The organism is Roseburia yibonii, assembly GCF_014297335.1.
In the GTDB taxonomy this organism is placed as follows: Bacteria; Bacillota; Clostridia; order Lachnospirales; family Lachnospiraceae; genus Roseburia_D; species Roseburia_D yibonii.
The window spans coordinates 1-108,440 of record NZ_JACOQH010000009.1 but is presented as its reverse complement, the minus strand read 5'-3'; the positions used below and the strand labels follow the sequence as shown (position 1 = coordinate 108,440).

The window sequence follows — 108,440 nt, the reverse complement described above, 5'->3', positions numbered from 1 at the left end:
TCTGTTCAGGATTCAGAGGCGAATACTTTACGCTCTTTTGCGCCTGTTCCGCTTCTGGCATGACTGGAACAGATGTAAGAGCTGGAAGTTGCAGATATCTGCTTAATCAGCAGACACTAGATAAATATTTTTCCAGAATTATAAAAGCTATAGCAATTCTTTCTTCGCAAAAAAATTCTCCGCGGCACTCTCCCATCCTGGAAGAAAAGCCGCGGAGAAATAAATATATTTTCGGTGCCAATACAAAGTATAATGGCGATAACTGCCATTTTTTTATAAAAACATTTGTCTTTCTATTCTCTTATCTTCTGTTCAGCGTCAACCTCTAAAACGCTTCGCACTTCTTCAATCGCAAAGCACTGACAGAATATGGCGGTGCCTCGTATACGAACTCTGAGGAAGCGCCATGCATATTCACGGTAATATTCTTCACCTTCTCCGGCTCTTCAAAGCTGTTTTCATCCCCCTTTTCACCGCTAAGAAGTGTTACGGTATAGTCGCCCTGTACCTGACAGTCCAGTGTAATGGAAACCGGATCCACATCTCCTGCAAAATTAACCGCCTTAATAATGATTTCGTCCTTGGTGTCAGTTACTACCGAAACAAAAGCAGGTCCGTAGGGAATCGAAATTTCCTTCTGAAGCTCACCATCAACATACAGGCGAATCTGTTTTCCGTCCGTTTCATATCCAAAGCGGTGATATTCTCCCGGTTTTACTGAAATAGCAAAGTCCTCAGTCAGCTTGTTGTCATGCATATAGCCAAACTCTTCCAATGAACATTGTCCTCCATTAACCTTCCAAAGGAACGGACGCACCAGAGCTGCATCCCATTCTTTTTCCACTCCGGCCGTAATCATGAGCTGCTCCTCATAATAGGAACGAACCATCCTGGCACTGAATATACCCAACTCAAAGTAAGCATTTTCCTCAACAAAAATATCGGTCTCAAATCTTCCATAAGTCTGGTCTTCTTCTCCAAATACCACAAAGCTCTTGGTCTCATCAGCCCATTCCAGAATACTGTGAAATTCCTTTTTCTGCTCCTCATCCGGAAGCTGAAGCAGGCGGCCATCCTCTGTATCCTGCACATGTCCCATTAATTCATGAGTAATCTTTGCTTCTTCTCCATTCCAAATGGGATTTCTGAAGCGAAGTTCCTTATTGGATTTTAAAGATGCCATTCCGGTTCTCGGACGATAAACACGTCCTCCCTCATCTTCGGATCGCACCACATATTCTCCGCGATTTTGACCGAACATTTTCCAGACATAATAAGTAGGAATTCCAAGACTCTGATGATTATTGAAACGAATCAGATTAGGATACCACGCTCTGTAATTTACATTTTCAAATAATGGAGCATAAGAGGCCAATGTTACGATATCCTGATTTTTCTCAATACCCATAAGGAAAGCCGCTTCTCCCAAAGCCGCATACAACTGTCCCATATAGTTGCCTTCGTATACAGCCACCTCTCCTACAAAGATTTTTGGTCCCTTACGATCGTAGTCATCATAATAATTTACACGTTCTGCAAAGAACTCTGTTGTATTGTAAAAATGTTCATCCACGCACTCGGCAGGACAACCATTTTTCTCTACATGCTCATTGGCTATGGTTTTAATCTGGGGATACAGTTCCTTTACCTTCTTATAAATCATGTTGTATCGCTTTTCATAATCCGGACCCCAGTTTTCATTACCAATTTCCAGATAGGTCATTTTAAATGGTTCCGGATGCCCCATAGAAGCACGAAGCCTTCCCCATTTGCTTTCCTTAGAGCCGATAGCATATTCAATGGCATCCAGTGTATCCTGTACCATTTCATCAAGAGCCTCTCCTTCCAGAAGGACACTCTTTCTTCCCTGACAGGTCATTCCGCAGTTACATACATACAGGGGCTCCATCCCCAGATCCTCGCAAAGCTGCAGATATTCATGAAAGCCAAGTCCTAATGTACTTCTGTAATGCCATACAAACAGCTTACTGGGTCTTTCCCATGCCGGACCTACCGTATCCCGAAATCTCATCGCTGTGGACGGTGTCGTTCCTTCCACAATACAGCCTCCGGGAAAACGCATAAACTTTGGACTCATTCCCTTAAGCTTTTCTACAAGATCTGTTCTGAGTCCATGCCCCATGTAGGTATTGTCAGGCATTAGTGAAATAAATCCCAGCAGAACCTCTCCGCCTTCTTTGCAGGAAATAGTAAGCTGTGCCTCGTGACAATCCTCAGCTGCTGTCAGCTTCATGTCATATCTTGTATACTCCTGACCGGAAACCACCAGACTGTTTCCAGTCAGTACTTTTCCCTGGTATTCGATCGCTACGTCCAGTCCTATTTCTTCCTTTGCTTTTGCAAATAAATACAAAGAGTAACTTTCTCCAGCCTTTACGGATATACCGCAGTAACCGGTATTAGTCAGAGATCCGTCCTTTTCAAACTGCATACGCAGAGCTGCGTCCCGATGTTCATTCAGGGTATCCGTCAGTTCCAGTTCCATCTTTGCATTGTGTGTATACCATGCCGGTATTTCTGTCTCCGGAATATTGTTGCCCTTTACCCAGCGGCATAAGCCTTCTCCGTTGCAAAACTCATCCATCCATCCGGATACGGTTTTTACATGGATGCCATCCTCCTGCTGTATATAACCCTCCGGTAAAACGGAATCTTCGAAGCTTCTGTTTCGAAGCATTTCCGGATAAAGTCCTCCGTCTCCGGCACGGTTAATGTCTTCAAAAAAGATTCCGTATAAATCCCTGGCTGTCTCAAATCGTCTTTCCTTTGTTTTAATCTTTAACTTGCTCATTGTAGTCTCCTTTTTTACATTCCAAGAGTTTTGATCACTACCTGTGCCAGAATTCTGGCAAGATAATCATTGGGGTGATTTAACCAGTTTCCGGTTATATCAATGTATCGTTTTCTCTTTCCGATTTCTTTTTGAACTGCCTGTATATCTGCTATAGCAACTCCCATACCTTCTAAGCCCTTCAGACTTTCACTGTATTCATCCTGATGTGCCCAGAAATGGTGTGGCTCCGTAGCAGCCAGTTCATTGGGAAGCGTAGACGCAATCAATAAAAATTCCGTTTTCGGACTAACCTTCCGGATTGCCTCTAACAATGCAATCCCACCTTTACATTATCTTCAATTTTCAATTCAGCAAATATGACTTAGCCTGTACTATTTCTTTTATAGCATTATGTAATTCATCCCAATCATTATTCGGAATGGAATTATCTATCCAGTTAATTATTCTATCTTTTTTCGTTTTTGGAATACTACGTTCACAAACCCTCTGTCTCTCTTTGCTCAAATAATAAATTCTTGTTTCCTTGTTCATTTCATGTATTTCCCATGTAATGCAATCAGTCAAAATAACATATTGCGACTTATTTATATACTCATTTACCTCATTATCTGCATGTGGTCTATCATCCGCTGTTGGTCGCTTAACTTCAACTATAACCAATATATCAACGCTTTCTGCAGATATCACATCTGTACTAAAAAGTAAAGTAACCGAATGGATTGCATCCCAAGCCGGATTTATTCAGGCTTTACTCGGAAGTATCTGCTGGGAAAGTTGAGTTACTTGACTGTAAAATGAAATGGGGTTATTCTTTTTATATTAAGAAATAGGTTTTTTGTCCGGTAAGCTGTTATCGCTGAAGGGGTTGCTCGTTTCTTTTTTTATATCTATTATTTTTCTGCACCTCATCGTAATAAGCCTTATACCGGTACGCTGTCCTGCGGCTGATTTCCCCCTGTGCAACAATTTCCATAATTGTCATCCCACCCTCGTATTTTACAGCAAAATCCCGGTAAGAAGTCATCCATGCTTCGTCATGCTTTTTCCTCCCGCCGGTATTGCGGTTTTTATATACTTCGAGTTCCGCCCGAAGCTGTTCGTTTTCCCGTTCCAGTTGCGCAATACGTGGAGGTGAAACAGGAAAATGGCAGGTTGCTCTAACTAATGCCATTTTTGAATGGAATATCCCCGTTTTGAAATTTTCCTCATGCCCCTCTTTCCACATGGACTTTGCAAATTTCTTTTCATCAAATTCTGTTAACAGCATATGGCGCACCTCGCTTCGATTCTTGAGCAAAACATCCTTTAAAATGTCATGCCGGATACAATACGATATGGATTCATTCATTCGACATTGTGTCCACTGTTTACATTAAGTATCCGGGTCTTGCATTCTAATGCTGGACATATACAAAAAAAGTCACTTGTTATGTCCCCCTCTCCATCAGCACCGGGACATATAGACAAAAAATCATTTACGATGTCCCATTAGTGCTGTCTTGTGGGACATACAAAACAATTTTTTCTATTGATATGCTCATCTGAAACTCCCGGCCGGTTTTCCGGTACAGATGAAAATCAATATCAAACTCTGCCTTTGGAACTGCCCGCGCAGCCTCGGTTCTCTGTTCGATCTGCTTCATAAACTCCATCACGCTTTTTTCATCCCACTGTTGTGGTCTTTGGGGCTCCGTGAGATCTTCAAGCAGTTCCGGACGATATTGCAACAGAAACGATGCGCGCATATTGGAATATTCTGTCTGGTATGATTCATCCGATGGACTTACTTCGGTATACCCCAGTTCCCTGACCACATAATCTGCCACCTCATCCACAGAGCGCGAATCTGCCACCTCATCCACAGAGCGCGAATCTGCCCTCAGAAATTTGATTACACGCTTTCGCCGGAAGTCATACATGCTCTTTTCTATCTTCTGTCTTAACGTTTTCTTTTTGTCTTTTCCGGCAATAAAAACGGATGTCGGGCCATCGGATTTTCCTATTATACGAATGTTATCTGCTGTTTTTTCATATCAATTAATCTTTGAACCTTTCCTTATCTGGATACCAGATCACTTATTATAATGTCCGTTTAAAAAATGCAATGATCTGCTGCCATACTTCATCCTGGAAAAACATCAGGTCCGCATGCTCTGCGCCATCAAGCGCAAGCAATGTCACATCACAGCCGGCTGCTTCTAACGCATCATACAATTCCTCACTCTGCGAAAAAGGCACGGTACTGTCTTTGGTTCCATGAATCAGCAGGAATGGCGGCGCATCCGGTGTCACTTTGGAAACCGGGGAATTCTCATAAGCTTCCTGCGGATGTGTCATAACATTAAATCCCATCAGCAGCGACTCTGAAGACATGGCTGCCTTTTCCACATCATCATATGGAAAATGGGACGCATCGGTCGGCGGATACCACGGACAGGCCGCCTGAACCTGACTGGAATACTCCAGATACTCACCTGTATCCAGTTTTTTATCCTGATCCAGTGCTGCCATACATGTCAGATATCCTCCTGCAGATTCTCCCATCACACCAAATTTTTCACTGTTAATCCGATATCTTTTTGCATATGCACGAAGATATCGGATTGCTGCCTTGATATCACACAGCTGCATCGGATGTGTTCCCTCGTTGGATGTCCGGTACTCTACGCTGGCAACAACAAACCCTTCCTGTGCCAGTGTGCCCAGATATGCCAGATGCGCTGCTTTGTCCATGCGCTGCCATGCGCCACCGCAAATCCATACAATACATGGATATGTCTTTCCTTCCCCATCCTCCGGATAGATGAGATCCAGTTTGAGATCTCTCCGGCAATGACCGAACCAGGAATCAACCTGCGCATAAGTAATGTCTGTTGTCACAACATATTGCGGTTTTGTGGTTTCCGGTTTTAATGTTTTCTTCATTATAATTTTCCTCGTTTCCGATGTAAAATTTCCTTTTCCTATATTTAAAAGAGTTAAAGAGTTTCATGTTAGTCTATGCTAACCACGTCTTAACTTATCTTCGGACAATTATCAATCCAAATGAAACTGCGCGACAAAATCCCGGATCACATTGACGGACTGTGTGCACTCCTGCAGCTTGTCGTAACCCTCGGTTACAAGGTTCTGCGTACTGCCGGATTTCTCGGCAATACCGCTGATTCCGTCTGTGGACTGTTCCACCATGGAGTTGATCTCTGATACGGTAGAAGAGATCTCTCCAATGTGCTGCTCTAATGCATCCACTGCTTCTTTTGTCTGCTGCATGATCTGCTGGAATGTGTCCGCATCGGCATGATACTGCTCCCCCACCTGTGCGAAATGCTCATAATCCCCAAGAACGGTCTGTTCCAGAAATTCCATAATCGTTGTGAGGCATTCGGTCATATTGGAAACCGAACTGTTGACCTCTCCTACAATCTCGTCAATTGTGGAAACGGTATCCAGTGTCTGCGTTGCCAGATCTCCGATTTCGGAAGCAACAACCGCAAATCCCCTGCCCGCTTCGCCAGCCCTGGCTGCCTCAATATTGGCATTTAATGCCAGAAGGTTTGTCTGGGAAGAAATCTGTTTGATGTTGTCTGTCAGCGCATTGATCTTCTGTACGGATTTCGCCTGCTCCACAGCGGCATCCGTCTTCTGTTTCATGACCGCATACATCTGGTCTGTCTTGTGGCGGGACTCCGTACTGATCCGCTCCATCTCTCCGGCACGCTCCTGGATCTGTCCGGAATTTTTCTCTCCATCCTCTGCAAGCCGCTGGATATTGTCGGAACTTTCTCTCATAATTCCAACGTTTTCCACAATGTGCGCCGCATTTGCACTGGTCTCTTCCATCCCGGCTGCCAGTTCCTGCGTTGCAGCGGAGTTATCTTCTGCATACGCACTGTTCTGCTCCATCAGATGATTCAAATCCTCTGCGTTGCCCTCGAGTACCTGCTGTGTCTGCTGCAGGTCTCCCATCATCTCCCGGAGCTTCTTTCTCATAATGTGGATCTTTGTTGCCATGTTTCCGATCTCATCCTTCTGTTTCCGCAATTTGCCTCCCTCTTTGGTCGGGCGGAAATCCAGTTCCGCTGTCTGTTCGATCACAGCGGTCAACTGGCGGATCGGTCTGGTCATACCGGTACCGATGATCACGCCAATCACAGCAGACAGGACAAATGCAACGATCATGGCGATAATGATCAATTTTGCCAGCCCATATGCCTCTGCATAAATTTCAGATACCGGGGCGGTAAGGACAAGCTTCATACCATTATCCAAATTGTAAAATGCAAATTTCTTGTTTACATTTTTATAGGAATAATCCATCGTCTTTCCCTGATTACCGTCATCTCCGATAAAATCTGCACTCTTAGAAAGCGAGGAATCCAGATCGGAAAGCTTTGTGCCCTCATCCGCATTTTTGTGGTACATGACTGCTGCCGATGCATCCGTCAAAAATGCATATCCACTCTGGTATACTTTTGTCTCGTCAACCAGATCGGTAATCTGTGAAAAATCGATATCCATACCAACAATACCGATCGATGTTCCATCTTCTGCAAACAATGGCACAACGTATGAGATCATGTAAATATTGATATTTTCATTCATGTACGGTGACATCCAGATAGCTTCCTTTGCCTGTACCGGAAGATAATACCAGCCGACATGCTCCACATCGCTTTCATCATACATGGAAAAATCCGTCGGTGTCAGGCACTGCAGTTCACTGTCAACTGACTGGCGCTGTGCAAAGACACCGGATGTCGGATTGGAGTAATTCGGGTTATACCGCAGATATACCGTCACTGCCCCATTTGTATGGTTTGCAAAATCAAGCACCGCCTGCTGTACCGTCTCGGTGTATGTATCCGCATAATCCTTGCTCTGCCGGAACGAATCATAGTCAAAATTACTCATTGCGACTTCACTGAGCGTATCCACCGACTGCTCAATCTTCTGAATCGTGGAATTGATCTCTTCGGTCTTCTTCTGCCCGGTAAGCTGCATCATGGTCATTGCATCTTTTCCGGCTGTCCGCACAGAATTTGAAATTGCAATCACCCCGATCAGAACCGATGTAAAAAGAGAACAGATCAAAATAGATGCTATAAGCTTTGTCCGTACTGATTTCATAATCCTTTGCCTCCTAAAATCATTTTTTCTGTTGTTTTTATAAGTGTTCCCCTTATGTATTCCGAAAATCATCCAATACCGGTATCTGCAGAACGGTATCCCGGTAATTTTCACTTTCCATTATAACATATCATGCTGAATTTTTTAAATGTAATCGGAAATATATGGAATTTTTGAAAATTGCAAAGTTTAATTCCACCATCCATTTATACGGTGGAATTCTCTTCTGCACAAGTGGAATTTAACCTTGCACATCATAAGTGGTATGCTCAGGTTGGCCTTCTGACAGCAGTAGAAGGAGAACTAGCATGAGCAAATATATTCCCGGTAATCAAAAGCATCTTACTCTCGAAGATCGCAAATATATTGAAAAATCCCTAAACACTGGCTGTTCTTTTAAGGACATTGCAAGATATCTTTGTAAAGATCCAACAACAATCTCAAAAGAAATCAGACTGCACAGGCTCAGGCTCAGCGACTGGTATCACAAAGGCTGTTTTAACAATGCACATAACTTCTGCATCCACAGATATCATTGCAAAAAAGTCAATGCCTGTGGCAAGATCATTCTCTGTGGTGCCAAATGTACCACCTGTCCAACCTGCAACCAGACATGTCCGGACTTTATCAAAGAACGATGTAACCGACTTGATAAAGCACCTTATGTGTGTAACGGGTGTCCAAAAGCAATCAATCACTGCACGATTGCCCACAAATACCGCTATGATGCTATTTTTGCTGATCGCAAATACAAAGAATGTCTCTCACAGTCCAGAGCCGGTATAAACATGACCAGACATGAACTGCATCAGAAAGATATGGTCATCACGCCTCTGATTTTTCAGGGACAGTCTCCGTATCAGATTGTAACGAATCACCCAGAACTCGATCTGTCTGTGCGGATCCTGTATTCTTACCTTGTTGGTCCAAGTAGCAGGCTGCTTGATTTTGATACGCTCCTGTACTGTATCAAAGGTGGCTTGATCGACCAGCGGTTCATGTGTGTTCTCTACGATAACCCATTCTTCCGGCGGACGCTCTACGATGCGCTTGTCCTTGAAAGATCTTGTAGTATAGCGTTGGCTGACCAATTTTCCTAAATAAACAGGATTGCTCAGAATTTGATATACGGTTGTCTTCGCCCAACTGTACGGATGCTTGACACGCTTATTGGCAATATACTTGCCCTCGGTGTTCAGCAGATATGCAGTTCACCTTAGAGAAGCAGAAATTTATCCGGCGCAGTCGAGCAGGGCGGCATTCATTCCTTTCGGGCCGTCGTCACAGGTTTTGCAATCGCCTTGCGGTAAATGATAAGGGAAATGACCGCGGCGATCGCTTCCGTGATCCAAAACGCATTCCAGACGCCAACCGCTCCGAAAAACCTGCTGAGTAAAACCGCAGTTGGGATGATAACCACAACATACCGGCAAAGTGAAATCAGTAATGAAGGAGTGCCTTTTCCAAGTCCCTCCAGTGCGCCGGAAGATGTAACGGAAACCGCCGAGACGATAAAACCGGCGCCGATGATACGCAGGGCTGTTTCCCCGGTCTGGATTGTCGCTTCTGTGTGGGTAAACAGCCCAATAAGCTGGCCGGGGATTAGCAGACATATCACTGTCCCAAGTACCATAATGATACCGCTCATGCACAAGACGATTTTATAAATCTGGCTGACTCTTTTGTTCTCCCCCGCACCGTAGTTATAGCCGATCAATGGGCGCATCCCCTGAACAATGCCATTAGCCGGAAGATAGATGAATGTCTGCAATTTGTAATAGATTCCCAAAACCAGAATATACACTTCGGAATATGCCGCCAAAATAGCATTGAGCGCCGAAATCAAAAGAGATGGGAGCGCAAGATTCAAGGTTGCGGGAATGCCGATGGAGTACAGCTTTATTACCATCTTTTTGCTGAGCAAAATGTACTGCCTGCGGATATGCACGCGAATTGGCCGCACAAAATAAACGACCAGATAAATCGCAAGCGTCAAGGCCTGCCCGATGCCGGTTGCCAGCGCGGCGCCTTCGATTCCCATTTCCGGGAATGGGCCATAGCCAAAAATCAGAACGGGGTCTAAGACAATGTTTGTTATACACCCACACATCAAGCTGATCATGGTTGTTTTCATGTTTCCTACAGCTTGGAATAGTTTCTCGAATGTAACACCAACAATGATAATCAATGTAAAAGCGAACGCAATAACAGAATAGCGGACGCCAAGTTCAATCACTGTCTTGGATGAAGTGAACATTCCTAAAAAAGCCGGCATCATTGTAATACAGCAGACTGTCATAACAACGCCGTGAATCATGGCAAGCACAAGTCCCTGCGTGGCAGCTTGATCTGCTTTTTTGTTATCTCCAGCGCCTAGATAGAAGGCGATCACTGCGTTGATTCCAACGCCAAATCCAATTCCAACAGCATTGATAAAATTTTGAACTGGGTAAACCAGTGATAATGCCGTCATAGCTTCCTCGCTGATCTGCGCGACGAAAAAGCTGTCGATAATGTTGTATAGAGAATTAACCAGCATGGATAAAACCATAGGCAGGGTCATGGATAAAATCAGCGGCAATACCGGTTTTTCTTTCATAAAAGTATCGTTCATCATTTCTCCTCCTTGGAACATGTTATAAGATATTTTTGTGGCGATGCCATGCCATTATTACGAGAGCAATGAGCATAGTGGTGGTTTCCGCAACAGGAAATGCAAGCCAGATTCCGTTCAGTTGGAATAATTTGTCCAGACACCATAAGGCAGGAACAAGGAAAAGCAGTTGTCTGCATAATTGAATCGCTATGCTGGAACCTACTTTTTCTATGGCCTGAAAATAGGTGGAAATCATCGTAGAGAGGCCGCAAAACAGATAGCTTGCCGCCATGATCCGCATGGCGGAGATTCCAAAGGAGCGCATGGCTTCCGACGCCGTAAACAATCCCAGAATCTGCGCCGGAAAGATGAGGACAGCCAACGTCCCCAGTATCATCATGCCGGTGATCAAAACAGTTCCATATCGGAAAGCGGAATGCAGCCGTTCGCTGTTGCCTGCGCCGTAGTTAAACCGCATGACAGGCAAACAGCCTTGAATCAAGCCGTTTACCGTCATAACAATCAGCTGCTGCACCTTAAAATATGCGCCGAAGAAAGCGATCGCCGTATAGGAATACGCCACCAAAAACAGATTGACGAACGTCACCATAAACGAACTGAGGGCGTTCATAATAAAAGATGGCAGGCCAAAGGCAAAAATACGGCGGATCATCTGCTTTTGCAAATGAAAGCCTTTGATTTTTACCTGCACTTTCTGCTTTTTGCCCAGCAGTAAAGCAAATGCCAAAATCATGGACAGCAGATAGCCTGCAACGGTAGCTACCGCAGCGCCGCGGATTCCCATAGCCGGGAAAATACCAATCCCAAAAATCAGAATGGGGTCGAACACGAAGTTGACGACCACGCCCGCGATCTGGAACCACATGGGAGCGACCATGTTCCCGGTGGCCTGTATCATCTTCTGGATGGCGATATGCACCATGTTTGGAATTTGCATGAACGAACATACGCTCATATAGTCAAGACTCAACTGATAAATTTCTTCGTTATTGGTGAATGCCCTAAAGTAGGATTTCATAATCAGTAATGACAGAAGATTGAGCAAAGCACCAATTCCAAAGGCCAGTAACAATCCATGTGTGACGGTAGTATTTGCCTCATCCTGCTTTTTCTGTCCAAGATACCCTGCAATCAGTACATTCACGCCAACGCCGATCCAGATAGATGTCGCATTCATCAAAGTTGTAATGGGAAACGACAGGGAAACCGCCGTCAAAGCATTTTCACTCAGCCGCGCTACAAACGCGCTGTCTATCAGATTATAGGAATATTGCAGAAACATGGAAATCAGCGGCGGTATCGACATTTGCCAGATGAGTTTTCCAACGGGCGCAACCGCCATTTTGTTATTGGTCTGCATGCTTTCCCTCTTCTCCACAAATTGTCCGAACAATATAGTTTTGTTTGCGTGCTGCGGGCTGACCGACTTCCTGGACCGGATAAGTCCCTGCTTCCAGTACAGCGTCCAAAGCCTTGGAAGGGACAGATTCCGATTTATAAGCCCGTACACTACGGCACGTCTTGATAAGAGACAAAAAATTTTTTCCCATACAGATATAGTCCTCCATTCTGCTAATACTTCCGAGATACAGGCAACAAAAAAGCCACACAACTATCACAAGATAGCTGTGTGGCAAAAAGATGACCGAATCCGGAAAAGTCCACTAAAATTTTGCGTTTATTATTATAGCGAACTTGAAGGAGACTGTCAAGCATCAATCATTACGGAATTGTGGCCTGAAAATTTTAATCTTTACTCTGATGAGGATGGCGTGAAACACATCCGTATCAAAGCCAGACCTAATAAATGGCATGAGAATGACTGCCCTTTCTGTCACAAATCATGTCCTGCTTATGACAAACATTCCAGCAAACCAACCACTTGGAGGGGGCTGGACTGGGGTGGTATTCTGGTCGAAGTTGAATACCAGACGCATCGTATCATCTGCCTTGAACATGGGGTATATGTTGCCAAAGTTCCATGGGCATATCCAGGTAGTAGATTTACCAAGGATTTCGACCTTACCGTTGCATGGTTTGCATCCTATCTTCCAAGAAGTACCACATCATACTTCATGAGAGTGGACTGGGAAACTGTAGGTCGCTGTGTCAATCGTGCTCTTCACGATTTAGAACCGGAGCGCTCAAGAAGACTTGATGGTCTGGTTAATATCGGCATTGACGAAACCAGTTACAAAAAGGGTCACAAGTACATTACAGTAATCGTTAATCACGATACCAACACAGTGGTATGGGCATCGGAAGGCCATGGCAAATCCGTTCTTGAAAAGTTTTATAAACAGCTTACTCCAGAGCAGCTATCCAGCATCAAGGTTGTTACAGGTGATGGTGCCAAATGGATCACAGAGTGTGTAAATGAATACAATTCATTCCAAAATTGTTTATCATATTTGGGTGGAATTGGTTATCTAATTAACTACATTATTTTCTATCTAAAATATTCATAAATTCGTCACCTGTAATTGTTTCCTTCTCATACAGGTACATAGCCAGTTCGTCCAGTTTTTCCCTGTTTTCAGCAAGGATTTTTCTTGCTTTTTCATGCTCTGCTTTTACGAGCTGCACGACTTTTTCATCAATTTCCTTCTGGGTATCTGCAGAACAGGAAAGAGACGTATCGCCGCCAAGATACTGGTTGGTCACGGTTTCCATTGCCACCATGTCGAATTCATCTGTCATGCCGTAGCGGGTGATCATCGCTCTTGCAATTTTTGTTGCCTGTTCGATATCATTGGAGGCTCCGGTCGTGATCTCACCAAATACGATCTCCTCTGCCGCACGTCCGCCTGTAAATGTAGCAATCTTATTCTCAAGTTCTTTTTTCGTCATCAGATATTTATCACCCTGCTCAACCTGCATAGTGTAGCCGAGTGCACCTGAGGTACGCGGGATGATCGTAATCTTCTGGACCGGGGCTGAATGACTCTGCAATGCAGCTACCAGAGCGTGTCCTATCTCATGATATGCAACAACCTTCTTCTCCTGATCTGAAAGAACCGCATTCTTCTTCTGATATCCTGCAATAACCACTTCTATACTTTCTTCGAGATCAGATTCATTTACAACGGTCCTTCCACTACGGACAGCACGTAATGCTGCTTCATTTATGATATTGGCAAGCTCCGCACCGGATGCACCGGATGCCATACGTGCAATCGTATGCAGGTTAACATCATCAGATGCTTTTATCTTCTTTGCATGAACCTTTAAAATTGCTTCACGGCCTGCAAGATCCGGCAGTTCAACCGGCACACGTCTGTCAAAACGTCCCGGACGTGTAAGTGCCGGATCTAACGATTCCGGACGGTTCGTTGCAGCAAGAATGATGACACCATTATTTCCTTCAAATCCGTCCATCTCTGTAAGAAGCTGGTTTAAGGTCTGCTCCCTCTCATCATTTCCGCCCATTTGTCCGTCACGCTTTTTACCAATGGCATCAATTTCATCAATAAACACGATACATGGTGCCTTTTCCTTTGCCTGTCCGAAAAGATCTCGAACTTTGGAAGCTCCCATACCGACAAACATCTCAACGAATTCTGATCCGGACATTGAGAAAAATGGTACATTTGATTCACCCGCCACTGCTTTTGCAAGCATTGTTTTGCCGGTTCCCGGAGGTCCTACAAGAAGGACACCTTTTGGCATAGACGCACCTACATCGGTATACTTCTTCGGATTGTGAAGATAATCAACGATCTCTGAAAGGTTTTCTTTCGCCTCATCTTCTCCTGCAACGTCTGAAAAACGGATTCCCTCACTAGATTGCACATAAATCTTCGCATTGCTTTTTCCCATTCCAAAAGCCATCGAATTTTTTCCTCCGGCATGCTCCATCAGTTTCTTCGCCATATAATTTCCCAGTGCGATAAAAAGGATCAATGGCAAAACCCCGGTCAGCAGGAAGCTGATGATTGGTGACATCTGCTTATCGATATCTTTTGCGAATACTGCTCCACATTCATATAGCCTGTCCGTCAGGTTCGGATCGTTCATCAGACCTGTTTTATAAATATTTTTTTGATCTTTATCTGTAAAGATGATCTGATTGTCCTTAACTTCTACTTCACCAATATTCTTCTTCTCGATCATGCTCATAAAAGTTCCATAATCCGTTTCCTTTACCTGATGCTCCATAAGGATTGGTGTGACAACCAGATTAAATACGATCAGCACTATTAACACAATCCCATAATAATATGTCAGTGGTTTTTTCGGTGTTTTAACTTCTTTCATGGTCTTTCCTCCTGTTGTTCTGCGTTATGCTTTCTCCGTGCATTTTCGTATTATTTATTCTGCCATCTGACTTCGCCCTTGGACAGAAGCGGATAACAGATCAGCTGATCTGAATCCAGATTTTCCGCATGCATGTCAACCGCTGTGATCTGATGATTATCATAAGTCGTATAATAATAAATACCTTTTGCTGTATTACAACAGGACGTGTATATCGTGATCTCATATTTGCCTTCTGTCACCTCACAGCATCCACGCTGCTGATCTACGGATCCTAAGATATGGAAGAACTGGCTTACACTCTCATCCTCTTCTTCACCGGAGATCGAATTTAATTTTGTAAAGGCAACTTTCACAAATCTTGACTGGCTGGAAAGATCTCCAGGTATTCCCATTCCACCCATTCCTCTGCTATATGCATCAAGCTGTAATACTTCTGCAAAAGTACTCTCCGGCTGTTTTCTGGATACACCGGCATAATTATTCAGTGCAAACATCTGACCCGGGAATGGTGGATTATTGGTAAGCACTCCTACCGGATTATCATATACATGCAGCCCATCCTTCATAGACTCAACAACGATACAGGAGTCTTTGTCTGCAATGATCCAGTGAAGCTGTGCTGTCGGCAGCTGTTCGCTGAATGCTGTGCCTGTCAGTCTCATTGCTGCCAGCTTCTCTCTCACCTCTTCTACAGTAGCACACTGTACAAGGATCCATGGGATGAACTCGAACTGTGCCACCTGGCTGACTTCTGTTTCATCTCCCGGCAAAGCCTCTTCATATGCCGCATTGCCAACAAAATTAAGACCTGCCATTCCAAGGCCTTTTTCATTAACAGCATCATAATAAAGCGGATAACCTCCTGCAACAAATGCCATTCCGATCAAAGCATAATGGCTTTTTATCTTCCCGGCAAACCGGAAATCAAATTCATAATTTCTTGGCGTTATCGTAATCTGTTCCCCATAGGAAAATTCATAATCAAGCGTTCTGCCCATATAAAAATCTTTTGTTTTGTAAGTTGCTGCTGTACACATATCGAACACCTCTTCTTTCTGCTATAACAGTCCTGCAAACAATCTCATAAACAACTGTCCGAGCCGTAAATATGCACTCCGTCCTGTGCGGTACTTTTCGGTCACTTCCCTGCATTCATTCATTGTTGCTCCCAGATCATCTCTTATATCCAAAACTGTCTGACTATCCGCCATAAAACAACCATTTTCAAAGTGGTGATAAAGACTTCTATAGTCAAGATTTATCGTTCCGCAAGTTGCCATACAGTCATCTGCCACACTCATTTTTGCATGACAGAATCCTGGTGTCCATTCATAAATCCTCACACCATTTTTCACCAGTCCATGATAGAAAGAACGTGTAATGCTGTATATTAACTTCTTATCCGGCATTCCCGGAGTGATGATCCTGACATCTACTCCACGCTTTGCTGCCAGACACAAGGCATGTGTCATCTCATCGGTAATGATCAGATATGGTGTCATAAACCAGCAATATCTCTCTGCCTTGTTTATCATACTGATATAGACTTCTTCTCCCACCTGTTCATCATCCATCGGACTATCTGCATAAGGCTGGATAAATCCTTCCTGTGCTGCCTGATAATCTGATTTTACAAGATACTGATCAAAATCTGTATCATTTATATCTTTCATACTTACAGCATTCCACATTTCCAGAAATGTAATCGTCAAAGATCTGACTGCATCACCTTCCAGACGTATTCCGGTATCTTTCCACTGCCCATATGGATGCGTATAATTAAAATATTCATTTGCAAGATTGTATCCGCCTGTAAAACCAATCTTTCCATCGATCACCGTGATCTTTCTGTGGTCACGGTTATTCAAAAACACATTCAGTCCCGGCATAAATGGATTAAACACTCTGCAATGAATTCCTACAAATTCCAGTTTTTTCACAAAATCCGTATTAATAAATCCTATCGATCCCATATCATCATAGAAAACACGGACTTCCACTCCTGCCTTTACACGTTCTTCCAAAACATTCTGTATTTTCTTCCATGCCTTGTCATCTTCTATGGCATGATATTCCATAAAAATAAACTTTTCTGCTTTCGACAGATCTTCAAGCTGTGCATCAAGCCCTTTTTCTGCTGCATCATAATAGGTAACATCTGTATTCTGATATACCGGGTAATGTGCATTTCTCTGAATATAAGCACTGATATTTCCGGCTTTTGGAATTTTAGCATTCATCTTTTCCAGGCATGCCACATTATCAGGAAGCAACGGCAATAACTTTCTGTCGATATCTGCATACCGCTCCCGCATCTTACGTGTGCCTCCATTCAATCCGATCAGTAAATATAGTGCTACACCCATGATTGGGAAAATAAGAATCAAAATAACCCACGGCATTTTCATAGAAGATGTTTTATCTGACGCATATAATGCCAGAACCAGTACTCCTGCAAATAATCTCGTAATAAGGTTCACGATCTCAGCATATTCATTCAGTTTTGTGATCATCATTACAATAAATGCAGCTTCCAGTAAGATACAAAATACAGAAAAACATAGTCTTTTTACACCATTCTTTGATCTCGCCCTGCCTTCTAAAGTATCCTGCTTCATGTATATCACTCCTAGTATAATAATTTCTTCTTATTTGATGATCCATTACAAAAAAAGAATGGCTTATCTTTTCAGAATATAATAAAATATAGTATATCATTATTACCAATGCCATTCAGTTAAGCATCATTTCAGTGGTTTTCTGTCATAGAAAGCCACTGTTTTTATGCCTAAAAACTTTAAAAATATTACAAAAAACAGTCGACAAGTAAGCCAATATATGTTGCGCAAGCCTTGATTATAAACATATTTCAAGGAGGCTCATTATGGCTGATTTTTTCTTATCTAATTTAAAATCCACACTCGACAACTGCATCACAGAACTTGATGAAATTCACTCCATGTTCTGCCGTAATCCGGAAAGTGATTTTACCAGGAACCGCAAACTTTCTTTCCGCGAGTATATTCAGTTTATGCTCCAGATGCAGAGTAAATCCGTTTCAAATGCAGTAAACATATGCAGGGCATATCTCAAACACGGTGGTAATGAAACAGAGACCATGCTTCTCATACAAAAGTATCTGACACCTGTCAGGTACAATCGAAAATATCCTATCCACCTCCGTCCAAAGAGAAATAGGGATTTCATGTATCGGGTTGCATAAATCTCGTTACTATTATACTGCATTATAAGGCAGATAAGCAATCTGTCTTTTTGTCATAAAAAACCTTATCTAAATGACATTGAATGATTTATTTTCTATCTAAAATTTTATTAAACCGACTAAAGACTCCATAGTTTGTGTGTTTGACTTACTGTTTATATCTATCTTCTCCTAAATATTTTTCCTAAATTACTAATCCCATGGAATCTTCTTGCGATATATCCATCAGCAAGATCCGTAAGACCAGACAGCAATAAGATTTCACCAGCTAACAGAGGATTTTTCTTTACACAATAACTCCATATAATTACCGGAATCAGACAAAGCCGAAAAAAAGAAAAAAGATTAGGAACCGTAATAATTCTATTCAAATTTTCTTCCTGATTCACTTCACTCTGCATGTACGGTCACCTCACTTTCTTTTTTTAGACATAAACCAATAAAATATAACACAAAATGCTAAAGCAAACACAACACCAAAAACATTTTGAATCACTCTAAGACTAACCGCTCCTTGTAGTCCATAAGTCTCTGCAGCAATGGCTAAAGCACCAAATGTGTTAAATACTGCCTGCCAGCCATATTGTGCTGAAAATCCTACACCGATTCCACCAAGAATTCCTATATATGCATAGATTGACGAAGGAAGCAGAAAATATAATACTGTAAAACATATAACACCTGCAATATTTCCGACAATCCTTTTACGGACTCTGTAGTGCATATCTTCCATAAACGGCAAAATCGCGGACATGGCCGCAATACCAGCCCACATTGCACGTGGCATATTACAAAGTTCTGCAATGCAAAGGACAATCGGTACGCATAAAATCTGACATATCTGCCATTTGGTTCTGGAAGAAGTGATATCAAATTCTTGTATCAGATCTTTCAGATTTCTTTTATAAGTTCTGTTTTTATGATTTCGATAAAATACGAAGCAGGTAAGTGCTGCACCTAAAGCCATTCCGACTAATCGCATCTGATAGCTTTTTCCCGTAACATCATAACCATATAGCAGCAGATACCCAAGAACCAATGTAGATTGATTAAACATGAATGGATTATGGCATCCGAACAGAATCAACACAGCCAGTGCCGCAATATTTAACAGCATTCCCAATACCGGTGAAAACTGATTTGCTAAATGCGGACATACAGTCATAATTACAAAGAACAAAGCCAAAAGCATCGTAGATTGTCCGGTGTGGATCCCCAGATCCGCATTTCTAAACACCATGAGACATAATAAGACTACTACACCTACAATGCTGTTCTCATTTCCAAATAGGATGCTGAAAATACTAACAAAGGAAAAACAAAATGCCATTGTAACAGCTATCTTCACCAGATATACCCACATATGATATAATTTTTCTTTTAGTGTTTCACTCTTTTTCAACAGGTTTTTAGAACCTGCCTGATTTAACTGCAACTCCTGATAAAATGTCATATAAATCCTCCCATCTTCTAATTTATCTTAAAACTATATAATCTCATCTTTCTGCTTTGGCAGCTCTATAACAAATCTGCATCCACCATATTCACGGTTTTCTGCTTTGATTGTTCCTCCGGCACTATCTACAATCCGTTTTACAAGTGCAAGACCTAGGCCATTTCCTTCTGCTTTATGAGATCCATCTACCTGATAGAACTTGTCAAATATTCTGGATTTTACATCATCCTCTATTCCTGGTCCTTCATCTTCCAGAATGAACTTAACAGAATCCTGTTCTTGTTTCAGAAACATCGTAATTGTCCCCTTTGAAGGGCTGAACTTAATCGCATTATCCAAAAGATTTATCCAGATATGCATAAAAAGTCCTTCATTCCCAGTATATTTAACTTCCTCCAATTCTACCTGAAAACCAATTTCTTTTTCTGTCCATTTTGTTTCCAATGAAAGAAATGCCTGGCGGATCTGTTCATCCAGACGATATTCTGTTTTTTTCATTGGTATATTCTGATTCTCTAACTTGGATAACAGCAAAATATTACCAACCAATCCGGAAAGTCTTTGGGTGTTAAATAAGATTTTTTCTACATATTCCTCTTGATCCGGAGACAGTTCTTCTCCCTGAAGCAGCATTGTATATCCTTCAATGGCATTAATCGGGGTCTTAAACTCATGAGAAACATTAGATACAAAATCCATCTGCAGCACCTCTGTTGCACGAAGTTCTTTTGTCATAACGTTAAAACTTTGATAAGATTCTCCAACTTCTGCTATACGGCTGTTCGTTTCCAAATGCTGTTCAAAATCTCCCCGAGAAACTTCCTTCATTGCTTTACTAAGTCTGGTAATTGGTTCCAGTAACTTTGCATTGATAAAAGAAGTGATCAGCCCTGCAATCAATGTATTGAAAATCAAAAGCCAGCCAAGCACAGGTATGCTGCCCGGCAGTTTAAAAAAATGATTCAAAAAAGCAAATAATAAAGCAGATATGACTGTTGAAAATACAAGTGCCAGCCAGATTGCACCAGTCAGACAGGATCGGATCCGCAATTCTTTTTCTTTCTTTTGTTCCATTATTTTTTCACCACCTTGTATCCAATTCCACGCATTGTTACGATTTCAAAATCAGGGTTATCTTTAAAACGCTCTCTGATTCTTCCTATATGTACCTCTATCGTATGTGGGTCTGCCTCCGTCTCGTATCCCCATACTTCATCCATCAACTGTTGTTTTGTAAATGTTCTGCCTGGCGAAGCTGCAAGCTTATATAAAAGCAGGAATTCTTTTTTAGGCAAAACAAGACTTTCCTTATCAGTTGTAACTGTCATTGCATCATAATCAAACTCTGTTGAACCGATCACAATTTTGTGTTCATTCAGTATCTGTGCACGGCGAAGCAGTGCTCCGACTCTTAAAACCATTTCATTCACATTTACCGGTTTTACCATATAATCGTCACTTCCCGAAAGAAATCCCTGGCGCATATCATCAAAGGAACCTTTCGCAGTGATCATAAGCACTGGTATCTGATATCCTGCTGAACGAAGTTCCGACACCAGTTCATAGCCATCCATAACCGGCATCATAATATCAGAAATGATCAGATCAATATATTCCTTATCCAATACTTCTAATGCCTGTGCTCCATCCGATGCACTTTTAACTTGATATCCATTCTTCTCAAGCACTTTTTGGAATAGCTGGCTTAATTCTTTATCATCTTCTACAATCAATATTTGAAACACGTTTTCCTTCCTCCTTATTAAAACAGATACCTTGCCCATCCAAGCAGATGCTGTACTAAAAATATTTTTCTCTGACGTTTCTTTGTTAATTCGATTGGCTCTACATGATATGGATCATTATAAGTTCCGCCTTCTAATATCTGGCGGGACACTTTTTCATATTCCATCATCCCCTCTTCCAACTGTTTATTAATATCTTTACTGCGTATTACAAGCATCAGTTCCGTATCCAGATATGTACTTCTCATGTCCATATTAAAGGAACCGATTACAGACAGATCATCGTCAATCAGAATACTTTTTCCGTGGTATGAATAACCGCCTTCATATTCCCAGATATTAATTCCTGTACTTAAGATTCTATTTCTGTTTTTCGCATAATCGGCAGCCCCAAATGGATTCCCATTATTCGCAACTGAATTTGTCATGATAGAAAAATCTGAAACGTTCTCTGCAATCTCCTCCCATGTATTATACATCATATCATTACAGATAATATATGGCGTGTGGATCTTCACACGATTTTTTGCATTTTTCATCAATTCTCCCAACTGATACCACACTACTGGTTCTTTGGAACCTGTGTGAATAGGATTTGACACTAATGCAATCTTTTCTGTCTCAAAAGTTTCGTCCGTGTAATCGGTATCGCAGATTCTTTCCTTATTCTCTTCAAAATATTTCTGATAGCCGTTCTGCAGCTCTAAAACTGCGTTCTTTACAGATTTTCTATTTGCCAGTTTTTTATTGTCATGAAAATAGCCACTGTCTTCTTGTTCCCATATCGTTTCAAAATACTCTGACAACTGGTTAACTGAATTTTCTTTCTCAGGTTCATCGCAAACCACTAACACGTCTCTGTCATAGTTCTTATGTCCCGGAAAATCACCCAGGAAATAATTGTATGTATTTCTTCCCCCAAGAATATATCTCTTTCCATCTGCAATCAAATATTTATCATGCATTCTACCCATCATCTTCCATGGTTTCAACGGATTGGCCTTATTATATAGTTTAATTTCAACATTCTCATGGGAAGATAATCCATAGAAATACGGATTTCCTTCCATATCAATCCAGCTCTCCATTCCATCTACTAACAGACGAATATGTACACCTCTGTCTGCCGCATCATGCAGTGCTCCTAAAATCAATTTTCCACTTTCATCGGATTGAAATGCAAAAGTAGAAAGAATAATTTCCTTTTTTGCATTCTTGATCAAACGCACTCTTTGTAAAAGCGCTTCTGGATTCTTTTCTATGATTACTGCCCGTTCTGTATTTTCACTGCATTCGTTCCATGACCCATTTTTTGTTTCTTTTTTGGTTGTATTGGACACTTCCGGCTGCTTTTTATATGCAACGCAGATTCCGAGCAATTCATAAAAAGCCACACATAAAAAAATTGCCAGTATAACAAGAAGGATTTTACATATTTTATACTTTTTCATTGTACATCACTTGATTCCTTTTTATTTCATACTTATACAATACAAAGTCAATCTCAATTTAACCTCAACAAAATTTGTTTTTTTCATCCATGCAAAATCTTCTTTGTACAACAGACTGTTAGATATAGCAAAAACGGCCTTTCAAAAACAGTTAACTTCTAAATCAACTGTTTTTTGAAAGGTCGTTTCATCAGATTCTTATAGCAATCCAGCAAATAATCTCATAAATAATTGTCCCAGTCGCAAATATGCACTTCGTCCGGTTTGATATTGGTCTGTCACATCACGATATTCTCCCATCGTTCTTATCAGATCATTTTTTATTTCCACAACTGCCTGACAATCTGCCATAAAACAGCCGTTTTCAAAATGGTGATATAAACTTCGATAATCCAGATTAATTGTTCCACAACACCTGCTTTTGTTCCTCAACATGAGAATAATCTTTTCCAGGTACCAAAGATTCCAATTCCTGATTTGTAAATGATTTATTTCTGAGAAATTCAAAAAATAAGTTTAAGTGATTATTAATGAAATCTATTATCCCCATTGAATTAGCAGAAATAAGCAGCTTGCAGGAGACAGCTACATTGATGATGATTTGATATTTGCTCACGAGGATGGTACGCATATCAGTTCACAATACGCCGATGATATGTTCCGTTCACTCTATGAGCCTTTAGGACTTCCAAAAGTAGACCTGTATAGCCTAAGGCATTTCTCAATCACAAAAAAACTTGATTATAACAGGCATGACTATGTGAGCTTGGCTAAGGATACCGCCCATCGTCAGTTGAGTACGATACAGGACTATTACGAAACGCCGGAGGACAGCGTAAGAATTGACACAGCAAAAGCGATTGGAAAATTCCTTAGTCGCTCTGGCAAATCGGATTCTGAATCCAAAGTGACAATCTCTCTGAAAGATGAAGATTTTGCAAAAAAACTTGAGGAAGTGGCTTCTGATTCAGCCGGAAAACAGATGCTTGCGTTTGCCATCGCCATGTACGAAAAGAATAATTCGGGCAAATAAAGGTCATCCGACACCAACCGTATTTAACGCCGCTAATCACCTAAATATTTAGCTACTGTACAAAACCACTGAATTTACTGTATAATATAAGCGATACGAAACACCCGAACCATGATTCCCTTGCAGCAATAAAAGAGAAAAACCTCTCCAAGCGAAGCTTGATTATTTTTTCTTTTACTGCTCAATAAAAAAGCCGAAAACCCTTGAAAACAAAGGCTTTCGGCGTTATTATCTGGCGCGCCAAAAGGGATTCGAACCCCCGGCCTTCCCCTTAGGAGAGCTCCAACCTATTGTCACTCTCTGTCAATCTGAGGTAAGGTAAACCCAAGTGGGATACTATATAAAACTGTTTCCGATTCAATTCGAGTTATTCTGAATACCCCCTCTGTCAAGCTCTGTAAAGCTCTGAAAGTTAGCTGATTGTTTGCTCCAGCTAATAATTGGGGAATGCCTTGATATTACCATCGACATCTGTTATATGACCACCATGCTTCGTACGTTCGATCATGGTAAACAGTATTCAATTAAACTTCCTATCGAAAGCACAAGATATTTTCTTGTCTATAAATAATATAACGCATACGAGACGGTTTGTCCATGCGTTTTTGACTGGCAAATTTTATTCAGTAAAAATATCTGTAACCTTTTTTGTAACTGAATCTCCATCATTCCATCATCAAATGATGGAGATTCCAATAGATATGATGGAGATAGACTAATTACTTCATCGTCTTCGCCAGTGAATTGAGCAATGCCCGCATCTCTGGATTTGCCAACACTTTTGCCAGAAGTTCCGGATCGACTTCATCAGCAACAGTTGCATTATTATTTTCCTGCTGTACATGCATCTGTGGATCCAGATTCTTTTTCTCATAAAACGCTTCTTCAAAAAGCTCTGCATTTTTCCTTCGGTCATCATCCAGAATATGAGAGTACACATCCGTAACCATATTGACCTGAGCATGGCCGGAATCACCCTGTACCGCCTTGATGTCTCCACCATTCAATTTCAGCTTATAAGTAACGCTGCTATGACGAAAACTGTGAAATACAACCGGTGGGAGATTATAGTCCTCGATCAGTTTTTTTAAAGGACCACGTATTGCTCCATCTCCTAGAGGAAGCCCAAAGGTACTTGCCATAACCAGGTTATAGTCCATATATTCATCACCAAGGATTTCTTTCATTTCATCCTGTTCCGCTTTCCAGTCTACCAACATATTAGCGACACTCTTTGGTAAGAATATCTTACGCACACTGCTTTCTGTCTTTGGTGTTTTCAGAATACGGACCGTAGAATTCTTCTTATGATTTGTCGGGAATACCAACAACACATCTTTTCCATCCAATGCATTCAACGATTCTTTTCTTATACGCTGTGATTCTTTGTTGATGAAGACATATGCACGGTTTTCTTCAATTGCCTCAGGAGAAATATCTACACAATCCCAGGTAAGACCAAGCAGCTCACCAAGTCGTAAGGAACATGAAAAGGATAGATTTATTGCAAGCTTTAATCGCTCATCTTCACAGACACTGAGCGCATACATTAATGTATCCGCTGTCCAGATGTCTCTTTTTTGTGATTTATGTTTTGGTACAGTCGCATGGGTGCAAGGATTCTTCTCCATCAACTCCCATTTCACTGCCTGTTCAAAACAGTTTCTAAGCAGCTTATTAATATCCCTGACCGTACTGGAAGATACAAATTCATTTCGACTGGTTTTATTCAATGGATTGATAACTGCACGTCTCTTCAAAAGACTCTGATAATATCTTTCGATGAATCTGGTATTGATCTCTGAGAGTTTCGTATCACCAATGATCGGAAGAATATAGTTATTGATAAGAGAGACATTTCCTTCATATGTAGAAAGCGCCCAGTTTTCTTTGCCATAAAGTGCAACATATTCTGTAATAAGCTCGTCCAGTGTTTTGCATTTACGGACGACAAATGATCCCATCTCTTTTTTATATTCAATTTCTTTTTTTCTTCTCTTTGCTTCGGCTTTCGTTTCATAGGTTTCCCACTTCTGTTTCCTCTCACCTTTTTCATTCGTATAAGAATAGATTACATTAAATTTTCCATTTCGTTCTCTTATAGATGCCATATTATTGCATGCTCCTTTCCAAATCTCTTTGTTCCATCCAGTCCTCAAATTCATCCCGACAGATCCTTACTCGACTGCCAACTTTTATTACTGTGAACTTCCCTTTATCCGCCCACTTGTTGATCATGCTTCTGCTGACCTTTGCCAGATAGGAAGCTTCATCAAAAGTAAGATATTTTATATTTCCATTGCTTCCTCGTATTCCGGTTTGTGATAATTTCTTCCGCCGGAAATTAGCCAGGGCAATATTCTGTTCCTGTGCAAGTTCTTCATAATCATTCGATGGATCCAGCTTATAACGGTCCTGACCTTCCAGGAATTTTTGAAAACTCTCTTTTGTGATCCTTTTCTTTTCTGCAATCACAATGAATTCAAAAAAATGACTATACTTCGGATTATCAAGAATTGTATATACTGAACTTCTGGTTGTTCCAAGCAGCTGTGCCATCTCAGGCATCGTAATAGTTGCATTTTCCAAAAGAGCGTCTTTTTCTCTGTCTTCCTTTGTTCGATACCGGGACTGGCTTTTATACCAATTCCGAAAAGATTCTTTTGGTATTCGTTTCCAGTAATCGACAATAACAGCTTCCATTTGATTTTTCTTGAGTAAATCATAAACAAGATATTCATCAACACCCAACAGATCCGCGACTTCCTTAACAGAATAGGACCAGGATTTCAATTCTTTCCCCGGTTCTTCTCCGGTAACTTTATGGTATTTAATCTGATTGGCATACCATTTTTCAAAGCTGGCAATATTGATTCGTATCTTTCCGGCAATCTCTTTTGATTCAAAAACGTTTTTATGCACCAGCCAATATCGATCTGTCTTTTTTAATCCCAGTAGCTTTCCCATTTCCGGCACGGTCATCCAGGTCCTCTTTTGTGTTGGACGCCGTTTGTAAGGACTTTCTTCTGATATTTTCGAAATGATTTCTTCAACATCGTCCATTTCCGGAACTTCTTTTTGTTTCATAATTGCTGTTGCCATTTATTCTTCACTTCCTGTCTTTTTTAGTGTTAGTGTTTTTTCTTATATCATATCTCAAATCCAGATAAAAATTTAGGATGTCGATTGCAGATAAAATCTGCCTGATCAACACCCTGTTTTTTACTGTTCCAAGTTATCGAGCCAGTCATCGAAACTCTTCTTAGAGATGCGATACTTTCCGCCATCCAACTGGATCCACCGGAATTCCTTTTTCTTCAAAAGGTTATAAATAGTAGGTCTGCTGACTCCTAAGATTTCCTGTAACTCTTGAACTGTATAACATCTTTTCTCTGACATTTCTTTATCCTCTTTTCTTTGAAATATGAAAGAAAAATTATCCCTTCATATAACGAAACGCTCAGAGCATGTTTTACAGTGGTCAAAAGCAAATTTTTTTACTTTTTTTTTTACGAGTTTTCTTGCGAGTTTTTTTAATGCAATTCGTAAGAAACTCGTAACATTAGATTTTTATATTTTTCATGAAATTAAGTAAAGAAAAAGAGCATATGTAATTGAATCCATACACTCTATGATTACTGGAACTTTATTTCATTTTTAATTCAACAAACTGGAATTTACATTCTGCTCATATAAAATATATCAATAGCTTTACTTGCAAACTCTGCTGTGCCAACTCCTCCAACATCATCAATATTTTCCGTAAGTTCTCCTCCACCGGCATACATTCTTCCAAGACCGCATAAAATCTTATCAGAACATGTATAAAAATGATCTGTAATGTAATCCTGAAGTTTCCTTACCTGCAACTGCACCTGTTCATCTTCTGGGTCCATTTCTTTCATTTGTCCGAATTCAACAAATAATTGCATAAACTCATTTGCAACAGTAGCTTCATCGTCTTTCGTCCAGTTCTTTGTTTTCTCTTCAAACTCCTTATACTCAGAGGTTTGTCCCCATTGTTAAGTTGATTGAACCGCCGTATACGGAACCGTACGTACGGTGGTGTGAGAGGTCGGAATTTCTCATTTAAGAGAAATTCCTCCTACTCGATTATAAAATTGCAGTACACAGAAAAAAGCTGTAAAATGAAAAATATATTTGGCCTTGTAACAATTCTCGGACATTTGCCTGTTATATTATCTGCAAAAAGAAAAGGAAGTGACAATATGAAGCAGATTTTAATTGTCGAAGACGATAATCTTTTGAATAAAACGCTTACTTATAATTTGGAATTGGACGGTTACACAATAACTTCTGTTCTGAATGCAAGGACAGCCGCTGAATCATTAAAAACAAACATTTTTGATTTGGTATTGCTGGATATAAATTTACCAGACGGAAATGGTTATGACCTATGCCGTCTTATCAAGCCAGAGCATCCTGATACAGTAGTTATATTTCTAACTGCCAACGATCAGGAAAGCGATCAGATACAAGGATATGAAGCTGGTGCAGTGGATTATATCACGAAACCTTTTTCGATTAGTGCTTTGCAGCGAAAGATCAAAGCCATGTTCGCTATGTTGGAACATCACAAACCAGCTAAGGATATTTACGAGGATGGTAGCCTGTTTCTGGATTTTTCGGAACAATTTGCAAGTTTGAACGGGAAACCATTAGCGCTTTCTGCGATGGAATATAAAATGCTGAACCTATTTCTTAAAAATCCGAAGCAGGTACTTACCCGCCAACAACTTTTGGAAAGGCTGTGGGACATTGATGAAAAATATGTAGATGAACATACCCTTACTACTTCTATCAGCCGCGTTCGCAGTAAGATTGAAGCGGATGGCGACACATATATCAAAACGGTTTACGGTATGGGTTATCAATGGACAGGAGGCGAAAAGAAATGAAACTGAATAACCTTTCTGCTAAGAAAATTTGTAGACTGATTAGTGCTGGCATGGTTTTCTCTATGCTGGTAATTACTGGTATTTTCGGCGGTATAATGCAGGATACACGAATTTTCATAGCGGGTGGAACATTGACACTCTGTGCATTTTTCTGGATTTGGCTATTGGTGCTGTTTTTTGGAAAACGCCTTTCTCATCTTACTTCTAATTTGTGCCGGACGCTGGACAACATGATTGATGGAAGCGAGGAATTACAAAAGTCAAATGATAGTGAAACTCTTTTTGCCCGTATCAACCACCGCTTAATCCGGTTGTATGAGATTATGCAGAAAAACCGACACAAGGTAGACATGGAACGACAGGAGCTTCAAATGCTGATTTCTGATATTTCGCATCAAGTAAAAACGCCTGTCAGCAATTTGCAAATGGTAACGGACACACTTTTAACAAAGCCTGTTTCAGAAGAAGAACGGATGGACTTTTTACAAGGCATACGCAGTCAGACTGATAAACTGGATTTTCTGTTCCAAGCACTGGTTAAAACATCCCGGTTGGAAACCGGAGCGATACGATTAGAAAAGAAAGACAGCAGCTTATTCCATACGCTTGCACAAGCCATGAGCAGTATTGTATATGCCGCAGAGAAAAAAGAAATTGCTGTATCCGTGGATTGCCCGGAAAATTTGATAATCTCCCATGATAGCAAGTGGACAAGCGAAGCCCTTTTCAATCTGCTGGACAATGCAGTAAAATACACTCCGTCAGGTGGAAAGATTTCTGTATCAGTGGTTCAGTGGGAAATGTACGTAGAGGTCAAAGTGACCGACACCGGCAAGGGCATTTCAGAAAGCAATCAGGCTGCCATCTTCCGGCGCTTCTATCGTGAGGAAGAAGTACACGATCAACAGGGTGTAGGAATAGGTTTGTATTTGGCTCGTGAGATTGTAACAAGGCAAGGGGGCTATATCAAGGTCGTTTCAGAGCTGGGGCAAGGCTCAGAATTTTCTATTATGCTTCCTGTAAGGTAAGATATAACCACTTTTTTTGAAATGTCCGAGCGTTGTAACATTTCACCCTGATTTTCGATAAAAATTTTTTCTATCTCGGACATTTGTGTAACATTTGTGGTTTACAATGGCTTTATCAACAGATAGAAAGCCTTGAAAGGAGCATTTGAATATGAGCATTTTACAAACAATCGACTTAAAGAAGTATTACGGCACAGAACCAAATATTACTCGTGCCCTTAATGGTGTAAATTTTACTGTGGAACAGGGAGAATTTGTTGCCGTAGTTGGAACTTCCGGCAGCGGTAAGTCTACATTGCTTCACATGATGGGAGGACTTGATACCCCCACTTCCGGCAGCGTGATTGTACGGGGAGAAGAACTCGCAAAAAAGAATGATGATGAATTGACAATTTTCCGCCGTCGTAACATCGGATTTATCTTCCAAAATTATAATCTGGTTCCGATTTTGAATGTATATGAAAATATCGTCCTGCCTGTGGAACTGGATGGCGATACAGTAGACCAGAAATTTATGGACGAAGTTGTGTATATGTTGGCTTTAGAAAATAAACTGGAAAATATGCCGAACAATCTTTCAGGCGGTCAACAGCAACGTGTAGCGATTGCACGAGCTTTAATTACGAAGCCTGCGATTATCCTTGCTGATGAACCGACCGGAAATCTTGATAGCAAGACCAGTGCAGATGTGTTAGGGCTTTTGAAGCGTACCAGCGGAGAATTTAATCAGACCATTGTAATGATTACTCACAACAACGAGATCGCTCAACTCGCAGACCGCATTGTACGGATTGAAGATGGTAAAATTGTTGGCTAAAGGAGGTGGGAATTATGAATTATCCTTTTGAAAATGATACCAGTGCAGTAATTAAAAAATTAGCACGAAAAAGTGTGCGTTTTGATAAGAAGAAAAACTTATTTTGCCTTTCGGCAATTATTGTAGCCGTTGCTATGATAATGATGTCGTTGCTCACAGTGCAAAATATCATTTATCAAAATCAGAAAGAAATCGAAGGATTACATCAAGGGATTTTCTTTGACATTACGCAGGACAGTAAAGAAAAGTTGTTAGCAAACGAAGAAGTAAAAAGTGTAGGACTTTCCTGTAATATCAAAACAGTGAAAGAAAATTCTAAAGAACTGTCTCTGATTTATTATGATGATGACATGCTTAGTTTGATTCCTGCCTTTGACGGAAAATATCCAGAGAAAGCAAGTGAAATTGCTGTTACAGATGCCTTTTTTGCCAGTGAAAATAAGTCTCCGGAAATCAACGCCATAGTTCAGTTGAATCTGGATGGTACTTTGAAGAATTATACTATTGTTGGTATTTACCATGATAAAACTTCTACCGCTTATCCTGTTTTTGTTTCACTTGAAAAATGCCGGGAATTACGTGGAAATGACCTGCTTAATGGATATGTTTGGCTTGAAAATGCAGATACCCTTACAAAAGACGAAGCAACAGAAATATTATCTCAAATTTCAGAGGAGACTGGACTGAATAATTGGACAGTCAGCAGTTACTATGATTATGTAAATACAACTTTGTCCTTCAGTAATTATGCGGTATATGGTGTAGTTGCTGCCATTTTGTTTTTAGCTGCCGCACTTGTAATTTACAGCATTTTCTATATTTCGGTTGGACAAAAAGTTGCTGAGTTCGGACAGCTTCGGACAATAGGGGCAAGTAAAAAGCAAATTTATAAAATAGTTCTTAAACAGGGTTATATGCTTGCAGTTCCGGGGATTTTAATTGGTAGTATCATGGGAACAATCATCAGCTATTGTCTGCAATCAAAAGGCTGGTCAGTATTTGCATTTATTGTTTCTCTATGTGGCGCATGCCTTTTTGGAATACTGCTTGTTTATATTAGTGTTCGTAAACCAGCAAAAATTGCAGCGAATACTTCTCCAATTTCCGCCCTGAAAAATCCAGTGGGAATTGTAAATTACCGCACTCACAAAAGACATCGTATTACGCCTGTATATTTAGCGAAAATCAGCTTTTCCAGAAACAGAAAAAAATCTCTATTGACCATTTTATCATTGGGACTGTGCGGAGTTATATTTTTCCTTGCAGCAAGTTATCAGAGTTCTTTTAATGCCGAGAGTATGGCTCGTTATTGGGATATGAAGTACGGAGATTTCAAAATCAGCATTGATTTAGAAAACGAAAGTGAAAATTTGGATGCTCTCTTGCAGAAAGAATATTTTTCTGATTATGTAAAGCGTGTTGGAGATATAGAGGGAGTTAGCAATATATTTACTTATGCTACCGTACCAGTTGATTTCTCAACAGACAATGATATTTCAGATAGCACCTTGATGCTCGGCTATAATGAAAAGGATTTGGCGTCGCTAAATGCAGCGGTTTTGTCTGGAAATATTACTGATGATACAGAATTAGTTGTAAGTGATCCCGAACGTATTTATGATGTTTACCATTGGAAACCTCAAATTGGGGATACTGTGACCTTTAATTTCAAAAATCATAGTGGTAAAACAATAACAAAAGCATTCAAAATTGGTGCAATCACTTCCAGCAATGATGGAATGGGTGGCTATATTTTCAGAATGCCGGAAAATATGCTCAAAGAACTTGCAGGTTATGACTGTACATACGCAATCGAAATACAAGCAGAAGCTGAATATCAGGAGATAATCGAGCAAGAACTCAAATTACTCGTTTCTGACAATAGGGATGTTCGCTTACAAACCCTTCAAGATTTTATTGTAGAACACCAATCAGACAATCGTGCAGGTTTTACATTAGCTTATGCGATTGCAGCCATCTTGTGGATATTTGCGGTCATCAATCAAATCAATCTTACTGTGACAAATCTTTTATCACAGAAACAGGAAATGGGCACACTAAAATCTATTGGTATGACAAATAAGCAGTTGGAGCAAGAATTTATGATGGAAGGTCTTTTTACTACTTTGATTGCATTGCTTATAACTGCTGTTGTTGGAATCCCCGGCGGATATGCAATCGGTATATTTTTGAAAAATGCAGGCATGTCTACGGGATTTGTATTTCCGGTTGTTGCTTTTACTCTTTTTGCTGTTGCTATGTTTATGCTTGAAAGTTTGATGACAATATTGCTTATTCATTCATGGAAGAAGCAATCTGTTATTGCAATAATGCGAAATTGACGATAGAAAGTTTTTCATATCTCGGTCAGCTCAACAATTACATTACTCTGCTGATACAGCCAGTCCGTAAATTCTTTCGGGCTGGCTGTTCCTGTTTTTACAGCCTTTTTTCTCTGCAATGAACCCTTCTCTTTGGTAAAAAGAAATTGCTCTGGCATTCTTCTGGTATACATTTAATCGTAAGCTAACTTTTTTATCCTTAATATAATCCAATAAAAGTTTACCTATGCCACATGACTGCATTTCATCAGAGACAAAAATACCTTCGATATATTCATCATTTAGTCCTACAAATCCTTGTATCATTTTATCCGCTTCAAACACATAGACTTCGGATTGTGACATCATATCTTTCACTAATTCATAATTACTTTTCCAATATTGATTGGAAATAAAATAATGTGCTTTCAGATTTGTCTTTAACCATATGTCAGCGACTCTATCGATATCTCCGTTCAGCAACTTTCTAATCATAACAAATTTTCTCCACAACTAAATCCTTTATGCTTTTCTCTTTTTTTCATTCTATCACAAGCTCACCATTAATCATCATTTTTTTTGATGTTTTTTCTTTTCCCCCACTGTAAAACAGCCTCTGAGCGTTTCGTTATATAGAGGGGTACACATACAGAGCAAGATCCACCCATGTTTAACAGTATTGCCATTTGGCATCCTGTTCTCCTATGGGATTTATCTTGATGGGGATCTCCCCATACCCTCTCAATAACAGACGTTTCACTTGTCTGTTGGTTCCACCTAAAGGTGTTCACAGCACTATTTCTAATATCGGAAGGGACAGCCGATATTGAAATACGTGGACTCCCAGTGGGAGGAATAGTCTCAGCGGAAGGAGGAGTATGAGAACAAAAAACAAAGATAAAGAACTGAATCACAGACATTTTATAGGATTACGTCTTACAGATGTCGAACTGGATTTATTAGATCAAGGTGCAGCTTGTTTGTCCATTAGCCGATCAGAATATCTGAGAAAACTCCTGCTTGAAAAGCAAATCAATCATCAGATTGAAGTTGTTGCAGACATGAATGATCTCAGAAAACTGGTCAGTGAATATGGAAAGATTGGATCGAATCTAAATCAGATCGCCAAGCATTTTAACAGTGGTGGCAGTCAGTCACGTGCTATAGAAAACGAAATCCATCAGTGTATCACGGACTTATTCCTATTGAGAAAAGAGGTACTGAAACTGGCAGGTGGTATGAATGGCAATCGTAAAACACATTAAAAGCAGAAATGCTAATTACTCGGCTGCTATCAATTACCTTCTGTTTGAACATGATGAAAAAACCGGGAAAAAGATTGTAGATGAATCCGGTCGAAGCATCTTGCGAAAAGAGTTTTATATGGATGGGCTGAACTGTGATCCGATGTCTTTTGACAAAGAATGCGAACTGACAAATGCTCATTTTCATAAGAATAAGAAACGTGAAGATATCAAAAGTCATCACTACATTATCAGCTACGATCCAGCCGATGTTACAGAAAACGGTCTTACCGGAAAGAGAGCACAGGCAATCAGTTTGGAACTTGCAAAGCAGATGTTTCCCGGATATCAGGCACTGGTAGTTACTCACACCGATGGCCACAATGAATCCGGAAATATCCATACTCACATCGTTATCAACAGTGTGCGAAAGACTGCAGTGGAAAGGCAGCCATATATGGATAAACCACATGAGGAAGCCGCCGGTTACAAGCATCGTTCCACTGATAAATTCATGAGCACTTTTAAGAAAATTGTCATGGATCGGTGCCGACAGGAAGGACTTCACCAGATAGATCTTCTTGCTCCAGCTGAAAGAAAAATCACTCAGAAAGAGTATATGGCACAGAAACATGGTCAGCAAAAATTTGATGAGATCAATCAGAAAATCATCGAAGATGGTCTCAAACCAACATCCACCGTGTTCCTTACACAGAAGGAATATTTGCGAAATGCGATTAATGAATGTGCTGCCACTTCCAATAGTTTTGATGAATTCCAATCCAAACTTCTGGAACAATTTCAGATTTCTGTAATTGAGCATCGTGGCAGATACAGCTATCTTCATCCTGATCGACAGAAGAGGATCACTGAACGTGCACTTGGAACACGATATGGAAAAGCACACCTGGAACAGACCTTCTTACGCAAGGATCCACTGACCATTCTCTACGTCAGATCTCACCTGCGCCTGGTTGTAAATCTCCAGACAAATGTGAAAGCAATGCAGAGTCCGGCTTATGCTCATCGGGTAAAACTTTCTAACCTGCAGCAAATGGCAAATACCATTATCTATGTGCAGGAGCATGGATTTGATACACAGTCAGATCTGAAAAACACATTGCTTGCATCAAAGCAGGAACTGGCTGAACTGCAGACACAGTTTACTCAGCATCGATCTAATCTAAGAATCCTAAACGAGCAAATTCGTTATACCGGACAATACTATGCAAATAAGGAAGTTTATTCCCAGTTTTCAAAAGCAAAGTACAAAGGAAAGTACCGGAAAGAACATGCGAAGGAAATTCAGAAATATGAAGAAGCCAGAGATTGGCTGAGATCCTTTTATCAGGATGGAAAGATGACAAGCCTAAAAACCCTGACTTTACAAAAAGAAAAACTGCAACAGCAGATAGCTTCCGAAGAAGAAGCAATAAGCAGCTTGAAAGAAAAATTAAAAGATCTGGACACTGCCGATCAGAATGTTGATGCCATTCTTCAGATGCAGATTCCAGAACCAGTGAAATCAAAAACCAAAGATCTCGAACGATAACTATTACAAAACAAAGGAGGAACTATCACATGACACAAGAAGAATTTAATGTTGTATTTGAACTTCAGATGAGAAAGTGTGCCGATATTCTGGCACATAAAAAGAAAGAATATACCGGTGATAATATTGATCGCCTCAGTGCATTCAAGATTGCTGCCGCTTTACAAAACTGCGATCCAAAAGCAGCACTGGCCGGTATGATGTCGAAACATGTCGTATCCCTTTACGATATGTGTTATTCCACTCTGTTACATTTTGACATGAAACAGTGGGATGAAAAAATCACAGACTGCATCAATTATCTGATCCTTTTAAAAGCTCTGGTAAAGGAGGAACAGGCCTATGGATCACATTGAAACAGCTATCTTAAACTGCTATGGAATCCGGGAAGCAGAACAGAATATGGTCTTTGCTGCCAGACTCACACAACACGGTCATACGATCCAGAACATGGCAGATCTGATGGATCTTTACCGTCAATCCTACAGTCAGAAGACTGTAGAAAACATTGCAGGGCTTCCGCATCCAACCGTGCAGAAATTCATGGTCATTACCGTAGCTGTTGTTGGTGCAAGCAGACGCTTCCTGGCACAGATCACAAGACATCAGAACGAAGTAAAGTACATGAGTGCATCTCTGCAGTACAGCAATTATTCCGGTCATGCTGCATTTGCTATTCCATATGGAATCATGAAAGCAGATAAAGAAATCCAGGATATTTACAAGAAAAGCTGTCAGTCAGATCTGGATCATTATGCAGAGCTTTGTGCCTTAGGCATTGATCATGATTCAGCCGGATATGCCACACCTCAGGGACTTCGAAACGTACTGATCATCAGCGCGACACCTTACCAGTGGAAGCATATGATTGGCCAAAGAACCTGCCGAAGAAATACGGATGAAACAAGGATTGTGATGCTACAGATCTGGCAAAGATTGTACAAATTAAGCCCAATCCTTTTTGCACCGGATCTTACCGGTCCATTCTGTCAGAGAGGAAGCTGCATGGAAAAACAGATGTCCTGCCAGAATCCTATTTCAAAGCTTTGGATACCGTCAGATATCTTAAAAGCAGATTATCCATTGCTCATCAGGAAGGAGGTGAGCAGCCATAAAGATTAAACTGATTGACTTTGGTCTGAAAGCAGATCATCATCCCTTCCGGCCACATGAAAATGATGCCGGTGCGGATGTATTCATGCCTTATGATTGCGTATTAAAGCCAGGCGAAGTTGCGAGAATTCCGCTTGGATTTGGTCTCATCATCCCGGATGGATTTGCCGGATATGTCTTTCCACGAAGCAGCATGGCTGCAAAAGGACTGGTATGCGAACTTCCACCGATTGACTCCGGTTACCGTGGTGAGATCCATGCCATTATCAGCAACGTGAGCACATCTTCTCAGATCATTCATAAAGACACACGCGTCGGTCAGCTGGTGATCACACCGGTTGTGATTGCAGACTTTGTCCTGGATCTCGGTGAAGAACGAGGAACTGGGGCTTTTGGAAGCACCGGAGAATAATACTATGATTACATTTGGAAGAAAATTAAAACACTTAAGACAGAAAAATCATCTCACCCAGAAAGAACTTGGCATGGCTGTTGGATTTCCCGACAGCTGTGCTGATGTCCGGATTGCTCAGTATGAAAGCGATGTCCGAACACCAAAAGAGGATCTTATGAAAATCTTTGCATCAACACTCGGTGTTCCGGTTGAACTCTTTACTGTACCGGTACTCTCAGAACCTAGGGAATATGAGGCGGCGGAGTATTGGAGGTATGAGTTAGGGGTGGAACTAGATTAATTGTCATAATACTGATATGAGGCAACGGATTTTCCGCTGCCTCGCTTTTATCATTTTGAGGGTAATTGAAAATATCCTCCTGTGTTGAGCAATCCTCTTTTTCTGCGCTTTATCTGCATATCTATATATTTCATTTTATTTCTGTTCCATCGATAAAAAGCACATATTTATCCGGATTATGAACAATATCATAATCTTTTCCATATTCAATCGGTCTAAATTCTATCTGCATAATGGATTTTCCATTTTCGATATCTTCTTTCCAAGAATATACGGTCATATCAAGGCTGGTTGCATATCCATGATCTGTAGAAAATTTTATTGAATGAAATGAATTCTCTTTGTACATTTTTAAAAGCAGTCTTGTAAATGCTTCTTTATCAGAAATATTTTTTCTGTTAGCAACTACTGTAAGATTCTCATCTCTATTCATAGAAAAACTGCCAACTACATCTGGCTCACCTTCTTTATGCTTTAATAAGCTTTTCCCAATTATCATTCCAACAATAATCGAAAAAACGATAGCAACAAATACAAGTGTTATATTTTTTTTCTTCATTTTATCAAGTTCCTTAGAATTATATATAAGTCTTTAGAACTACTATATCATATTTTCACGTTAAACCAAATAAAAAAGAAGAGCAATAAGCCCTTCCATCTTCTTATTCACGTATTTATTCCACCAATGCTCTCACTGCATTGATAATTCTCTGTTGCTTTTCTTTAGGTAGTTTCTCTATCATTTCAGATAATTCATTCGTAACGCCGCTAACCGAATGTGTCACAACATCAATCAATAGTGTATCTGCTGAAACATCTAATGCATTTGCAATCGCAATAAAAGTATCAAGTTTTGTTACTTTCAGTCCTCTCTCTATAACACTTACATGAGTTGGACTCAAGTTTACCAGTGCTGCCAATTCTTCTTGTGTAAGATTCTTAGCTTCCCTTGCAGCTTTTATTCTCTGACCAACCGCCTTTAAATCCATTGTGACACCTCCTTTAGAACGATAATTCGGTCTAAAATTAGTATAACGATTGATCTTTAAAACATACAGAATCTACAGATTGTCAACTTGTTCTTTAGAACTATTTTAAATTAAAAAGGCCCAAAAGGGCACTTTCCCTTTTGAGCCTATACACTTTATCAGCTAACGTATTTTGCTTTCATTTTTTCTCATGGTCATGAGGCTTTTTTCTCTTAAATCGCATTCTATGAATCCTTCGATTGCTCTTTCTGTTCTTCAATAATTCGTTCGGTTGCTTTATGAATTCTATCCTTGGAATAGGGTGGTCTTAAATTCAATGATAACCGCCCTTTTTTAATCATATACGTTTCACTACCATCCTCCGAAGATCCTTTCAACCAGCAATCATCCGGATACTTCTCCGCAAAAGACCTCAACCGTTTCTGCAAGTTCTGATTGAAGGTATACACATCATAGAATCCATCATCTTCATTAGTCAGAATAATCGTTTCTTTTTCACACTTTAACCTTCGCATATTCTATCCCCGCTTTCTTTCCATTTCCTGATCCAGGTACTTTGGTATCGGCTTTCCGGACCGGCGAGCAATGGCAATCTGTTTCTGATGCAGTCGTTTGATTACGGACCTTCGTTTCTTAGGTTTATTATTTTGTTGATTTCGGGACGTCTGTTTGTTATTGCGTGCATCAGAAATTTTTTCCAGGTTCTTCTTCTGATTATTCACCAGACCGTCCACCATATCATAGTTAGCTTCTGTACCAGATTCTCTGCTTCGTTCATAAGTGCCGTTCTGGTAGAATTTCTGGTAATGTTCCAGACGGATTTTACCATCTTGTTTTAGCTGTTCGACCGGATTTAGCGGTACCTGCTGTTGGATGTAATCATGAATCTTTTGTTTTGTCTTTTCATCGAATTTCTTACATTCTTCGACAACCATTTTTCCATAAGCATCCAGGATAACACCCTGGGCCTGATCTCGGTATACCTGATGTTCCATCAAATAAAACTGTTTTCCATCAATAATGACGGTGTCTGTTGCAATCCAGTTCCCCTTTTTCCCATCAATCTGATAATTCTCAGTTTCCATAGTGATCAGTGCACCGGATGTGTTGATACGAATAAATCCGGCCAGATACTGTGGATAGTTCTCATCTACATAGTAGCAGCTGATTTCTCCATTCTTGTTCAATACGAGCACGTCACTGACTTCGCATTGATTTTTCGTCCGTTTCCAGATGTCAGCGACTTTTTCATTTTCCTGCATTTCATGAATCGAGATTAATCGGTAATTTTCGACAGTAATCGACACATTCTGCTGTCTTGCCTCTTGATATGGCAGATGCCACAGTGCTTTTCCTGCTGTCTGCTGATCTACTCGGTAGACTGCAAATTGATTAAGCTTCATAGGCATCATCCTCCAAGTTATTCAGATAATAATTCAGATCCAGAGAATAGTAGTATTTGTCTTCGATCTGCTGTAATTTTCCAACTGTAGAATTAATGATCTCAATTATTTCATCATTCTCAGGATCACTTTCTTCCTGTTCCAAAACTTCCAAAGCTTCTTTCAGTGTTTGGATTGTTTCTTCCTTTGTGTGCTGCTGGAAGATAGCAGTAATAGTTAGTTCGTTTTCTTCCAGGTTTACATTTCTCATAGGCTCATTTCCCCCCTTTTCTTTTTCGGTATTGGTTTCATCTGTATATTCAGCTCCTTCTCGTTTTTTTCTTCGCTTATATTTTTTTCGTTATCCACTTTCTTATTGGATTCCAGAGGATTTTCCACATTTGGATGTCTTTCTTCCAAGTATTTTTCCACACGACTGATTGCATTTTGCACATAAGAATTTTCTCTAAATCCAGGAATCGAATTCAAAAATTCTTTCTGTATTTTTCCTTCAATCATCAGACTCTGCATTCCTTCATAATCACTTCCGTCTTTCAGATCAAAGCCAACACATTTCAGTCCATGCATACGTTCTGATGGGATTTTCTCATAAGCTTCCAAGGCTTCTGGTAATGTCAGGTCATAATGTACTTCACCCATTACAGGAAATTCAGCACATTCAGCCGCATAAAAGCTGATACATGTAAGATCATTTTCATAATCCACATTTTCTATTTCCGGGACAATATCGAGTATTTTTTCTCTTTGTGCTGCAAAGTCTGGAAGTTCTGCAAATCCAAATCGATCCACGTAATATGCCTGCATATCCCCACCACGATTTGTAATGATAACATCACTGACCGACATAGAATGTGCTTTATAATCTGCCGGTGGATTATCGTTGAACATAGCGTACAAATCATCCAGCTTTTCATTTTCATATAATCTGCCAGAATAGACACATTTATAATTTTCTGCATCGATTGTAATTCCATCTTCTTTGACCATTGCCATATTCATAAATAAATGTTGTTTTCCCGGTGTGTCTTCATCCACATGATAAATCGCATAGCGGTCACCATTACCTCTGAACATTTCTTCCTCTAGGGTATAATCATACTTAAATGGGTACATAGCCCGATCAACTCTCTCCGAAACATCCGTCCCTTCTGCAATCGTATCTTCCAGCCAGTCTTTGATATCTCCCCATGATTCAAACTGCAAATACCCAGCAATTTCATGTGTCCCATCCGGTGCCAGTACAATATGTCCCGGTTCGCTTTCCCGATAATCATAGCGGTATCCGGCTGCTTCCAGTGCATCTACCAAAATGCCGTATTTTTCATGTAATTCTGTTTTTTGTTTTTCTTCAAGAATGATTTCAAGTTCTTCTGTAAGCTGATCGATCATTTCACCGGCTGTCTTGCGGATCACATCCATAGATGCTTTCATTTCCTTCATTTCCCGGCTGCTGCTCCAACCTGCAATATAAGGAAAACTGTAATCCGATGTATCCAAACCAAAGGAAGAACACACACAGTAAGCAACGGATTCTGCTTCAACCTCTTTTGTCAGACGGTCTTTTTCTACACCCAGGCTTTCCATGATTTCCTTGTCATGCAGTTTAGCATGGGCTGTTTCATGAATAGCAGTCTTTAAGGTCTGACTTTCACTGAGCCCTTTTTTGATCACGATTTCCTTGTCTGCATTGTGATAATATCCATTGGCATTTCCATCAATCTCATCGAATCGTATCGGCACTGGGGATATTTTCTGAATTGCCTGCATGAAAGAATCAAAGTCCTGCACAGCTGCAGTCAGTAATTCCGGTGCCAGTGTCTGGATCGGTTCCCCGGATGTCTGAGCAATATCAAAGACGGTAACTGCTTTAAAATGCGGAACTGTAACTTCCACCTGTTCAGTCTTAGGTTTTCCATCGGTTCCCATGATCGGTCGCTGATTTTCATCCAGAACCTCTTTTTCCTTCATTTTCTTATATGGTGCCGGTGCAATGATTGTAATTCCTTTTTCCCCTTTCATGACCTGTCTACCCATGGACTGCCAGTTTTTGTAGCTGGTAACAAGTGTGGCATCCGGTCGCTGCATGGCAATCAGCATTGTATTATTAAAGGAATAATTGTGAAACTTTGCCATGGTTTTAAGAAATTCCTGATAGCGGTTACTTGTAAAAAGTTCTTCCACACCGGATTCCAGTGACTGCATAATGCTGTCCATATCTTTTCCTTGGACCGGCAGTGGAATAGTAGTAGTTTTATTTTGTTCTGTCATAATACTCCTTTCCAAAAACGCCCCACGACATTGTGCTTATGCCGCAGGGCTTTTTATTAGTTGATGAGATGATTATTTTTTATTAGAGTTCCATATCGTGCTTCTTTGTTTTCGGTTTCTGATCTGGCTGTTCTTTTCCTGTTTTCTCTGTTTTTGCAGCCTGTGCTCCTTTTTCTTTCTGACGTTCCGTAAATCTGTCAGCTTTTTCAAAGACGTGATCCTTTGTGTCAAAGTGATATACATCATTGGTAAGGCGTTCTGCTGGTGCTACCTGAGTCGCATTGACTTCTGTGACCATCATCCTTAATTCATCTGCACTGACTTCTCCATTGTCAGGAAGAACCAGCATTTGATGGATTGATGAAGGGAGAATAAAGTAGTCCTGTCCAAGGAGTTCACCCAGATTGTCCATTACTTCCGGATAGAAGAGAGCACCGGCACCATCGATTCTCTGCTGATTTGTCACTACAAAAAAGGTTGGCATCTGAGCGGATTCTCTAATAGATTCCTGTAGCATTTCTCTTTCTTCCGGTGACATCATGAACAGATCCTTCTCAACCAATTCCTCCATAATCGCGCCCATGGAAGATACTTCGGGTGCCATAATACGTGGAGAACTTTTCATAGCATCTTCATGAAGCTGTTCTGCTGTAATGCCGTACTGTTTAAGTAAGTCATTTTTGATGAGCATAGAACTCAATCCTTCCTCATCCATGCTGACGGCTACGTGATAGGTAATCGCAAGATCTTCCTTTAACTGATGCGGAACATTCGCAAGCATATCTTTATTTGTTTCTGCCGATGATACACGAATAAACAGATTGTCCTTTGCAATGTCATAATCCATGATGGATTTGAGATTCACCTGGATTGGTGCTTCCATAACCACATCTGCAATTCTTCTGCATACGCTTTCCATCGTTACGCCAGGCTGATTCTGATAGGCTTTATAGAGCTGATCCATGTTGATGGTCGGTGTGATCGTTTCGTCTTCCTTTTTCACCATCAGGCCCTTGTAAGTAGTATTTAATTTCTGGTAATCCATAACGGATACCTCAGCATTCTCATAAGCCTCTGGTAAAAAGCGTTTGATATTGTCCTTTACTTCATTTACAAATTCATTAAAATTCATTCTTCGTTTCCTCCTCTAATCTGTTTTCTTATTTCTTTTTGCTTTTGTTTTTTGGTTTCTTTTTGGGAAAGGATAAAGAAAAATTCACCTTTCCGGTTTCATCTGTATCCATATGGAGATCTGCCTCAAAGTACATATTTTTCTTTCTGGAATACAGGTCTTTCACATGCACACTTCCGTTTTTCAGAAGTTCTGCAGCCATCTTTTTATCCATGGTTTTTTCCATGCTCTGCAGATAGCGGTTGTCTTTCCAGAGAGCAAAGTGACAATCATGGTTGCTGCAATAGAAGTTGGTTTTACTTTCATATACCAGGCTTCCACATACCGGACAGGTTCCAATGCTTTCTCTGGTCTGAAATCTTCTTGTTTCTTCTTCGGAAATCGCATCGCATCCATTCAGCATCATGGTCAGCATGTTTTTGATCCCAGTCATAAACTGTTCCGGTGCAATCTCTCCATGCTCCATCAAAAGCAACTGGTTTTCCCATTCTGCAGTCATACTTGCAGATTTCAGGAAGTCTGGCAGGATCTCAACAAGGACTTTTCCATCATCTGTTGGAAGGATCTGTTTTCCTTTTCGGGTGGCATATTGGGAATAGATCAGTTTCTCGATGATACCGGCTCTTGTTGCCGGAGTTCCTAATCCTTTCTTTTCCGTATCTTCATCGAATTCCTTATTTCCAGCTGTTTCCATTGCCGCAAGGAGAGTATCTTCGCTGTATGGTTTTGGTGGCGATGTAAAATGTTCTGTCTTTTCTGCAGCTACAGCATAGAAAGTCTGTCCCTGGGTTACTTTCGGCATCCTCTCTTTCATTTCCTGATCCGGATCTACGATTGCCATGCGGTCCTTATTCTTGAAGCAGTTTTCAAAAAGTTTCCATCCATCCTGCAGAACAATCTTTCCTTTTGCTTTGAAGATTTCTCCCTGGCATTCCACTTCAATCTCTGTTTCCTGGCAAATGTGATCCTTACTCATTGCCATGACCGTATGGACTGCGATCAGGAAGAGAATCTTTTCTTCCCAGGATTTCAGTTCATCCAGATGGCTGGATGCAAGCTCCATCGTTGGGATGATTGCATGGTGATCTGTCACTTTGCTGTTATTCATGACTTTCTTCACATCTGGCTGCTCCGGCTGATCAAACGGACCTGTCAGCTGATATTTCTCATAAATCTGACGAACCACATTTCTTGCGGTCTGTTCCATATCTTCTGTCAGATACTGGCTGTCTGTTCTTGGATAAGTGATCAGTTTCTTTTCGTACAGGCTCTGAGCGGTATCCAGTGTCTGTTTGGCTGTCATTCCATAGATACGGTTTGCTTCTCTCTGCAGTGTGGTCAGGTCATAAAGCTTTGGTGCTTTTACTTTCTTTTCCGTTTCTTTTACTGCAGTGACAATAGCTTCATTTCCATGGCATCTGCTTCTTAACTGTTCCGCCTCATCCGGATCAAAGATCTTTGGCTTTACTGCCGGAATTCCGTCACAATCCAGTTCTACATTGAAATACTTTTCTTTCTGGAAATTGCTGATCTGTCCGGCACGTTCCACCAACATGGCAAGTGTCGGTGTCTGAACCCTTCCAACGGTCAGCTTTTTGAAGTACTTTGTGGTGTAAGCTCTGGTTGCATTCATTCCTACCAACCAGTCAGCCTGAGAACGGCATACAGCAGCTTCGGCCAGATGTCGGTATTCCTCTGCGGATCTCAGATGCTGCATTCCATCAAGGATTGCTGAATCTTCCAGAGAACTGATCCATAATCGTTTCACCGGCTTTTTACTTCCGGATAAGTCATAGACATGTTTGAAGATTAATTCTCCTTCACGTCCGGCATCACAGGCATTTACGACGTATTCAATTTCCGGACTGTTGAGCAGTCTTTTTAAGATATAGAACTGATCTTTCTTATCTTCTGAGACTGTAACTTTCCAGTCTTTCGGGATGATCGGGAGATCTTCATATCTCCACTGGTTAAATTTCTCATCGTAAGCATCCGGTGAAACATATTCGGCCAGATGTCCGAAGCACCAGCTGACCATACAGTCGGTTCCTTGTAAATATCCGTCTTCTCGTTCCTGTGCTCCAATCACTTCTGCGATTGCTCTTGATACACTTGGTTTTTCTGCAATTACTAAATACATGATGTATTACCTCCTTCATATAACGAAACGGAGAGAGCATGTTTTACAGCCCCCTCCGCTAAAAAAGTTTATTTATTTTTCATTTTCTTCAAAATCTTCGTCTTCAGACTCTTCCTCATCCGGAACTTCTTCCAGTCCACCTGTTTCCAAACCTTCCGGCTGATCATCCTCATCTTCCTCTTTTTTAGGTTTATAGATCTTGAAGTAGTAGTAAGCTGCCACACCACCGAGAGCCAAAATCAGGATTGTTGCCATTGCACCCATATTGGTTTTTGCAGATGCTGTTTTCTCCGGATCAATGGTAGCTTCCTTGTCTACATCCTCATTATTTGTTTCATCCAGCACTACCTTTGATTTATCTGGCTGTGGTGTTACGACAGTAGCAGTGCTGTCTTTATCCAGAAATTCGGACAGATCATTCTCATCAATCTGGGATAACATATAGACATTCTGTGATGTGGCACTACGGTCGATCACGATATAGAAAGTGTTGTTATTCTTCGTTGTAACCGTAAGAAATTCCTTTGTGGAATCATCGGTAATGTCATCCTTGACTTCACCATTGCCAGGTGTCGTAAATGCAGTTCCCTTGTCTGTTCCATCTTCCGGCAGCACCTCGTTTGTGTTTGTCGCCTCGTCCTTTTTCTCTTCTTTGTCTGTTGACTGTTCCGTCTGAGTTGTCTCTACTTTGGATGCCTCTGCCGATTCATCTACATAGGCAAATGCTGTGGTTGATGCTGTAAAAAGCATCATGACTCCCAACAGCAGTCCTGCCATTTTCTTATTCATTTTCTTCCATTTCACCATTCTGATATTCCTCCTTATTTTCTTCTGTGAATACAAAGGAGCCTGAACCTTCATCGTCAGACTCCCTGCTTACCTGAAATTTAACTTTTCCACTCTGGATACCATCCAAAAGATCATATAACTGATCATTATCCATCTTCATACCACGGATGCACCTGATCATCTCATTGTCCTCTTCCTGCTTTAATGCAGCCTGGACACCCCTAAGATATTGCTGCAGATCCGCGATCTTTTTCTCTGTCTTGGCAATCTCATCCAGATATTTTTTAATCTTTTTATTCAAACTTTCACCTCCCTTCGTTCACCCCTTTATGGCAGTCTTCCAAAGCACATGAAATGTTGCTGCCAGTAGGATGTGCTGATATTTGAGTAATGGATCGGATCCCCGCAATGGATCATCATATTGTTACCGACATAGATACCCACATGGCTTGCACCAGATGTGTTATACGTTCCCTGAAAGAAGATCAGATCTCCTGGTTTTGCTTCTTCCGGTGATACATAAGTACATACGCCTCTTAATCCATCCGCGGTTAATCGTCCATAGTTCCATCCATTACCACAGTGGTTAATGACATAGGATACGAAACCTGAGCAGTCAAATCCGGACGGAGAGTAGCCACCCCATACATAAGGTACTCCCAGATATTTTTCTGCTTCCCGGATCATCCGGGCAAATTCTTCATCCTGCAGTGCTTCCGGTGGAATCTCATAGCTCATTCCATTACCGCCTGATCCACTGGTCACATTGTTTACATCCCACAGATAATTTCTGTTTCCATAGGTCGTATTTAACGCATTGTAAATAATCAGCTGTTCTGCATTCAGATTGGCTCTTGCCACAGCATCAAAACTTCCATTTGTCAGTGTCACATACAGAATCTTCTTGGTGCTTGTACTGGTAACGGTTACTTCCTGACTGCCATTGTCATCTGCGATATAAGCTTCCCAGGTCTGGTGTCCATGAGCAGAGGCTGCAGCATGGTTATCATAGTAAACGTCAAACTGGACACCATATCGTGCAAAGGCTCCGGTATCCTCAACTGTGTATTCCACACCATTCATTACTACCTTAGTGCCAATCGGCACAAATGGATTGGAAGCATCTACAGCAATGGTATGGTTTGCAGTTGGATATGCACCACTAGCAGTTGGACCTCCGGACCATACACCACAACAGATTCGACAGTTACAATATCCGCTGGTCACTACCTGTCCTAATGATTCTCCGACTCGAACATTTCTGGTTTCTGTCACCGTTTCTGTTCGACCTTCTGTATTCAGATGATATTGTGCTTCAAAAAGAGATTGCAGCTCGTTTTCAACATCTGAGTACGTCCAGTCCCCGTATTTTGCGGTAAGATACGAGATAAGATGGTATGGATTATGACCAATCTCAGCAATGTTGTACTGATACTCGTCATAATTTGGATGTCTTCGTTCCATCTCATTGATCTGCTGATTCAAGGCACTTTCCAAAGCGGCATATCTGTTTTCGGCAGCATAGATATCCTCGTCTGAACTTGGATACGTTGTAATACCGATCACAGATCCAGCACCCTCAATAGAGGCACTGCAGCTCCCCAGAGATACTGCTATGACAAGAAAAAGAAGCGCAAAAATACCGATGCCTGCGAACATGGCACGATTACGCTTTATAATCTCTTTCAAGGCAATCTTTGCTTTCACCGTCATGTTCTCGACACCGGTAATGGTTGTCGCTCCACCTAGACTGCCAGCGGATTTTCCGGCTCTGGCTGCCCGGTATGCATCCTTATATCGTTTTTTCTGAAAGAAGCGGTTATAGAAATGTCTCTTTTGCTCAGCGTTCTTTACCGATTCTGCATGTTTGACTCCTTCCATACTTTCTGCAGAACCAAATTTCAGTTTCTTTTCTACAGTAGCCTCACGATAACCTCTGCGATGGGTTTTCACATCCGTTCGTTTGCTGCGGATCTGAGCATGACGTAGGCCACGTAACGCAGCTTCTGTTTCACGCTCTGCAAGTCTGGCACTTTCCACACCTGCATTTTCATCTGTTTCTTCCTCTTCGGAAGTGACTGCTTTCATGCCAGATATAACAGCTTGTGTAGCAATGTATTTCCCGGCTGTCCCTCCCGGTTTCATGCCAGCACCTTTCACCATTTGATTTCCTTCATCATCAAAAGATAATCTTCCGGCTTTTGCCTGTTCTTTGGTCATCTGTTTTTGCAGCTGCTTCTTCCGAATGGATTTCTTTTGGCTGTTCAGATTATTATCATCATCCGGGATTTTTTCATAACGATGCAGTTTCTTTTGATATCCGGATACTTTTTCTTCCGGTGTAACTTCAACTGTATCCTCAACAGCTTCCTGCCGGACAGAAGATTTCCGGATCTTTTCCATCTGCAGTCGTTTTCCTTTTCCTGATTTTGAATCTTCATTCTCAGCCTTTTTCCGTTCCCGTTCAGGAACAAATTCTTCCTTATTTTCCGGTCGTCCTCGACTCCTGTGACTGATATCTTTTACACTACCATCACGAAGATTTTCTTCTGTCAGACCATCCCTGGTCATCTTTGCGACCTTTTTATCTTTGCCTTTAAATTCTTTTCCAGCTATAGGTCATCACCTCCTGGCACAACTTTTCTTTCTGTACTCATTCAGTTCCTGGCGTCCTATAATCGGGATACCAGGATAACCATCTGCCTGTGTCCTGATTGCCGGAGAGCTTGCCTGAATATGAAATACCCAGTTCAGCTCACTCGGATTTCTTGGCCAGAATCCATTGATCAGCATGGCTTCCTTGAACTGGTTATTGTACAGATGGATCTGGGTTCGTTTATACAAAACTTCTTTCAGATCATCACTGGTAAGATGTGGGTAGATCTTTTGTGCCGGATAGAAATTCCAGAATACCCAGTCAAGGATAATATTCTGTGTTTCCAGCGGAAGCTCATACAGATGATGATCGTCATTAACTGTATGAACACGGTATCCAGGCTGCGCATTTTCCAGATTTTTCATCTGAATGTAAGGATTATCCTGGTTCCACTGCCTGATTCGGATCTTATCGATTTCCTTCATGTTTTTCCGCCTCCATTTCTTTCTCTCGTTTTTCAACTTCTTCCGGTTTTGTAGTCATCAAACTGTACAGCTTCAAGGTCTTATCGAACTTGTCCTTAAATGGAATAATTGTTGTTCCATAGAAAAGAAGTCCTTCTCCTTCCCCGGAGTTCGTCACATAAGACAACTGATATGGGGAAATATTCAACTGTTTTGCAAGGATCTGTCTGTCACCTGCCGCCTGGTTCAGCATCAGGATAAAATCACTGTTCTCAAAGATATTTTCAATCTCCCTGCTGGCAAGAAGATCCTTGATATTCTGAGTGATACCAGTCGGTACGCCTCCCCATTTTCTAAATCTCTTCCAGATTTCTACGGAATAAGCTGCTGTCTGTTCTTCTTTGAGCAGAAGATGGAACTCGTCGATATAATATCTAGTAGATTTGATGCCACGGTTGATCGTAACTCTGTTCCATACCTGATCCTGAACGATGAGCATTCCAATCTTTTTCAGCTGCTTTCCAAGTTCTTTGATATCAAAGCAGACAATACGGTTATTCAATTCCACATTGGTTCTATGGTTAAATACTTTCAGTGATCCATTTACATAGATTTCCAACGCTGTTGCAATTCTCTGGGCCTGCGGTTCTTTCTGCTTTCTAAGACAGTCATACAGGTCACCGAGAACCGGCATATTTTCCGGTTTTGGATCTGCAAAGTACTTCTGATACACCAGTGGAAGACAGCGGTCGATCACTGATTTTTCCTCTGCTTCAATTCCATCCCTGCTTCCCATGATCAGCTCGCATAAAGACAGGACAAAATCGGATTTCACTCCAAGTGGATTGTCATCATCGGAATAATCCATATTGATATCCATCGGATTGATATAATCCTTACTGGTCGGTGAAATGTGTACGACCTGTCCGCCAAGTGCATGGACCAGTGGATAATACTCACCCTCCGGATCTCCGATGATAATGTCATCCTTCGTGACAAAGAAAGCGTTGGTGATTTCTCTTTTTGCAGCAAAGGATTTACCGGATCCAGGTGTACCAAGGATTAGTCCATTCGGGTTTTTCAGCTTTTTACGATCCACCATAATCATGTTGTTGCTGAGTGCATTTAATCCGTAATACAGGGATTCTCCTGCCATAAAAAGTTCCTGAGTGGTAAACGGTACGAAGATAGCAGTGCTGGTCGTGGTCAGTGCACGTTTGATGGGGATATGATTGACTCCCAGCGGAACACTGCTCATCAGTCCTTCTTCCTGCTGATAGTCCAGACGTTTCAGTACACAGTTGTATTTCTGTGCAATTCCGGCAGTCTGGAAGATGGCATTGTCCAGTGCCTGTTTGGTCTTTGCTGTATTTAAAAAGAGCGCTGTTACAAGGAACATACGCTCATTTCGTGACTGCAGGTCTTCTAACAGACGCTTAGCTTCTCCGCCATACGTGTTCAGATCCGATGGAATGATATCCATATCGTATCCGGCCCGGACTGCTTTTTTCTGTTCTTCGATTTTCATACGGTTGATATCCGTCACTTTGCTTTTTACCAGCTTGATTGCCTTCATCTGATCCACAGACTGGACATGCAGGTTGACGATCAGGTTCTTATCGATATCCAGAAATTCTGCCAGCATCTTATCCGTAAGCTCCGGTGCCAGGATCTGCAGATAAGAGACAGCCCCGATAGTATTTCCCATCTGGAACGTATTTCTGTCTCGGAATACAAAACTGGTCGGTGCCACATAATCCTTTGTATTGAGTCCTGTCCGGATCATGGAACCATAATCAAACTGGAAGTCTGTCATGATATCCGGATTGAAAGTCTCATACAGTATCTGCAGACGTTCCACGCCATTCAGCGGATATGCCGGAACTCCAAGGATCTTGAAGTTGTTCAGGATATCTGATTCAATACGTTCCAGCTTTGGCTTTGCTTCCCGGATATTATCCGCTTCGATGGAAAAGGTGATATATTTTGACTTCACCAGACCGTTGTTTCCTTTTGCCAGCTGCTGTTTCAACATCTTTGCGTATTCCATACGGACATCATCAAAAGCATCCTCCTGTGGTCGGATCCGGATGACCTGCTCAAACTCCTTCATGCTGCTCTTATGGTTGATAAAGCTCAGCTGAAAATGAATGCTGCTGTCAAAGTAATTGAGGAAGTCACACCAGTTTTCAAAGATTGCATTTTTATCTTCATTCTGAGCCAGCTGGTAGTTGATGTCATAAAAGCGGATACACTTAGAATAAGTTTTTCCCTGTACCCTGCAGATTCCATCTCTTCCCATTTCCTTATAAGCGATCGACTGCTGGACGGACAGTTTTTTCTGCCTGCGTTTTTCCTCCTGCTTTTCTTTTTTCTTTTTCTCTTTTCTGTCTACTTTTTTGTATCCGGTATCTGCGACAGTTTTCTTATTTTTCTTTTTTCGCAACCGTTTTTCCTCCTCTCGGTTTTCCTGTATCCGGAGACTGTCTGATCTGTTCCGGATCTGTCTCATAATAGTTTTCGGTTTCATATTTTCTAACGGGTGAACGAAGAAACTTCACCCTGATCATATGCATCAGAACATCTTCCAGATGCATCCCGTCTTTTTCGTACATGGCAAATAAAAATGCCGGTAACATCAAAAGCACCATGACTGTTGCTGCATTACTGTTTCCCATCACATTACGCAAGAGGAAATAGCTTGGAATTCCCATTGCAGCACCTATCCCGATACAGATCAACTGTCTTTTGGTCAGGTTAAATGCTACTTTATTCTTTACCTTCGTTAAATCTTTCGGTACGCTGACATATGCCATGATTTTCACTCCTTCCTGTAAATTAGTGCGCGTTAAATATCGACTTACTTAAGGATGCCGTCTTAAAGAGGCTGTAACATAAGATCACTGTGTAAGCCATAACGCCAAATAATGAAGAACTCAGATTATCTGAATACTGGATACCTGCAACAAGCACTGCATAGATTGCAACGCATACCATCATCAGAAATGCCTGGAAAGCCAGGGCAAAGAGTCCTCTGAAATAATTTGTGCCGATCTGTCCCCATTCTCTGTTACTCATAGTTGCGAATGGAATCGGCGCAACTGAGGTATATAGGTAAATCTCTATCATACGTCCATACATGATCACTGTGATCAGTACAGACAAGATCTTCATACAGAAGCCGACGATAAGGGTTTCCAGCGCCAATACAACAAGTTCTCCGATTTCCATACTTTCCAGTGTTGTGGAAAGATCCGTCAATGCCGAAGAAATATCAATGGCGGTACTTCCTGTGATAACACCGGCCGCAGAATTAACTACGTGCTGGCCCACATCGAATACCGCCATTGTGATCGTAAATGTGTTACTCACCAGATACACAGCGATCCACATTTTTACGAAGTACTTGAAAAACATCCAGGTATCAATATCATGCATGTTGTTACGCTCGGTCAGCATAGAAATCAATTCGTAGCAGAGTACGAGTGTGATAATAATACCTGCGATCGGCATAATCACGGAATCTGATAGATTCTGGATCATACTGAATATGCTGCCGTTCCACCCTTGCGGGGTCTGTCCAACCTGGGTAGCGATCTCACCAGTCTTTTGATTGACATCAGTAAACATCGTGTCCAGGTTGGAAGTGATCATCCCGGTTAAGAGTTCCCTCATCCATTCCTCAATCGCATCAAAAATCTGACTGAACATGGATCTCTACTCCTTTCTCTTAACCAAATAATCCACTCAGAAGCGGGATCAGCTGTGTTCCGATCAGGATAACACCACCACCGCTCATCAGCTGCTTAATTCCCTGGGATTTTGCACCCGGGTTGTCGTTTCCATAACCTTCCATCAGGTTGATTACGCCCCAGACACCAAGGCCGGCACCGATTGCAACGACCAGTGTCTGAAGAATATTGATTGCACTGCTAAAAAAAGCCATAATCAAATGTGTGAACAAACGCTTTTTCTTATGGTCTGTAAGCGTTTGGCTCTACTCCTTTCCCTTTTATTCAGACCTTTTTTTACCTGTTTTATTTGCAAGGCGATCTTATCTTTATCTTCACTTTTTTCTCCTTTCTTCCTACTTTTAGATTTCTTTCTTGAAAAAACATAAAAAAATAGAGCATATAGATGGATTTTTCTACATGCTCTATCGCTTTTTGTTCTTTTTACAAATACTTGAAATTTTTTACTTCCTATCCAATTTTTTTGCCAGCACAAAATTAAACAAAAATGCTACTGTCACTATTAAAATACATATTATCGTAATCCACGCTGGTACTTTCATATCAAATTGAACTCTTAGCAACAAAGAAATTGCTAAAAATATACCTCCTATAATCTCTATAAAATCTAGGATCCTTTTTTGCATCATCTGAATTTTTTCCCTTTCTTTTACCCTATCAAACTTCCATATTCCATATTTTGATTGAATATCTGTGATATCTTCATCAGATATAAGTTCATCCAAAGTGACTCCAAGCTCCATTGCTAACTTTTTTGCTGTAATTAGATCTGGACATCTTGAACCGTTCTCCCATCGGCATACAGTTTGTCGTGATACGTACAGTTTATCGGCAAGTTGTTGTTGTGTATATTTTTTTTCTTCTCTGATTTTTTTAATGTTATCATTTAAAGCCATACTTCTTACCTCTCTTTCATTCATATCATATAATGATACCATTAAAAAAGAAAGAACCAGCATGGTTTTCCTATGTTTCCACTTTGGTAACATAGGAATTTTCTTAATTAATGATTTCAATTTGTCTTATTTCATCCTCTGTTACATCAATCCGAAACATCTCAAACTCTGTATCTTTTGAAAATGTCAGATTATGATTCAGATATTTTTCAACATCAAAAGCATTTTTCTTATCATAATCGGCAAGTTCCTTGTACCGTTTGTGCTTTGTGATGTCATACTTGTTGCTTAAAAACGGCCGGACTCCTCGAAGCTGTAAGATACATTTTTCTCCATCCATGACCGCCAGCTCATCTCTACTCATCAGTTCTTTTCCAGTCTTTTGATAGTTCAGTCCATAGGACCGGTTGCTGCCTCTGGTGTCGGATATGTTGTAAAGATCAATGGTTTCCTTTCCCAGGGTTTCTGATATTTCTTTCAGTGTGGAACTTTCCTTTCCCCCCAGGAAAAGAACAGTGTCACAGTTACCTGTGATCGTCTCAGCAGCATCCTTATAGATGGTTTTCAGCTGAGATTGTGACTGCAGAATGATAGAAGCGGAAATTTCCCTGCTTCGGATCGTAGCAATCAATTTGTCGAATTTTGGGATCTGTCCGATATTGCTGAACTCATCAAGAAGCAGTCGTACATGATAGGGAAGCCTGCCGCCATGCTCATCATCCGCCTTATCACAAAGCAGGTTAAAAAGCTGGGTGTACATGATCGCTACCACAAAGTTGAATGTGTCATCTGTGTCGCTGATGATGACAAACATGGCTGTTCTCTGATCACCGATCATATCCAGTTCCATTTCGTCATACGACATAATTTCTCTTAGTTCCTGAATGTCAAATGGTGCAAGTCTGGCACCACAGGAAATCAAAATCGATTTTGCAGTTTTGCCGGCTGCAAGCTTGTACTTGCGATATTGCCTTACTGCAAAGTGTTCCGGATTTTCTGCTTCCAGTTCTTCAAACAATTCATCCACTGCATTTTTAAATTCTTCATCATCCTCCCTGGTCTCACTGGCATTGATAAATTCCAACAGAGTAGAAAAGTTCTGTTCTTCCTCTGGTGCCTCATACCAGATGTATCCGATCAGTGCAGAATACAAAAGACGTTCGGCCTTGACCCAGAAATCTTCCGTTGATTTTTCGCCTTCACCCTTGGTATTTGCAATAATGGTATTGACCAGCTTTAAGATGTCTTTTTCACTCCGGATATAATGGAACGGATTGTAATGCATGGACTTTTTAAAGTTGATCGTATTTAATACCTTGATCCGGTATCCTCCATTTACCAGCATCTTCCCGCATTCAACGATAATCGTTCCCTTCGGATCAGTGACCACATAGGACACGTGATCCGTCATCTGCATAAGATTGGGTTTTACATAGAATCTTGTCTTTCCGGATCCGGAACCACCGATGACGATCACATTCTTATTTCTGGCATACTTTGGGGCTTTTGGCCGGCTGTTCATGGTCAGACGTTCCGTTTCTGTGAGGATGACATTGTTTTCAAAGACCGGATCCATAAAGGGTTCGATGTCTTTTCTGTTTCCCCATCTTGCAGATCCATACTCCACACCTTGTCGGAACTTCTTTGCATTTTTAGAACGATAGTAGACCACCAGTTTTAATGCACCTGCAACCAGAACACCTACTGTAAGATCCTGCAAAGCGATACTTGGCAGCCAGCTTAAAAATGCCAGTCGGAAATTGACTAACATCACGCCAAGTCTCTGGACCATGCTTTCTCCCAGGCAATGCCGGTACAGCCAGAATCCTTTATCTGCTACATAGAAGATAAAGAAATATGGGAGATTTAAGATCACCAGTCGTTTGACCTGGATCTTCTGTAATTTTTCCCGGATCATCGTTCCTGACCTCTGGATTTTTGTCTCTGCTTCACACGCTGGCGGTGCTTTGCTTTTCTTTCTACAGATTTCTGCAGTTTCTTTCTGACGGATGGTTTCTTCGCCTGTTTCTTTTTCAGTTCTACTCCGGCATATTCCCGGAAAGCCGCTGTCATCACATCCACATCTTTAGCCTTAAAGAAGACCAGATATTTTGGTGGATCAGCACCGACTTCTTTTTTCAGGCTGTAATCAATCCCGTACTTTCTTGCCACACGGTCAAAGGATTTGATATTTTCATCTGTGATCTTTATGTTGGAAAGCTGTACTCCCTGTGCATTCAGTTGCTTGATGGTCTGCTTTCCATGTGGCTTTTTCTTTTCAATCTTTTTTCGGGCTTTTTCCCTTCCTTTCTCCTGAGCCCGTCCGGTCTTTTCAGCCATTTTCACCTGCGTTGTTTCCTGTTTCCTCCGGTTGTCCATTTCCAGGAACTTCCGAAGGGCTGCTTTTAGCACACTGGCAGTGATCTTGACTCCCTGGATGCTCAGGCTGATCACTTTCTGATTTACTTCTTCCTGCAATTACCCACGTCCTTTCTTTCCTTTCATTTCAGAATGAAGACGGGCAATACAATATCCGATGCATGGAACATGTTTTCCATACGGACAGCCACCACATGGTGTTGTTTTTACTGCTTTTTTCTTTTCCGGAAGCAGATAGTGGCACTGTTTCAAGCTACAGCCTTTCTTTTTGCCTCCCCACCAGTAACAGTACTTGCAGGACCATGGCTTTTCTTCGCTGTACTTTCTTCCCTCAATAGCTGCATTTGGTTCTATGATCAGATCTTTATTAGTCTTCATTCTGTTCTTCCTCTTTTCTCATGATTTCTGTCAGTTTTTTCTCTGCCTGACTTCCGGCAGCAATGAGACAATACAAAACTGTAAATATTGCCGCTGCTCCCAGAAGAGCAACAAAAATAATGATATTTCTCATGGTTTCTCCCATCTAAAAAAGCGTCCACAGATTCCTTTCGGTTTCCATGAACGCTCATTCTTATTTAATTAGTGTTTCTTTTTTCTCATAAATGCAAGGGCTCCTGTACCAGTCGCACCAATGCCGAGAAGCATAAACCACAGCCACAGATTGGTGTTATCCCCAGTCTTTGGTGAATCACTGACAGGTTTTCCACCTTCCGGTGTCTTTTCTGCCGGTTTTTTCTCATCCACCATAGTTACATGCTGTACTTCACAGGTATCCTTTACTTCGAATTCCACATCTTTTGCAACCAGATAGCCATCCGGTGCCGTTTCTTCACGGAGAGTGTATTTTCCGATCGGAAGCATTTCGATGTAATGTGCTTTCTCTGTACTGGTCCAGCTTTCCACAACTTTTCCATCCTGATCAAGGATTGTGAGTTTCGCTCCCGGAAGTTCTTTTCCGGCGATATCCTGTTTGGAGATTTTCACCTTCGTTACATCATCCTTCATCTCAACTTTCTGCACATCGGCAGTATCTTTGATCGTGAACTTTACGCTTTCAGCTGTCACGTAACCATCAGCAGGTTTTGTTTCAACCAGTGTGTATTCTTTTCCGACAGTCAGCTCACGGATCACATGTGCTTCTTTACCGGAAGTCCATTCATCCACGATATTTCCATCAGCATCTACCACTTTCAGCTTACATCCTGGAAGTTCTTTTCCGGTTGTCAGACTGGATTTGGTAAATTCAACGACGGTTGGCTGATTATCAAAGGTAAAATCATAAGTGACTGTCGGCTGATCTTCACCTGCATACTCAAAGGTAAATTCCTTTACTTCATCGTTGGTTACGAATCCGTCCGGTGCATAGAGCTCTTTTACATAGTAAGTTGCTCCTATTGGAAGATCTGCAACAAATGTGATCTTTCCTTCTTCATCCGTAGATTTCAGCTCAATGATCTCATCGGCTTCGATCAGGACTTTACCTGTTGTCTCAGACTTAATGTCTTCTTTGGCAAATAATCCAAAGATAGCGCCTTCCAATGTACGGTCAGAATCTTTTTCTTTCTTAAGTACATTGACTTCTACTCTCTGGCGGTTGTTCTGCCAGTCTTTGTCATAGACTACAACTGGTGTATTCTGATCCACGTAAGTCAGATCTACATGACGAATCTCACCATCCAGTACATGACCGTAAGCAGTTCCTGTTTCTTTCACATAGTATTTACCAAGTGGAAGATTTTCCAGTTTTGCAATACCGGTTTCATCTGTCTTGATCGTTGCGATCAGTTCATCCTTTTTATAGTAATCGTCACTGACGCCATCGGCAGCCTTAATGTCTTCCTCAGCATAGACTTCAAACGTAACATCTGTCAGTTTTCCGGTTACATAGTTGAAAATGTGTTCCACCACACCTTTGACCTTATCGGCCAGCGTAACAGAATCCAGAAATTCTCCCTTTTTGTTGATGATGAGTTCACCAACCGGTACCTCGTCCTTCATTTCCACTTTCTGAACCTCTCCGGTATCTTTGACTGTGAATGTCACATCATTGGCTACCAGATAACCATGCGGTGCAAACTCTTCATGTAGGGTATAAGTCTCACCCACTTTCAGATATTTGATCACATGCGGTGCATCTTTGGAAGATGTCCAGCTATCTACTACATTTCCATCTTTATCCGTTACTTTCAGATAAGCTCCATCCAGTTCTACACCGGTTGTTGCATCTGATTTTGTGATCTCAACAGTTGTCGGCTGGTTCTTCTTTACGGATTTTAATGTTACTGTCTGTACATCCTGCCCCTGATAAGAAGCATCAAATCTCAGTACTTCATCCGAAGATACGAATCCATCTGGTGCTTTCAGTTCTTTTACATAATAGCTTCCAAGTGGAAGATCCAGTGTACATGCTGCCTGACCTTTTTCATCAGAAGTCATTTCCTGTAAAAGAGTATCTGCTTTGACGATCACTTTTCCATCTTTCGTCTGAATGTCTTTTGCATTGTAAATACCGAACACTGCTCCGGCTACTGTATTGCCTGTCTCAGCATCCTGTTTTTCGACCGTAATCGACACTTTCTGTCGTTCATCTGTGACAGAGATTTCTTTCTCGATCACTGCGGTATCCTGATCTGCATAAGCAAATTCGACATTTTCCGGCACCGTATTTAACACATAAGTGTCCGGTGCATTCTTCTCTTTGACATAGTATCTGCCAAGTGGAAGATTCTTTACAGTTGCATAACCATCTGTATCCGTTGTAACGGTTGCCACCAGTGCATCCTTTGCAAAGTACAAAGTTCTCTGTCCATCTGCATCTACCTGATGATCGGCAGTATAGATATCCTCTGCCGCATAGACTTCAAATTCAGCACCTGCAAGTCCAGCCATTTCATACTGGAAGTCCTTATCAAATCCCTTTAACACTTCACCCTGTTTATAGATCTTTAACTGACCTTTGACCGGGGCATTGGTATATTCCACATCAATGACTGCATCTCCTGTGACAGGATCGGTCAGATAAGCAGTATCTGTATCAACTGCAACTGTCACATAGTTTTTGGATATTGTGTACCCATCGGGTGCCGTCACTTCCTCAATCCGGTAGTTGCCAGGTTTCAGATTCTTTGGCAGTACCAGGTATCCTTCCTCATTTGTGAAATAGGATTTGTGTACCGTTGGCTTCGGATAGGATGTTGTCTGTTCCACATATTTCTGGTTATCCAGGTCATATACCTTGAATTCTGTATTTGCCAGGAGTACAGATTTCTGTGTTTCTGCATCCTTTTTGATGATCTTTAATTTTGCTTTGAATTCTTTATCCAGAAGCACTCGCCATGTCTGCGGTGTATCCGGATGATTCTCTGTGATCTTCACTATAAAATCATCAACCGGTGCATAGTTGTGTTTGCTTGTGGTCTCTCTTACCACATAAGTTCCATATGGAAGCGGAATCGATCTTGCATATCCTTTTTCATCGGTAAACATTTCTGCCTGGCCATCTGCAGTCAGTACAACTGGTCTGGCTGAGTCAAAATCATAACTTCCATCTGCTTTTACTTTCAGATCACTGACAAGCCATGCTGAAAAACCAACTCCCTGCAGAAGATCTGCATCGGTCTTCCCGTTGTTTGCTGCCTTGATGATCTGAAATGGCTGTTTGATGATAGTTTCTTTACATACAGAAGTTCTTTCTACTGTCGGAACAGTAGCACCTTCGTAAGTACAGTCCACCTCATGTTCTGTCGGATCCAGTACGTATCCCACCGGAGCACTAAGCTCTTTCAGATAATACTTTCCAAGATAGAGATCCGATACAGAAGCTTCGCCATTCTTATCCGTTGTCAGGGATGTGATCAGGCTGTCTTTCTTATGGATCGTTCCGGTTCTTCCATCCGGATGAACAATATCTTCCCTTGCATAAAGGCCATATACTGCACCTTCCAGCGTTGCATCACCCTGTGCTGCATTCCCTGTCTCAGCATCCTGTTTTGCAATGTTGATCTTTGCATTTACACGTTTGTCTGTTACATTTTTGGTCGTTGTCTTTCCGATAGCAAGAGTCACATTATAAGACTTTGTATCGATCTGATACCCTGTTGGAACAGAGATTTCTTTCAGATAAACAACTTCCTGTGTTTTCTCCATTGTGAGCTGTGAAGCACCATTCTGATCAGTTGCAGGCATCTCTGCGATCAGCTTTGTATATGCAGCATCGGAATAGATCCCGTACACTGCACCAGCCAGTGCATTTCCTGTATCCTGATCTTTCTTTACAATGGATACTTTGCATTCTTTTGTCCAGGTTACTTTAAAATCCACATATTTCTCATTTCCGACACCTTCACCGAAAACAAGAGCCAGGTCCTGTGTTCCGGATCCTGTTACAATCTTGTAAGCAGAGTATTCTTTATCAATGCTTCCCTTCATCCGAGAAGAAAATGTAGCACTGACGCTCTCTGCCTGATCAAGTGGTGCTGTCAGATAAAACTGTGTACCTCCACTGATTTCTACACTTGCTCCTGCAGCACTTGTTTTACCGGTTGTCACATTTACAAGCTTTACACCGCTTGGCAACTTAAATGTGATTGTCTGCAGTTTATCTGCTTTGAATGTGATCACGCTTGTTCGCTGGCTGTTTCCTTCCACATAAGCCTTTACATTAGATTCGGAAAAGCTCATATCTACAGACGGAATGTCCGGCATATTTACACAATAATTGTAAAGTTCCATTGCCAGGTTCTTTCCTGTTGCATTGGTTCCGGATGCCCAGTCACTGGATCCATTTGCATAAGCTGCTGCAAGATGGGTAATGATGAATCTCTTTCCTGCCGGAAAATCCGGATGTTTCTCATCGAAGAAACCATTCTCATCACTTGCTTTTGTTCCGTAATAGCAGACCTTTGCAAGTGTCTTTCCATCGGCAAGTTTCTGGATCGTATAAGTTCCATTTCCCGGTCCTTTTTTCGATGGTTCAACACAGTATGCTGTCGCATTGATGCTTCCCCATTTCACATAATATGGACAAGTCAGATAAGAACCTAATCCATAGTCTGCGTAATAGTACCAGGAGCCGGCTGTAACTGTGACTGATTTTGTTCCTGTTTCACCGGAAGCAAGCATCATTGGCATATCAAAAGTAATACTTTCGCCTGCTTCAAGATCTGCAAGAGCAACTTCCTGGTCAACAGCTTCCTGCATAACCTCTGAGAGTGTGATCCCTGTTTCCGGATCAACGGTCTCCTGATCCTCCGTTGCTTCGATTTCTGCATCAAATTCTTTTTCTGTCAGTTCTGTTTTGCTCTCCGTGTCAGCAGCATCAGTTTCCTCTGTAGACGAGTCAGCCTCAGAATCCTCTGTTTCTGTCTTATCGGAAGAACCAGCATCCTGATCAGAAGAACTTTCTGACTGCGAATCTTTCTGTTGATCCGCTTCTTTTACCACGATCTTTCGATTGATCTGGTAGGTTGGGTGATCCGTTGTCTGTGGTTCTACATAATAGACTGCCTTATAGGAATTGGCATAATCGGTAGAAAAATCATTCCCGTCCGTATCTTTTGCTTCCTGAAATGTAACTTTTACTTTGCTGTCATCCTGGATCGTAAGACCGGTATAATCACTCTTTACATCGAAATTGTCTCCAACCTTGATCTCATAATCCTTTGCAGTTACCACTTCATCTTCATCCAACTGATCCTTGATCTCCTCATAATACGGAATCTTTTTTACAGATCCGGCATCATCAGAAGCATAGGCAACAGCGGGAGAGAGTACCGTCGATAGAACTGTTACTGCAGTCAGTAAACCGGACATCACCCTGCGTGCTTTCTTTTTCACGTTCATTCTCTTAAATCCTTCCTTTCTGATTCTTTTGTGTATGGTTATCTGTTAGTTTCTGCATATTATCTTTTATACGAAGATGATCGCCTCCTTTCCTGAAATTTGCGCTATTTGGGACAGTCAGCACAAGCTGAGATAACAGCACAAATATATGGCGGTACCTGTTTGTCACAAATACCGCCACATGATTTCTACTGTCATCCTCTTTTTAGATTCAGACATTTTATTTTGATTTAAGATTTAAGCGTTTTCCTGTTTTCTTTCCCGGATCCGTTCCTATATCAGTTTCCATCTCTGATACGTTTTCTTCTGGCAGACACGCAGCTTTTCGCTCTATGCATGTTCAAACCAAATATCACTCCGGGCAGGCTATTCATTTTTCAAGGTACATGAAGGTGTTCTATGCAAACCCTTCATATAACGAAACGCTCAGAGCCTGTTTTACAGTGGTCTAATTCAATTTTTTTGAAATTTTTTTAAAATTCTTCGTTTTCCGCCTTTTTTTTCATCGTTTTTAATGCCCTGTTCAGGAGGTCATTTACACTCTGCTGTTTGATTCCCAGATAATCTGCGACATCCTGCTGACGCATTTCTTCGAAATAAACCAGATTGAGTACCATCTTTTGCCTCTCTGTCAATTCCTTGATCAGCGCATGCAGAATTTCTCTGTCGATAACATCGTCAACAAAATCTTTTGAAGATCCTCTCATAATCTCCGCATCATCTGTAACATCGCTGTTAGAAAATACACCATGATTGGTGCTGATTTTGCTCTGGCTGTATGCCATACGGTCTTCAGCCTCCATCAGCAGACGGATATACCAGTTTTCATTATCAAAGAACTCTTTATTAAATTCCTTGTTATCGCCAGTTACACTCACATATTCATAGTCATCACAACTATGAAGCGGAAATACGGTTGATTGATTTCCCGCTGTATAAAGCACATATCCGTGATCATAAACAGAGATCGTTGTATCTGCATTGATCATTTCTTTTACTACAACTTTGTGTTCTTTCAAGGATTTCACGCTTGGGATTCTTTTCTCCATATCAGCAACTTTCACGATTTTCTTCAGTTCTTTTAATGTCAACATAATGACCACCTTTCTGCCTTTCGGCTCCGGGTGGTTCTTTCCATCTTTTATGAAATTTCTGCACAGACATAAAGGACTGCAGCACAAGAGGTCACGAACTCACCCGTTTTTTTTGAACGGGAGTCCGCGACTCCTTGATAACGCATAATCTGCTTACATAATTAGTATGTTAGATTACTGCTCATTTTGGGATTTGCACTGAATGCACTCTGATTTATTCTCTGCTTGCTGTTTGCGAAACATGGAATAATCGCCCATAGCATCGTAAGGACAACGCCTTACAAATTCCTGGTATTCGATTTCGGTCATCTTTGCTTCCTCCTTTGTGTCATATTATCAAAATCTCTATTTACAATTTTTTTTGCAAAAAAGAATTCAACCTCTATATAACGAAACGCTGAGAGCCTGTTTTACAGTGGGGTACGACAAAAAAATTTAAAATTTTTTCGAAATACGTCAAAAAAGCCCGACAAAACAAATACTTCAACAATCTCCAAAACCAGAAAATACTTCTGATCTTGCAGTGTATCCGTAAATGTTTTGCCGGGCTCTTAGTGATTCCAGTCAGGTTCAGCTCCTTGACAAACTCTTGCTGTCTGGTGCGTTCTTGATGGTTCCTGCCAAATCCAACGCTTACTACAGACAGCTCATTCTATTCTGTTATGATCCCTGATTCATCATCTTTCGGGAATACGTCCGCATCCTGGACTTTAATTGTTCATCTCTGATGTGGATCGGACGAACCGACACCATATCATCCTTTACAAATATCTCCAATGTACTGCGACATTTTTTGCACTCCACTTCTGAATCGCTTTGTGCGCTCTTTTCAATAAATGCTCCGCATACAGAGCAGTGTACATGCCATTTAATAGCACCTGATCCCATATAGGCTTCCTCCTTTAAGCAATAAGATATTTCTCCATTTATTACTCAACGGACCAAAGGGAAATCAAATCCGCCTTATGAGCATCATGCCATCCATTCCGTAAGTGCCAAAGCTGCACGAACAGCACGATTTCTATTCTGATCAGATCTGCTTTGTCGATCTGTGCATCCTTTTTTATCCTTCCACCAGCTACCACACACTCTTTCCGGTATAAAAAATTCCGCTGTGATTAATTAACATGATATTTCAATAGTTTCAAATACATCACCAGTCAGATCACAGATGTCCTGGATCTGAATCTCGGTATCATCAATCCGTAAGTGGACTGATGGATCAAAAAATTCTACGGTTCCAGATAATGTATGGTACTGACCAATTAATGGATTCTTCCATGACTTTTGAAAATAAGTTGCCTGTATCTTCATTCCATATGCCAGGATCCTTAATTTCATATCCAACTCATTTTTCTTTTCCTCAGATAAATCTCTTTTTGGTTCATAAATGATTTCCTGTTGCCGGATTGTTTCATCCAGTCCACGAAGTGCCGCAAATGGAGCAAACTGTTTTGCCCTGCGTCCTACATCCATGGGATGTCTCCTGGAAACCGGTCTTGGTAAATATAAATACGGTTGATATGCACTTGCCAGCACTTTTTGCACCTCCTCTAAGCACGGTGACCACCTATTTGCTCATTGCGTTCTCTATAAGTAGAACACTCCAGCAGGTTGGATCCCCGCATGATCGCATTCTTTCCATAACGCTGCTTTACATTCAATACTGCTTCCTGTAAATGCCGTTCCTTATCGGTCTGTTTGGGATCATCAAACAGGCTGTACTGCACATAACTTTCAGGAGCAACCCTGTTCGCACACACCTCGATTCTTCGGATTCCGGTATATCTGTCTGCAATCCTGAGATATAAATCTTCCACTGCATCTATGATCTTTTTGGAACTGTTACTTTCTCTTTCGAGTTTTACGGTTCCTTTGGATGCCTCATGCTCATACCTGTGGTCATAGGCGATCCATAAGGTGAGAGAGCTTGTTACCAGTCCTTTTTCAAACAGATCCAGGACCAGATTATCTGTCATTTCCCTTACGATCACAAGTGCTTCGTCAAAAGAATAATTTCGCATCAGCACCTGACCATTTGAAAGGCTGTGTTCCTCCGAATGATAGTTCTTGATGTCACTCATCCGGCATGTTTCATATCCCCATGCATGATCGATCAACAGCTCTGCATCAATCCCAAACATCTTATACAGCCAGTCTTCGGATCTTAAAGAAGCCATTGCAATATCGCCCATTGTATGGATTCCATAACCGGCTAGTTTTTTTTCAGTCCGGGATCCAATCCTCCAGAAGTCACTTAATGGTTTATGATCCCATAGCTGCTCTCTGTAAGAGAATTCATCCAGGATTCCAATATGGTCATCCACATGCTTTGCTACGATATCCATTGCGATCTTAGCAAGATACAGATTGGTTCCCACACCAGCGGTTGCAGTGATACCTGTTTCCTCCATAACCTCCTGCATAAGCTTTACCGCCATTTCTTTTGCAGTGAGATGATAAAGCTGCAGATAGTTTGTCACATCAATAAAACACTCATCGACACTGTACACATGGATATCTTCTTTTGAGACGTACCGCAGATAGATTCCATAGATCTTTGCGGAATAATCCATATACAGCTGCATCCTTGGCATGGCTGTGATGTACTTCACACAATCCGGTATCTCATGGATCCGGCACCGGTTCTTGATGCCAAGAGACTTCATAGCCGGAGTGATTGCCAGGCAGATTGTTGACTTTGATCTGGTCGGATCTGCAACCACCAGGTTTGTTTTAAATGGATTCAGCCCACGTTCTACGCATTCTACAGAAGCATAAAAGGACTTCAGATCAATACAGATAATAGAAGTCTGATCCTGACTCACATTGCCACCTCCCATACGTCTTTCCTCTTTTTGTAACATGTATCCCATTTTGACTATCAATGATTGTCTATCCTTCCTGTTTTCATTGAATTACAGGAAATTCATTTCACATATCCATTGACAAAAGAGGAAATATTGTGTATCTTATAGGAAAGATGTTTCCCCTTATCTGTGATTCACATTATAGGAGAGATATTTCCCTTTGTCAAGATTAATTTTTATTTTTAAGGAAACACATTTCCCGTTTTGCCTTGAAGCGGCTAATGAAACTTATAAGACAAGGCTTAGAAAGAGGTATGTTTATGACATTCGGTGAAAAAGTAAGATCATTAAGAAAAGAAAAAAAGATGAGTCAGCAGGAACTGGCCAGTATGGTTGGTGTTTCATATAGGACTATTCGATCCTGGGAAGTAGAAGGACGTTTTCCAAAACAAAATGTTCTGTATCAGAAACTGGCAGATGCATTACAGTGTGACGTTTCTTATCTCATGAGTGAGAATGAAGCTTTTATCACAGAAGCATCCGAACAGTTTGGTAACCGTGGTGCCAGACAGGCTCAGCAGATTCTGGAACAGGCTGCAGCTATGTTTGCCGGTGGATCACTGACAGACGAAGATAAAATAGCTTTTATGGATGAGATCCAGAGCCTTTATCTGGATTCCAAAAGACGTGCAAAGAAATTTACACCGAAAAAATATCTGAAAAACCAAGAGGAAAAATAATAGAAGGCGGGATTATTGTACACCTAATCTGTTACCTTATAGTTACAAGGATATTTCTGCCCTTTTATTTTTTACTTTTGAGGTGATTTATTTGAGAAACACTTACATATATACAGAAACAAAGAAATTAATCAAGAAATATGGAACCCGAGATCCATTTGAGATCATGGATCAGATGAACATTGTTGTCGGGGAAACTTCCAGATATAAGACACTGAAAGGATATTGTTTTATGAGCTGCAAGACGATCTATGTCATGATCAGTAGTTTCCTTTCAGAAGAAGAAAAGATGATTGTTGCCGCTCATGAATTAGGACATATCATCCTGCATCGTTCCCAGCTGAAAATGGCTCCAATGCAAGATGATACACTCTATAATATGACGGATAATACAGAATACCAGGCCAATCTGTTTGCTGCCGATCTTCTGATTGATGATGAGGAGATCGAAGATATGGTTCAGAACGAAGACCTGGATTATTTCGGACTCTGCAGTTCTCTGAATGCAACTCCGGAACTCATGAGCTTTAAACTATACAGCCTGACAAAACGAGGCCAGGCTTATCATATGCCGATGGAGATTCAGAGTAATTTCCTGGCAAAATAATAAAGGATAAGCGCATTCTACAATAAGAAAACTATCGATTTATCTCACTGAGAGGGGGATTATTTATGTCAAAACATCATATAGAAAAGGTAACCTGCCCTTCCTGCCATCATGAGGGGGATTTTGAAGTCTGGGATAGCATTAATACTGTACTGGATCCTGAAATGAAAGAGAAGGTACTTAATCAGTCTATTTTCCTTTATACCTGCTCGAACTGTGGAGAAATCTTCCGTTTAAACTACCCTACACTCTATCACCAGATGGAAGATCTTATCATGATTTATCTGGTTCCTGAATCAGAAGTAGAGAAGACATATGAAATATTTTATGAAAATAATGCTTTGGCTGATTTTCGTACCGAAAAGTACTTAAACCGGATTGTGACATCAGCAAATCAGCTCGTTGAAAAAATCCAGATCTTTGATGCAGGTAAAGATGACAGGGTAATGGAACTTGTTAAATTACTTGCGACAGATTCTATTCTCAAAAATGATCCCGATATAGAATTTGATGAACTGCGCTTTGCTGTCGACGACGACGGAACAAATATTCTTGTAATCATTAATAAGGGTGAGATTACTGGTGCAGTTGACATTGACAATATGTATGAATTTGCTTCTTCACACTGCAATGATTTCAAGGATCTCCGCGATGATGATGAAATAGTTATCAATAGGGAGTGGATCCTTAACAAATTTGCCGAAGCAGAAAACGAATAGTATATTTGGTGGCTACACCCCCAAGCCCCTGTAGAATCAATAACGCCGGTACTGGATATCAAAAATCCCGCACCAGCGTTATTGATTGTAATTATCTTACTTTGATAAAATGATAGATTGTCAGCTCTGCAAATTGGAAGTTATCTATTCGCATAATCAATCAAAATCTTTTTGCAACTACTGCAACGATAAGCTTCACAATGAGGGATTCCGCCTGAACCTTTACTCAATTCCAGATCGTCCGATTTTTTAATGCGAAAAACTTTTGTCAGATTATCAACTGCAAAAGTAATGTCTCGTGAGCGTATCACCCGCAGACAAGCTGCCGAGCGCATGAGGAAAAGACGCACCCCTGTTACGCAGTAGGTGCGGAAAATCCCTTGATTTACAGGGCTTTCCGGGCGTGAAAATCGGATAGGCGATACTTTATACCTTTACCCCCGAAAATGGCGTTCTACTGCGTAACATTCACGAAAACAGCACCCATAAAAAGACAGGGCGCGGAAGTCATATACTGGCTTCCGCGCCCTGTTCTTTTTTTGCCTATCTGACATTTCCCTTTTCCATTTCTTCAAGCGGGAACTGCGGGAGGGCTTCTATCAGCTTCTTTGTGATAGACTGGCGCATATCTTCGTTGATTTCCTGTTTCGTGCTTCCGTCTGGCTGTCTGACCGCTACCGTCGATAGCCTGTCGATTTCGTCCTTGTAGCAATCCACGACTTTCTCCACCGCCCATTTCTCCCCGGCAACGGCGGCGCGTATGGTTTCATATTCCGGCATTTTCTGGTTTTCCATGCTCAACGCTCCTCTGCTTTTTGATAGCCCTATCATAGCACAGCGGCGGGGATTTTGCTATCCTTATCCGCGTTCTGTTTCCTTTTCCCGTTCCGGCTGTCTGTCTGCCTGTAAAATGCTGTCAATGTTCTGCTTGATAATATCATATTCCCGGACTTTCTTTTTCAATTTTCCATAGTCGGCGTAAAGGGCTTCTTTCTGCGCTTGGAGGGCTTCATACTCCGATTGCAGCGCGGCGAGGTTCGGGAGCTTCGCAATGCCCGCCGCTTTCAGTGACCTTACGGCGGCTTCATGGAGGATAATTGCCTGTTCCTGTCCGGCGCGGTACTTCTCCCTGTTCCTTGCCTTGCGGTATGCGTCATAGACAGGCTTTGTCTTTTGATAGGTGGAAACATTCTTGATAAGCACCGCCATTTCCGCAAGCCGCTTTTCGGCGTTCTTCAATGCGTCTGCCGCCTGTCCGCTTTCCGCTGCCATTTCCTCAATCCGGCTGACTAAATCCGCGTACTGCTCAATCTTATGTTCCGTCAAGAAATTCATTGTTTTAGCTGCCTGTTTCAGATTGTGGATTTTCGCCCACTGTTCATAGCCCTTACTCTGCGCTGCCTTGATACTGTTCTCAATGTCGATAAGCAGCGACACGCCGCGCTGCTCTCTGGGAGCTTTCGCCACCTTTGTCCGTCTGCCCGCTATCCGTTCCCTTACGGCTTCCTCTGTATAGTCTGCGCCGAGGGTTTTAAGGCGGGTGAAGCGTTCCTGTCCGGGGGCGCGGCATGATACATATTTCCCCGGCTTTATCTCATAGCCCGCCGCCTGTAACCGCGTTAGCAATTCCTCAAAACTGGAAACTTGGGGGATAAGCGCGTCAACAGTGGTTTTCAGCTTGCCTTTCCAACTTGTACCCGTCTTTTCTGCCTGGTACTCCGCATAGCTCTTTCCCTTGCTGCCCTTGCCGGGGACGACAACGGACAAGCCATTTTCCCGGCACAGCTTGTCGCTCATGTTCCGTATGCCGTAATAGCTCCTTTTGTTGGAATTGTATTTATGGTGGTCTACAAAGTTCACCGCGCAAAAAATGATATGGTTATGGACGTGTCCTTTGTCAATGTGCGTCGTGAGTACATACTCATGCTGCCCCTTTGTTACCGCGTCGGCAAGCTGCTTTCCGATTTCATGGGCTTTCTGATAATCGACTTCCCCCGGCTCAAAGGACTGTATCAGATGAAAGGCTAAATTGTTCCCCTTTTGGAGTGCTTGCGACAGGGTATATTCAAACTCAATATCTGCCGTTTCATAGGAGCAACCGAAAGAGGACACAAGCATTTTCCCGTCCGTCTTGTCCGGGTTTTCGATATAGTCAAGGGCTTTGCTTAGAGTGCTTTTAATAGGCTTAATCTTTGTAACCGCCATATCTCCGCAAGCACCCCCTTTATTTCCTCTATGTCCTCTTGGTATGCGTTCCCCGTCGCGTTTACGCGGCGTGCTATCTGGTTGACGTTGACACCGATTTTCTGTATCTCTGCGGTCATAGCCTTTATATCGGCGTGGTCTATCTGAATGATATACCCGTCAATGGCAATCTTCCGCAGATACGCCGCCATGTTCCGGGTGGGTACGAGCTTCATTTTTTCCAGTATTAAATCCCGTTCCGCTTCCGTCACTCTGAATTTGATTTGCACTGTCCTTTTGCGTCCGTCCATGTGTTCGCTCCTTTCCTTTCCGTTCCGAGGGTTTGGGACACTTCCCAACAAGCAATTTTCAACCGACGCGCCGCAGCGCGGGAGGGCGAAAATACGGAAGTGGTACCCGCTTCCTATGCTTGCTACGAATGTTTTTATCCTTTAGGCTCTTATCACCTACTACGGAGAAAAAGCGATTTTGCCAAACTTACGCAAAAGAAAAACGCTGCAACCTCAAAAAAGATTACAACGCTTTCTAAATCCTGTTCAGTTTTAAGTCGGACATTCCTATTCGCCCTCTTTTTCGACTTCGGAAATCTCCTTTGCCGTTGCGGTTACAATCCGTATGCCTGTATCGCTCATACCGTCAAGAAGCGCGTCAAGCTGCCGCCGCTGCGTGTTCTTCTCCGGCGGCGTTTCTAAAAGGAATTGGTCTACGGATATATGGTAACGCTGTATCAGCTCAAAGAATATCTGTAAACTTGGGTGCTGCCCCTTGTTCTCAATGTTCGCAAGGTAGCGCGGCGAGATAAACATTTCGTCGCCTACTTTCTTGCGGCTCTCCTTGCATCCCTCACGCGCTGCCTTTATCGCTGCCCCAAAAGCCTTAAAGTCGTATCGTGGTACTGGTCTTTTTGCCATAGTTATTCACCCTATTACATTTTACTGTTCCCCTTTCTTCTTGGATATGTCTACGTAGTTCTATCAGTTAGCCAAAATAATTCATATATATATATGTTGACAACAAGCTGCTTTTGTATATAATATTATATAAAAGGGGGGGAATGTTTATGTTACATAGCATGCGTATTCGATAAGCATTGAAATCAAAAAAGATTTTTCCCATTTTCAATATGGGCTTTTTTGTCATGCTTATTTTGCGTATGCTATACAACAAAACTAACGACGTATAGACATAGTATAAAAACTATGCCTTAATTTTGTTGTAGTATTATATGTATAAATGCAGGTCAATGCTCATGTTGAGAATTGACCTGCATTTTTTTGCGCAAAAGGAGAAATATTATGCTTGAAAAATATTGGATAAAATGTCCAATTTGTAACGGAAAGACGAGGGTTCAAGTATTTTATAATACGGTATTAAGAAATTTTCCTCTTTTCTGCCCTAAATGTAAATTAACGCATATCGTTGATGTTGAAAAACTAGAAATCATAATCAAAAACTCTGAAAAACAAACTTTTTAATTTTGAAAAGGAAGGATATTTAAATGAAACACTTACCTAAAAGTACACCTACGGAAATATTGAATGACCCATACGGATTTACTTACAAAGAAATGTCGGAAGTAATTGGAGAGGATAAAGCAAGAGCCTTATATACGGAATTGTATAAACAGCCATTTCACAAAGAAAATCTATCAATATCAACAAAAAAAGTCTATAAAAGTAGCGATACTGAAAAGTATGTTTATGAATTGAAAGATAACAGGTATATTGAAACGGTTTTTATTAAACGGCGAGATGGTGGGACTGTTTGCGTAAGTACGCAAGTTGGTTGTTCTGTTGGCTGTATTTTTTGTGAGTCCGGACGCAATGGTTTTGTTCGTAATCTAACACCGTCTGAAATTGTGCAGCAGGTTGTATTGATACGTCAAAAAGTAAATCGTATCGTTTTTATGGGAATGGGAGAACCTTTATTCAATTACGACAACTTGATTGCAGCAATCCATATTCTTCGAGATAGAAATGGACTTAACTTTCCAACCGACGGCATTACCGTATCAACAGTTGGTCCAGTTAATCAATTAAAAAAATTGCGCGAAGAACATCTAAAAATTCAGTTGACAATATCTTTACATGCAGCAACACAGGCTGCGAGAAACTGTATCATTCCTCATATGCACATGTACGCTATTGAAGATGTTGTTAAGCAAGCATTGTCCTATTCTCAAAGGCATAATCGAAAAGTGGTATTTGCGTATTTGCTTTTACCAGGTATAAATGACCGTTCCTCAGATATAAGGCAACTTGCAAAATGGTTTAAGGGCAAAAATGTTATGATTAACGTGCTGCAATACAACCCGACGAGTAATTCAAAAATTAGAGCACCACAAAAACAAGAAATGGTTGCGTTCAAACATCAATTAGAGCAAACAGGACTTGAAGTTACCATGAGAGTTTCTCATGGTAGAGAGATTAAAGCAGCTTGTGGACAGTTAGCTAATACATATAATAAAGCCAAAAAACAACAGAAATAATTTAATTAAAAGAGCCAGACGCACAGACGCAGAGCCGATAATATGCAGTTTGAAATACTGCTGTTATCGGCTCTTTTTTGATTTTAATTTGTGCCCCTAATAACCATATTGGAGCAAAATCAGAACTGTTGCTTGTCGTTCTTTGATTTCCGCAGCAGCTTTGAAAAATCAAAGCCGCCGTTTCTTTTTGAATGGGGATAAACAGCTTGTCCATATAGGTCTGGTCGGATTCCCTGCAACGGCAGAACTCCGTGTAGGATAATTCCACATAGCCGCCACTTTCTCTGATATATACCTTTCTTGGTGCATATTTCACCATAAATACCTCCCATCTGAATTTTTGAAATGTAAAAAATCCAGATGGAGAGGCGGAGAACGACACCGCATATCAGAAACAGCCCTACGGCACTTTCCAACAAAAATCGACAAAAGAAAAACCGCAAAGGCTCTGTGACCTTTACGGTTATAGGAAATAGTAATTCTATTGTATGGAGATTGTACTTCTACTTTCAAGGTGAGAAGTACCGTTGCACTGGCAGAAATTTTTTTAACTGGTTTCCTGCCGTTCTCTGATATGCTATGTATTGATAAATTTTGCTTCGTATGAGCAGATAGATAACTGCCCGAAAAAAGGACATAAAAAAATCCCTCCAAATTTAAAAACAAATTCAGAGGGTAATTTAGGGTATAACAAAATAACCCACCCGAATATCGTTTTTTTTATTTGGTGAGTTTGTTCTTTCAAATACGAAACAAATGCTCATGTACGGTAAAGTATCACAAGAAAATTATGTCGAATTGACAGCCGCCTCCGCTATACCGAATAAGGAAATAAAGAGTCCTCAAATTTTGCGCTACTAAATGAAGACGAGCGGAAGTAATCTCCCGCTCGTCAGTAAACTTAACTATGCCATATCAATCCCGCTTCTTTCCCGCCACCGGCACTAAGAACAGCGCGGGCAACAGCAGGAAAGCGGTACAGACCAGCCCCCAGGGTATGGACACCTGCTGGGCTACCAGCCCCACAATAGGCCCGCCGATGATCTGCCCGAAAGAGTCCAGCTGTCCGCTGGTGGAAAAGACTGTGGCGCGCATTTTCTCATCCACATGGTCGTTCATCCAGGCGGCCAGCACAGGCTCCTTGATGGTGCGCATAAGCCCCGCCAGCAGGAACACCAACAACATGAACCAAAAGCTCCGCCCCACCGCGAAGAGAACCAGGCACAGGATATACCCGGCGCTGGTGGACATGACCACACTGGTTCGGCTGACAGTCCCTTTTTTCTCCATGCGGGCGATGAGCAACTGAGAAGCCAGAATACCTAAGACGCTGCCGATAAGACTGATAACACCGAACCAAGTGACGCTGTTCAGCGGCCCGATAACGGGTATTACCGTGTCATCCAGAAAATGAGCGGTGGAGAGCCGGTCAAAGCCTTCACTGGCAAGTCCCCCGCATAGTGTGATTGCTAAGAGCGCCAGCAACACAGGTGCGCCTTTCACAAAGCCCAGGTTGAGCTTGAACAGGCAGACAAAGTCTTTAAGCAAGCCCTGCCGTTCCTCAATAGCAGGGGAGAAGTTGGTTTCTGGCATGATGCGACCCAACACCAGCCCCAACAACAAGCACAAACTGCCCCCCAAGATGAGAGGCATTTGCAGGTTTATGTTTCCCAGCAGTGTGCCCAGCACCACGCCCAGAACGCCGCCGATTTGCCCCATTTGACTGCCCCGCAGGAACACCTTGTCTATGGGTTTGTCCTCTTCCTCCGAGGCAATCCACGCCTCCAGAGCGCCGGTGATGAAGGTATCACCGCAACCCCAGACAACCTGGGCCAGCAGAACCGGCGCGAACCACGGTAGCGCACCCTCCATCAGAAAGCCCAGGCCGTAGAGGAACATTCCAATCAGCACCGAGCGCCGACGGCTATACAAATCCGCCACCACACCGGTGGGTATCTCGAACAGAAAGCAGGAGGTCTCCAGAACCGTCCCTACCAGGACAAGCTGGAAAGCATCCAGCTGCACCACCTCCAGGTGGTACACGATGGAAAGCACTGTGGACATAGAAACCGCCAGGGAACAGACAAATCGGAACAGCAGGTAGACAGAATATGCCTTTGAATTTTTAGCAAACATGAAGTTACATTCTCCTTTCAAATCTCATTTTATATGACTTTTGCAAGCTGTTAAGCTAACTTGTGGAACATATGCCGAACCTTATCTATACGGCTATTCGGGCGGCGGGGTTGGCAAATAAATTTACCAATAGCTGGCTGGTATCCTTTTAACTCTGTCAAGCAGACTCCCTGCCCATTTGTGAAATAAGTTAAATCGTTCCTGTATTCTTGAATACATCTAGCAGGGATTTCTCCTTTCAGAATGACCTCGTCATTCTTTATCTGAGTACTTACAATATCTGCACAATACCTTGGAGCATCATGATACGCCCGTGAGAGATATTCCTGCGGTGCATAAATTTCAAAGTGGAGATATGGCTCTAATAGTTCTGTCCCTGCTTTTTTTAAAGCCTGCTCCAATACGATAGGGGAAAGCAGCCGAAAGTCTGCGGGGGTACTTACAGGACTATAATACAATCCATATTCAAAACAGATTTTACAGTCTGTCACTTTCCATCCATACAGCCCCTGCTCGCAGCCATAAAGAACCCCCTCCATAACCGCATTTTGGAACGATTGATTTAAATATCCAAGTGAAACTCTGCTTTCATACTGCACTCCGCTTCCAATAGGGAGCGGCTCTATGGACAACCCGACAGAAGCCCAGAAAGGATTTGGCGGGACTTCTATGTGGATGGTATATTCTGCTTTTCTAAGCGGTCTTTCCATATATATAACAGTAGGCTCTTTTATTTCTGCCTCCACATGATATTTTTCCTCAAGGATGGCACAAATGACTTCCATCTGCACATTCCCCAAAAAAGAAAGTATAATCTCATGCGTTGTAGTATCCACATAATATTTTAAAAGAGGGTCGCCATCTGAAATTTCTGTAAGTGCCCCAAGCAATATTTCCCGCTGTTCAGGTTTCTTTACTGCAATCGTTGTTTGGAGCATAGGGAGAGGATTTTCAATAAATTTTCTCTGCGGCAACAGCATTTCGTTCCCCAAAATACTGTTTAGCTGCAAAACATCATTTGGTAAAATTACAATATCACCAGAGCAGGCTGTATCGGATGGATATAATTCACCGTTTGTCGGAACACACATCTCTGTGATTTTTATTTTCTCTTTTTCAGATATTCTAATAACATCCCTCAAATGCAATGTTCCGCTATATATACGCACATAAACAAAACGCCGCCTTTTCTCTGAATATTCAATCTTAAAAACCTGCCCGCATAATTCAGATTGACCTTCAGGCGTTGATGAATAAAATTTACTGGCAATCACTTCTATAAGCTGCCGAATCCCCAGATTGTTTTTAGCGCTTCCGTGATAAACGGGAAATAACGTTCCGTTTTGGAATCTCCTGTTTTCTTCCTGTTCCAGTTCTGACATTTTAAACGGTTTCCCTGACATATATTTCTCTAATAGTTCATCGTTTCCCATAATTACCGCATCCCACTGTTCCATATCGTCATTGTCCGTTACATTTATATGGGGATGCTGCCCAACCTTTTGCTTCACTATAATTTCCGAAGAAAGCTTTGCTTTCATTTCCCGATATACCATTGGCAAATCAATCCCCTCTTGGTCAATTTTATTGATGAAAAAGATTGTCGGAATCTTCATTGTCTGTAGTGCATGAAACAGTATACGGGTCTGTGCCTGTATGCCATCCTTTGCAGAAACTAATAATACTGCTCCGTCTAAAACGGATAAAGAACGGTATACTTCCGCCAAAAAATCCATATGGCCTGGCGTATCTATAATGTTGACTTTTACATCCTCCCACTGAAAAGATGTCACTGCTGTCTGGATAGTGATTCCCCTTTGACGCTCCAAATTCATTGTATCTGTCCTTGTTGTGCCTTCATCTACGCTCCCTAGTTCTGCAATTGCACCACTGGTATATAATAAACTTTCCGTTAATGTTGTCTTTCCTGCGTCAACGTGAGCCAGAATGCCTAAGTTAATTATTTTCATGTGATTTTCCTCCTATCAACACCCAAAAAAGGGCATAAAAATACCCAGTGATAAATACTCCTATCACTGGGTAAATAACTCCAATAGCCCCAAAACACTTATATGTTTTCGGGCATATAAAATTACATGATAAAAGTATTCTTAAACTGGGTACAAAAAACTAAGCCCCATATTAAAAGTGAAACGGGACTGCTACTTTTTGTTCCCACTATCAAATTGACAGTTTATTTAAGAATACCTTGCCGCATATTTATTAACTCCTTGTATAATACTGAATCTAATTATATTCCTTAACCCTTTATTTGTCAAGCTGACAAACTAAAGCAGAAAAAGCGGCAGGATTTCCCCCTGCCACTAATCATCTGTTTATGCAAAAATAATTTCCTTTTCCACAATCTCCCTCGCACAAGCCCTTATGTTATTGAGGCATCCTGTCCATTCTAAGGCGTTTTCTGCCTTTAGCTGTTCCGTTATGCCCTGTGCCTGTTTCATACCCTCTATGAGCCTTTCAAAGCGTTCCTGTGCCTGTCTGTTGATGTCGGCAAGGTAGGCGTTTAGCCTGCCGCTTGTAAGAAGATTGGTGTATGTAACTTTACGGTACTGTTTTAGATAATCTAAATGCCGTTGCCCCCAGATGCCTATTGCCTGTTCTTCTTCGGCGGGTACAGTTAAGCACGGTATCAAATAATCCCCTTGCCTTTCGTATTTGCCGCCCAGTTCCTCAAATAATGATTTTGCCATTGTCTGTTACCTCCACATTCTTTTTTATTTTGAATGTCCGCAAAATCCGTCCTACATCCATCGGTTTGGCAGAAAGTTTCAACTTGAAATCACAATAATCACCATCATCAAAGCAGGTATGCTCTCTGTACAGTGGGGCACCCAGAATACCGAACATGACATAATCCAGATTACAGATGTAAGGCATGTATTCTTCATATCCGTATTTTTTTGCAAAATCCGCTAGCGGACAAACGAGGTTGTGATAACTGAAATCATACCCCTTTTCTGGTGGAATCTGTGTCTGTGTCTCGAAACTTCCGGGATTCTGCGCAGCGTTTAATGCATTCTTCCTATCCTTTTTTAGGAACATTTTTGTAAGAAATCGGGGATTAGTAAAGATTTTACCCATGATGCTCCGTAAAAAAGACGGAATCTTTGTAAACTGACGCTCATAAATCAGAATCATCAGGTGACCGCTCTGCGCTGTCGTAACACCATATTTTTTTAATACTTCACCCATGCTCACAAACATGTAAGCTCCGATAAGGTTCTTTGTTCCGCTGGCAGCATCTCCGCCAATGTAAGGGAATCTTTCTAACATCTCCGCCTGATAGTTTGTCCAAATTTCTTGAATGAGGGTATCATAAGACTGCCCAGTAAGCGACTCTAGTTCATAGCTGATATAATTCATGTAAGAATTTAAAGTTTTATGCCATTTTTTTAGATTTTTTTGGTAATATCCATGCATACATTTTCTCCTATATTATCGCAATTGGCCTGTTTCCTTTATAAAAATTCCGATTTGCACTTCAAATCGCTTCCTTCATTCTATCACAACTTCTATTAATCCGCCATCAGTCTTTCGAACCAGGTATTCATAACAATGATGAACTGGCCTGCTCCTGGCAATTCTTGCAGCATTTCGTCAAGAGTTTTCTGTTTCACGTATTTCTGCACATACACCCAACAGGCAACGCTACTGGCTTCTGATACAATGTCAGCTATGGTTTTGCGCATAAGCTCTTCAAATTCAGCAATTTCTTCTTTTGGGACAACATCATACAGTGTTGGTGCCTGATGACTTAATTTTACGCCATTTTCATTTGCATCTTTAAGCAGGTTCTTAACTTTTTCTCTTGAATCCTCCGGTACTTTCATGTACTCCCACATAAATGCTACCACATCGGACGGTATGTCTTTTTTAAGTGGTGGTAACTGAATATAATCATTGTTTTCGCTCATTTTCATATCCTCCTCACGATATAATAAAATCAATAATACGTTCTCTTGTCATGTCCAGTACAGTGTCCACGAATACTCCTGCAAACAGGATCAGATACAGAATTACACTCAGCGAAAATAGAAATGCAACCTGTACCCAGTCATGATAACAGTATGCAGTCGCTATAATCAACAAAGTGAATATAAACCCAAGGATTCCTCTGACAACCGCATAAGTCTGTACTGTCATCTTCACTGCCAGGCCGATCACAAAAAGGATCAGCCATACCGGCAGTAATAATATCTTCCCAGCAAGTTTTAAAATAAACATGTACACCCCCTATCTTACCAGTCCTGGCATATCATGGTTCACCTCTGCCTGATAATACCCGTTCATCGTTGACGGTGCATTAAACAGGGCTGCTAATAAATATTTCTTGATGTTCTTCACCTTTGTGGTATTACCACTCATACAGTGTAAGACATACTCGATATGTGAATAGGTCAGCATCAGAAATTTTTTCTTCACCAGTGATGCCGGATACCAGTTGCTGGCAATCAAGATCTTGTCGTTTTTACACATCACAGTCTCTACGATCAGGTTCACGATTTCATCTACCTGTCGCATATCGTCATGATGGGTTATTTCCAGTGATTCATAATCAATGGTCTCCTTGACAAGGTTTTCATAAGCCTGATAATTCTCAGAGTGATTATCGCTATCAAATCTTTTCTCATCCACAGATATGATAGGATTAGATTTATTATCATTCATTTCAGTATCACTAAGATTAGTATTATTAGGGTTTGAAATGTAAACTTCTTGAAGTTTGTTTTCGGGACTTCTAGAAGTTTGATTTTGGGACTTCATGAAGTTTGAATTGTAAACTTCTGTAGATTCCTCATTTTCCACAGAAGTTTGTTTTTTAAACTTCTTTAATTCCTCTCCAAATTTTTTCTCATCTGTTTTCTCAGGCATAAAGGTTTTCACGTAGATAACGTTCACCTTTCCAAATCCCTGTCTGCGTTTCTCAATCAGACCAATTCCTGTTTCGTCATCCAGTTCTCTCATGGATTTAATGGCTTTATTTCTGCCACAGTTCAGTAATTCCATGATATCTTCGATGGAAAAGTAGATATATGCTCTGTTTTTGTCGTCAAACCACTGATTCTTGATGGAAAGAGACATTCGATCCAACATCAGTCCATATAAAATTTTAGCATCGCTCGATAAATCTTTAAAATACCTGTCTGTAAATAATGCTTTTGGTATACGGTAGAAGCTGAACTGATCAGCTTCGGTACCGTAAAAATAATTAAATGTCATTTTTTTCTCCATAATTTCCTCCTTTCATTTTCTGCTAAGAAGTCCTCTTTTTAAACTTCTTTGACTTTGTTTTCTTAGCTTTTTCTATCTTTAACAGGACTGTTCCTGCATCCATTTTTCTAATAATGATTCAATCACCTGTTCCATATCTTTGGCTGTGTAATCATCCGGAAAGTACTTTGTCAGTTTCTTTTCCGAGAATGTGAGAGACCGGGATACTTTCTTTGCCATCACACAGTTATTGAAAATTGATAACATCTGAATCTGATTGATTGGCCCATCATTCAGTTGATTTCTGAGTGCTGCAATCTGTTTTGGCTTGATAAATCCAGTGTCGCTAATATATTCGTAAATCCATTCCTGTACTTCCTTATCGATATAGGAGATATTAACAGCAACCGTGAACTGAAGCTTTTTGTTATCTACCAGATCAAGAAGTTCCGGAATTAATTCTGTCAGTCGGATATAACGCTGAACACTTCGTGCACTTTCTCCAACCTGTTCTCCTAATAACTGATCTGTTCTCGACTTCGTGCCACTTTGGCACAAAGTTAAATCTGTCCGACTCCCCTGTCTTTTCATTGCATCAAGTTTCATCTTATAAGCAAAGGCTTTCTCACTGGGCAACAGTTCCTCTCGCTGAATGTTAGCGTCCACCATAGCCACAATGGCATCATCATCTGATAATTCTCTTACGATTGCCGGGATAGTTGTAAGTCCTGCAAGCTGTGCTGCATGCATTCTTCTGTGACCGGATACCATTTCATATTCTTCATTTTCATCCATGCGAAGCAATACCGGTGTCAGTACTCCATTGATCCTTACACTTTCAACCAGATCCTGCATCTTTTCATCATCCAGCACCTTGAACGGATGATTTTTAAACGGATGGATCTTACTAATCTCTATCTCCATTGCAGATTCTTCATTTACCACACCCAGCAGTTCATCAATGCTTGCCAGTTTAATCTTTTCGCCACTTCTATTTTTCATTTTTCAAAACCTCCTGTGTTAAGTTCTTATATGCCTCTGCAACTTTTCCTTTCGGGCAGTGCATATAGATACTTTTTCCCTCTGCACTGGTCTCAGCAGCTTTTACAGACATCGGGATCACATTTTCAAATACTTCAATCTGGCTTCCGTAGGTTGTATGTACTCTCGATGCAATGTCCCTTGCGTAATTGGTTCTGAAATCTACCATAGTCAGGAGAATGCCCTCAATCGCCAGTTTTCGGTTCAGTCTTTTCTTTACTGTAAGAATGGTTTTGATCAGCTGCTGAAGTCCTTTAACAGGCAAATATGCGGCCTGCACAGGTATCAGAACAGAATCAGAAGAGACCAGTGCATTGATCGTCATCATACCAAGGCTCGGCATACAGTCGATCAGGATATAATCGTATCGGGATCTTATCGCATCGATATATTCCTTCATGATCATTTCCCTGCTCATAACATTTCCCATCGTTACTTCCAGGGCAGAAAGCTCAATATTTGCCGGAAGAAGATCTACATTTTCCTGGTGATGTAAGATTCCATCTTCCAGAGAGATTTCTTCTTCATTGATGACGTCCATCATAATAGTTGCCAGTGTGATGCGAAGAGCATCCGGTTCCTCATATCCAAGACTTGCGGTTAAACTTCCCTGTGGATCCGCGTCGATCAGCAACACTTTCTTACCTTCTCTTGCCAGTCCAATGCCTACATTTACGGTTGTGGTGGTCTTTCCAACGCCACCTTTCTGGTTTACTACGGATATAACTTTACACATGATTTCTTCCTCCTTTAACTTTCCCATGATTCTTTTTTCCATAATTTCAACAATGCCAGTATTTCCCGCTTCATCATTGCCGGTGTATAAGAATTTGGAAAATACTTGTGTAACTGCTCGTTTGTGAATGCCACTCTTGTGATCTCACCCTTTTTCACTTCACACATGATTTCTTCCATCTTTTCCAGTGACAACTGTTTTTCTTTACTCAGTTGCCGGATCCTCTGTGCCTGTGAGAGTGATGGGATCGCCTGTGCATACTCCATTGCTACAAGCAATTCCTTTTGCTCTTTTTCACTTAATGCTGCTATCTCTACAGCCGGACAAAAAGAAATAATCTCATCATCCAGTTTCTGCAGCATTTCCGGTATCAGTTTTGTCAGTGAGATATAACGCTGCACTTGTTTTGGACTATCACCACAATCCTCGCTGATGATCTCTATTGCCCGCTTTCTTGGTGTTTTGTGGTCAACTTGGCTCTTTTTTCGACCACTTTTTCTTTTCAATACGTCATTCTTCAGTTTGTAAGCAAAAGCTTTTTCACTGTAGCTGATCCGTTCTCTGTGAAGATTGGAATCTACCATGCTCAAGATGGAATCATCTTCACTTAATACCCGGATGATTACCGGTACTTTACGGTATCCCAGTTTCTCCGCAGCATGTTTTCTTCTGTGACCGGATATGATCTCATAGTATCCATCCGGTACTGGTCTGACGATTAACGGATTTAAAATTCCATACTTCTCAATGCTTTCCTGCAAAAGAAACATTTCCTTATCATCTTTTACCTGAAACGGGTGCTCTTTGAACGGACGAAGACGCTCAATCTCAATTTCTATGATTCTTTCTTCGTTTTCTCCTGATTGTCTGTTTGGTTCAGTCATCTTGACTCCTTTCCTCCAGGATTCAGGAAATAAAAAATGCCTGCCTGGAACTTTTATAGATAGTAAAGTTCCAAACAGACATTGCTGTTTGACTATTAGCTGTAGCTAATAGAATTGAATACTGCTTCAGCTAATTCATGTTTGCAGGTTTGGGAGAGATTGTTTCTTTTCCCGCCTTTTCTCTGATTTACATCCCCGAATAAGGGGTGACAACAGAGCGGAACCCAAATGTTAGCTGGACTTCCTAAAACCCATGTTTGCAAACCGGTAATTTTGATTAGCTGTCAGCTAACAAAAATCGGATTGCGTTAGCTGGAAATTGATTATTTTGAATGGAAAATCATGTCACGAACGTGATTAGAAAATAACAAAAGCGTTCGCTGTCAGCTAATCCAGCTAACATTTTCGAACGCTTTGAAGCCCGTCGCCAAGAGGATTTGAACCTCCGACCCCTCGCTTAGGAGGCGAGTGCTCTATCCAGCTGAGCTATGACGACACATGCCGCAAACCCTTGATTTTACTGGGTTTCTGGGATTTTTCCCTTCGGCCATATATAAGATTATCAACTCTTCTTCGAGTTGTCAATCTACAGATTTTTTCGATTTGGTAACATTAAAACGTTCCCCCATTTGGGGAATGCTTTGTTGTCACCATTAGCATTTTTCAGAATAGATTCGAACTGAAAGTTGTTTTTCATTTTTTCCCTTTGGGGAATGCCTCGGCTTTCTCTTAGGAGGGGGACGCTCTATCCAACTGAGCTATTGGCGCGTATATCAAATGAAATTGTAAATAGTGAGGATTGAACAACCGCTTAGGAGGCGCTTGTTATATCCATTTAACTATGAGAACAAACTTTGCAGACATCTTTTATTATATCAATCTGTCCCTGCAAAGTCAATTTCAAAATCTCTTCCTTTAAAATTCCTCAAAATTGATATGCCCCTGCATCCAGATATTTCCCTTAAATCTTCTGCCCGGTGCCGGTTCTCCCATCAGATCCTTTTTATTGATGCAAAGGTCAAAGATCAGATCATTACAGTTTATCGTAAGGACATAAATATCTTCCTCTGTCCTGCTGTTTTTGATCAGACTCGTGGTCAGAATTTCTCCGAGGATTGCGTACTGATCGCTCTCAATTCCATACGGCATAAAGTATGTATCCACAATACTAAGGATATCTTCATTCACAATCCTCCGTGAGATCATGGAATAGGTGTCGATATCTTCCAGTGTCAGATTCTCGATCGCATCCTCATCCCCTTCTCTTGCCGCGGCGATCAGATGATTTCTGTTCTGACTGTTCTTCTTGGTATCCGCGATCTGCTTCTCACTCTTTTTGATTGGAAGTAAGATCTTTCCCTCCAAAGATAATGCGGAGAGTGTCGCCGTCAGGGAATTGAAATTTTTTCTTCCATGACTCTTTTCGTTGAGGAAATCCGCTGCGTTCTGTAAATAAAAGATCAACGTAACCCCAAGCTTCATATCATCACAGATTCCGGCATAAGATTCCTTTTCTGAATGTTTTTCCACTTCCACTCCTGCTGTCGTTGCACCTTCGGTTCCGCAGAAATACGGATAATAATAATCGAGTTCAAATTCCCCGTCGTCTCCGTATTCCCCACAGGCTGTTATTCCGATGCAGCCGCCAAACTCACGCGAAAATTCCGTAAACTCATTTCCATTGGAATCCTTTGCGACCTGCAGTCTGGTCGGTTTTTCAATCACTTCATTGAGCAGATCGTCGATTTCTTTATTCTTCTTTAAATTTCCAAATCCGATCGCTCTCAAAAAACTATGCATATACTGTTACTCCTCAGAATTTGATTTCATTGCCATATCAAGCGCTTCCTGCTCTTCATCCGCCAGTACAATAATTGAATTTCCGTCTACGATTTCTTTGATATAAGTATAGCATCCCTCTCTGCTGTGCATTGCATTGATAATAAAACCGTCGTTTGTTTCATTGAGCAGAGCCAGGGAAAAACTCAGTTTTCCACCCATCTCGTGAAATGCATCATACTTTACAAGTCCTACTTTCTGGAAAGCAAATTTCATGTTTGCGAAAAGTCTCTCGATATTCTTCGCGTTCTCATCGTTCGCCGCAAGCAGGGTATCTACCTGATCCAGTCTTTTGATCAAAGTGTCTTCCAGTGTCTTTGCGTCTTTGCCATCCATAAAAATACGGTAATTCTTCTTTAATTTTTTCATCTGTACTACATTTACGATCATAACAATGATCAAAATGAGCACCAGCAACATCAATACAGCAATCGCAATTACCGCATAATCCAAAGTAATTCCAAGATAATCTGCTATGTTCATCTAATTTTCCTCTTTCTTCTGTTTCGTCAGTCTGCTACTTAATGTATTTTCTGCATCATTTCAAAAATCCGGTTGAATTCATCCATCGAATAATACTCGATCTCGATCTTGCCTTTCTTATCATCCTTTGCCCGAATATTGACCTTTGTTCCAAGAATCAGTTTCATCTTCTCTTCGACATCATGGTATGCCAGCGCTACCTGTTCATCCAGCTCCTCTTTTTTCTTCTCCGGGAGATTCTTTTCTTTCTGAATCTTCTTAACCAGTTTTTCAGTCTCACGGACACTGAGTTTTTCATCAAAGATCTGCTGTGCAACCACATACTGCTTTTCCTGATCCTCGATTCCAAGCAACGCGCGGGCATGCCCCGTCGTCAGCATATCATCGATCACCATCTGCTGTACTTTCTCATTCAATTTGAGCAGACGCATGGAATTCGTTACAGCCGTTCTGCTTTTTGACACACGTTCCGCAACCTCATCCTGCTTCAAATTGAATTCATTCAACAGGCGTTTATATGCAAGTGCTTCTTCGATTGGATTCAAATTTTCTCTCTGGATATTTTCAATCAGAGAAATCTCCACCATTTCCTGCTCTGTAAGTTTCTTTATGATAACCGGTACTTCCTTGAGTCCCGCGATTTTTGCGGCACGCCATCTTCTCTCACCGGCAATGATTTCGTAATAATCTTTTCTGTCCTGTACCAGCAGAGGCTGTAATACTCCAAACTGTTTGATAGACTCCGCCAGTTCCAACAGTGCATCCTCATCAAAATTCTTTCTCGGCTGTTCTCTGTTCGGCTCTACCTTAGAGATCTTCACCTTTACTTCCGCCGGTTTTTCTTCACTTTTCTTATTTTCTGCTAAAGGAGCTGTTCCCACTTTATTTGCGATCAGTGAATCTAATCCTTTACCAAGTGCATGTTTATTTGCCGCCATTTTAAATATCCTTTCTTCCTATCACTTCCTGTGCCAGTAAACGATAGCTCTCTGCTCCCGCAGATTTGCTGTCATACAGATTGATCGGCAAACCATGACTCGGGGCCTCCGCCAGTCTGATGTTTCTCGGAATAATGGTTTTATAGATTGTTGTATTCAAATTATTCTTTACATTTTCTACAACCTGCAGGGAAAGATTCGTTCTTGCATCATACATGGTAAAGACTACCCCTTCCATGCGAAGATGTGGATTTAATCTCTGCTGTACCAGGTCAATCGTATGGATCAGCTGACTGAGTCCTTCCAGCGCGTAGTACTCACACTGTATCGGAACCAGAATCGTATCCGCAGTTGTCATCGCATTTACTGTCAGCATATTTAAGGATGGCGGGCAGTCGATAATAATGAAATCATAATCATCCTTGATATAGTCCACTGCATTTCTTAATATGTATTCTTTGTCATTGATCCCAAGTAATTCAATCTCTGCTCCGGCAAGATTTACATTGGACGGTATCAGATACAGACTTTCAATTTCTGTTTTCGTCAGACTTTCCTTTATCGTACACTCCCCAAGCATCAATTCATATACGGTATTTTCTAATTCGTTTTTATCCACCCCTAATCCACTCGTTGTATTTCCCTGTGGATCCAGATCTATTGCCAATACTTTTTTCTTTGCTTCCGCCAGGCAGGCTGACAGATTGATTGCCGTCGTAGTTTTTCCTACTCCGCCTTTCTGATTTGCAATCGCTATTACTCTACCCATACAAAATCCTTTCTCATCCAGTACTCTCCGATTACCTATAAAAAATGTACTTTTTTATTATAACACTCTGCATATTTTTTTGCCACACAAATATAAGTGTTTCACGTGAAACATTTTGGATTATTGCAATTACAACGCGGGACACAAAAGAGGGGATGGACGTGATGTGTTCCTCATCCCGCTCTGACAAACGGTCGCCAAATGGACGCTCGTGCAAATGCGGCTTCCATTTTCCTCGTCATCATTAAAATAAAGTGTGCGCTTACCGCACACTTTCGCGCGCGAGCGGTATGTTCAACATAAACTTCATCTCCGCGAGCTGCGCATCCCCGCGGAGCGTTTTTGAATCATAGGAAGGAATTTCCTATGATTCAAAAAAATATCACGATATATTATACCGTGATATTACTGTCATATTACTATACTACTGTCTTCCATATAATGTTTCACGTGAAACATTTCAATTTTATCTTTCATTATGATTCGCTCGTATAAATAAAGTGGTTTCGAATTGCAAAGACTGCCGCCTGTGTCCGATCCATAACTTCTAACTTTTTAAATATACTGGACAAATGATTTTTGACCGTGCGCTCACTTAGGGACAACCGTTCCGCAATATCCTTGTTGCTCATTCCATCCGAAAGCAGTTTAAGAAGTTCTCCCTCCCGATCCGTCAGTGAATCCAGCTTTTTCTTCGCCAGCTTTTTCTTTTTCATGGTCTGCTGTAAAAGAGGAACCAGATTCGGTTGGATATAGGACTTACCATCCACAATCGTAAAAATTGCTTTTTTCAATTCCGCTGTTCCACACTCTTTCAACAGATAACCATCCACTCCCAGATTGATCGCATGGATCAGATAATCCATCTCATTAGATGCGGTAAGTATCAATATTGGTATTACATTTCCACTTTTTTTCAAAACATCCACTACCTGAAATCCATTCATTCCGGGCATAGCAATATCCAACAGCAAAACATCCGGCTCACTTTCCTGTCTTGCATTCTGCAAAACCTCAATACACTCTGCTCCATCCGATGCTTCCGCAACAACACGGATTTTTTCATCCAGTTCCAGGATCTGTTTCAATCCTTCCCGAAACATTACATGGTCATCCGCGATCACAATTTTCACAGCCAAATCTATCTCTCCTCCGTAGATCCATCTTTCCACTCTTTTACTTTTTCAAGTAACAACCGCAGTTCATCCTGGCAGCGATGCGGATCTACCAGAGCAATTTTTTTACATAACTCTAATTTTGTGATCAGTATATCCGGATCATCCATCCCTGACGTATTCCAATTTTGTATTCTTTCCTGCTGTTTTTTCTTTTCCTGCTGTTTCTCGGTTTCAAGTGCCTCTGTGATCACACTTTTTAATTCATCGAGTTTTCCTTCCAACTCCGTGATACGCGTTTTCAATTCATCTTTTCTTTTTCTCAATTTTTCTTCTTCAACCTTCAGCTCACTAATTTTTTCTTTTTCTCTCGGATGAACGACATGTGGCGTAAATGCCTCGTAATCCGGGTCACTCTTTTGTGCTAAAATTTCACGAAATTCCAGATTGCTTTTTATCTTCTGATCTGTCTTTTCATACGCTTCTTCACAGTCCGCTTTTTCTTTCAATAAAGATTTTTGATATTTTTCCAGATATTGTATTACCATTTCTCTCCTGTTTTTTTAGAACATACGTTCTATCTGTTCTATTTCAGATTACACATTAAGTTTATACTATTTTAAAAAAGATTGAAAGAAAAATTTATTTGTAAACACCCTTCATTTCGTCTATAATAATAGTATCAAAACAATTTGAAAATGGAGGTATCCTTATGGGCAAAAGATTCCGGCATTTTGTTTTTCTGACTACTGCTTCAGTTGCAGGATTACATGCCATAAATAAAGTAATCAACTATACCGCTTCATTAAAAAATCTGACGTCCTCATACAGCGGAAACTACTATAAGTGGCGCTATGGAAATATATTTTTTACCAAACACGGAAATGGACAACCACTCCTTCTGATCCACGATCTTGATCCGAGCAGTTCGTCCTACGAATGGACCCGCATGATAAAGAAACTGGAAAAGAACCACACGGTTTATACGGTCGATCTTCCGGGGTGCGGTCATTCTGACAAACCGGAAATGATCTATTCCAACTACCTGTTTGTTCAGTTTTTACATGACTTTGTAAAAGATGTGATCAAAGGAACTCCTTCTGTGGCAGCTACAGGATCATCGGGTTCTTTCACGATCATGTGCAATAAGATGTATGCCGGTCTGTTTGATAAAGTGATCATTATCAATCCGGAGGATTTAAAGTCTCTCACCGTGAGCCCGGATACCAGAACAGATATTTTAAAGAAAGTGATCGATTGTCCGATCATCGGAACGTTTATCTACAATGTGTGGATGCACGAACGTCATTTCAACGAAATTTTTGAAAATAAATATTATTACAAAAAATCCCTGGTTTCTTCCAAATTCGAGGATATTTATTTTGAATCCGCGCATATTGGAAATGGCAGGGGACGTTATCTTCTTGCAAGCAAACTCGCACATTACACCAACATCAGTATTGCGCACGCTTTAAAAGGCATGGATAATCTCTGCCTGATCGGAAGCCGGAATTACGCAAGCTCCATTCAGACGATCAACCAGTATCTGATCTACAATTCCGGAATTGAAACTGCTTATCTTTCCAATGCAGCCTATCTTCCACAGCTGGAAGTTCCGGACAAACTTGCGGATCTCATCGCGATGTTTTTAGAATAATATCTTTTTACAATCTATGACAGACAAATCCCCATTCTTTTCTCCACAGAAAAAAGAATGGGGATTTTTTTATTTGAGCGGCATCTTTGACGGAGTACCCGCTTTCCGCGGATAAGCCTTCGGTGTCTTTTTCACTTTTTCGATCACCACAAACGAACGATGCAGATCCGTCTGCGGTATCTCAAACTTATGGATTTCCTTTAACTCACCACCGAGCAGGAAGACTGCGTGTTTTGCTGCCGCTGATTCTTCCTCGATCTCACCGGATTTGTAAGAGATAAACTTTCCACCTTCTTTTACAAAAGGAATGCAGTACTCACAGAGCGTAGACAGATTTGCAACCGCACGCGAAACACAGTAATCAAACTGTTCGCGGTACGCACGGTCTTTCGCTAATTCTTCCGCACGCGCATGCACTGCGGTAATTCCGGTAAGCCCCAGTTCACTTATTACTTCCTCAAGAAAAAGGATTCTTTTATTTAAGGAATCCGCCAGCGTGATCATAAGATCCGGATATATGATCTTTAGCGGAATACCTGGAAAACCGGCTCCGGTTCCGAGATCCAGCATGGTCTTTTTTTCATCCAGCGCTTCAAACTGTCCGAGCGAAATACTGTCCAGAAAATGCTTTTTTACCACTTCATCAAATTCGGTAACCGCCGTCAGATTCATCACTTTATTTTTTTCGATCAGCATCTCGTAGTATGTACCAAACTGATACTCCTGCTGTTCGCTCAGTGTGATGTTCCATTTTTCGAGTATCTGTTTAAACCATGTAAAATCGTAAGCCATATCAAACCTCATTTTTACTTTTCATGTTCTTTTCTGTAATGCATCTGTTCCATATAAACCAAAAGCACAGAAATATCAGCCGGTGAAACACCGGAAATACGGGATGCCTGACCGATTGAGATCGGCTTGTAAAGCTTTAACTTCTGTCTCGCCTCAAGACGCAGACTTCCCACATCATCATAATCAAAATCTTCCGGGATCCGCTTCTTTTCCAGCTTCTTAAAATGCTCCACCTGCTTGATCTGCCGTTTGATGTAACCATCGTATTTGATATTGATGTTGATCTGCTCGATCACTTCCGCCGGAAGTTCCACACGATCCGTATCGATCGGTGCAAGCATCTCATAACAGAGCTCCGGTCTTCGGATCAGTTCACTCAAAGACGTTCCGGTATTTAACGGAACACTTCCATACTGTTCCAAAAGTTCCTGCACCTTGCTGTTTGCGCCGACATGAACCGAATCCAGACGTTTGATCTCATCTGCAATGAGCTGTTCCTTTTTTTCCACCCAGTCATAACGTTCCTTCGAGATCAGCCCGACACGATATCCGTATTTGGAAAGACGAAGATCCGCATTATCCTGACGCAGCAGCAGACGATACTCTGCTCTTGAAGTCATCATACGATACGGTTCTTTTGTCTCCTTCGTTACCAGATCATCGATCAGAACGCCAATATAAGATTCCGAACGATCCAGAATCAGCGGTTCTTCTCCTTTTAAATACATCGCCGCATTGATTCCCGCAACAAGTCCCTGCGCCGCTGCCTCTTCATATCCGCTGCTTCCATTGAACTGCCCGCCGGAAAAAAGCCCTTTGATCTTTTTAAATTCAAGCGAAGGTTTTAACTGAACCGGATTGATGCAGTCGTACTCGATCGCATAGGCATTTCTTACGATCCTGCAGTTTTCCAGTCCCGGAACCGTTCTGTACATGGCATACTGCACATCCTCCGGCATAGAACTTGACATCCCGCCGATATACATCTCATTGGTATTTAATCCTTCCGGCTCCACAAAAAGCTGATGTCTGTCTTTTTCCGCAAAACGGACAACTTTATCCTCGATAGATGGACAGTAACGCGGACCGGTTCCTTTAATTTTTCCGGAATACATCGGCGAACGGTCAAGATTTTCCCTTATGATCTCATGTGTTTTCTCATTCGTATAAGTGAGCCAGCAGGAAACCTGATCGATCTGTACATCCTCCGGATTTGTTGTAAACGAAAACGGTACGATCTTTTCATCGCCGCGCTGTTCCTGCATTTTGGAAAAATCAATGGAACGCTTGTCAATACGCGCCGGTGTTCCCGTCTTAAACCGGAACATCTCTATCCCGTGTTCCTTCAGGGAATCGGTCAGATGATTTGCCGCCATCAGTCCGTTCGGCCCGGTATAATTCACGACATCCCCATACAGACAGCGGGCTTTTAAGTAAACTCCGGTACAAAGCACGACCGCACGGCTGTGATAAACCGCTCCCGAAAAAGTTTTTACTCCGGCGATCACATCATTTTCCGTGATGATCTCGGACACTTCCGCCTGACGAATGGTAAGATGCTCGGTATTCTGCAGTGTCTTTCGCATCTCCATGCTGTAATTTGCCTTATCAGCCTGTGCGCGCAATGAATGAACCGCAGGGCCTTTCGACTTGTTGAGCATCTTTGACTGGATAAATGTCTTATCGATATTGATACCCATCTCACCGCCGAGCGCATCCAGCTCTCTCACCAGATGTCCCTTGGAGCTTCCTCCGATATTCGGGTTACATGGCATCATCGCAATACTGTCCACACTTACGGTAAACACTATGGTCTCAAGTCCAAGTCTTGCACATGCAAGCGCTGCCTCACAACCGGCATGTCCCGCGCCGACTACACAAACGTCATAACTTTCTTCTACTACTGACGGCATTTTTTATCCTTCCTTTAACTCTAAATTTGTAAATTATTTTCCCATACAGAATTTGCTGAAAATTTCATTGACCAGATCATCATCCACTGCCTCTCCGATGATCTTTCCGAGTTCTTCATAAGCACTCATAAGGTCTATGGAATAAAAATCTTCCGGCATTCCGTCCGCAATACTCTTTCGCACCATGGCAAGACTGTCGCAGGCATTTTTCAGTGCTGCTTTATGCCGCACATTGGTGATATAAACCTCATCATTAAATTCCAGTTTTCCATGGAAAAACATCGTCTTTATCGTTTCCTCAAGTTCATTGATCCCAAGATGTTCCTTCGCTGAAACAGAAATCACTTTCTTATCCAGCAGCTTTTCCATTTCTTCCCGCGATGTTACCGGAGTAAGATCCGATTTATTGAGCAGTACGATCGCATTGCGATCCTCGATCATTTTTATGATGTCATGGTCTTCTTCGCTTAATTCTCTTGAAGAATCCACAACATAAATGACCAGATCTGCCTCTTTTAAATATTCTTTTGCCTTTGTGACCCCGATCTTTTCCACAATATCTTCGGTGTCACGGATTCCCGCCGTATCTATGATATTTAAACTGATCCCATTTAAATTGATCTGCTCCTCCAGCACATCTCTGGTCGTTCCCGCGACGTCCGTCACGATCGCGCGCTCTTTTCCGACAAGCGAATTTAAAAGCGAAGACTTTCCGGCATTCGGTTTTCCAACAATCACCGTATTGATCCCTTCTTTTAAAAGCTTTCCATTGTCTGCTGTCGCAAGCAGTTTTTCGATCTTTTTTAATTCCGTTTCTACGATCTGATCCAGCTCTTCGCCGTAACCGTCGATATCATAATGCTCAGGATCATCCAGCGCAGATTCGATATACGCGATCTGATGCAGGATTTTTCCGCGGATCTCCTTAATCACATTTAAAACGGATCCTTCTAACTGTTTCATGGAAGTCTTTAACGCAAAATCATTTTTCGCATTGATCACATCCATGACGGATTCCGCCTGGGAAAGATCGATCCTTCCATTCAAAAAAGCGCGCTTTGTATATTCTCCCGGTTCTGCCGGTCTCGCGCCATACTTTATCACAGTCTCCAATATCTTTTTGACTACAAGGACACCGCCATGACAGTCGATCTCTATCGTATCTTCCCTTGTATACGAATTCGGAGCCCGCATCAGAAGCACCATGACCTCATCGATCACCTCATCTCCATCCACAATATGTCCATAGTGAATGGTATGACTTTTCATCTCGGATAATTTTTTTGTTCCGCTTTTGGAGCGGTAAATTTTATCTACGATCGAAAATGCGTCCTCTCCGCTGACGCGCACAATTCCGATCCCGGAATTTGTCATTCCGGTGGCGATCGCAGCAATCGTATCTGTCGTCATAGATTCCTCCCTATGATAGAAAAGGGTGTTTTTAACCGAAGCCGTTTAAAAACACCCTTTATGTTCCTATTTATCTTTCTTTAATGTAACGACCACATGTCTGTGAGGCTCTTCCCCTTCACTGTGTGTAGAAACATATTTATCATTTTGCAAGGTAGAATGAATCACTCTTCGTTCAAAAGGATTCATCGGTTCCAACGAAACCGGACGTTTTGTACGTTTTACCTTATATGCAATGTTCTTCGCAAGATTTTCCAGCGTTTCTTTTCTCCGCTTTCTGTAATCTTCCGTATCCAGTTTTACCTTCACATACTCATCGGTATGACGGTTCAGTGCCAGGCTTGTCAGATACTGAAGGGAATCTAAGGTCTGTCCTCTCTTACCAATCAGGACTCCCATTTCATCTCCCTTTAACTCTACGTTTACCGTATGATTATCCTCTTCCACTTCCACGGAAATGTCCACTGTAAGATCCATCGCATCAAATACCTGCGTTAAGAAGTCTCTGACACAATCTTCCATGGTGAATTTTCTGCGGACACGGATCACCGCCGGTTTGCTTCCGATTCCAAGGAAACCGGAGCTTCCCTTCTCAAGGATCTCAACCTCGATCTGGTCACTCGTTGTACCTAATTTTATCAAAGCCTCTGTTCTTGCATCTTCAACTGTTTTGCCAGTTACTTCAATATAATCCATAGTACTGCCCCCTGACTATTTATTGTTTTTCTCGTTAAATTCCCGTACCATATTCGCTTTTGCCGCCAGGCTGTTCGGATTCGCCTTGCTGGTATACTCGGCAGCTTTTTTTAATTTTTCCTCTTTTTCTTCTTCTGTAAGAGTGGACAGTGTTGTATTTCTTCTGGTACTCATGCGTGCCGCATTGTTGATCTGATTCTCCGCAATGCCCATCTTCTCACGCTTCTTCTTTGCTTTTTCCTGATTCTTAGCAATGATGTCGTCCAGATTTACTTTTTCCATATGCTTGTTGATCAAAAACTGCTGAGCAATTCTGCATACCGCACCTGCGATCCAGTAAATACCAAGACCAACCGGTGTGATAAAACACATAAATGCCATAAATACCGGCATCGTATTGTTCATCATCTTCATCTGTTTTGCCATCTGGTCATTATCGCCACCCGCCTGCGGCATCAGCTTCAAGCTCAACACCTGAGTGATGTAGGAAAATACCGGAACCAGGATCGCTGCGATCAGGATCAGGTATAAATGATTGGAAGCTGCATTCTTAATGATTGCAAGCGGTGTATCGGAAATGTTCATTCCGAGGAAATAATTGAACCCATGCACCGATGTGTTTGTTGTATCGATCACACCGGAGAGATCCGGAAATTTATCCTTTAAGGTATCCCATCCACTGGACGGAAGTTTATAAACAACATCAACAATATAATTATATAACGCGGTCTTATCTTTTACGGTAAAATCCGTCTGTACGCCAAGGTTATAGGTTTCCGTCAGTTTCGTCATGATGTTCTGATAACCGGAAACGTTCATGATCCCGTTTACGAGATCCGCGAACACACCTTTTACACTGCTGACATAAGCAGGTACATTCTGAAATACACGATACAAAGCAAACCAGATCGGCATCTGGACAACTGCCTGTAAACAGCTTCCGGTCGGAGAAATACCGTATTTTTCATACAGTTTCTGTGTTTCTTCCTGCATAGCCATCATGGAAGCCTGATCTTTCCGGTTGCCGTATTTTTTCTGAATTGCCTGAAGTTCCGGCTGCATTTTCTGTGATAATTTAGAAAATTTCTGCTGTTTTAATGTCAGCGGAAACATACACAGATAAATGAGCATGGTAAGTATGATGATCGATAACGCAATACTTTCCACTCCAAATGTATTGGAAAAGAACATATAGATTCCGTTCATGATCCAACCGAAGAAACGCGCGATCGGACCCAGTATCTTTCCGGAATACTGTGTTAATACTATTTCTGTCACAAGAAAGCCCTCCTGAATTTATGGAACTGGATCATATCCACCTTTTGAAAAAGGATTACATCTCAATATTCTCCACGCCGCCAGCGCGCCGCCTTTTACGGCACCATATTTTTCCACAGCCTGCAGTCCGTACGTCGAACAGGTCGGATAATACGGACATTTTGTTGTCTTCAGCGGTGATAAATATTTTCTATAAAATTTAATTAAAGCAATTAAAATTTTTTTCAAAATTATTCCATCTTCTTTTTCATTCAAAGAATTATTTTGTACTGATTATTTTGTGAAGACGTCCAAGGTGTAACAGCGCACTCTCCACTTCATGATACGATGCGCCCTTTGCCGATACCCTTGTGACAACTACAATGTCCAAACCATTATTGAACATGTCCTCGTGTAGTCTGTAACTTTCCCGGATCAAACGGGTAAGATGATGTCTTATAACACTATTTCCTACTTTTTTGCTTACTGATATCCCTATTCTGTTACAATCGGTCTGATTTTCAAGAACATACATGACTAAAAGGCGGTTCGCGTAAGACCTGCCCTTCTTATATACATTCTGAAAATCTCTGTTCTTTTTTAATGATTCCATTCTTTTTCATTCTTGGAAAGAAAGAAGAAAAGACCACAAAAGCTGTGGCCTATGCTGATAATTTCTTTCTTCCTTTTAATCTTCTTGCAGCCAATACTTTTCTTCCGCCTGCTGTACTCATTCTTTTTCTGAAGCCATGCACTCTTTTTCTGGAGCATTTCTTCGGCTGAAATGTCATCTTCATCTTGGTATCCACCTCCTCTATGTTAAAAAACATCATTCTCAATTATATCAAAAAACCCTCTAAAGTCAAGCAAAACCTGCTTTTTTTTCACGTCCCTTATTTTAAAAGGCCGGAAGGTACCTTTCCACATATCAACATGAACACTATATATATAAGGTAGAAACCCATTTTATCTACATTTTGTACTTTTTGTGGACATGCTGTGGATATCCGCTTTTTTCCCTGTTTATATCCTGTTTGTGGGACTTTTCATTTTTCACCCGTTCGCGTCAGTTTGACCTTTAAATTAGCGTGAAAGCCCCTATTCCACATTTTAAACATTTCCCTTATCCCCTGTACCGTTCTTTCATTGCGTGTCTCATACCATCTTTTATCAAGAATTAACAATTGCTTATTTGACACTTTTAGTTTATTATAGAAAGTGTGTTATTTTGCTTTCTGCAATCCAGGGGCGAAATAGCACTTCTTGAGATACATAAAAAATGGAGATGGAACATGGAACAGATTTTAGAAAAATGGGATAAGATTTTACAGGAAGTAAAAGAAGAATATGAACTTACCGAAGTATCCTTCAACACATGGTTAAAACCGCTTTCTGTATCTGATGTACAGGGAGACAAGCTATACATCCTGGTTCCTCTGGAAAAAATGGCACGGGATTTCATTGAAAAGAAATATACGCTTCCGATCAAAGTCGCCGTCGCGAACCAGACCGGACAGGACTATGATATTTCTTTTATTTTGCCGGAGCAGGAGAAAAAGATCAAATCTTCCTATAATAAGAAACCCGCACCGACTTCCGGTACGACCGATATTTCAAATTTAAACCCGAATTATACGTTCGATACTTTTGTCGTCGGCAACAACAACCGTCTGGCCCATGCCGCTTCCCTCGCGGTGGCGGAATCTCCGGGTGAAGTATACAATCCTCTGTTTTTATACGGAGGCGTGGGACTTGGAAAGACGCACCTGATGCATTCCATCGCCCACTTCATTCAGGCAAACCGACCGGATGCCAAGATTTTATATGTTTCTTCCGAGAGTTTTACGAATGAACTGATCGATGCCATCCGTAACGGAAACAATACGGCAATGACAAAGTTCCGTGAAAAATACCGTAACATCGATGTTCTCCTAATCGATGATATTCAGTTTATCATTGGAAAGGAAAGTACGCAGGAAGAATTTTTCCATACCTTTAACGAGCTCTATCTGGCAGACAAACAGATCGTTATATCTTCCGATAAGCCTCCAAAAGATATGGAAACCCTGGAAGAACGGATCCGTTCCCGCTTTGAATGCGGACTTACTGCGGATATCGGTTCTCCGGATTACGAAACACGAATGGCGATCTTACGCCGGAAAACTGAAACGGACAATTTTGAACTGGATGACGATATTTTGAGTTACATCGCGAATAATATCAAATCCAATATCCGTGAACTGGAAGGCGCGCTCAACAAGCTGATGGCATTTTCCAATCTGGTACATACACCGATCACAATGGATCTTGCTGTCCGCGAACTGCAAAACGTCATCTCTCCGGACAAACAAAACGAAGTGACACCACAGCTTATCATCGATGTTGTGTCCGAACATTTTCAGATCACGCCAGAGCAGATGAAATCCAAAAGCCGCAGCAGCGAAATTGCGAAGCCGCGTCAGATTGCGATGTACCTCTGCAAAAACATGACAGATATTTCTTTGGATGGTATCGGATCTCTTTTAGGTGGAAGGGATCACTCTACCATTATTCATGGTATCAAAAAAATCGGTGAGGAATACGAGTCCACTGAGGCAACACGCAGTTTAATCGACACAATTAAGAAGAAAATCAACCCTAATTAACAATTTCGAGTAGTTATCCACAAAAATTGTGGATAACTTGGCAAAAATGTGTGTAAATCTATTGGATATGGTGTGAAAAGTGTATTTTCACTCTCTGTGGCAAAAATCCTTATTCACATCCCATCCAGTTTTCATCCGCATGCTTTTCACATGGTTTTGCCCTTTACATTTTTCTTTAAAGCCTTAATCTATCGTGCTTACGAGAGTTATTAACTTATTAACAACCTCTAAGAATAAGACTTTGAATTACTTTTATAATTATATCTATATGCCAGGAAGGAGTTTTACACATCATGAAATTAATCTGTTCCAAACAAAATTTACTTTACGGAGTTAATATTGTTTCCAAAGCAGTACCGACCCGTACGACGATGGCTATCTTAGAATGTATTTTAATTGATGCTTCTACAAATGAGATAAAACTGACTGCGAATGATATGGAACTTGGAATCGAAACCAAGATTGAAGGTCAGATTGAAGAACGTGGTATCATCGCGCTTGACGCAAAGATCTTTTCCGAGATTGTCCGCAAATTACCGGACAGCGATGTAACGATCGAAACCGACAGTAATTTCAAAACGACGATCACCTGTGAAAAAGCGAAATTCAATATTGTAGGAAAATCCGGTGATGATTTCTCCTATATTCCATTTATTGAACGTAATGAATCCGTTCATATTTCGCAGTTCACCTTAAAAGAAGTGATCCGCCAGACGATCTTTTCCATTGCGGACAATGACAACAACAAGCTGATGACCGGCGAATTGTTTGAGATCAATGAAAATGAACTGAAAGTGGTTTCCCTGGACGGACATCGTATTTCCATCCGCAAGATCCAGTTAAAAGAAAATTATGAGCACAAAAAAGTGGTCGTACCCGGAAAAACATTGCAGGAAGTAAGTAAGATCCTGCCTGGAAACGCGGATTCTGAAGTAGATATTTATATCACGGAAAATCACATTGTATTTGAATTTGACAATACAACGGTCGTATCCCGCCTGATCGAGGGAGAATATTTCAAGATCGAGCAGATGCTTTCCTCGGATTATGAAACAAAAGTAAAGATCAACAAAAGAGAGCTGCTTGACTGTATCGACCGTGCGACACTTCTTGTAAAAGAAGGTGACAAAAAGCCGATCATCATGAATGTGACGGATGACAGTGTACAGTTAAAGATCAATTCTTTCATCGGTTCCATGGATGAGGAGATTGATGTCAAAAAAGACGGAAAAGATATCCTGATTGGCTTTAACCCGAAATTTTTCATTGATGCGCTCCGCGTGATCGATGATGAAGAAGTGGCACTTTACATGGTCAATCCGAAAGCGCCATGCTTTATCAAGGATGACGATGAAACCTATATTTACCTGATTCTTCCGGTAAATTTTAATGCTGCGGCAAATTAAGGATGGGTAAAAAATGAAAGAAGTAAAGATAAAAGATGAATTTATAAAACTTGGACAGGCAATGAAGCTTGCCGGCATGGTTGGATCCGGTGTGGAAGCAAAGATCGTGATCAACGAAGGACAGGTTGAGGTAAACGGTGAAGTGGAATGCCGCAGAGGAAAGAAACTTCATGATGGAGATATCGTTTCTTTTGATGGAGAAATGATAAAGATTGTAGGATGATCTTAAAATCTATTGAATTAAAGAATTTTCGTAATTACGAAGATCTGGATCTGAAATTTGATAGTGGAACTAATATTTTGTTTGGTGATAATGCCCAGGGGAAGACCAATATCCTTGAGGCTGCTTATGTCAGCGGGACGACTAAATCCCACAAGGGCAGCCGCGATAAGGACATGATACGGTTTGGAGAGGATGAATCCCATATCCGCACGATCGTGGAGAAGCAGGGAAAAGAATATCAGCTGGATATTCATCTGAAAAAAAACCGCAGCAAGGGCATTGCAATCAATAAAGTGCCGATCAAAAAGGCGAGTGAATTATTCGGGATCCTGAATATGGTCTTTTTTTCGCCGGAGGATTTAAATATCATAAAAAACGGCCCTTCCGAGCGGAGAAGATTTCTGGATGCCGAGATTTGCCAGTTAGACAAAATCTATTTGTCCGATCTGACCAGATACAACAAGATCCTGATGCAGCGTAACCGGCTGTTAAAGGATATGCAGCACCAGCCGCAGCTGATGGAGACGCTTCCGGTCTGGGACATGCAGTTGGTAGAATATGGCAAAAGGCTGATCCGGCGGAGAAGACAGTTTGTCGAAGAATTAAGTGAGATCGTAACAGGGATACATAGAAATATTTCCGGAAAAAGAGAAGAACTGGTTCTTCGGTATGAACCAAACATAGACGCTGAATGTTTGGAAGATGAGTTAAACCGTGTCCGGGAAAAGGACAGAAAATATGCGCAGACCTCCGTGGGACCGCACAGAGATGACATATCGTTTTTTATCCGCGGGGTGGACATCCGCAAATTCGGTTCCCAGGGACAGCAGCGGACATCCGCGTTATCCTTAAAATTATCGGAGATCGAACTGGTGCGTCAGACGATCCATGACACGCCAGTGCTTCTTCTGGATGATGTATTGTCCGAACTTGACAGCAACAGACAGAATTATTTATTAAACAGTATACACGATATTCAGACCATGATCACCTGTACCGGTCTGGATGAATTTGTAAGAAACAGGTTTCAGATAGACAAAGTTTTTCATGTGATAGATGGACATGTAAGTGAGACAACAGAAATGTAGGGTAGTTTCCGTGAATAGGAGGATTTAGAATGAGTGCTGAATACGGAGCAGATCAAATTCAGATTTTGGAAGGATTAGAGGCAGTTCGTAAAAGACCGGGTATGTACATCGGCAGTACGTCTGCGAGAGGATTGCACCATCTGGTGTACGAGATCGTAGACAATGCGGTAGATGAGGCATTGGCGGGTGTTTGTAAAAATATCTATGTGACCGTCAATGAGAACAATTCCATTACGGTCGAAGATGACGGACGTGGTATTCCGGTCGGAATGAACCATAAAGCAGGAAAATCCGCGCTGGAAGTCGTATTTACCGTGCTGCATGCAGGTGGTAAATTTGGAGGCGGAGGATACAAAGTGTCCGGCGGTCTGCATGGCGTAGGCGCGTCTGTTGTAAATGCGTTGTCAAACTGGCTTACAGTCGAAGTTTATCATGATGGAAAAATCTATTCACAGAGTTACAAGCGCGGAAAAGCGGACGGCGAGGTAAAGGTTACCGGCGAATGTGATATCGCGAAACATGGAACCAAAGTTACGTTCAAGCCGGATGATACGATCTTTGAGGAGACCGTTTATGATTTTGGAACCTTAAAACAGCGTCTGCGTGAGACGGCGTTTCTTACCAAGAATCTGCGCATCGTTTTGCTGGACAAAAGAGAAAATCCGGAGCGTCAGGAAGAATATCACTATGCCGGAGGTATCAAGGAATTTGTCACTTACTTAAACAAGAGCAAAGAAGCTCTTTACGATCAGGTCATTTACTGCGAGGGCACGCGTGACGGAGTTTATGTGGAAGTTGCCATGCAGCACAATGATTCTTTCAATGACACGACATTCAGTTTTGTAAATAATATCATCACGCCGGAAGGTGGTACGCATCTTGCCGGTTTCCGTAATGCCATGACAAAGACATTCAATGCCTATGCCAAGGCAAACAAGATCTTAAAGGATAACGAGCCGCCGCTTACCGGTGATGATATCAGAGAAGGACTTACGGCGATCATCAGTATCAAGATCGAGGAACCGCAGTTTGAAGGGCAGACCAAACAGAAACTCGGAAACAGCGAGGCAAGGGGAGCGGTGGACTCAGTAGTCAGTGAACAGCTTACCTACTTTCTTGAGCAGAATCCGGCAATCGCAAAGACGATATGCGAAAAATCACTGCTTGCGCAGCGCGCGAGAGAAGCAGCGAGAAAAGCGCGTGATCTGACCAGAAGAAAAACGGCGCTTGAGGGAATGTCTCTGCCTGGAAAATTAGCGGACTGCTCAGATAAAGATCCGAAAAACTGCGAGATCTTTATCGTCGAGGGAGATTCCGCCGGTGGTTCCGCAAAAACAGCGAGAAGCCGTGCAACACAGGCAATCCTTCCGCTTCGAGGAAAGATCTTAAACGTAGAGAAAGCGAGACTGGACAAGATTTACGGCAATGCGGAGATCAAGGCGATGATCACTGCGTTTGGAACCGGAATCCATGAGGATTTTGATATTTCCAAACTTCGTTACAACAAGATCATCATCATGACCGATGCCGATGTCGACGGTGCGCATATCAGTACACTGATGCTCACCTTCTTATACCGTTTTATGCCGGAACTGATCAAACAGGGACATGTATACCTGGCACAGCCGCCTCTTTACAAGATCGAAAAGAACAAAAACGTATGGTATGCCTACAGTGATGAGGAATTAAATAAAATTTTAACTGAGATTGGACGTGACGGAAACAACAAGATCCAGCGTTACAAAGGTCTTGGTGAGATGGATGCGGAACAGCTCTGGGAGACAACCATGGACCCGGAGAAACGTATTTTGAAAAAAGTAATCGTAGACGAGGAATCCTCTTCCGAAATTGATGTTACCTTTACCACCTTGATGGGAGATAAAGTAGAGCCAAGAAGAGAATTTATAGAAGCGAATGCAAAATACGTTCAGAATCTGGACGTATAGGAGGTTTAGGTAAATGGATGATAAAGTTTTTGATCAGATTCATGAGGTTGACTTAAAGAAAACAATGGAATCCTCTTACATTGATTACGCCATGAGCGTTATCGCGTCCCGCGCGCTGCCGGATGTAAGAGATGGTTTGAAGCCGGTACAGCGAAGAGTGCTGTATTCCATGATAGAATTGAACAACGGTCCGGATAAGCCACATCGAAAATGCGCCCGTATCGTCGGTGATACCATGGGTAAATATCACCCGCACGGTGACAGCTCTATTTACGGAGCACTTGTAAATATGGCACAGGACTGGTCTACGAGATATCCGCTTGTAGACGGTCATGGAAACTTTGGTTCTGTCGATGGCGACGGAGCCGCTGCCATGCGATACACAGAAGCGCGTTTGAGTAAGATCTCCATGGAAATGCTTGCGGACATCAACAAAGATACCGTGGATTTCATGCCAAACTTTGATGAGACGGAGAAAGAGCCGGTCGTACTTCCGGCGCGCTTTCCGAATCTTTTGGTAAACGGAACAACAGGTATCGCCGTAGGTATGGCAACCAACATACCGCCGCATAATCTGCGCGAAGTCATAAACGCCGTGGTAAAGATCATCGATAACCAGGTAAAAGAGGACCGCGGCACCGATATTGAGGAACTGCTCGAGATCGTAAAAGGACCGGATTTCCCGACCGGAGGCATGATCCTCGGAACTACAGGAATCAACGAAGCATACCGCACCGGCCGTGGAAAAGTGCGTGTCCGCGCGGTGACCAATATCGAGCCGATGCAAAACGGAAAGAACCGTATCGTAGTAACGGAGCTTCCGTACATGGTAAACAAGGCAAGACTGATCGAAAAAATAGCGGAGCTTGTCAAAGACAAAAAGATTGACGGGATCACGGATCTGCGTGATGAGTCGGATCGTCAGGGTATGCGTGTATGTATCGAACTGCGCCGTGACGCAAATCCGAACGTGGTATTAAATCTTTTATTTAAACATACACAGCTGCAGGATACCTTTGGTGTGACCATGCTTGCGCTGGTAAATAATGAGCCGAAGGTATTAAATCTCGGCGAAATGTTGAATTATTATCTGCTGCATCAGGAAGAAGTCGTAACCAGACGTACCAAATACGACTTAAACAAAGCAGAAGAAAGAGCCCATATCTTAAAGGGCTTACTGATCGCGCTTGATAATATCGACGAAGTGATCAACATCATCCGCTCCAGCAAGAACGCGCAGGAAGCAAAAGACCGTTTGATCGAGCGTTTCGCGTTATCCGATGCGCAGGCACAGGCGATCGTAGATATGCGTCTGCGTGCGCTGACCGGTCTGGAAAGAGAGAAGATCGAGACCGAGTATGCAGATCTTATGGCAAAGATCGAGGAATTAAAGGCAATCCTTGCGGACAAGAAAAAACTGCTCGGCGTGATCCGGGAAGAAATCCTTGCGATCGCTGACAAATACGGGGATGACCGAAGAACATCCATCGGATATGATGAATATGATATTTCCATGGAGGATCTGATTCCGGTGACCAATACCGTGATCACAATGACAAAACTCGGTTATATCAAGCGTATGAGCGTGGACAATTTCCGCAGCCAGCACCGCGGCGGCAAAGGAATCAAGGGTATGGAGACGATAGAGGACGATTACATCGAGGAACTTCTGATGACGACCTCCCACCATTATCTGATGTTCTTCACCAATATGGGAAAAGTATACCGTATGAAAGCCTATGAGATTCCGGAAGCGGGAAGAACCGCAAGAGGAACGGCAATCATCAATCTTTTACAGCTGCAGCCGGATGAAAAGATCACGGCAGTTATCCCGATCCGTGAGTACAAAGAGGGAAATTACCTGTTTATGGCAACGAAAAACGGTATTGTCAAAAAGACACCGATCACCGATTACGCAAATGTCAGAAAGACCGGACTTGCGGCGATCAATCTTCGCGATGACGACCAGCTGATCGAGGTCAAGAAAACAGATAACAACAAAGATATCATTTTAGTTACCAAATTCGGACAGTGTATCCGGTTCCATGAGACGGATGTCAGAAGTACCGGAAGAACATCCATGGGTGTTATCGGTATGAATCTGACGGACGGCGACGAAGTAGTCGGCATGCAGATGAACACGCAGGGAGACGCGCTTCTTATCGTTTCCGAAAAAGGTCTTGGCAAGGCAACACTTATGACCGAATTTACACCGCAGAACCGTGGTGGAAAAGGTGTGAAGTGCTACAAGATCACCGAAAAAACCGGAAATATCATCGGTATCAAGGCGGTCAACCAGGACAGCGAGATCATGCTCATCACAACCGAGGGAATCATTATCCGTATGAAAGTGGAGGACATTTCACTGCTTGGAAGAGTTACCTCCGGTGTGAAGCTGATCAATATGGATGATGACATCACGGTTGCCAGCATTGCGAAAGTAAGAGAGGATAAATCCCTTACCACGCAGGAAGAAACAGAAGACACCGAAGAAGCAGAATCTGAAAACGAAAAATAAAAACTTAAAAATCCGACAGCCTGTGCCCGCAGGCTGTCGATTTCAAAATAAATGAAAAAATTTATCTTGAAATTAGGGGAGAAAATAAAATGCCAACAACATTATATGAAGTATTGTGGATTTTTATTATTTACGCATTTATTGGCTGGTGCTCCGAGGTTTCCTATGCGGCAATGGATCGGGGAATATTTGTAAACCGCGGATTTTTAAACGGTCCGTATTGTCCGATCTATGGGATCGGTGTGCTTACGGTCATTGTTATACTGACGCCGCTCAAAAGAAATCTGCTCCTGCTATATGTGGGTTCCTTTTTTCTTACGTCCATCTTGGAATTTTTGACAGGTTTTATCTTAGAAAAAGTGTTTCACAACAAATGGTGGGATTATTCCAATAAGCCATGCAATATCATGGGGTATGTCTGCCTCAAATTTTCAATTTTCTGGGGATTTGCGTGTACCTTTATTATGCTCATCATTCACCCGATTATTTATGCATTCATACGATATCTTCCAAAAACACCGGGAATCGTATTACTTGTGCTGATTTTATGCGTATTTGTCACCGATTGCTGCGTATCGGTAGCAACGATCTTGAAATTCAATAAGCGGCTTGCTGCGATCAATGAAATATCGAAAAAGATACATGTGATATCCGATCAGATCGGAGAAAATATCTATGAAAACGTGACGGATGCGCTGGAGAAAAAAGAAAAATTTGAAGAAGACCACGAAGATTTGTTAAATGAGATCGAAGACAAAAAGCTGATCTTAAATGAAAATGTAGATGAACTGAAAGGTCAGATCGAAAATCTGAATCAGGAATATAAACGGCTGTTGGAAGAGAAAAAATATGGCTTCGAGCGTCTGTTGAAGGCCTTTCCGGATATGAAGTCGAGAGAAAACAATGAGATACTCGCAACCATGAAAAACATACATCTGAAATCACTCAGGGAAAAAATGAAAAAATTCAGAAAGGACAAAGAAGCATGATAAGAACGATAGACACAGCACAGATTACGTCAAACATCAAAGAAATGTGCATCCACGCCAATCATTACCTGTCGTCCGATATGGAGGACGCGTTGAAAAATGCGGAGTCCACGGAAAAATCGCCACTTGGAAAAAAAATTTTAGGACAGCTCGAAGAGAATCTTGAGATAGCGGATAAAGAAGTGATCCCAATCTGCCAGGATACCGGTATGGCTGTCATTTTTATGGAAATCGGACAGGATGTCCATTTTGAAGGGGAAAATTTAGAGGACGCGATCAATGAGGGCGTGCGCCAGGGATATACGGAGGGATATCTCAGAAAATCAGTGGTAAAAGATCCGATCCTCCGCGAAAATACCAAAGACAATACGCCGGCAATCGTACACTATTCCATTGTCCCGGGTGATAAAGTAAAGATCACGGTTGCGCCGAAGGGATTCGGAAGCGAAAATATGAGCAGGATCTTCATGTTAAAACCGGCAGATGGAATCGAAGGAGTAAAAGAGGCAATCCTTACAGCAGTAAGAGATGCCGGACCGAATGCCTGTCCGCCGATGATCGTCGGTGTAGGAATCGGAGGAACCTTTGAGAAATGTGCGCTGCTCGCAAAAAAGGCACTGACGAGAAATGTAAACGAACATTCCAAAATAGATTATGTAAAAGATCTCGAAGAGGAAATGTTAGAAAAGATCAACCGTCTCGGTATCGGACCGGGAGGACTTGGCGGAACAACGACCGCACTTGCTGTAAATATCAACACATATCCGACTCATATTGCCGGTCTTCCGGTAGCAGTCAATATCTGCTGCCATGTAAACCGCCATATCGTGCGAGAACTTTAGAATCGGCAGGAGGGAGAAAAAAGATGGATAAGTATATCAAAACACCGATCACAGAACAGATAACAGCAGATCTGCACGCGGGTGACTATGTATATATTACGGGAACCATCTATGTGGCGAGAGATGCGGCGCATAAACGTATGATGGAAGTCTTGGATGCGGGAAAAGAACTTCCGATCCCGATCAAAGACGCAACGATCTATTATATGGGACCTTCACCTGCAAGAGAGGGACGGCCGATCGGTTCTGCGGGTCCGACCACAGCCAGCCGTATGGATAAGTACGCTCCGAGACTGCTCGATCTCGGGGAAAAGGCAATGATCGGAAAAGGAAAAAGAACAAAAGAAGTCATCGAAGCAGTTGTGCGCAATCACGCGGTCTACTTTGCCGCAGTGGGTGGTGCCGGTGCCCTGCTTTCAAAATGTATCACAAAATCAGAGGTTGTCTGTTATGATGATCTAGGAGCAGAGGCAATCCGAAAACTGGAAGTAGAGAATTTTCCGGTTATCGTGGTAGTCGATTCTGAGGGAAATAACCTCTATGAAACCGCAATATTAGAGTGGGCGCAGGAAAAATAGAGAAAAAATAAAATAAGTGATTGACAAAAGGAAAATTATTTAGTAATATAATCTATGCGTCACAAAGACGCAGGATAATTTCATAGTAATTCATATGTTCAGGAGAAATACTCAAGAGGCTGAAGAGGCGCCCCTGCTAAGGGTGTAGGTCGGGTAACCGGCGCGAGGGTTCAAATCCCTCTTTCTCCGCTTAATGTATGAAAAGAAAATGAAAATTATTTCAAAAAAGTTCTTGACAATGAGAAAAACCTGTGATAGGATATAGAAGTTGTCGCTGAGAACAACAAATAAAAGGACATTGAAAACTGAACAGTGAAATAACCTTGAAAGATTCGTAAGAGAATAATTCAAAGAACGCGATTCAAATGCAGAATCGCAGCGTTTTCAAAAGAAGACGCACCCAAAAACAGTAACGGTCCTTCGGGACTGGATACGGAAATTTAGCCAAGCTAAATTCTGAAAGAATCAACTTTTAAACATGAGAGTTTGATCCTGGCTCAGGATGAACGCTGGCGGCGTGCTTAACACATGCAAGTCGAACGAAGCACTTTGCTTGATCCCTTCGGGGTGATTGCTTTG

At 41.6% G+C, this 108,440-nt stretch carries 104 protein-coding genes, 2 tRNA genes, 1 rRNA gene and 5 pseudogenes; 31 read left to right on the top strand and 81 right to left on the bottom strand.

The genetic code is table 11. The annotated features are described in order from the left end of the window. Nucleotides 1-329 (top strand): hypothetical protein (locus H8Z76_RS13490; protein ID WP_207723136.1); only part of this gene is annotated, 329 nt, incomplete at its 5' end. On the opposite strand, the gene H8Z76_RS11810 is transcribed toward H8Z76_RS13490, so the two are convergent. From H8Z76_RS11810 to H8Z76_RS11780, 7 genes are all read right to left on the bottom strand, one after another. After that, complete coding sequence (locus tag H8Z76_RS11810) at nucleotides 326-2,812, bottom strand: alpha-L-arabinofuranosidase C-terminal domain-containing protein (RefSeq protein WP_186982573.1); 2,487 nt, start codon at nucleotides 2,810-2,812, stop codon at nucleotides 326-328. The genes H8Z76_RS13490 and H8Z76_RS11810 overlap by 4 nt on opposite strands. Before the next feature lie 14 nt (nucleotides 2,813-2,826). Next, the gene (locus H8Z76_RS11805) at nucleotides 2,827-3,126 is read right to left on the bottom strand and encodes a hypothetical protein (RefSeq protein WP_147619363.1); all 300 of its coding nucleotides are present in this window, start codon (nucleotides 3,124-3,126) and stop codon (nucleotides 2,827-2,829) included. 31 nt (nucleotides 3,127-3,157) lie between these two features. Continuing rightward, the gene (locus H8Z76_RS11800) at nucleotides 3,158-3,475 is read right to left on the bottom strand and encodes a hypothetical protein (RefSeq protein WP_147619362.1); all 318 of its coding nucleotides are present in this window, start codon (nucleotides 3,473-3,475) and stop codon (nucleotides 3,158-3,160) included. 190 nt (nucleotides 3,476-3,665) lie between these two features. After that, a complete protein-coding gene (locus tag H8Z76_RS11795) occupies nucleotides 3,666-4,082 on the bottom strand; it encodes a hypothetical protein (RefSeq protein ID WP_243240542.1) in 417 nt (138 codons plus the stop codon). 208 nt (nucleotides 4,083-4,290) lie between these two features. After that, nucleotides 4,291-4,677, bottom strand: a complete 387-nt coding sequence (locus tag H8Z76_RS11790; protein ID WP_186982572.1) for a hypothetical protein — start codon at nucleotides 4,675-4,677, stop codon at nucleotides 4,291-4,293. A 217-nt stretch (nucleotides 4,678-4,894) separates the two neighbouring features. Continuing rightward, on the bottom strand, nucleotides 4,895-5,740 hold the full coding sequence (locus H8Z76_RS11785) for an alpha/beta hydrolase (RefSeq protein ID WP_055067396.1): 846 nt from the start codon (nucleotides 5,738-5,740) through the stop codon (nucleotides 4,895-4,897). Between the two features lie 111 nt (nucleotides 5,741-5,851). Then, entirely contained in the window at nucleotides 5,852-7,942 is a 2,091-nt protein-coding gene (locus H8Z76_RS11780; RefSeq protein ID WP_186982571.1) for a methyl-accepting chemotaxis protein, read from the bottom strand. Between the two features lie 308 nt (nucleotides 7,943-8,250). Between H8Z76_RS11780 and H8Z76_RS14050 the strand changes: the two are divergent. Continuing rightward, nucleotides 8,251-8,643 (top strand): annotated as a pseudogene (locus H8Z76_RS14050) (helix-turn-helix domain-containing protein); the annotation flags it as partial. 63 nt (nucleotides 8,644-8,706) lie between these two features. Here H8Z76_RS14050 and H8Z76_RS14045 read toward each other — a convergent pair. From H8Z76_RS14045 to H8Z76_RS11760, 3 genes are all read right to left on the bottom strand, one after another. Then, nucleotides 8,707-9,120 (bottom strand): recombinase family protein, encoded by a 414-nt coding sequence (locus H8Z76_RS14045; RefSeq protein ID WP_456300148.1) that lies wholly within the window; start codon nucleotides 9,118-9,120, stop codon nucleotides 8,707-8,709. 83 nt (nucleotides 9,121-9,203) lie between these two features. After that, complete coding sequence (locus H8Z76_RS11765) at nucleotides 9,204-10,556, bottom strand: MATE family efflux transporter (RefSeq protein ID WP_186982574.1); 1,353 nt, start codon at nucleotides 10,554-10,556, stop codon at nucleotides 9,204-9,206. A 22-nt stretch (nucleotides 10,557-10,578) separates the two neighbouring features. Further along, entirely contained in the window at nucleotides 10,579-11,919 is a 1,341-nt protein-coding gene (locus H8Z76_RS11760) for an MATE family efflux transporter (protein WP_186982570.1), read from the bottom strand. Nucleotides 11,920-12,331: 412 nt separating this feature from the next. Here H8Z76_RS11760 and H8Z76_RS13910 point away from each other — a divergent pair, with 412 nt between their 5' ends. Then, complete coding sequence (locus H8Z76_RS13910; protein ID WP_207723135.1) at nucleotides 12,332-13,027, top strand: transposase; 696 nt, start codon at nucleotides 12,332-12,334, stop codon at nucleotides 13,025-13,027. Here the strand turns inward: H8Z76_RS13910 and ftsH are convergent. From ftsH to H8Z76_RS11710, 9 genes and pseudogenes are all read right to left on the bottom strand, one after another. After that, the gene (gene ftsH / locus H8Z76_RS11750; RefSeq protein ID WP_186982568.1) at nucleotides 13,002-14,816 is read right to left on the bottom strand and encodes an ATP-dependent zinc metalloprotease FtsH; all 1,815 of its coding nucleotides are present in this window, start codon (nucleotides 14,814-14,816) and stop codon (nucleotides 13,002-13,004) included. The genes H8Z76_RS13910 and ftsH overlap by 26 nt on opposite strands. 50 nt (nucleotides 14,817-14,866) lie before the next feature. Further along, nucleotides 14,867-15,856 (bottom strand): choloylglycine hydrolase, encoded by a 990-nt coding sequence (bsh, locus tag H8Z76_RS11745; RefSeq protein ID WP_117947895.1) that lies wholly within the window; start codon nucleotides 15,854-15,856, stop codon nucleotides 14,867-14,869. Between the two features lie 21 nt (nucleotides 15,857-15,877). Continuing rightward, nucleotides 15,878-17,437 (bottom strand): cardiolipin synthase, encoded by a 1,560-nt coding sequence (gene cls, locus H8Z76_RS11740; RefSeq protein ID WP_147619354.1) that lies wholly within the window; start codon nucleotides 17,435-17,437, stop codon nucleotides 15,878-15,880. Between the two features lie 781 nt (nucleotides 17,438-18,218). After that, nucleotides 18,219-18,443, bottom strand: a pseudogene (locus H8Z76_RS11735) (CDP-alcohol phosphatidyltransferase family protein); the annotation flags it as partial. 11 nt (nucleotides 18,444-18,454) lie between these two features. Then, the gene (locus tag H8Z76_RS11730) at nucleotides 18,455-19,495 is read right to left on the bottom strand and encodes an FUSC family protein (RefSeq protein ID WP_147619352.1); all 1,041 of its coding nucleotides are present in this window, start codon (nucleotides 19,493-19,495) and stop codon (nucleotides 18,455-18,457) included. 33 nt (nucleotides 19,496-19,528) lie between these two features. Continuing rightward, on the bottom strand, nucleotides 19,529-20,572 hold the full coding sequence (locus H8Z76_RS11725; protein WP_186982567.1) for a HAMP domain-containing sensor histidine kinase: 1,044 nt from the start codon (nucleotides 20,570-20,572) through the stop codon (nucleotides 19,529-19,531). Then, nucleotides 20,572-21,282, bottom strand: coding sequence for a response regulator transcription factor (locus tag H8Z76_RS11720; protein ID WP_003693048.1), 711 nt, complete (start codon nucleotides 21,280-21,282; stop codon nucleotides 20,572-20,574). The genes H8Z76_RS11725 and H8Z76_RS11720 overlap by 1 nt, the downstream gene beginning before the upstream one ends. Continuing rightward, nucleotides 21,261-22,694 carry a phospholipase D family protein gene (locus H8Z76_RS11715; RefSeq protein ID WP_147619350.1) on the bottom strand — a complete coding sequence of 478 codons (1,434 nt, stop codon included), beginning with the start codon at nucleotides 22,692-22,694 and terminating at the stop codon, nucleotides 21,261-21,263. The genes H8Z76_RS11720 and H8Z76_RS11715 overlap by 22 nt, the downstream gene beginning before the upstream one ends. A 198-nt stretch (nucleotides 22,695-22,892) precedes the next feature. Continuing rightward, nucleotides 22,893-23,105: pseudogene (locus H8Z76_RS11710) on the bottom strand (cardiolipin synthase); the annotation flags it as partial. A 349-nt stretch (nucleotides 23,106-23,454) separates the two neighbouring features. Here H8Z76_RS11710 and H8Z76_RS13695 point away from each other — a divergent pair. Beyond that, nucleotides 23,455-23,727 carry a hypothetical protein gene (locus H8Z76_RS13695; protein ID WP_243240541.1) on the top strand — a complete coding sequence of 91 codons (273 nt, stop codon included), beginning with the start codon at nucleotides 23,455-23,457 and terminating at the stop codon, nucleotides 23,725-23,727. A gap of 719 nt (nucleotides 23,728-24,446) precedes the next feature. Here H8Z76_RS13695 and H8Z76_RS11700 read toward each other — a convergent pair. The 4 genes and pseudogenes from H8Z76_RS11700 to H8Z76_RS11685 form a co-directional block, all read right to left on the bottom strand. Next, a complete protein-coding gene (locus H8Z76_RS11700) occupies nucleotides 24,447-25,838 on the bottom strand; it encodes a tyrosine-type recombinase/integrase (RefSeq protein WP_173688246.1) in 1,392 nt (463 codons plus the stop codon). A 1-nt stretch (nucleotide 25,839) separates the two neighbouring features. Then, the gene (locus H8Z76_RS11695; protein ID WP_186982566.1) at nucleotides 25,840-26,829 is read right to left on the bottom strand and encodes a helix-turn-helix domain-containing protein; all 990 of its coding nucleotides are present in this window, start codon (nucleotides 26,827-26,829) and stop codon (nucleotides 25,840-25,842) included. Between the two features lie 120 nt (nucleotides 26,830-26,949). Next, a complete protein-coding gene (locus H8Z76_RS11690; protein ID WP_003864535.1) occupies nucleotides 26,950-27,126 on the bottom strand; it encodes a helix-turn-helix domain-containing protein in 177 nt (58 codons plus the stop codon). Nucleotides 27,127-27,404: 278 nt separating this feature from the next. Continuing rightward, a pseudogene (locus H8Z76_RS11685) lies at nucleotides 27,405-27,737 on the bottom strand (TipAS antibiotic-recognition domain-containing protein); the annotation flags it as partial. Between the two features lie 219 nt (nucleotides 27,738-27,956). Here H8Z76_RS11685 and H8Z76_RS11680 point away from each other — a divergent pair. The 4 genes from H8Z76_RS11680 (at nucleotide 27,957) to H8Z76_RS11665 (ending at nucleotide 32,833) form a co-directional block, all read left to right on the top strand. Then, nucleotides 27,957-28,646 (top strand): response regulator transcription factor, encoded by a 690-nt coding sequence (locus tag H8Z76_RS11680; protein ID WP_201856663.1) that lies wholly within the window; start codon nucleotides 27,957-27,959, stop codon nucleotides 28,644-28,646. Beyond that, the gene (locus H8Z76_RS11675; RefSeq protein ID WP_173688241.1) at nucleotides 28,643-29,674 is read left to right on the top strand and encodes a sensor histidine kinase; all 1,032 of its coding nucleotides are present in this window, start codon (nucleotides 28,643-28,645) and stop codon (nucleotides 29,672-29,674) included. The genes H8Z76_RS11680 and H8Z76_RS11675 overlap by 4 nt, the downstream gene beginning before the upstream one ends. A gap of 151 nt (nucleotides 29,675-29,825) precedes the next feature. Continuing rightward, on the top strand, nucleotides 29,826-30,491 hold the full coding sequence (locus H8Z76_RS11670; protein ID WP_173688240.1) for an ABC transporter ATP-binding protein: 666 nt from the start codon (nucleotides 29,826-29,828) through the stop codon (nucleotides 30,489-30,491). 14 nt (nucleotides 30,492-30,505) lie between these two features. Further along, on the top strand, nucleotides 30,506-32,833 hold the full coding sequence (locus H8Z76_RS11665; protein WP_173688239.1) for an ABC transporter permease: 2,328 nt from the start codon (nucleotides 30,506-30,508) through the stop codon (nucleotides 32,831-32,833). Between the two features lie 42 nt (nucleotides 32,834-32,875). On the opposite strand, the gene H8Z76_RS11660 is transcribed toward H8Z76_RS11665, so the two are convergent. Then, on the bottom strand, nucleotides 32,876-33,307 hold the full coding sequence (locus tag H8Z76_RS11660) for a GNAT family N-acetyltransferase (RefSeq protein WP_186982564.1): 432 nt from the start codon (nucleotides 33,305-33,307) through the stop codon (nucleotides 32,876-32,878). Nucleotides 33,308-33,690: 383 nt separating this feature from the next. Between H8Z76_RS11660 and H8Z76_RS11655 the strand changes: the two genes are divergently transcribed. From H8Z76_RS11655 to H8Z76_RS11630, 6 genes are read left to right on the top strand one after another with little or no spacing between them, the layout of a single operon-like run. Continuing rightward, the gene (locus H8Z76_RS11655) at nucleotides 33,691-34,077 is read left to right on the top strand and encodes a plasmid mobilization protein (protein ID WP_055183012.1); all 387 of its coding nucleotides are present in this window, start codon (nucleotides 33,691-33,693) and stop codon (nucleotides 34,075-34,077) included. Next, a complete protein-coding gene (locus H8Z76_RS11650) occupies nucleotides 34,055-35,608 on the top strand; it encodes a relaxase/mobilization nuclease domain-containing protein (RefSeq protein ID WP_186982563.1) in 1,554 nt (517 codons plus the stop codon). Before H8Z76_RS11655 ends, H8Z76_RS11650 begins: the two co-directional genes overlap by 23 nt. A gap of 29 nt (nucleotides 35,609-35,637) precedes the next feature. Next, nucleotides 35,638-35,964, top strand: coding sequence for a hypothetical protein (locus tag H8Z76_RS11645; protein ID WP_009263519.1), 327 nt, complete (start codon nucleotides 35,638-35,640; stop codon nucleotides 35,962-35,964). Further along, nucleotides 35,951-36,730, top strand: coding sequence for an FAD-dependent thymidylate synthase (locus H8Z76_RS11640; protein WP_118700680.1), 780 nt, complete (start codon nucleotides 35,951-35,953; stop codon nucleotides 36,728-36,730). The genes H8Z76_RS11645 and H8Z76_RS11640 overlap by 14 nt, the downstream gene beginning before the upstream one ends. After that, the gene (locus tag H8Z76_RS11635) at nucleotides 36,720-37,133 is read left to right on the top strand and encodes a dUTP diphosphatase (RefSeq protein ID WP_118001296.1); all 414 of its coding nucleotides are present in this window, start codon (nucleotides 36,720-36,722) and stop codon (nucleotides 37,131-37,133) included. The genes H8Z76_RS11640 and H8Z76_RS11635 overlap by 11 nt, the downstream gene beginning before the upstream one ends. Nucleotides 37,134-37,137: 4 nt before the next feature. Then, nucleotides 37,138-37,416 carry a helix-turn-helix domain-containing protein gene (locus H8Z76_RS11630; protein ID WP_186982562.1) on the top strand — a complete coding sequence of 93 codons (279 nt, stop codon included), beginning with the start codon at nucleotides 37,138-37,140 and terminating at the stop codon, nucleotides 37,414-37,416. 130 nt (nucleotides 37,417-37,546) lie between these two features. On the opposite strand, the gene H8Z76_RS11625 is transcribed toward H8Z76_RS11630, so the two are convergent. The 26 genes from H8Z76_RS11625 to H8Z76_RS11505 form a co-directional block, all read right to left on the bottom strand. Then, on the bottom strand, nucleotides 37,547-37,975 hold the full coding sequence (locus H8Z76_RS11625) for a hypothetical protein (RefSeq protein ID WP_003864549.1): 429 nt from the start codon (nucleotides 37,973-37,975) through the stop codon (nucleotides 37,547-37,549). A 115-nt stretch (nucleotides 37,976-38,090) separates the two neighbouring features. Further along, on the bottom strand, nucleotides 38,091-38,405 hold the full coding sequence (locus H8Z76_RS11620) for a helix-turn-helix domain-containing protein (RefSeq protein WP_003864550.1): 315 nt from the start codon (nucleotides 38,403-38,405) through the stop codon (nucleotides 38,091-38,093). Nucleotides 38,406-38,923: 518 nt separating this feature from the next. Continuing rightward, a complete protein-coding gene (locus tag H8Z76_RS11615) occupies nucleotides 38,924-39,808 on the bottom strand; it encodes a YodL domain-containing protein (protein ID WP_005334798.1) in 885 nt (294 codons plus the stop codon). After that, nucleotides 39,798-40,058, bottom strand: a complete 261-nt coding sequence (locus H8Z76_RS11610) for a transposon-transfer assisting family protein (RefSeq protein WP_003864553.1) — start codon at nucleotides 40,056-40,058, stop codon at nucleotides 39,798-39,800. Before H8Z76_RS11610 ends, H8Z76_RS11615 begins: the two co-directional genes overlap by 11 nt. After that, a complete protein-coding gene (locus H8Z76_RS11605; protein WP_186982561.1) occupies nucleotides 40,055-42,076 on the bottom strand; it encodes a YodL domain-containing protein in 2,022 nt (673 codons plus the stop codon). The genes H8Z76_RS11610 and H8Z76_RS11605 overlap by 4 nt, the downstream gene beginning before the upstream one ends. A gap of 82 nt (nucleotides 42,077-42,158) precedes the next feature. Then, entirely contained in the window at nucleotides 42,159-43,208 is a 1,050-nt protein-coding gene (locus H8Z76_RS11600) for a DUF5688 family protein (protein WP_186982560.1), read from the bottom strand. Nucleotides 43,209-43,236: 28 nt separating this feature from the next. Further along, nucleotides 43,237-45,348 carry a DNA topoisomerase 3 gene (locus tag H8Z76_RS11595; protein ID WP_186982559.1) on the bottom strand — a complete coding sequence of 704 codons (2,112 nt, stop codon included), beginning with the start codon at nucleotides 45,346-45,348 and terminating at the stop codon, nucleotides 43,237-43,239. Nucleotides 45,349-45,420: 72 nt separating this feature from the next. After that, on the bottom strand, nucleotides 45,421-46,155 hold the full coding sequence (locus H8Z76_RS11590; protein WP_005334804.1) for a CD1107 family mobile element protein: 735 nt from the start codon (nucleotides 46,153-46,155) through the stop codon (nucleotides 45,421-45,423). Beyond that, entirely contained in the window at nucleotides 46,130-46,438 is a 309-nt protein-coding gene (locus H8Z76_RS11585) for a DUF4315 family protein (protein WP_005334805.1), read from the bottom strand. The genes H8Z76_RS11590 and H8Z76_RS11585 overlap by 26 nt, the downstream gene beginning before the upstream one ends. 26 nt (nucleotides 46,439-46,464) lie before the next feature. Then, nucleotides 46,465-48,708: a C40 family peptidase gene (locus H8Z76_RS11580; RefSeq protein WP_186982558.1), complete on the bottom strand. Its 2,244-nt coding sequence runs from the start codon at nucleotides 48,706-48,708 to the stop codon at nucleotides 46,465-46,467. 51 nt (nucleotides 48,709-48,759) lie between these two features. Then, nucleotides 48,760-49,218, bottom strand: coding sequence for a hypothetical protein (locus tag H8Z76_RS11575; RefSeq protein ID WP_173858615.1), 459 nt, complete (start codon nucleotides 49,216-49,218; stop codon nucleotides 48,760-48,762). Continuing rightward, on the bottom strand, nucleotides 49,202-51,709 hold the full coding sequence (locus tag H8Z76_RS11570) for a VirB4-like conjugal transfer ATPase, CD1110 family (RefSeq protein WP_243240540.1): 2,508 nt from the start codon (nucleotides 51,707-51,709) through the stop codon (nucleotides 49,202-49,204). The genes H8Z76_RS11575 and H8Z76_RS11570 overlap by 17 nt, the downstream gene beginning before the upstream one ends. Beyond that, nucleotides 51,624-52,013 (bottom strand): PrgI family protein, encoded by a 390-nt coding sequence (locus H8Z76_RS11565; protein WP_186982556.1) that lies wholly within the window; start codon nucleotides 52,011-52,013, stop codon nucleotides 51,624-51,626. Before H8Z76_RS11565 ends, H8Z76_RS11570 begins: the two co-directional genes overlap by 86 nt. Nucleotides 52,014-52,035: 22 nt before the next feature. After that, nucleotides 52,036-52,908 (bottom strand): VirB6/TrbL-like conjugal transfer protein, CD1112 family, encoded by an 873-nt coding sequence (locus H8Z76_RS11560; protein WP_055195005.1) that lies wholly within the window; start codon nucleotides 52,906-52,908, stop codon nucleotides 52,036-52,038. Between the two features lie 19 nt (nucleotides 52,909-52,927). Continuing rightward, on the bottom strand, nucleotides 52,928-53,143 hold the full coding sequence (locus H8Z76_RS11555; RefSeq protein WP_005334815.1) for a Maff2 family mobile element protein: 216 nt from the start codon (nucleotides 53,141-53,143) through the stop codon (nucleotides 52,928-52,930). Between the two features lie 249 nt (nucleotides 53,144-53,392). Further along, the gene (locus H8Z76_RS11550) at nucleotides 53,393-53,965 is read right to left on the bottom strand and encodes a helix-turn-helix transcriptional regulator (protein ID WP_226837804.1); all 573 of its coding nucleotides are present in this window, start codon (nucleotides 53,963-53,965) and stop codon (nucleotides 53,393-53,395) included. Further along, on the bottom strand, nucleotides 53,949-55,763 hold the full coding sequence (locus H8Z76_RS11545; RefSeq protein WP_186982555.1) for a VirD4-like conjugal transfer protein, CD1115 family: 1,815 nt from the start codon (nucleotides 55,761-55,763) through the stop codon (nucleotides 53,949-53,951). The genes H8Z76_RS11550 and H8Z76_RS11545 overlap by 17 nt, the downstream gene beginning before the upstream one ends. Beyond that, entirely contained in the window at nucleotides 55,760-56,323 is a 564-nt protein-coding gene (locus H8Z76_RS11540) for a PcfB family protein (protein WP_118447861.1), read from the bottom strand. Before H8Z76_RS11540 ends, H8Z76_RS11545 begins: the two co-directional genes overlap by 4 nt. Beyond that, nucleotides 56,324-56,602 carry a hypothetical protein gene (locus tag H8Z76_RS11535; RefSeq protein WP_055183036.1) on the bottom strand — a complete coding sequence of 93 codons (279 nt, stop codon included), beginning with the start codon at nucleotides 56,600-56,602 and terminating at the stop codon, nucleotides 56,324-56,326. Further along, nucleotides 56,592-56,735 (bottom strand): hypothetical protein, encoded by a 144-nt coding sequence (locus tag H8Z76_RS11530; protein WP_164492145.1) that lies wholly within the window; start codon nucleotides 56,733-56,735, stop codon nucleotides 56,592-56,594. Before H8Z76_RS11530 ends, H8Z76_RS11535 begins: the two co-directional genes overlap by 11 nt. Before the next feature lie 68 nt (nucleotides 56,736-56,803). After that, nucleotides 56,804-62,065 carry a SpaA isopeptide-forming pilin-related protein gene (locus tag H8Z76_RS11525; RefSeq protein WP_186982554.1) on the bottom strand — a complete coding sequence of 1,754 codons (5,262 nt, stop codon included), beginning with the start codon at nucleotides 62,063-62,065 and terminating at the stop codon, nucleotides 56,804-56,806. 473 nt (nucleotides 62,066-62,538) lie between these two features. After that, nucleotides 62,539-63,159, bottom strand: coding sequence for a sigma-70 family RNA polymerase sigma factor (locus tag H8Z76_RS11520; protein ID WP_117639991.1), 621 nt, complete (start codon nucleotides 63,157-63,159; stop codon nucleotides 62,539-62,541). 174 nt (nucleotides 63,160-63,333) lie between these two features. Then, entirely contained in the window at nucleotides 63,334-63,468 is a 135-nt protein-coding gene (locus H8Z76_RS13795) for a hypothetical protein (RefSeq protein ID WP_264294275.1), read from the bottom strand. 351 nt (nucleotides 63,469-63,819) lie between these two features. Further along, on the bottom strand, nucleotides 63,820-64,047 hold the full coding sequence (locus H8Z76_RS11515) for a hypothetical protein (protein ID WP_005334838.1): 228 nt from the start codon (nucleotides 64,045-64,047) through the stop codon (nucleotides 63,820-63,822). Between the two features lie 234 nt (nucleotides 64,048-64,281). Next, nucleotides 64,282-64,698 (bottom strand): hypothetical protein, encoded by a 417-nt coding sequence (locus tag H8Z76_RS11510; protein WP_226820972.1) that lies wholly within the window; start codon nucleotides 64,696-64,698, stop codon nucleotides 64,282-64,284. A gap of 14 nt (nucleotides 64,699-64,712) precedes the next feature. Continuing rightward, nucleotides 64,713-66,002 carry a Y-family DNA polymerase gene (locus H8Z76_RS11505; protein ID WP_330408389.1) on the bottom strand — a complete coding sequence of 430 codons (1,290 nt, stop codon included), beginning with the start codon at nucleotides 66,000-66,002 and terminating at the stop codon, nucleotides 64,713-64,715. A gap of 248 nt (nucleotides 66,003-66,250) precedes the next feature. Between H8Z76_RS11505 and H8Z76_RS11500 the strand changes: the two genes are divergently transcribed. From H8Z76_RS11500 to H8Z76_RS11490, 3 genes are all read left to right on the top strand, one after another. Beyond that, nucleotides 66,251-66,709 (top strand): helix-turn-helix domain-containing protein, encoded by a 459-nt coding sequence (locus H8Z76_RS11500; protein ID WP_005423558.1) that lies wholly within the window; start codon nucleotides 66,251-66,253, stop codon nucleotides 66,707-66,709. Nucleotides 66,710-66,800: 91 nt separating this feature from the next. Beyond that, entirely contained in the window at nucleotides 66,801-67,316 is a 516-nt protein-coding gene (locus H8Z76_RS11495) for an ImmA/IrrE family metallo-endopeptidase (protein ID WP_225876977.1), read from the top strand. Between the two features lie 65 nt (nucleotides 67,317-67,381). After that, nucleotides 67,382-68,035, top strand: a complete 654-nt coding sequence (locus tag H8Z76_RS11490; protein ID WP_186982553.1) for a CpXC domain-containing protein — start codon at nucleotides 67,382-67,384, stop codon at nucleotides 68,033-68,035. Between the two features lie 140 nt (nucleotides 68,036-68,175). On the opposite strand, the gene H8Z76_RS14020 is transcribed toward H8Z76_RS11490, so the two are convergent. The 5 genes from H8Z76_RS14020 to H8Z76_RS11465 all read right to left on the bottom strand — a co-directional run bounded on the left by H8Z76_RS14020 (nucleotide 68,176) and on the right by H8Z76_RS11465 (nucleotide 71,151). Continuing rightward, on the bottom strand, nucleotides 68,176-68,370 hold the full coding sequence (locus tag H8Z76_RS14020; RefSeq protein WP_408639494.1) for a PF20097 family protein: 195 nt from the start codon (nucleotides 68,368-68,370) through the stop codon (nucleotides 68,176-68,178). Nucleotides 68,371-68,578: 208 nt separating this feature from the next. Then, complete coding sequence (locus H8Z76_RS11480) at nucleotides 68,579-68,830, bottom strand: helix-turn-helix domain-containing protein (RefSeq protein WP_002569183.1); 252 nt, start codon at nucleotides 68,828-68,830, stop codon at nucleotides 68,579-68,581. A 63-nt stretch (nucleotides 68,831-68,893) separates the two neighbouring features. Continuing rightward, a complete protein-coding gene (locus H8Z76_RS11475) occupies nucleotides 68,894-70,240 on the bottom strand; it encodes a relaxase/mobilization nuclease domain-containing protein (RefSeq protein WP_002569184.1) in 1,347 nt (448 codons plus the stop codon). Next, complete coding sequence (locus H8Z76_RS11470; RefSeq protein WP_002569185.1) at nucleotides 70,201-70,530, bottom strand: plasmid mobilization protein; 330 nt, start codon at nucleotides 70,528-70,530, stop codon at nucleotides 70,201-70,203. The genes H8Z76_RS11475 and H8Z76_RS11470 overlap by 40 nt, the downstream gene beginning before the upstream one ends. Nucleotides 70,531-70,797: 267 nt before the next feature. Next, a complete protein-coding gene (locus tag H8Z76_RS11465; protein WP_002569186.1) occupies nucleotides 70,798-71,151 on the bottom strand; it encodes a helix-turn-helix transcriptional regulator in 354 nt (117 codons plus the stop codon). A gap of 384 nt (nucleotides 71,152-71,535) precedes the next feature. Here H8Z76_RS11465 and H8Z76_RS11460 point away from each other — a divergent pair, with 384 nt between their 5' ends. Both H8Z76_RS11460 and rlmN read left to right on the top strand, forming a co-directional pair. Next, nucleotides 71,536-71,715, top strand: a complete 180-nt coding sequence (locus H8Z76_RS11460; RefSeq protein ID WP_002588768.1) for a cysteine-rich KTR domain-containing protein — start codon at nucleotides 71,536-71,538, stop codon at nucleotides 71,713-71,715. Nucleotides 71,716-71,738: 23 nt separating this feature from the next. Continuing rightward, nucleotides 71,739-72,728 carry a 23S rRNA (adenine(2503)-C(2))-methyltransferase RlmN gene (gene rlmN / locus H8Z76_RS11455; protein ID WP_002569187.1) on the top strand — a complete coding sequence of 330 codons (990 nt, stop codon included), beginning with the start codon at nucleotides 71,739-71,741 and terminating at the stop codon, nucleotides 72,726-72,728. Nucleotide 72,729: 1 nt separating this feature from the next. Here rlmN and H8Z76_RS14040 read toward each other — a convergent pair whose 3' ends face one another. The 18 genes and pseudogenes from H8Z76_RS14040 to H8Z76_RS11360 form a co-directional block, all read right to left on the bottom strand. Beyond that, nucleotides 72,730-73,047 carry a hypothetical protein gene (locus H8Z76_RS14040; RefSeq protein WP_456300147.1) on the bottom strand — a complete coding sequence of 106 codons (318 nt, stop codon included), beginning with the start codon at nucleotides 73,045-73,047 and terminating at the stop codon, nucleotides 72,730-72,732. A 596-nt stretch (nucleotides 73,048-73,643) separates the two neighbouring features. Then, a complete protein-coding gene (gene tet(40), locus H8Z76_RS11445) occupies nucleotides 73,644-74,864 on the bottom strand; it encodes a tetracycline efflux MFS transporter Tet(40) (protein ID WP_186982552.1) in 1,221 nt (406 codons plus the stop codon). Between the two features lie 50 nt (nucleotides 74,865-74,914). Next, nucleotides 74,915-76,834: a tetracycline resistance ribosomal protection protein Tet(O) gene (gene tet(O) / locus H8Z76_RS11440; protein ID WP_117477955.1), complete on the bottom strand. Its 1,920-nt coding sequence runs from the start codon at nucleotides 76,832-76,834 to the stop codon at nucleotides 74,915-74,917. Between the two features lie 366 nt (nucleotides 76,835-77,200). Next, a complete protein-coding gene (locus H8Z76_RS11435) occupies nucleotides 77,201-77,575 on the bottom strand; it encodes a TnpV protein (protein ID WP_001129922.1) in 375 nt (124 codons plus the stop codon). A gap of 94 nt (nucleotides 77,576-77,669) precedes the next feature. Then, a pseudogene (locus tag H8Z76_RS14015) lies at nucleotides 77,670-77,927 on the bottom strand (L-2-amino-thiazoline-4-carboxylic acid hydrolase); the annotation flags it as partial. A 473-nt stretch (nucleotides 77,928-78,400) separates the two neighbouring features. Then, on the bottom strand, nucleotides 78,401-78,805 hold the full coding sequence (locus tag H8Z76_RS11420) for a hypothetical protein (RefSeq protein WP_186982551.1): 405 nt from the start codon (nucleotides 78,803-78,805) through the stop codon (nucleotides 78,401-78,403). Nucleotides 78,806-78,812: 7 nt separating this feature from the next. After that, the gene (locus tag H8Z76_RS11415; RefSeq protein ID WP_005334864.1) at nucleotides 78,813-79,109 is read right to left on the bottom strand and encodes a hypothetical protein; all 297 of its coding nucleotides are present in this window, start codon (nucleotides 79,107-79,109) and stop codon (nucleotides 78,813-78,815) included. Between the two features lie 9 nt (nucleotides 79,110-79,118). Next, the gene (locus H8Z76_RS11410) at nucleotides 79,119-80,117 is read right to left on the bottom strand and encodes a DUF6017 domain-containing protein (RefSeq protein ID WP_186982550.1); all 999 of its coding nucleotides are present in this window, start codon (nucleotides 80,115-80,117) and stop codon (nucleotides 79,119-79,121) included. A gap of 78 nt (nucleotides 80,118-80,195) precedes the next feature. After that, nucleotides 80,196-81,098, bottom strand: coding sequence for a ParB/RepB/Spo0J family partition protein (locus H8Z76_RS11405; RefSeq protein WP_186982549.1), 903 nt, complete (start codon nucleotides 81,096-81,098; stop codon nucleotides 80,196-80,198). After that, nucleotides 81,088-81,873, bottom strand: coding sequence for a ParA family protein (locus H8Z76_RS11400; RefSeq protein WP_186982548.1), 786 nt, complete (start codon nucleotides 81,871-81,873; stop codon nucleotides 81,088-81,090). Before H8Z76_RS11400 ends, H8Z76_RS11405 begins: the two co-directional genes overlap by 11 nt. Nucleotides 81,874-81,887: 14 nt before the next feature. Then, on the bottom strand, nucleotides 81,888-82,853 hold the full coding sequence (locus tag H8Z76_RS11395) for a ParB/RepB/Spo0J family partition protein (protein WP_117754071.1): 966 nt from the start codon (nucleotides 82,851-82,853) through the stop codon (nucleotides 81,888-81,890). A 326-nt stretch (nucleotides 82,854-83,179) separates the two neighbouring features. After that, nucleotides 83,180-83,253: transfer RNA gene (locus H8Z76_RS11390), tRNA-Arg, on the bottom strand. Nucleotides 83,254-83,672: 419 nt separating this feature from the next. Further along, nucleotides 83,673-84,557 carry a DUF3881 family protein gene (locus H8Z76_RS11385; RefSeq protein ID WP_022514268.1) on the bottom strand — a complete coding sequence of 295 codons (885 nt, stop codon included), beginning with the start codon at nucleotides 84,555-84,557 and terminating at the stop codon, nucleotides 83,673-83,675. A gap of 6 nt (nucleotides 84,558-84,563) precedes the next feature. After that, a complete protein-coding gene (locus H8Z76_RS11380) occupies nucleotides 84,564-85,079 on the bottom strand; it encodes a DUF4446 family protein (RefSeq protein WP_147619348.1) in 516 nt (171 codons plus the stop codon). Nucleotides 85,080-85,117: 38 nt separating this feature from the next. Next, a complete protein-coding gene (locus H8Z76_RS11375) occupies nucleotides 85,118-86,017 on the bottom strand; it encodes a ParB/RepB/Spo0J family partition protein (protein WP_147619347.1) in 900 nt (299 codons plus the stop codon). A gap of 1 nt (nucleotide 86,018) precedes the next feature. Next, nucleotides 86,019-86,786: a ParA family protein gene (locus tag H8Z76_RS11370; RefSeq protein ID WP_147619346.1), complete on the bottom strand. Its 768-nt coding sequence runs from the start codon at nucleotides 86,784-86,786 to the stop codon at nucleotides 86,019-86,021. Nucleotides 86,787-87,262: 476 nt separating this feature from the next. Continuing rightward, entirely contained in the window at nucleotides 87,263-87,919 is a 657-nt protein-coding gene (locus H8Z76_RS11365) for a response regulator transcription factor (protein ID WP_330595065.1), read from the bottom strand. Nucleotides 87,920-87,927: 8 nt separating this feature from the next. Continuing rightward, nucleotides 87,928-88,449: a hypothetical protein gene (locus tag H8Z76_RS11360; RefSeq protein WP_147619344.1), complete on the bottom strand. Its 522-nt coding sequence runs from the start codon at nucleotides 88,447-88,449 to the stop codon at nucleotides 87,928-87,930. 164 nt (nucleotides 88,450-88,613) lie between these two features. Between H8Z76_RS11360 and H8Z76_RS11355 the strand changes: the two genes are divergently transcribed. Further along, entirely contained in the window at nucleotides 88,614-89,558 is a 945-nt protein-coding gene (locus tag H8Z76_RS11355; RefSeq protein ID WP_022514274.1) for an alpha/beta fold hydrolase, read from the top strand. A 69-nt stretch (nucleotides 89,559-89,627) separates the two neighbouring features. Here the strand turns inward: H8Z76_RS11355 and rsmG are convergent, their stop codons facing one another. From rsmG to rpmH, 8 genes are all read right to left on the bottom strand, one after another. Further along, nucleotides 89,628-90,350: a 16S rRNA (guanine(527)-N(7))-methyltransferase RsmG gene (rsmG, locus tag H8Z76_RS11350; protein ID WP_022514275.1), complete on the bottom strand. Its 723-nt coding sequence runs from the start codon at nucleotides 90,348-90,350 to the stop codon at nucleotides 89,628-89,630. Between the two features lie 14 nt (nucleotides 90,351-90,364). Next, nucleotides 90,365-92,263 (bottom strand): tRNA uridine-5-carboxymethylaminomethyl(34) synthesis enzyme MnmG, encoded by a 1,899-nt coding sequence (mnmG, locus tag H8Z76_RS11345; protein ID WP_147619342.1) that lies wholly within the window; start codon nucleotides 92,261-92,263, stop codon nucleotides 90,365-90,367. Nucleotides 92,264-92,296: 33 nt separating this feature from the next. Next, a complete protein-coding gene (gene mnmE, locus H8Z76_RS11340) occupies nucleotides 92,297-93,673 on the bottom strand; it encodes a tRNA uridine-5-carboxymethylaminomethyl(34) synthesis GTPase MnmE (protein ID WP_147619341.1) in 1,377 nt (458 codons plus the stop codon). A gap of 66 nt (nucleotides 93,674-93,739) precedes the next feature. Next, nucleotides 93,740-94,369 carry an RNA-binding cell elongation regulator Jag/EloR gene (jag, locus tag H8Z76_RS11335; RefSeq protein ID WP_022514278.1) on the bottom strand — a complete coding sequence of 210 codons (630 nt, stop codon included), beginning with the start codon at nucleotides 94,367-94,369 and terminating at the stop codon, nucleotides 93,740-93,742. Between the two features lie 15 nt (nucleotides 94,370-94,384). Continuing rightward, nucleotides 94,385-95,647, bottom strand: a complete 1,263-nt coding sequence (locus tag H8Z76_RS11330) for a YidC/Oxa1 family membrane protein insertase (RefSeq protein ID WP_022514279.1) — start codon at nucleotides 95,645-95,647, stop codon at nucleotides 94,385-94,387. Nucleotides 95,648-95,665: 18 nt separating this feature from the next. Next, nucleotides 95,666-95,875 carry a membrane protein insertion efficiency factor YidD gene (gene yidD, locus H8Z76_RS11325; RefSeq protein WP_147619339.1) on the bottom strand — a complete coding sequence of 70 codons (210 nt, stop codon included), beginning with the start codon at nucleotides 95,873-95,875 and terminating at the stop codon, nucleotides 95,666-95,668. Nucleotides 95,876-95,906: 31 nt separating this feature from the next. Next, nucleotides 95,907-96,239 (bottom strand): ribonuclease P protein component, encoded by a 333-nt coding sequence (gene rnpA, locus H8Z76_RS11320; RefSeq protein ID WP_147619338.1) that lies wholly within the window; start codon nucleotides 96,237-96,239, stop codon nucleotides 95,907-95,909. Nucleotides 96,240-96,288: 49 nt separating this feature from the next. Further along, nucleotides 96,289-96,423 carry a 50S ribosomal protein L34 gene (gene rpmH, locus H8Z76_RS11315; protein WP_147619337.1) on the bottom strand — a complete coding sequence of 45 codons (135 nt, stop codon included), beginning with the start codon at nucleotides 96,421-96,423 and terminating at the stop codon, nucleotides 96,289-96,291. A 495-nt stretch (nucleotides 96,424-96,918) separates the two neighbouring features. Between rpmH and dnaA the strand changes: the two genes are divergently transcribed. The 11 genes from dnaA to H8Z76_RS11260 form a co-directional block, all read left to right on the top strand. After that, nucleotides 96,919-98,271 carry a chromosomal replication initiator protein DnaA gene (dnaA, locus tag H8Z76_RS11310; RefSeq protein ID WP_022514280.1) on the top strand — a complete coding sequence of 451 codons (1,353 nt, stop codon included), beginning with the start codon at nucleotides 96,919-96,921 and terminating at the stop codon, nucleotides 98,269-98,271. Between the two features lie 293 nt (nucleotides 98,272-98,564). Beyond that, a complete protein-coding gene (gene dnaN / locus H8Z76_RS11305) occupies nucleotides 98,565-99,677 on the top strand; it encodes a DNA polymerase III subunit beta (protein ID WP_186982547.1) in 1,113 nt (370 codons plus the stop codon). 13 nt (nucleotides 99,678-99,690) lie between these two features. After that, the gene (locus H8Z76_RS11300) at nucleotides 99,691-99,900 is read left to right on the top strand and encodes an RNA-binding S4 domain-containing protein (RefSeq protein ID WP_186982546.1); all 210 of its coding nucleotides are present in this window, start codon (nucleotides 99,691-99,693) and stop codon (nucleotides 99,898-99,900) included. Next, nucleotides 99,897-100,988 (top strand): DNA replication/repair protein RecF, encoded by a 1,092-nt coding sequence (gene recF / locus H8Z76_RS11295; protein WP_186982545.1) that lies wholly within the window; start codon nucleotides 99,897-99,899, stop codon nucleotides 100,986-100,988. The genes H8Z76_RS11300 and recF overlap by 4 nt, the downstream gene beginning before the upstream one ends. A 29-nt stretch (nucleotides 100,989-101,017) precedes the next feature. After that, complete coding sequence (gene gyrB, locus H8Z76_RS11290; protein ID WP_022514284.1) at nucleotides 101,018-102,934, top strand: DNA topoisomerase (ATP-hydrolyzing) subunit B; 1,917 nt, start codon at nucleotides 101,018-101,020, stop codon at nucleotides 102,932-102,934. A gap of 13 nt (nucleotides 102,935-102,947) precedes the next feature. Continuing rightward, a complete protein-coding gene (gyrA, locus tag H8Z76_RS11285) occupies nucleotides 102,948-105,452 on the top strand; it encodes a DNA gyrase subunit A (RefSeq protein ID WP_022514285.1) in 2,505 nt (834 codons plus the stop codon). Nucleotides 105,453-105,541: 89 nt separating this feature from the next. Then, a complete protein-coding gene (locus H8Z76_RS11280; RefSeq protein WP_147619335.1) occupies nucleotides 105,542-106,441 on the top strand; it encodes a putative ABC transporter permease in 900 nt (299 codons plus the stop codon). Beyond that, entirely contained in the window at nucleotides 106,438-107,283 is an 846-nt protein-coding gene (locus tag H8Z76_RS11275; RefSeq protein ID WP_022514287.1) for a fumarate hydratase, read from the top strand. The genes H8Z76_RS11280 and H8Z76_RS11275 overlap by 4 nt, the downstream gene beginning before the upstream one ends. Nucleotides 107,284-107,306: 23 nt before the next feature. After that, on the top strand, nucleotides 107,307-107,861 hold the full coding sequence (locus tag H8Z76_RS11270) for a Fe-S-containing hydro-lyase (protein ID WP_186982544.1): 555 nt from the start codon (nucleotides 107,307-107,309) through the stop codon (nucleotides 107,859-107,861). 101 nt (nucleotides 107,862-107,962) lie between these two features. Next, nucleotides 107,963-108,050: transfer RNA gene (locus H8Z76_RS11265), tRNA-Ser, on the top strand. Between the two features lie 285 nt (nucleotides 108,051-108,335). Further along, a 16S ribosomal RNA gene (locus H8Z76_RS11260) occupies nucleotides 108,336-108,440 on the top strand; the annotation flags it as partial.

Coding starts and splice junctions, on each gene's coding strand:
- H8Z76_RS11400 (WP_186982548.1), bottom strand. CDS start 81,873: ATGTGTAAAGTTATATCCGTAGTAAACCAGAAAGGTGGCGTTGGAAAG.
- H8Z76_RS11535 (WP_055183036.1), bottom strand. CDS start 56,602: ATGAAGACTAATAAAGATCTGATCATAGAACCAAATGCAGCTATTGAG.
- H8Z76_RS11570 (WP_243240540.1), bottom strand. CDS start 51,709: ATGAGACAGATCCGGAACAGATCAGACAGTCTCCGGATACAGGAAAAC.
- H8Z76_RS11470 (WP_002569185.1), bottom strand. CDS start 70,530: ATGGACGGACGCAAAAGGACAGTGCAAATCAAATTCAGAGTGACGGAA.
- H8Z76_RS11280 (WP_147619335.1), top strand. CDS start 105,542: ATGCCAACAACATTATATGAAGTATTGTGGATTTTTATTATTTACGCA.
- rnpA (WP_147619338.1), bottom strand. CDS start 96,239: ATGGAATCATTAAAAAAGAACAGAGATTTTCAGAATGTATATAAGAAG.
- H8Z76_RS11355 (WP_022514274.1), top strand. CDS start 88,614: ATGGGCAAAAGATTCCGGCATTTTGTTTTTCTGACTACTGCTTCAGTT.
- H8Z76_RS11560 (WP_055195005.1), bottom strand. CDS start 52,908: ATGTTCAGTCAGATTTTTGATGCGATTGAGGAATGGATGAGGGAACTC.
- H8Z76_RS11725 (WP_186982567.1), bottom strand. CDS start 20,572: ATGGAACAAAAGAAAGAAAAAGAATTGCGGATCCGATCCTGTCTGACT.
- H8Z76_RS11505 (WP_330408389.1), bottom strand. CDS start 66,002: ATGGGAGGTGGCAATGTGAGTCAGGATCAGACTTCTATTATCTGTATT.
- H8Z76_RS11610 (WP_003864553.1), bottom strand. CDS start 40,058: ATGAGAAATGTAAACCTGGAAGAAAACGAACTAACTATTACTGCTATC.
- H8Z76_RS11670 (WP_173688240.1), top strand. CDS start 29,826: ATGAGCATTTTACAAACAATCGACTTAAAGAAGTATTACGGCACAGAA.
- H8Z76_RS11665 (WP_173688239.1), top strand. CDS start 30,506: ATGAATTATCCTTTTGAAAATGATACCAGTGCAGTAATTAAAAAATTA.
- H8Z76_RS11595 (WP_186982559.1), bottom strand. CDS start 45,348: ATGTATTTAGTAATTGCAGAAAAACCAAGTGTATCAAGAGCAATCGCA.
- dnaN (WP_186982547.1), top strand. CDS start 98,565: ATGAAATTAATCTGTTCCAAACAAAATTTACTTTACGGAGTTAATATT.
- H8Z76_RS11765 (WP_186982574.1), bottom strand. CDS start 10,556: ATGAACGATACTTTTATGAAAGAAAAACCGGTATTGCCGCTGATTTTA.
- H8Z76_RS11300 (WP_186982546.1), top strand. CDS start 99,691: ATGAAAGAAGTAAAGATAAAAGATGAATTTATAAAACTTGGACAGGCA.
- H8Z76_RS11600 (WP_186982560.1), bottom strand. CDS start 43,208: ATGAATTTTAATGAATTTGTAAATGAAGTAAAGGACAATATCAAACGC.
- H8Z76_RS11680 (WP_201856663.1), top strand. CDS start 27,957: ATGAAGCAGATTTTAATTGTCGAAGACGATAATCTTTTGAATAAAACG.
- H8Z76_RS11490 (WP_186982553.1), top strand. CDS start 67,382: ATGTCAAAACATCATATAGAAAAGGTAACCTGCCCTTCCTGCCATCAT.
- H8Z76_RS11275 (WP_022514287.1), top strand. CDS start 106,438: ATGATAAGAACGATAGACACAGCACAGATTACGTCAAACATCAAAGAA.
- H8Z76_RS11385 (WP_022514268.1), bottom strand. CDS start 84,557: ATGCATAGTTTTTTGAGAGCGATCGGATTTGGAAATTTAAAGAAGAAT.
- H8Z76_RS11590 (WP_005334804.1), bottom strand. CDS start 46,155: ATGGTGAAATGGAAGAAAATGAATAAGAAAATGGCAGGACTGCTGTTG.
- H8Z76_RS11795 (WP_243240542.1), bottom strand. CDS start 4,082: ATGCTGTTAACAGAATTTGATGAAAAGAAATTTGCAAAGTCCATGTGG.
- H8Z76_RS11415 (WP_005334864.1), bottom strand. CDS start 79,109: ATGTTTATTTTAAAACTTGCTGGGAAGATATTATTACTGCCGGTATGG.
- H8Z76_RS11530 (WP_164492145.1), bottom strand. CDS start 56,735: ATGAGAAATATCATTATTTTTGTTGCTCTTCTGGGAGCAGCGGCAATA.
- H8Z76_RS11810 (WP_186982573.1), bottom strand. CDS start 2,812: ATGAGCAAGTTAAAGATTAAAACAAAGGAAAGACGATTTGAGACAGCC.
- H8Z76_RS11465 (WP_002569186.1), bottom strand. CDS start 71,151: ATGGCAAAAAGACCAGTACCACGATACGACTTTAAGGCTTTTGGGGCA.
- gyrA (WP_022514285.1), top strand. CDS start 102,948: ATGGATGATAAAGTTTTTGATCAGATTCATGAGGTTGACTTAAAGAAA.
- H8Z76_RS11690 (WP_003864535.1), bottom strand. CDS start 27,126: ATGTCAGAGAAAAGATGTTATACAGTTCAAGAGTTACAGGAAATCTTA.
- H8Z76_RS11435 (WP_001129922.1), bottom strand. CDS start 77,575: ATGGCAAAATCATTATTTGAGGAACTGGGCGGCAAATACGAAAGGCAA.
- H8Z76_RS11545 (WP_186982555.1), bottom strand. CDS start 55,763: ATGATCCGGGAAAAATTACAGAAGATCCAGGTCAAACGACTGGTGATC.
- ftsH (WP_186982568.1), bottom strand. CDS start 14,816: ATGAAAGAAGTTAAAACACCGAAAAAACCACTGACATATTATTATGGG.
- H8Z76_RS11780 (WP_186982571.1), bottom strand. CDS start 7,942: ATGAAATCAGTACGGACAAAGCTTATAGCATCTATTTTGATCTGTTCT.
- H8Z76_RS11640 (WP_118700680.1), top strand. CDS start 35,951: ATGGATCACATTGAAACAGCTATCTTAAACTGCTATGGAATCCGGGAA.
- H8Z76_RS11620 (WP_003864550.1), bottom strand. CDS start 38,405: ATGGATTTAAAGGCGGTTGGTCAGAGAATAAAAGCTGCAAGGGAAGCT.
- H8Z76_RS11785 (WP_055067396.1), bottom strand. CDS start 5,740: ATGAAGAAAACATTAAAACCGGAAACCACAAAACCGCAATATGTTGTG.
- H8Z76_RS13795 (WP_264294275.1), bottom strand. CDS start 63,468: ATGACCGAAATCGAATACCAGGAATTTGTAAGGCGTTGTCCTTACGAT.
- H8Z76_RS11480 (WP_002569183.1), bottom strand. CDS start 68,830: ATGGAAAACCAGAAAATGCCGGAATATGAAACCATACGCGCCGCCGTT.
- H8Z76_RS11375 (WP_147619347.1), bottom strand. CDS start 86,017: ATGGCGGCAAATAAACATGCACTTGGTAAAGGATTAGATTCACTGATC.
- H8Z76_RS11525 (WP_186982554.1), bottom strand. CDS start 62,065: ATGAACGTGAAAAAGAAAGCACGCAGGGTGATGTCCGGTTTACTGACT.
- cls (WP_147619354.1), bottom strand. CDS start 17,437: ATGAAGCAGGATACTTTAGAAGGCAGGGCGAGATCAAAGAATGGTGTA.
- H8Z76_RS11655 (WP_055183012.1), top strand. CDS start 33,691: ATGAGAACAAAAAACAAAGATAAAGAACTGAATCACAGACATTTTATA.
- rlmN (WP_002569187.1), top strand. CDS start 71,739: ATGAAACACTTACCTAAAAGTACACCTACGGAAATATTGAATGACCCA.
- H8Z76_RS11580 (WP_186982558.1), bottom strand. CDS start 48,708: ATGACCAGGGATGGTCTGACAGAAGAAAATCTTCGTGATGGTAGTGTA.
- H8Z76_RS11405 (WP_186982549.1), bottom strand. CDS start 81,098: ATGAAAAATAGAAGTGGCGAAAAGATTAAACTGGCAAGCATTGATGAA.
- H8Z76_RS11730 (WP_147619352.1), bottom strand. CDS start 19,495: ATGACATTTTATCAGGAGTTGCAGTTAAATCAGGCAGGTTCTAAAAAC.
- bsh (WP_117947895.1), bottom strand. CDS start 15,856: ATGTGTACAGCAGCAACTTACAAAACAAAAGATTTTTATATGGGCAGA.
- H8Z76_RS11420 (WP_186982551.1), bottom strand. CDS start 78,805: ATGAAAATGAGCGAAAACAATGATTATATTCAGTTACCACCACTTAAA.
- H8Z76_RS11700 (WP_173688246.1), bottom strand. CDS start 25,838: ATGGCATCTATAAGAGAACGAAATGGAAAATTTAATGTAATCTATTCT.
- H8Z76_RS11630 (WP_186982562.1), top strand. CDS start 37,138: ATGATTACATTTGGAAGAAAATTAAAACACTTAAGACAGAAAAATCAT.
- rpmH (WP_147619337.1), bottom strand. CDS start 96,423: ATGAAGATGACATTTCAGCCGAAGAAATGCTCCAGAAAAAGAGTGCAT.
- gyrB (WP_022514284.1), top strand. CDS start 101,018: ATGAGTGCTGAATACGGAGCAGATCAAATTCAGATTTTGGAAGGATTA.
- jag (WP_022514278.1), bottom strand. CDS start 94,369: ATGGATTATATTGAAGTAACTGGCAAAACAGTTGAAGATGCAAGAACA.
- H8Z76_RS11270 (WP_186982544.1), top strand. CDS start 107,307: ATGGATAAGTATATCAAAACACCGATCACAGAACAGATAACAGCAGAT.
- H8Z76_RS11650 (WP_186982563.1), top strand. CDS start 34,055: ATGGCAATCGTAAAACACATTAAAAGCAGAAATGCTAATTACTCGGCT.
- H8Z76_RS11380 (WP_147619348.1), bottom strand. CDS start 85,079: ATGAACATAGCAGATTATCTTGGAATTACTTTGGATTATGCGGTAATT.
- mnmG (WP_147619342.1), bottom strand. CDS start 92,263: ATGCCGTCAGTAGTAGAAGAAAGTTATGACGTTTGTGTAGTCGGCGCG.
- H8Z76_RS11555 (WP_005334815.1), bottom strand. CDS start 53,143: ATGGCTTTTTTTAGCAGTGCAATCAATATTCTTCAGACACTGGTCGTT.
- mnmE (WP_147619341.1), bottom strand. CDS start 93,673: ATGACGACAGATACGATTGCTGCGATCGCCACCGGAATGACAAATTCC.
- H8Z76_RS11575 (WP_173858615.1), bottom strand. CDS start 49,218: ATGAAGGAAATCGATAAGATCCGAATCAGGCAGTGGAACCAGGATAAT.
- H8Z76_RS11720 (WP_003693048.1), bottom strand. CDS start 21,282: ATGGGCAAGGTATCTGTTTTAATAAGGAGGAAGGAAAACGTGTTTCAA.
- H8Z76_RS11645 (WP_009263519.1), top strand. CDS start 35,638: ATGACACAAGAAGAATTTAATGTTGTATTTGAACTTCAGATGAGAAAG.
- H8Z76_RS14020 (WP_408639494.1), bottom strand. CDS start 68,370: ATGCGCTCGGCAGCTTGTCTGCGGGTGATACGCTCACGAGACATTACT.
- H8Z76_RS11695 (WP_186982566.1), bottom strand. CDS start 26,829: ATGGCAACAGCAATTATGAAACAAAAAGAAGTTCCGGAAATGGACGAT.
- H8Z76_RS11515 (WP_005334838.1), bottom strand. CDS start 64,047: ATGGGATCAGGTGCTATTAAATGGCATGTACACTGCTCTGTATGCGGA.
- H8Z76_RS11615 (WP_005334798.1), bottom strand. CDS start 39,808: ATGAAGCTTAATCAATTTGCAGTCTACCGAGTAGATCAGCAGACAGCA.
- H8Z76_RS11520 (WP_117639991.1), bottom strand. CDS start 63,159: ATGTTGACATTAAAAGAACTGAAGAAAATCGTGAAAGTTGCTGATATG.
- H8Z76_RS11460 (WP_002588768.1), top strand. CDS start 71,536: ATGCTTGAAAAATATTGGATAAAATGTCCAATTTGTAACGGAAAGACG.
- H8Z76_RS11410 (WP_186982550.1), bottom strand. CDS start 80,117: ATGGAGAAAAAAATGACATTTAATTATTTTTACGGTACCGAAGCTGAT.
- H8Z76_RS11715 (WP_147619350.1), bottom strand. CDS start 22,694: ATGAAAAAGTATAAAATATGTAAAATCCTTCTTGTTATACTGGCAATT.
- H8Z76_RS11370 (WP_147619346.1), bottom strand. CDS start 86,786: ATGGGTAGAGTAATAGCGATTGCAAATCAGAAAGGCGGAGTAGGAAAA.
- rsmG (WP_022514275.1), bottom strand. CDS start 90,350: ATGGCTTACGATTTTACATGGTTTAAACAGATACTCGAAAAATGGAAC.
- H8Z76_RS11660 (WP_186982564.1), bottom strand. CDS start 33,307: ATGATTAGAAAGTTGCTGAACGGAGATATCGATAGAGTCGCTGACATA.
- H8Z76_RS11475 (WP_002569184.1), bottom strand. CDS start 70,240: ATGGCGGTTACAAAGATTAAGCCTATTAAAAGCACTCTAAGCAAAGCC.
- H8Z76_RS11360 (WP_147619344.1), bottom strand. CDS start 88,449: ATGGTAATACAATATCTGGAAAAATATCAAAAATCTTTATTGAAAGAA.
- recF (WP_186982545.1), top strand. CDS start 99,897: ATGATCTTAAAATCTATTGAATTAAAGAATTTTCGTAATTACGAAGAT.
- H8Z76_RS11625 (WP_003864549.1), bottom strand. CDS start 37,975: ATGAAGAAAAAAAATATAACACTTGTATTTGTTGCTATCGTTTTTTCG.
- H8Z76_RS14040 (WP_456300147.1), bottom strand. CDS start 73,047: ATGGTGAAATATGCACCAAGAAAGGTATATATCAGAGAAAGTGGCGGC.
- H8Z76_RS11605 (WP_186982561.1), bottom strand. CDS start 42,076: ATGACAGAACAAAATAAAACTACTACTATTCCACTGCCGGTCCAAGGA.
- dnaA (WP_022514280.1), top strand. CDS start 96,919: ATGGAACAGATTTTAGAAAAATGGGATAAGATTTTACAGGAAGTAAAA.
- H8Z76_RS11565 (WP_186982556.1), bottom strand. CDS start 52,013: ATGGCATATGTCAGCGTACCGAAAGATTTAACGAAGGTAAAGAATAAA.
- H8Z76_RS11675 (WP_173688241.1), top strand. CDS start 28,643: ATGAAACTGAATAACCTTTCTGCTAAGAAAATTTGTAGACTGATTAGT.
- H8Z76_RS11500 (WP_005423558.1), top strand. CDS start 66,251: ATGAAACTTATAAGACAAGGCTTAGAAAGAGGTATGTTTATGACATTC.
- H8Z76_RS11760 (WP_186982570.1), bottom strand. CDS start 11,919: ATGCAGACCAATAACAAAATGGCGGTTGCGCCCGTTGGAAAACTCATC.